This window comes from Sulfurimonas hongkongensis, from assembly GCF_000445475.1.
GTDB classification, from domain to species: domain Bacteria; phylum Campylobacterota; class Campylobacteria; order Campylobacterales; family Sulfurimonadaceae; genus Sulfurimonas; species Sulfurimonas hongkongensis.
Genome location: NZ_AUPZ01000010.1, coordinates 57,672 through 146,905, shown reverse-complemented (window position 1 = coordinate 146,905; position 89,234 = coordinate 57,672). Strand labels below are relative to the sequence as shown.

The following is an 89,234-nucleotide window of genomic DNA, read 5'->3' as shown; positions in this document are numbered from 1 at the left end:
TAAACTAAACTACCATACATATCTCTTAGATGGCGATAATATTCGTCATGGGATAAATTCTGATTTGGGGTTTGATGATAAAAGTAGAGTAGAGAACATAAGACGCATAGGCGAAGTAGCAAAACTATTTGTAGATGCAGGAGTAATCGTTCTTAGTGCTTTTATATCACCATTTAAAGAGGATAGAGATAGAGTAAGAGAGTTAGTAGGAGCAGAAGAGTTTATAGAGGTCTTTGTAGATACACCACTAGAAGTTTGTGAGAGTCGTGATCCAAAAGGTCTGTATAAAAAAGCAAGAGATGGCGAGATACCAAACTTTACAGGAATTAGCTCGCCTTATGAAGCACCACAAAATGCACAAATCCATATAAAAACAGATGAGATGGATATAGAAGAGAGTGTAGATGTGATTGTGAGTTACTTAAATGAAAAAAATACTTTTTAGAGCAGATGCAGCGCCCCATATTGGTATAGGTGATTTGATGTCTCTAATCAATATTTCAAGGTATTTTGATGAATCTTATAAAAAATATTTCATTGTAAAAGATTATAAAGCAGGAGTTGATTTGATAAAAAAATATAATTTATCAAATTGCTTTATAATAGATTCTGCTATAAAACTAAAAGATGAGATAATATATATAAACAAATTTATAAAAAAGTACGATGTTGATATATTGTTTTTAGAGATTACAGAAAGAAAACTATCTGAATATCTAGGCTTAGATAAAGATGTAAAAAAAGTAGCAGTTAATTTTGATGGTCATATTTTAGATGATTTAGATTTAGTAATAGATTGGGATGTAGAAGCCTATAAGTTTTTTGATACTAAAAGATATCCTAAAACAAACTTTTTACTAGGTCCTGAGTATGTGATACTGCCTAAAGAGTTTTACTATGAAAATATTGTAGAAAGAAGAGTTGATTTACCAACTAAAAAAATTTTGATAGCTATGGGTGGTGCTGATGAGTTTGATTTTACTAGAAAAATTGTAGAAAGTATTATTAAATCAAAAATTAATATAGAATTAAATATCATTATAGGTTCTGGCTATGAGTATAGAGATGGATTAGAAAGCAGATTGAAAAATAGTGATATTAAGTATAAAATAAAACAAAATATTACTAATATGCTTGATGAGTATTTAAATTGTGATATAGGAATTGGAGCAGGAGGACTGACTTCTAGTGAAATGGTTGCAACAAAAATCTCACCCATTTTAATTGCAACTTACGAGCATCAAATAGCACGATGTAGGTATTTTGATAAACAAGGTTGGGCTAAATATCTAGGCTACAGAGAGTTTAAAAATAATGAACTAATAAATGCAATCTTAAATCCAATCAAACTTGTTGATAAAAATATTTTTGATACAGATAAAATAGTGGAGTTAGTTGATGAATTACTCTAATGATATGATATTAAAAGATAAAAAGATTTGTTACTATTTTAAATACCTAGATTGGGACAGTGTGTTTTTTGATAGACCGTCATATTTACTAGATTTAAATAAATCTAAATTAATGAGTAGTGAAGTTATTAAAAAAGAAATAAAAGATAAGTTAAAAAATAGTTTTATTACAGTTAAGTTAGATACAAAAAGTGAATACAAAATACTCTCATTTTTGCAAGAGTGTGGATTTTATTATATTGATACGGAAGTTACATTAGAATATGTAACAAATAAAAAAAAGAAGAAACTCTCTTCTGAGGTTCAAATCATCAAAGAAAGCAAAAATAAAAATTTACCTTATACCGACTTTGAAGAAGTATTTACATTAACAAGATTTCATACGGACTTAAATATTGATAATAAAAAAGCTGATGAATTATGGATGAATTATTTAAAAAATTATGAATTATCAGACTCGAAACATATGTTTTGTGCTAAAGTTAATAATGAATTAGCTGGTATTGTTTTAGTTAATATTGATAATAAAGTAGCATCACTTTTTTTTGTAGCTGTAATAGACAAATTCAGAGATTTAGGTATAGGCAGTGCTTTAATTGACAATGCAATAAGATATTTTAAAGGTTATACAATTAGAGTAGGAACTCAAGTTAAAAATATTAATGCATTAAATTTTTATATTAATAATGGATTAAGTAAAATAAACAAAATTTCTACAGTTTTGCATAAATGGTAACTACATCGTACCCAGGTATCGAATATAGAAGCAATTAATACATTATATCTCCTGAAAATATTAAAAATATGAATTATGATATTATACTAGTAATTGTATTGGGTCTCGAAGAAAGCATTTAGAACAATCTTTAAATACAAACACCAATAAAACAATAACTATACAGTTATAAAAAAGCACTTGTGATGAGTTTAAATATTGAAATTTTGGTAACTTGTTTCTTAAAACGAAAGCAGATAACAAACTTGTAAGTAATTTAAATTGAGATTAATATTAGAAATCAAAAGGATTGTTAAGATGAAAAAAATATGCGTAATAGGACTTGGCTATGTTGGGCTACCGTTAGCTCACGCATTTTCTGAAAAATATAAAGTAGTGGGTTTTGATATAAATGCATCTAGAATTGATGAATTAAATAGTGGCTTTGATAGAACTTTGGAACTTTCTAAACTTCAAGTAAAAGAGTCTTTAAAAAATGGTATGATTTTTTCAACGAACCTTGATGATATAAAAGATTGTAATATATATATAGTTACACTTCCAACTCCAATTGATAGTACTAATAGACCTGATTTAACTCCTTTGATAAAATCTTCACAAATGATTGGGAAAATACTCAAAAAAGATGATATCGTAATCTATGAAAGTACCGTTTATCCAGGTGTTACAGAAGAAATATGTGTTCCACAGCTTGAAATAAGCTCAAATATGAAATATAATCAAGATTTTTTTTGTGGATATAGCCCTGAAAGAATTAACCCAGGTGATAAAGAGCACACAATTACAAAAATACCTAAAATAACATCAGGTTCAACGCCACAAATTGCAACAGTTGTAGATGAGTTATATAAAAGTATAATAATAGCAGGCACTCATAAGGCAAGCTCTATAAAAGTAGCAGAAGCTGCAAAAGTTATTGAAAACACTCAAAGAGATGTAAACATCGCTTTGATGAATGAACTGGCTTTAATATTTGATACTATGGGAATAGATACAAGCGATGTTATAGAAGCAGCAGCTACAAAATGGAACTTTATTAAACTGAAGCCTGGACTAGTAGGAGGGCACTGTATAGGAGTGGATCCGTATTATCTTACATTTAAAGCAGAAGAGTTAGGATATAAACCAAATTTAATTTTAGGTGCTAGGGTAATAAATAATGGCATGGGAAAATATATAGCCGAAAAAACAATTAAACTTATTATTCAAAAGAGTATGTCTATAAAAGATGCTAAAATATTAGTTTTGGGTATTTCTTTTAAAGAAAATTGTCCTGATATAAGAAATACAAAAGTTGTTGATATAATTTTCGAATTAAAAGAGTATGGCTTTCATGTAGATGTGTATGATCCATGGGTTAATTCAAAAGAAGTTTACAGTGAATATAAAATCAACATGCAAGAAAAGGTTAATTTTGATTTGTACAAAGTTGTTATTTTTGCAGTTGCACATGATGAATTTAAAAACTTAAGCTTTACATATAATACATTAATTATAGATGTTAAAAATATTTCCAAGAAAGCTGACTGGAGACTTTAATTTACTAAATAATTTATGTAAAAATTTAAAATAAGAGTCGTGATTACGATAGACATTGGATAGAAATAGACAATATAAAAGACCTGAATATAAATATTAACAATACGAAGGATTAAGATGGAATTATATAATAATATTCTAGATGAGATAATTTCTACATTACCACAAGAAGAAAAAATAAAAGTTAGGACAGAAGCTGATTGCTATGGATTTTCACATTATATTGCCTCTAAGTTAGGAATTAAAGACACTCCATTAAGCACCTCAGACTGTAATCATGGCTGGATTCATAGAGATATAAAATCAATTGAAGAAGTAATATCTAAACACACCCTAAGTCATAAAAGAAACTACTATAGTGAAAATATAAAAATGCAGCGAGTACTTTATTCATTAGGGTATTACAATAGTATGTGCATTGGCGTTCCTTACATATATATAGATGATAATGACATAGAAATTAAAAGATATGAAAATACACTCTTAGTAATGCCAATGCATACACTTGAGTGGGATAAGAATTTTCAAAAAATAAATGAAGAAGAGTATGTAAAAAGTATAGATAGTGTTAGAGATGATTTTGACTTGATTGTTTTTTGCATTAGCAAATCTTGTATCACACATAATTTATGGACTAAAACAATCGAAAAATATAATTTTCCTTGGATAGAAGGTGCGGATGTATTTGACAAAAATGCTTTAGCTAGAATGAATAGAATATTTAGAAGTTTTGAGTATGTTTCAAGTCATAGTATTGGCTCTCACATTGCTTACGCATCATATAGTGGTTGTAAAACTACAATATATGGTAAGTATATTGAACCTGACTATGAACAAATGGAAAGAACAAATTATATGAAAGAAAACCCCCATATCATAGATAATTGCTATTATGGACGTTTGAGCTCAACAGTTAGAAAGAAATATCCTATTTTTTTTAAAGAACATCCAAAAGATGGAGTACTAAACATAGATTTTGCAAAAAAAGAACTTGGTTTTGAATGCAAAGTATCATATAGTAAAGTTGCTGAATTATTGGGCTGGAACAATATAAATTGTTATGAAAATAAAATTGTTTTTTCTCAAGAATTCAATAAGTTCTACTTAAAATTAAGTAAATTAAAAAATGATAATAAGCGGTATTTAATTTATGGGTATGGAACAGTAGGTAAAGTGGTATATAGTTTTTTAAGTAGCCAGATTGTTGGCATTGTTGATAAAAACAATATTGGTATTTCTAAAGACACTACACAAGAAAAGATTTACTCTCCTAAAGATATAAAAAAATTTAACTATGATGCAATTATTATTTGTGTCATTGGAAGAGAAGAGGAAATTATAAAATCATTGGATGGCATCGATAATGATAGATTTATTCAAATATTTTAGCAGATTAAAAGGATGTAAATTATGGTAAAAACAGCTTGTCATAAAGAAGGATTATTTATTCAATCAAATGGTGATGTATTTCCTTGTTGTGGGACATGGAATAAGCCAAATATGAAGATAGGAAATATTAGAGATAACGATTTAGAAAGTAAAATAAAAGCTTTTTCTGCAGTGTGCAAATGTGAGAGTTATGAATTGGTGAGTGGTTCTTCAGAGCTTGGAAGATATAAAGAAATCAATATAGAAACTTCTTACGCCTGTCAGGCTACATGTGCAATGTGCTGCGTAAATGCACCTGAAAGTGATGGTTATTACAACAATGAGAACTATCTTGCACTAATGAAGCTTCTTAAGTTAACAAATCCTGATAATATCATGGTACAGGGTGGGGAAATACTTGTGCAAAATGAAACTATGAACTGGATTAGTCAAGTAAAACAAGAAATGAGCAAGTCAAATATAACACTTATTACAAATGGTAACAATATCAAAAAAGTAGAGTATGCGAAAGAAACTTTTGATAATATCCAAGTTTCTTTTGTAGGGTTTCAGAATTTAACATACAAAACTCTAATGGGGTTAGATATTAAACATACTTTTAATTTTTGTGAGCAAATATTTAATTCAGCATCTTCTAATTTATTTATAAAATACTTACTTAGTCCTCTTAATTTGCACGAATTACCTCTATTTATTGAATGGTCTATGGGTATAAATCCTAAAGGTGTAATTATTCACGATTCGAATACTAGTGGATACATAAATTATAAAACAGGCGATGACTATTGGAATAAAATTATCCAAAGAACAAGAGAGCAAATTGTAAAAACAATTCATAATAATAAACACATTCATAAAAAGTACAACTTTAAAAAAATAATTATAGGTGGAAATAATATTGCAAAACTTTTGCAAATAGATGAAAAATATCTAAAAAACAATAAAATAGATGACTTTATTGAAATACAACCAGTAAACTACCGTTTTATAAATTCTTTTGAAAGTGACTCTTATGCAACAAAGACGTTTTAAAAATGATGACTATAATACTTTATTGAAGTATCCAAGATTTAAAGAAATATCAGTTGAATTTTTAAATAAAACAATTAAAGCTCCCGATGCAGCATCATTACTCTTTCTCAATCATGAGCTTTTTGGTCTAGAGATATATAAGTTTACTTCAAAAGATAAAAAGCCAATAATTATAGACTGTGGTGCAAATATAGGTCTTAGTATAATCTACTTTAAAAAATTATACCCTGATGCAAAAGTTATTGCTTTTGAACCTGATAAGAAAATTTTTGATTATTTGCAGTTCAATATTAACTCTTTTGATTTAAAAGATGTTACTCTAATCAATAAAGGATTATGGAATGAAGAAACTACACTGAAGTTTTTTTCTGAAGGAGCTGATGGAGGAAGAATTGCACAAAGTGATGATGCAAATATAGTAGAGATAAAAACTTTGAAGCTAAGTGATTTTATAAAAAAACAAAAAGTAGATTTTCTAAAGATAGATATAGAAGGAGCTGAAACTGAAGTTTTAATAGAGTGTGAAAAATATTTAGATAATGTAGAAAAAATCTTTATAGAGTATCACTCTTTTATAGATAAACCTCAAACATTATCTACGATACTATCTATTTTAGAAAACAGTGGTTTTAGATACTATATAGAACACATAGGGGTTAAATCCAAGCATCCATTTGAATCAATTAAAAACTATGTTGGCTTTGATAATCAACTAAATATTTTTGGATATAGAGTATGAGACTAATTAATCTAGGTTGTGGAAATAAGTATCATAAAGATTGGGAAAATTTTGATTTTAAATCAAATAGTGAATATGTTAAAGTGCATAATCTACTTGAAAAACTTCCTTTTGAAGACTCTTCAGTTGATGTAGTTTATAGTTCACATGTGCTAGAGCATTTTCAAAAATGTGATGCATCTAGATTTTTAAAAGAGTGTTACAGAGTTTTAAAACCTGATGGTATCATTAGGATAGTTGTGCCTGATTTAGAGCAGTTAATGAGAAACTATATAGAGTTTTTAGAAGGTGCAAAAAAAGAAGATAAAAACTCTCAAGAGAAGTATGAATGGACAATGATAGAACTTTTCGATCAGATGGTTCGAAACTATGGTGGTGGAGAGATGCTAAACTACTGGAAACAAAACCCTATGCCACAAGAAGGGTTTGTAGTCCAAAGATTAGGCTCTGAAGTGAAAAACACACTTAAGAGTATTAGAAAAAATCCTAGTACAAAAATAAAAAAAGAGTGTGCTCATAAAAGTATAGAAGAAATAGGAAAATTTAGAACTTCTGGCGAGGTGCATCAATGGATGTATGATGAGTATTCGCTAAAAAAACTACTTCAAGAAGAGGGTTTTAACAGTATAAGTAAAAAAGATGCAGATGAGTCAAATATTGTTAATTTCAATGCTTATTTACTAGACATAGAGGCTGATGGTAGTGTTAGAAAACCTGACTCTCTTTTTATGGAAGCATTTAAATGAAAATACTTATTGTAAATACTTTTGAAATTGAAGGTGGTGCGGCAAGGGCGGCGAATAGACTGCATCATTCACTTATAGAGCTCGGACTAGATTCTACTTTAATTGTCCAAGCTAAGACAACCACCGATTCGACAGTTATCTCTTTATTGACTAAACAAGAGGCACTCAATATCCGAAAAAGTGTTTATAAAGAGCTAATAGACTATCCTAATAAAAGTAAAACACTGTTTTCTGTGTCCAATATAGACTCTACAAAATTAGTTAATAAAATCAACTCTTTAAATCCAGATATTGTCCATTTTCACTGGGTTGCAATGGGAATGATTCGAATTGAAGATATCCCTAAAATTAAAAGCCATATCATTTGGAATTGCCATGATATGATGGCATTGACAGGGGGTTGTCACTATGATGAATGGTGTGATAGATATAAACAAAGTTGTGGCAAGTGCAAAGTATTAAATAGTCACACAGAAAATGATTTAAGTAGAGATATTTTTAATAGAAAAAGCTTTGCTTATAAAAATACACAAAGTATTAATTTTGTGGGAACAAGTAAGTGGATAGTTGAATGCTTAAAACAAAGTGCACTAACTAAAAACAATTCAATATTTCATATTCCAAGTGGTGCAGATGGGCGTATTTTTAAACCCTTAAATAAAATAGAATGTCGAGAAATGTTTAAAATTCCTGTGGATAAGAAAGTCATTTTATTTGGTGCAATGAATCCCTTAGGAGATCCAAGAAAAGGTGCAAAAGAGCTTTTAGAAGCATTAAAGTTATTAAAAATTGAAAACACAATTTTTGTTATAGCAGGATGCCATGAACAAATAAATACGTATGAGTTAGAACTGCCAATTTATTATATTCCTGAAGTAAGTGATGAAGTTTCATTGTCACTGGTGTACAATACAGCTGATATTATGATTGTTCCATCGTTACAAGAAAATTTAGCCAATACTGTTGTTGAAAGTCTTTTATGTGGAATTCCTGTTGTAGCTTTTGATGTTGATGGGAATAAAGATATGATTACGCATAAAAAGAATGGTTATCTTGTTGAACCATTTAAAAAAGGAGATTTGATTTTAGGAATTGAATGGATTTTACACAATAAATTGTATGATGATTTGTCATTGAATGCAAGAACAAGTGCACTTGCAAAGTTTGATTTGAGAGTTTTAGCAAAGCAATATTATAATTTATACAAAGAAGTAGTAAAGAAAAAATATATGCCACAAGCGTTAGAATCATATTCAACGCTTGTCCAACCCTCATGCAATTATTTAGAGTATTATAATTCTCCAAGTTTTTATGAAGTATTATTTAATATTAAAAAAGATAATTTCAAGTGTGTCATCTATGGTGCAGGAACGGTTAGCCAAACTGTTTATGCTGTTATTCCAAATAACATCATTGCGTATGTAGATTTATCAAATAATGAAAAATACAGTTCATCAAGTGAGGAAAAGATTTTTCATCCAAGCAGCTTGAAAGATATTTCTTACGATAAAATCATCATTAGTGTTTTAGGAAGAGAAAAAGCGATAGTTCAATATTTGGTTGAAAAGTTAAATGTGTCTCGTCATAAAATTATTATATTTGATTTGTAATATTAAAAAGGGGGATATCAATGGTTGTCGGTAATGGAATGATTGCAAAAGCTTTTTATGAATACAACTCTGTTGATGATATTCTTATTTTTGCTTCAGGTGTTTCAAGTTCAAACTTAAATTTAGAGAGTGAATTTACACGAGAGTACTCTATGGTTAAAAACTTTCTACAAGAGTATCCAAAAAAATTATTTATTTATTTTAGTAGTTGCAGTATTGAATTTCCTGATTTAAAAGATACAAAATATAATATTCACAAACTTAGTATAGAAAAGCTAATTCAAGCTACTTCTGGTAATTATATTATTTTTCGTCTTCCAAATGTTATAGGCAAAGGTGGAAATCCAAATACGATAATAAATTATTTATTTGATTCAATTAAAGAGTACAAAGAGTTCTTTTTATGGAAATATGCTACTCGGAATATTGTGGATATTGAAGATGTTGTTAAAATTATACAATATGTTATTGAAAATAATTTATATAGAAACGATACGGTTAATATTGCGTATGAAAAAAGTATTCTTGTAGAAGATCTTATTCAAACCATTGAAACACTATTAAATAAAAAATCTTTAAAATCAATTATAAATAAGGGCAGTGACTTTAAAATTGATATTGCAAAAGTATCTTGGATAATGAAAGAAACAAACATGCAACAACCTTCGATAGAATCGTTAATTCTAAAATATAAGATTCATGAACTTAGAGTAAATAATGACTAATATACTCCTATGCGGAGGAAGTGGAACAAGACTATGTCCTATAAGCAGAACTCTTATGCCAAAACAGTTTGTAAAGCTTTTTGATAACAAGTCACTTTTTCAACTAACAGTTGATCGAAATTCAAAAGTTTGTGACGGTCAATTTATAGTATCCAACACAGAGCAGTATTTTTTAGCCCAAGATCAACTAGAAGAAAATGCAACATTTAACATTCAAGATTCAAGTTTCCTCTTAGAGCCAGTTGGAAGAAATACTGCTCCAGCTCTTGCGCTTGCTTGCATGGCTTTAGATAAAGATGAAGTAGTTTTAGTTACTCCAAGCGACCATCTCATCAAAGATGAAGCCGAATACCAAAAAGTTATCCAAAAGGCAAAAAAATTAGCCCAAGAAGATAACCTTGTCACTTTTGGAATCACACCTACATTTGCTGAGACTGGGTTTGGATATATTGAAGCGGAAGCTTCAAATGTTAAGAGGTTTCATGAAAAGCCTGATTTAAGAACAGCAGAGCAATATTTACAACAGAATAATCTTAACGCCCAACACCTAGCATCTAGCACCTTTTTGTGGAATTCTGGCATGTTTATGTTTAAAGCTGGTGTCTTTTTAGATGAGTTAGAGAAGTACTCACCAGAAATCTATATGGCATGTAGGAGTGCGTTTAGTAAAGCAGTAGGCGAGGTTAAAACCTCACTTCCGAGGAGTGGTAATCTCATAAGAATAAAACACGAAGATATGATAGCTATCCCCGAAGACTCTATAGAGTATGCAGTGATGGAGAAATCAACTAAAGTAAAAGTTGTACCAAGCGATATAGGTTGGAGTGATGTAGGAAGCTTTGATGCTCTTTCTGATGAGTGTGTTGGGTTAAGTGCTAAGTGTTATGAAGAAGATAGTGAAAATAACTTTTATCATAACTATAACAGTGATAAAATAATCGCAACTATAGGACTAAAAGATTTTATAGTAATTGATACAGTAGATGTACTTCTTATCGCAAAAAAAGGTGAAACACAAAAAGTAAAAAATATTGTAAATAAGATAAAGCATAGTACAGAACACTTAGTGCTTAACAATCATATGACAGGACATAGACCGTGGGGAACATATACAGTACTAGAAGAGGCAGCAGGGTATAAAATAAAGAGAATAATAGTTAAGTCCAGCAAAAGACTCAGTCTGCAAAAACATTTCCATAGAAATGAGCACTGGGCAGTTGTAAGTGGAACTGCCACGGTTGAGGTTGAAGATAGAACTTTTTTATTGAACGAAAATGAGAGTACCTATATAAAAGCAGGAAATATTCATCGATTGGGCAATGATACTAAAGAGCCTTTAGTTATAATTGAAGTTCAAGTGGGAAGTTACACGGGTGAAGATGATATTGTAAGATTAGAAGATGATTTTAAAAGAGAGAATAATGAATAAACAAAAAGTAGCACTTATAACTGGAATTACAGGACAAGATGGAAGTTATTTAGCAGAGTTTTTACTAAAAAAAGGCTATGAAGTTCACGGCATAAAAAGAAGAAGTTCACTTTTTAACACCGATAGAATAGATCATCTATACCAAGACCCCCATGTAGAATATAGAAACCTAATATTACACTTTGGGGATATGACAGACTCTATGAATTTAACACGAATTATTCAAGAAACTCAACCAGATGAGATATATAATCTAGCTGCTATGAGTCATGTTGCAGTATCTTTTGAAACACCTGAGTATGTGGCTAATGCTGATGGAACAGGAACGCTTAGAATTTTAGAAGCTGTAAAACTACTAGGCTTGACTGCTAAAACAAAAATATATCAAGCATCTACTTCTGAACTATATGGAAAAGTACAAGAAACACCACAGAGTGAAACAACACCTTTTTACCCAAGAAGCCCTTATGCAGTAGCAAAAATATACGCTTATTGGATAACAGTAAGAGACTTTGTAAAACTATCTTTTGAATACTGCGGAATTAAGCTTAGGTTTGAAGGAATTGGAGTAGATGAAGTTGGAATTATAAAGAGCATAGATGAAGTAAAATATAAAGAAGCGTTAGCTAAATCTACACTATTTATAAAACATAATCCACAATTAAAAATTAACCAAGTAGTAGTTTGTGTTGATCCTAGATATTTTCGCCCAACTGAAGTTGACTTACTACTAGGGGATCCATCCAAAGCTGAAAGAAAACTAGGCTGGAGTAGAGAATTTAACTTGCAAGATTTAGTAAACGATATGATGAAGTCAGACTTAAAACTCATGACAAAAGATGTTTACCTAAAAGATGGTGGGTACAATACTATGAGTTATTACGAATAGCATTATGAATAAATCAAGTAAAATATACATAGCAGGGCACAAAGGCTTAGTAGGTTCTGCTATAGTAAAAAACCTACAGTCAAAAGGTTACACAAATTTAGTATCTAGAACTCACCAAGAGTTAGATTTGTTAAATCAAAAAGATGTAGAAGAGTTTTTCAAAAAAGAAAAACCAGAGTATGTAATACTAGCCGCTGCAAAAGTTGGTGGAATTGTAGCAAACAACACATATAGAGCAGACTTTATCTATGAAAACCTTCAAGTCCAAAACAATGTCATCCATCAAAGCTACAGACATAAGGTAAAAAAACTACTCTTTTTAGGAAGCACCTGCATCTACCCTAAAGATGCACCGCAACCTATGAGCGAAGACTCACTTTTAACTAGCCCATTAGAGTACACAAATGAGCCATACGCTGTAGCAAAGATAGCGGGCATCAAGATGTGTGAGAGCTACAACATCCAGTATGGCACAAACTTTATAAGCGTAATGCCTACAAACCTTTATGGACCAAATGATAACTTTGACCTAGAAACATCACATGTCTTGCCAGCACTTTTACGAAAGATGCACGAAGCAAAAGTAGATAATCTAGAAAGAGTAGAAATCTGGGGAAGTGGTAACCCTAGACGTGAATTTATGTACAGTGAGGATATGGCTGATGCTTGTGTATATCTGATGGAGAAAATAGACTTTAAAGAGATCCAACCATCCCGTCATTCTCAGCTTGACTGGGAATCTAAAAGTGAGATCCGCAACACACATATAAACATCGGCACAGGTATAGACATAAGCATAAAAGAGTTAGCAAACCTTATAAAAGAGATAGTAGGTTTCAAAGGTAAACTTCACTTTAACACAAATAAGCCAGATGGCACAATGTTAAAACTAACAGATGTTACAAAGCTACATAATCTTGGCTGGAGGCATAAAGTAGAGCTTGAAGAAGGAATTAAAACTATGTATGAGTGGTATAAGAATGAAACAAAGTAATCATCCAAAAGTAACAGTAGTAACGGTAACTTACAATGCTGAGCAATACCTAGAACAGACAATAAAAAGTGTAGCAGAACAAGACTATCCAAATATTGAATACATCATTATAGATGGTGCAAGTACAGATGGAACTATTGATATCATAAAAAAATATGAAAAGTACATAATATACTGGATAAGTGAGCCTGATGGTGGCATTTATGATGCTATGAACAAAGCCATAGACGCCGCAACTGGAGAGTGGATAAATTTTATGAATGCAGGGGATAGTTTTTGTGAAAAAAACACTCTCTCTGAAGTTATTAAAAATCTAGATTCTAATACTGATTTGATATGTGGAGATATTTACTATCTTGAAAATAATAAAAAAACATATAGAAAAGCTAAAGGCATAGATGGTGGCTTTAATGGTATTTTTTGTTGTCATCAAGCTTTATTTACAAAAACCAATATAATGAAAGAAAAAAAATTTTCTTTAGAGTTTCCCATTGCCGCTGATTATAATTTTGTATTGAGTTGTTTCGTTAAAAAATATAACTTTCAATTTATTAACTTTCCTATTGTTGATTTTTTAGCTGGAGGGTTTTCTGAACAAGAAAATTTTAGAGCAAATATTGAATCAATAAAGATACTATTAGATTATTCAAATGATTCAAAGTTAGCTAGAGAGTCTAATTTTTATAAATCACTCCATTTTGATTCCAATATAGATAACTTTAAATTCTCAAAGCAATTCAACTCTTTTTATAATTCAATAGAATCCTTATCAAAAAAATATTCTAAAATAGCACTATACGGATATGGAACTATTGGTAAAACTATACACTCTTTGTTAAAAGAAAAAGTTAGTGTTATTTTTGATAAAAACAATTTCACTATTACAGATGTAGATGTTTATTCACCTGAAGATATTTTAAATTTTGATTTTGAAATTATCATTATAGCAGTATTAGGAAGAGAGTTAAAGATTAAAGAACAGATTCTCAATCATGGCGTTAATGCAAATAAAATAATTGTATTGCAATTATGAAATATTATTTAGAATATTTTTAGCACTAATAATTACACAATTATTGCTATAGTTTGGGTGATTTTTAATAGTTTGTTCTATTTCATTTGCAAATGCAATGCTTGTAATAACAATAGGAAGATTATTAGCTTCTTGAAAATAATTTTGTAGTGTTAATGAGTTTGGACAAACCAAGTTTTTATCTATCAATCCAATAACTTCAATCTTGTTTTTTTTCAGTAAAGGTTTAAGTTCACTATATATTTTTCCTCCGCCATAAATGATAATTTTGTATATGTTTGATTTTAGTAAAGCTTTCGTTATTAAATACTCAAATGAAATATTTGCATCAACTTCTAATAGTCTTTTACAAGTATTTACTGTTTTTTTTGGAAATAATTTATAGCTTTGAAAATTCACTATATAATGTTCTAAAGTAATAAGTTCTGATGCGAAAGAGAAGTAAATACCAAAATATTTTAGTGATACTTCACTAAAAATTTCTTTATTAAAAAACTTATAATCATAAATTTTTTCTAATAAGTACTCAATCTGTTCTATATTTTTACTAACCACTAAGTACTTAAGAATATATCCACTGAGTAGTTTTAATGTTTTAGCTAAGAGATGAATTTCATACTCTCCAGGATTAAAATATTTTGCATAAAACTCTCGTATTATTGAGATGATTTTGAATATATCATCAATTTTTTTGATGCTGACTTCATTTGTAATAGAAGCAGGAGTACTATAGTATTTGTAGTAAGCTCTTTGCAGTGTAGATGTTTTTTTTGCAAAATATAACAGCTGTATAGCTATTAATTGATCTTCATAAACTAAATCATCAGGAAATTCAATACTGTTATCAATAAAGAGAGATTTTTTATACAATTGACCACAAATACTTGAAGATAAATTTGGATTTAAAGCTTCCTGAGAATTATTGCTTTTTAAAACTCCTCGTGAAGTAATTACATAAGAACCATCATGTAGTTTTTTTAGATATGGAGAATAAATAATATCGCTATCATTTTTTATTGCCATAGAATATAAATCCTCAAGCATTGTCGATTCTACAGCATCATCGCTATCTACAAAACAAATATACTTTGAAGTAGATTGCGATATCCCTAAATTTCTAGACTTACTGACGCCTTGATTTTTTTGATGAATCACATGGATATTATTGCATTTGCTTTTAAATTTATTAATAATGTTGCCACTATTATCTGTTGAGCCATCGTTAATAACAATTAATTCAAAATTTTTAAATGTTTGTTCAATAATTGAGCTTAAACATCTTTTTATATACTTTGAAGAGTTGTATACTGGAACAATTACGCTGATTTCTGGCATATTATTAATCTAATAATTTTATAAATTCATGCAAATCAGTTTTCATTTTAGTCGAAGAGATATTCTGCGTTCTTGGTAAATAAAGCACTTCACAATACTCTTTTAAAAAGTCAAACTCTCCTCTCCAATCATCACCCATAGCAAAAATATCTACATTATGCTTTACGATATCATTTGCTTTTTGTTCCCAATTATGCTCTGCTATAACCATGTCAACACATTTAATATTTTCAACTATCAAAATTCTCTGTTCAAAAGGGATGAGTGTTTTTTTCCTCTTAATGGTGTTGAACTCATCAGTTGAAACCGCTACTATGAGTTTTGTACCAAGTTTTTTTAGTCTTTGAAGAAGTTTTAAATGTCCAATGTGAAACATATCAAAAGTTCCATAAGTTATAATAGTTTTATCTTGCACCAAGAGACTCTTTTAGTTTTTGCACCTCTACAGGAGAGAGTAAGTTTCCATAATCACTCTGATCCCATTTTTTTGGTGGGATTATCCAGTTTTTTCCATACAATAGACAGAGATAGTCTTCTGCTAAAAAAGGTATCTGAAGCTCTAAGTCTTTGTATTTATGGTACCTAAGCCCCTCACATAAATTTTTTGGTATATAGATATAGTTTACTCCGTGTCTAACCATGTACTTCTCATCCAAAAAGTCAGCAATGCTTATGTCAATGATGGAAGGTTCTTCTTGAGCTTTTATAGATTTAGATGAGATTATGATTTTTTTAATATCGCCTTTTTTTACTAGGATCTCATCTTCTAAGTAAAGAACTTTTTCTATATCGTACTCTTTAAATAAAGGGCTAGTTGTTATAAAATCATAAAAGCTAATCGCATCCTTTTGTGATGTTAAAAATAGATCAACATCAGCTACAGATGATAAATCTTTATTTCTAAAGAGTGTAGCAAGTGATGAACCGATTATGTAGTAATCTATCTTGTTATCAGTAAATATTTGAGATATATTTTTCATAATATTATCTGTTTCTTTAGTTCTGCTTTGAGTAGAAAAATTTATAGCGTTATCAGCTATTTCCATTATTTTGCTATCTTTGATATTCAGACTTTGTAGTTGGTTTTTCATACTATTGACCCATATACCAGTAATAGCTATTTTATCAAAGCTCAGAAGTGGCAGTTTATCTAAAGAGTGTATTTTTTTATTATTATATTTAGTGCCATCTAGTCTTTTGTTGTTATCTATAAATCCAATAATATTATGCGTACTGTTTAGTTCTCTATAGAGTGCTCTACCCGCTACTCCTACACCAAAAATTAATATTTTTTCTTTACACATACTCTTCCTTAAAATCAAAAAAAATTATTTACAAACTAAAATATTTTTAAGCTCAAGTAAACTCTTTATATCTTTTTCTGCTTGGAACTTTTCTGATTTTACAACATCTTGAAACATTCCTTGTTTTATACAAATAGTGCGAAATCCAAGCTCTTTGATACCAACAAAATCTTTGTTAATATTATCGGCAACATATACTATATCTTTATAGTCTATGTTTTCATACTTCGCAATTTTTGTAAAACAATAAGCTGATGGTTTTGCATGTATTATACCGTATCGGTGGGTGATGAAAGCTTTGTTTACCAAATTTTCAAGTTCTAAAGCTTTAATTTTATTTGTTTGAACAATTTTATTGCCATCTGTGACAATGTAAAGAGGAATATTTTGTTTTTTATAAAAACTAAGCATCTTTTTTGCATCACTGTTAAGGTTTATTTTTGGTAAATGGGTACGATAAATTGTCAAAGCTTTTTTAATGTTTTGTTTTGTATAAAGTTTAAAATATATGAATGTTTTATCAAAAACTTTACCTCTACCATCTTCTTGTAAAACTTCCATCATTTTATTGAACATCGTGTCTGGATTGTTAGGTATAAAATATTTGCATACTGCATAAAAACCACTTTTTACAAAACTGATTTCATCATACAATGTATCATCTAAATCAAATACGATAACTTTAACTTTCAATATAAATGTCCTTGTCTTGGCGTATTTGCTTGATAATCTTATTTGTAATATTCACTTGTAAATCTTCTTTGTTGGACTCTTGTAAAAACCATAAGAAGCTCTTTAGACCAGCATAATCGCTTAGCGTTGAAGCTCCTCCAAAGCGTGCATTACACTCTATAAGAAAGGAACCTTTTTCGTTTTGTAACACCTGAAGTACGCTATGTCCTTGAATCTTGTGATATGTTACAAAATCAGAAGCCTTTTGTGCTAAATTTTCATCATGTACGATTGTTGTTATCTTTGACTCACCATTTACTACAAGATCACGAGAACGAACTATAACACCTCTGCACACGACATTTTTATCAACATAGCAATCGATGCTGTATTCTTGTCCTTTGATAAATGGTTGAAAAATTGGTTCTTGAAGTTTCTTAGCATGTTCGATAGCTTGAGCTTTACCAATATCAGATCCCATGTTTTTTGCACCAGAACCAAAGCGTTCTTTTACTACAAAAGAATCAACTTGAAGCTCATGAATATTTAGTGTAGTTTCAATTGCCCAAGTACTTTTAGCAATTTCATAAAAGCGAAGTTTGTCATAACAAAATTCTACCACTTCTATATCAGCGACAAAAACAACAATGCCTTTATCTGCTAATGCTTTTTTGTGAAGTGAAAAAAAAGGGAGCTCGGCGTCTCGTGTTGGAATGATATATCTAATTTTATATTTTTGTATATATTTTAAAAGTATTTCAAGTGATAGCTCTTCTAGAGGAGGGATTTGGCAAAAATCATCAACTGTAATTCGACTAAAAACATTAGGATTGCTATCAGCTCCAATTATTTTCATAGTAGAGTCAAAATCATCTTTTGCTCTTGCAATTGCCTTGATAAGTGGGATTTTAGCACCGATACTAGTTATGAGGATAGATTTATTCATAGATTTTATCCTGTATAGTATGACTGACTATCCCAAATTTTTTAACCATTTTTCTAAGCTTATTTTTGTTAAATTTTTGTAATACTAAATTCTTTTTCTTTTTTAGATATTTATACATATCTCTTTGATTTTTTGCCGTTTTTATCGCGATCATAGGTAATCCTAAATAATATACTTCATTTACAGTTACACTTGGTGTTACTATTGCAAAGTCACTTTTTGCTATAAGTTTCGCTATTTTATTTGAGTTTATATGTAGGTTTATCCAAGGTCTGTTTTTTGAGTATTTTTTTAGTCTGTCTAAGTTTTTGTTTGCATCTGTAGTTACAAGGTGCACTTTGATGTTGTTAAAGTTTTTTAGTGTCTTTAGTATATCTATGTTTATATTAGCGGTATCAGCTCCTCCCATAGCTAGAAAAATTTTGACTTTTGAATTTTGAATTTTAAATTGTTTTTTCCTTTTTAATCTGCTCTTTTCTTTTATAAATTCATCTCGTAAAAGAGTATATTTTGCACCGCATCTAATCTCACACTCTTTTGGCACTAAGTTTTTATACTTTTTCTTTTTTGCATAAATATTATGGTTTAAAAGTATGTCACAGTAGTGTTTTTCATAAGTATCATCAAGTGCTAAAATCTTAACACCTGTTTTTTCTTTTAGTTTTTTCTCATACTTATAGTCTATATCATAGCTATCAATGATGGCTAAATCTATATCTAGTTTAGTGACGAGTTTTACAACTTCACTTAGATCATTTGTCTTTAAAAGTTTTACTCTGTATCCAGCTTCAACTATCTTGTGATTTATGTTTTTATCTAAATCTTGAGTAGCAAATACTATATTTGCATCTTTGAACTCTTTTGCTAAGACTAAGCATCTCATAACATGTCCAGTTCCGATGCTTGATGAAGAGTCACATCTTATAAGGATATTCAAACCGATCCCCAAATTTATAATCTTTAGTAGCTTTTGTTCCTAAAACCTTATGCAAATGTTTTGGATGCATTCCATAACTAGGGCGAACAGATTTGAGGTTTTTTTCACTTAAGAGTTCTCCTTTTTTTATATCTTTTGATACATAAATGCTTCTCGCATGTTCACGATTTTTTCTCTTTTTATCGCTCATGCTATAATCAACACAGCCAAGAAGTTTTTCTGCATCTCTAATATTTTGAACCATCTCTTTAAAATCTTTTGCACACATAGAAAACTCAGCATCTGCACCACCGATAGACTTATCTATGATAAAGTGTTTCTCTATCACTTTTGCTCCAAGGGAGACTGCAACTATAGGTGCAACACTACCTAAAGTGTGATCTGAAAATCCACTTACAACATCAAATCTTTTTGCTAAATCTTCAATTGTTAAAAGGTTAGCATCTTCAAGAGGTGCTGGATAAGCGCTCGTACATTTTAACAAGATAATATTTTCATTCCCAACTTCTCTACAAATGTCAACTGCATCTTGCAGTTCACTCTCAAGTGCAATACCCGTTGAAATAATGATAGGTTTCATTTTTAAAGCAGTATATCTAATGAGTTCATAATCAGTAATCTCAAAAGATGCTATCTTGTAAGCAGATGGGTTGAGTATTTCTAAAAAATCAACAGCACTTTTATCAAAAGGAGAGGAGAAGATATCAATATCTATACTTCTAGCATACTCAAACAACTCTCTATGCCACTCCCACGGGGTATACGCTTCTGTATAAAGTTCATATAGATTCTTACCATCCCAAAGAGTTCCGCCATCTATCATAAAGTCATCTTTTTGAGAGTTTAAAGTGATAGTATCAGCAGTATATGTTTGGAGTTTTATAGCATCTGCTCCACACTCTTTTGCCGCTTTTATAGTCTCTAATGCAGTTTGCAGACTTCCATTATGATTTGCTGAGAGTTCAGCAATTATGTAAGTACCATCTTTTTCTAAGTCAAAATTACCTATCTTCATTTTCGCTTCTTTTTACAGCTTCATACATAAATTCAGCTCTCTTAAAATCTTCAAGCGTGTCAATATCTTGGACTAAATGTCTAGGTATTACTATGGGTATGGTATCGCTACCAAATGTGATATCTTTAGCTGCTTTATGGATATCTTTCCAATAAAACTGTCCCGCATCTTGATAAGCTTCCTCTAAATCTTGACTTCTTTTCATAAAGTTCTCTGGCCAAAACATTTGGCATCTATCCTCTGGAGTGATTTTAAATGTTCTTTGAATAGGAAAGGGCATAGTTGTGACGCTAAGAGCTTTTGAAGCGTCTGAGTCTCTTAGTCTCTCAAATCCTTCTTTTAAGTACTTTACCTGCATTAGTGGTGCAGTAGCATATATAAGGCAATAGAAATCATAATCTTGTCCACTCTCTTTAAGAGAGTTTAGTGTATGTTCTACGACGGCTCCAACTCCTGTAAAGTCATCACTTAGCTCAGATGGTCGCAAAAATGGAACCTCTGCTCCATACTCTTTAGCAGTACGAGCAATCTCCTCGTCATCAGTGCTCACAATGACTCTATCAAAGAGTTTGGATTTTAGTGCAGTCTCGATACTATAGGCAATAAGTGGCTTAGAAAAAAAATCTTTTATATTTTTCCTAGGTATGCGTTTACTTCCACCTCGTGCTGGGATTATGGCTACACATCTAGGCATTTAAGACTTCAAGTAGTGAGTTTACAACATATTGTTGCTCATCCTCACTTAGTGTTGGATAGCAAGGGATTGATAAGCACTCTTTAGAGTATCTATCCATCATAGGAGTTTCTTCATCTCCATATCCTAGGCTTTTGTAGTAAGGCTGTTTGTTTATAGGTTTATAGTGTACTTGCACGCCTATCTTTTTTTCTCTCATCTTTTTAATAACTTCATCTTTAGAAATATCTAGTTTGCTAAAGTCGATTCTGACTACATACAAATGATAGAGTGAAGTCTTTGTAAAGCTATAGAGCGGTTTTACTATGGTATTTTGAAATGCTTTATCATATCTTTTTGCGATGGACTGTCTTTTATCTATGAAAGAGTATAGCTTTTTAATCTGTGAGAGTCCAAGAGTAGAGCTGATATCGCTAAGGCGGTAGTTAAATCCTAAGTCTAGCATCTGATGCTTATCATCTTGACCATGATTTCTTAACATTTTTATCTTTTCATATAGTGCTTTGTCATTTGTAACTACCGCACCACCCTCACCTGTAGTTATATGTTTAACTGGATGAAATGAAAAAATGGATATATCACTATATGTTAGTTTTGCACCCATTGTGTGAGCATTGTCTTCAAGGATTTTAATATTATAAGTGTTTTTAAGGTGCTTGAGTCTTTTTTTATCTAAAATTTTGCCGGAGAAAGAAACAGCAAATATTGCTTTTATTGAGGTGTCTTTTTTTAAAATATCCTCACACATATCCAAATCTATGCTTCCATCTTCACAAATATCTACAAAAACAGGAGTAGCTTTCGCATAAAGAATACTGTTTGCTGTTGCGATAAAGCTGTTTGGAGTAGTTAAAACTCTATCACCTTCACAAAGCAGTGCTAGAGCGGACAAGTGCAAAGCTGCGGTTCCATTTGATACAGATACACAATACTTTGCATTTGAGATCTCATAGATCTCTCTCTCAAACTCATTTACTTTTAATCCAGTTGTTAAAAAGTCACTCTTTAGAGTCTCTATAAAGTTAGATAGGTCATCATCTTCGATAACTTGTTTTGAGTAGGGTATAAAATTCATTGGATATCTTTTATAATCTCTACGAGGCTATCTTCTCTAAGCCAAGAGTCATTATTGCCAGAATTATATTCAAAACCTTGAGGCACATTTAGCCCTATCTCGCCAAGTAAATTTTTAGTAAAATCTCTATTTGCACTAAACTGAATAGTAGGAGTAATGACATAGTGATCATCAAACTCTAGGGTTAGATGGCTATCATCCGCAGGGCACATAATCTCATGCAGTTTTTCACCAGGTCTTATACCTACTATATCATTTGGTAGATTTGGTGCCATAGCATTAGCTAGATCTATTATCTTCATAGATGGTATTTTAGGTATAAAAATCTCTCCACCTTGCATCCTTCTAAAACTACTAAGAACAAAATTAACACCATCTTCAAGAGTTATAAAAAATCTTGTCATTTTGATATCTGTAATAGGTAGTTTTGTAGCACCATTGTCTAAAAGTTTTTTAAAGTATGGGATGACTGAACCTCGGCTAGCTATAACATTTCCATATCTAACAACTGAAAAGGATATATCTTGAGTACCTATTAGGTTGTTAGCTGCTACAAAAAGTTTATCAGACGCTAGTTTTGTTGCACCATAGAGGTTAACAGGATTTGCCGCTTTGTCCGTTGAGAGTGCTATAATTTTTTGCACCTTATTTTCAAGAGCAGCATCTATAACATTTTGTGCTCCATTGATGTTAGTTTTTATACACTCCATCGGGTTGTATTCTGCTATGGGAACATGCTTGAGTGCTGCTGCATGAATAACATAGTCAACATCTTTCATGGCTTTTTTTAGTCTGTCTGCATCTCTTACATCACCTATAAAAAACCTCATGCACCTATGTGTAAACTCTTGAGCCATCTCATACTGTTTTAGCTCATCTCTTGAGAAAATTATAATCTTATTTGGTTTATACTTTTTTAAAATTACTTGTGTGAATTTTTTTCCAAAACTACCTGTTCCACCAGTAATTAAGATATTTTTATCGTTTAGCATCTAATTTTATTTCGTTTCAGCATCTATCATCATTTGAAGGGATGAGAATTGGGAGTTAACCCTACTTATCATTGCATCATAAGCGGTAAATCTTTTTGTCATTATTTCATACCTTGCATCAAGTGATGCCTTTGCCGCTGCATGACTTTTAGACAAGTTTGTAGCTTCGCTCTTTAAATTATTTTCAAAATTACTAAGCTGATTTCCATATCCGGTATAACTTTTTAGTTTATCATCTATAGTTGTAAAAATACCATCTACTCTGTTTCCCTCACTGTCGATACTTCCAGTAAAAAATTCCTCTACCCCATCAGGATCTGATTTTATTTTTTCATCTAAAGTTGCTTTGCTAAAGCTCATATGACCATTTCTATCTAAGTCTATGCCGTAATTTACCAAAGAATCACCATCTGAGCTAAGAGAAGTGATGGTTTTAGTTAAGTCCCTAGAGATAGACTTTACAAACGAGTCTCCGTTAAATATCCCCTCAGCACCAGTCTCTTTATCTTTTAAGGTCATATCGTGCAAGTTACTCATAAGTGTATTGTAACTATCTGTAAAGAGTTGTAGCTCATCGGCTACAACAGTAGTATCTTGTGAGATATCGACTAAAGAAAAATCTCCTTCCTCTTTTAGCTCAATATTTACACCAATTATAAGGTCACTTATTTCATTTGTAGATCTTTTAACTGTAATCCCATTGTATAAAAATTCTGAATCCCCAGCTGCTTGAATATTTTGATATCCATCAGGATTTGTGCCCGCATCATAAGCATCAAACATCCCACCTAATGTACCATTACCAATTGAACCATCATCAGTATCTTCTATGGTTATAGCTTGATTAGCACCAGTTTCCTTTGAAGAGAGCACAAGACTATACTTACCATCACCTGTTTGCAAGATAGAAGCTGAGATTCTAGCTCCAGCCTCATCAGTAATAGACTGAGCTAAACTCTCTAGTGTTGTAGTGTCATCATAGGCTATACCATAAGTTGATCCATCTATTGTTAGGTTTAAGACACCACTTTCCCCACTGCCGACCAAGGCCGATGATTTACCATCAAACTCTCCAAAGCTTGTTATGTCTTTTTTAGCAAGGGTTGTAGTCTCTAGTGTAAAAGATTCTACAGTTGCACCTGCATCCACCTCTACCTTTGCCTTACCACTACTTTCTACGGTTTTGTTATCAAAAATAGTATCAAAACTCAAAGCAGATGCATTCGCTTTAAAACTCTTCATAAGCGAATCTAGCAACTTATGAGCATCTTGTTTTTGGTTATTTTCAGTAATTTTGTTTTCTAAAGGCTTAACGATTCGAGCTTCATCAGCCTCTTTTAGCTGGTCGATAACATCTGCTGTTAAGACTCCCGAACCAATACCTAGTGAGCTAATACTTGAACCCATAATAAATCCTTTTTTATATAAAGTATAACACTATAATCGACTATACCCCAATTATGTTTAGAAAAAATTTAAAAGTATTCTTCTACACTTTATCTATCTAAACAAACAAATCGTCATCCAGAACTTGATTCAAGATACATTTTGATAATTCTTCAGAGCATTCTATTAACAAAACAGATGTAGTGCCGATATACTTTGCATGAAAGATATAAACGGTGGCAAGAAAGGACTAAATATGTATGGCAGCAACGCTCATAACACCTATGCACAAAATAATGTAGGCATAGAATCCCCAGCAAAACTTATAGAAATGTTGTACGAGGGTGTACTTCGTTTTAACGCTCAGGCAAAAAAAGCTATAAAAGATAAAGATGTTGAAAAAAAGGTCTATTGGACAAATCGTTCTATTGCTATAATAGTAGAGCTTCTCACTGTTTTAGACAGATCAGAAGGTAGTGTTGGTGCTTACTTAGATGGACTTTATAACTATCAAATTCAGCTTCTAACTACTGCAAGTTCACAGAGTGATTCAGACAAGCTTGATGAGGTTAGTAATGTCTTTAAAGGGCTTCTTGAAGCTTGGAGAGAGACTACTTAACATGTGGATAAATAAACTACAGATTGCCATTATAGAAAAAGATGCAGACAGCATAGATGCTTTAGTGCAAGAGGCTCCAAAGTTTGAAAATACAAAAGAGATAGAGCGTGCGATGTATCTTTTAAGAGAGGCGATGGAGCTCATCTATACTCTAAAGGATGAGACAGCTCTTACTATGAAACAACTCAAAAAAAATATTCGTTTCATAGAATCAACTCAGTCACAAACTCAAAACAGATTGGATGTTAAGTTTTAATTCTTAGTTGGTTTTTTCTTAGATATCCCAAAGTTTAAACTTCTTATAGTGTACTCACTCACAACCGCACCTTTTCTCAGTTGAAGTATGTGGGTGATGGCATCTGCTATATCTGATGCTAAGAGTCTCTCATCTTCTTTGCTACTTACATCAAAACGCAAATCATCATAAAAAGAACTTTTAGTCATATCTGGGTTTATGTTTACAACACTAAGCGAGCTTCTTCTTGTTTCTTCAAAAAGTGAGTCACCAAAAGCTCTTAGACCCGCTTTTGTAGCACTATAAACCCCTGCAAATTTACTAGACTTTATAGCTTCTATGGAGTTTATGTTTATAAGGTATCCACCGTTTGACTTTAGTGAGCGCAAAAGAGTATTTGATAAGAGCATTGCAGATGTTAGGTTTAAAAATGTCATATCTTTTATACTCTTAGCACTAAGCTCTTCATGAGGTTCAAACTTGCCAAATCCAGCACAATTTACCAAGATATAAACAGACTCACTCTTAAGTTGATCACAAACTATTTGAGTTGATATTTCATTTGAGAGATCAGCTCTGATGGCCTGAAAATCATCGCTACTAAACTCATCATCTTTTATACTTCTACTGATGCCAATAACACTAAACCCAAGCTGTAGAAGTCTTGAGCAAATTTCTTTGCCAATACCGCTACTAGCGCCACTGACTACTGCCTTTTTCTTCATCTCTTTGGTTTCTCTTTGTGAAGTAAAAAATGCGCATCATAAGCTAGTCTCATAACTCCGATGGTGTAGTTTGATGAACTATTATATCGCATGATTTTTTTAGCATACTCTCTAAAGTAGTCAAACTCTGATTTATCACAAGTAAAGCACTCCCTGCTTTTGTTGTGTTTGTTTTGTTTATAAACGAGAGAGACATTCTTATGCTCTCTTTCATGCTCAAAATCGTACCACTCTGCCTCTAACTTATCTATCTCTGGCATCTTACTCCAGTCTATAAGCGTGTTAAACTCTGCTTTTTTATTTAAGTAGTTGCTAGCTGAGACTATGGCGTCTTCCATCTTGGAGAGGTCTGCTACTTTAGACTTATAGCTATCCATATATATAAAGCTAAATGGCATAAACTGTGGGATACCAACCGCACCAGCATATGAACTTGCAAGATTACAAGACTCAGGTTCTACACCTTTTTTGTAGCAGTGTTTTATGATAGACTTCATATTGTTCTTGCCCATCTTAAGTAGCCACTCATCTCTTTTGGTTTTTACATCTATGTGGGTCACAATAGTGTTAAAGACTATAAAAGCATCATGAGTTGGCTTTATTTTACCAAGTCTTGTCTCTTTCATAAGTATAGCTGCGACAATTTCACGATTTACACCGTACTTTTTTTCACTGTGATCATAAACTTCGCTGTACTTTTTTAGATGTTCTACTATATCTGGGACATATTTTACTAAAACATTATTTGCTTTTTTCTCATTTTTTGTATGCGTTATGATGTGCTTAGGTTGGAGATATTTCCAACTTACTTCATCATACTTTTTGGTCTTAAAGTATGAGAGTAAAAACTTGTTAGCATACTGATATGAAACACCCTCTTTTATAAGTTGTTCACATACATCTTTGTAGTGTTTGTTTTTAAACTCACAGTTTGTATATTTTGCCCAGATGCTTGTGCTTAGTGTTAAAAGTAGTATTATTTTTATCATTTTATGTTCAGTTTCTCTATTCTCTCTACGGAGTCCATGATTCTCTCTACTGAAATATCCCCGTATTTTACAAGATGAAAGATAGTCTCAACCAACTCCTCTGGTGTGTTAGATGCTAACTGATTTGCAAAAAGAAGTACATCGACCCCTGCGTTTATACTATATAATATGGTGTCTTCTAAAGAGTAGTGTTTAGTGATGGCTGCCATCTGCAAGTCATCACTAATGATAACGCCTTTGTATCCAAGTTTTTCTCTTAGGAGTTTTGTATTTATCTTATATGAAAGAGTCGCAGGGAGTTTTAAGTCTAAAAATCTGTGAAAAATATGGGCAGTCATTATCATATCTACTTTGTTAGCTTCTATGAGCTTTCTGTAAGGCTCTAGCTCTTTTTTATCCCAAGTTCTTGTAACATCTACAAAACCCTGATGGGAGTCATCCAAAGATGAGCCATGACCTGGAAAGTGCTTTATAACAGAGATAACATTATGTTCTCTTAGAGAGTCCATAAAAATACCTGCATACTCACTAACTTTGTTCGTATCTGCCCCATAAGAACGCTCTAAGCCCACTATCACTTTGTTTTGTGGATTTAATGCAAGGTCGACAACAGGCGCAAAGTTACAGTTGATGCCATTGGTGTTTAGCATTTTAGAGAGTCTATCGTAACTCTTTTTTGCATCGTCTTTTGAGAGTTTTGAGACCTCTTTTGCGGATAAAAAAGCCTCAAATCCATCAGCCTCTTTTAATCTTGCAACTCTTCCTCCTTCTTGATCAACAGAGATAAGCAGAGGTTTTTTAGAAAAAGATTGCAGCTGAGTCGTTAGCTTCTTTAGCTGCTCTGGCGAGCTTATATTTTTTGTTTTATCTCTATCGTTGTAAAATTTATCAAACAAGATGACACCCAGCAAATCATAACGCACTATATCTTTTACAATCTGAGACTCTTTTGTAACACTACTCTCATCAAAGCCCACAACAAGCATGCGACCTATGAGTTGTTTTAGTTTTTCATCGCTTATCTCTTTAGCATCTAATGTCATGATACAAAGAAGAAGTATAAGTATATATTTCATTTTTTTGCCTTTTGTTTTAGTAGTCTATTTATATCATCTATCGCATTAAACACAAGAGACTTTGCAAACTCTTTTGTAATGTTTTGAGGTTCAAAGTGGTCTGAAACTATCTTAAATATATAGCTATTTTTTATACCTTTAGTAGCTTGTAAAAAACCATCTGACTCCATATCTACAAGAGTATAAATGCCCCTTTGTGAGATTTCATTATCTAGACAAGTTAGCTTATGCTTGCTTGCATCTACTAACTCGCCTATCTTAAAACTTTCATCTCCAGCGCATATTCCGACATTTAAGATTGTATCATCGTTTTGCATCTCTGAGACAACACGAGAAGCGACATCTTGCATATTTTGTTTTCCAACTCCACTAACCACAATAGTAACAGTTTCATTTTTTTTGCTCTTATCAAGTTTATATTTATCAACAAAAGCCTGCGCTTCACATTTTAAAGCACAGATTATATAAATCATCTTATTTCTCTCATAAAAAAGATTATAACAAAAAACTTTGCTATTGGTAAAAGTTTTGATATAATTTCATCGCTCTTCTTTAGACCTGTGCAATGGTGTTTTGAGACAATGTGTCAGGGTAGGAATACAGCAGCACACCTTAAAGCGTTATGTGCCGCAGTAATCTGGGGAAGGGCACTTTTTCATATACTTTTAAACAACTCCCACTTTATCATTTATCTATTAAACTCTAACAAAATTATAAGCCAAACAGGCGAAGCTCATCGTGGAGAATGCCATTGGTTAGCATTCCTAAAAGCCTCACTTCCGAAAGCCATGTTAAAGTTTTGAGTCGCTGGCTCCCATGCTCCGCGTGGGAGTCTATATATATAACTGTAACTCAAATATATATGAGTTCCTACGCAGAGCGTTGGAACTAGAGAAAAGCCACACAACTTTGTCAATCCTCTCTATATTTACTTATTCCACACGGTTGATTTGGTTTTGGTGGATTGTCCCTTAAGTATGTTAAGTCTTCTAGTGTTTGAGTGAGGACTCTTTTTTGTTGTAGTATTGGAAGCATTAAATTATCTTTTTCATTTAGAGGAATGCTCCAGTCTATTAGTATCTTTTGTACCTCGCCATCAAGCTCATCGAGGGCGTTTTGTATGTGTTTTATCGAATTCATAAAGCTATTGTAGCAAAATTTCAGACTTTTTTGGGTATAATCCCAGTTCCAAATTAAAAGGAGTCATCGATGCCAAAAATGAAATCGGTAAAAGGCGCTGTAAAGCGTTTTAAAGTTAAGAAAAATGGAACTGTTAAACGCGGAACTGCGTTTAGAAGCCATATCTTAACAAAACAAGACGCTAAAACTCGTCGTAAGCAAAACGCACCAAAAATTGTGTCAAAAGCTGATGAGGCAAATGTTAAGGCTATGATTAATTAATCAAAGATTAATTATCGTAAATCTCCAGTTATATAACTGGGCAAGACCACTAAAGAGGTGGCACCTTGATCGCAAGAAGCGGCTAGGTAAAGAAAAAGGAAAAATATGCCAAGAGTAAAAACAGGTGTTGTTCGTAGAAGAAGACACAAAAGAATATTAAAACTAGCAAAAGGTTTTTATAGCGGTCGCCGTAAACACTTTAGAAAAGCTAAAGAGCAAGTTGAGCGTTCATTAGTATATGCTCATCGTGATCGTAAACAAAAGAAAAGAGATTTTCGTAAACTATGGATCATCCGTATCAACGCGGCTGCTCGTTTAAATGGAATGAACTACTCTACATTTATGAACGGTATTCACAAGTCTGGCATCACACTTGACCGTAAAATTTTAGCTGATATGGCGATGAATGATGCAGCAGCATTTAGTGCAGTTGTAGACGCGTCAAAAGCAGCACTTAGTAAGTAGTTTTGCTAAAAACTTCTTGAGTTTTTTAGCTCAAGAAGTTTTAAACTTTGTGTAAAAAAAGTACAGAGTTGCCTTTTTCGTTATAGTAAATCCCAAGTGACGCACTTCTTGATAAAAAAACACCCCTTCCACTAAAAGACTTCACATCTCTAAAAATTTTACTTAGTATTTGAGTATCAAAGCCATCTCCTTCATCTTCTATCTTAGTGATGATAAAACTAAAAGAGTTATGCTCAATCTTGCTGATGGTTACCTCTATTTTTTTAGTGCAACCCTTTTGTAGTTCTATAAGAGTGTCTAAGTATCTATCTTCTTCTATAAGAGTATGTTTTTCTTGTGTATCTAAGGAGAGATTTCCATGCTCGTAAGCGTTCATAAAGAGCTCACTAAAGACGATACCCGCTCTATATATAAGATTGGTATCATCGGTCAAACTCTCCCACACTGCTCTATAGTACTCATTTGCTTCATCAATATCTTCTAAGGTTGTATTGAAATCTCTTTGAGATATTACACTCTCAATGCTATTGTTGATATCTGTAAACTCACACTCCATAAAAAACTTTGTTAGACTCTAAATTTACTAAGTTCATTTTGAAGTCTCTCTGAGTCACTTGAGAGTATTTCGACACTACTTTGAACTTCCGTTCTATGTTTAATATTTTCATTTGAGAGCTGTATAATCTCGTCCATATTCGCTATAAGCTCTTTTGTTTTTGTAGCAATATAAGTACTTTGGTGCATAACATTTGTTGACTTTTGAGATGTTACTAAAAGGTTCTCTTTTGTCTCTTGAGAGTTGCTTATTAGTTCTTGTGCTGAGCCAGAGATATGTTGCATATTCTCTGATGTTTTGTTTGTCTCTTCTGATATCTCTACAACATTTTGAGTTATAAGGTTTACATTTGCACTAATCTCACCAAGTGACTTTTGGGTTCTCTCGGCAAGTTTACGGACTTCATCAGCAACAACAGCAAAACCTCGTCCATGCTCGCCTGCACGTGCTGCTTCTATAGCGGCATTAAGAGCTAAAAGATTCGTTTGATCTGCTATATCTGAGATGATAGCAAGCACATCTTTGATGTTTTTAGCTTGTTCTGTAAGTGAAGATACTTTTTGAACTAAGTCTTCTTGTTGCTCGCTTCCCTCATCGATAGACTCAACCACATGGTCGAGTTTAGATATAAAGTTATCAAGAACGCTAAAAGTTTTGTTCAGATCTTCTGTAACTGTTATAGAAGCCTCTTCAACAGCGTCAAGCCTTTGTCCTACCTCTGAGACAAGAATATTTATGTTTGTAATTTTACCATCAGCTACTTCACCATTTTTAGTCAAATCTATAACAACATTGCCCAGTTTTTGACTTTGATCTATCGTAGCTAAAGATACAGACTTGGCTTCGTTTACACTCTCTTTAAAAGCTATTATCATAACATTTATAGCTCTTGAGATTTGAGATATCTCATCTTTGCCCTCAACTATAATATCGCAAGTCAAATCAAGATTATCAGAGACGCAACGAATCTTCTCTAGCGAACTTTTAACACTTCTGTTTATGCCTCTTGAGATTAAAAAAATGATAAAAAATATCACAATTGCAAAAGCACTATAACTAGCAAGTGTTGTAATCACAACTCTTTTTGAAGCTGCTTCTACTTCCTCAAGGAGCTTTGTATTTAGCTTTGCTAGTTCATCATCTACCTCTTTTAAAAGGTTTATTTTATTAGTAATTGTCTCAAACCATTTAACACTATCAACTCCAAAACCACCCTCAAATGCTCTTGATTTTGCTATTTGACGCATCTTATTTACTTCATCAACCACGCTTGATTTCATTTTAGTCTCATAAAAATCTTTTGAAGAGTCCGTAGCCATTGCTAAAAAAGAGTCTAGATATGCATCTTGTTCTGCAACTAAGGTCATCCACTTAGCAAACATCTCATCGCCAAACTTATCTGCTGCAAAAGTAGCACTAAGAACCGCTCGCTCTACACCAGCTCGCTCTTTTGATTTTAAAAAATTAGTATAAGCATCAAGTGCTTTTACAAGCTCTTGTGTACTAGCGAGTTTTGCACTAAGTGCTATGACGTTTAAAATCTTAGCATTCATATTTGTATAGTAAGCCACTACATCTTTAGTGCTAATCTCTAGAGATTCTACTTTTGAGCGAATTTTCTCAATTTTACTCATATCTTCGTTAAAGTTTGTTATCTCTTCTTGAAGAGATTTTGGAAATGAAGCAAAATCGAGACTAGATGCATAAGCACTAAGTTCTTTATTTCTTTTTGTAGTTAGTGCTCTTTGTTTTGGCAATATATCTGTAAATTTTGTACCTTTAGAGCCTATATATCCAGCACTTGCACCTCTCTCTTTTTGTGTTTCATGTATAAGCAGTGAGAGTTTTTGAGAGAGTATGTTTAGCTCTTTAGCCTGTTCTAATACACTCTTTTCTTGCATAGCTTTAATAGCAGATAAAGCTATGATAATAAGAGCAAAAGATATGACTATAGTAGCAATGAGGTTTAGTTTAAACTTTATGCTCATACTAAGCCTTTCTTGCCTTAAAAACTGAGGTTAGGTTAAGGTCATCTATGAGGTTTAGTAGCTGCTCATTTCCTACGCGCATATCTATATTTATCTTATCTTTTAGAACTAGCTTGTTAAAGTATCCAATAACAGAAGATGTAATAGAGAGAGAATCAACTATGTTTATAGTTATACTTTTATGATCAGCAACAACGCCATCAACTAAGCTCTTGATTTGAGAAAAATCACTTATGCTTTTTATATTTCCAGTAATATCGATAGTGTTTGCAGATGATGTTATCTCCATCTTAAATCTCCTTGTTTTTAAGTCTATAGTTTATAATGATAAGCTTTAATTTATCATGAATCCTTGATCCTAAGCATCCACTCCTTCATCTTCTTCTCATATCCAACATCTTTTAAATCTACAAACTTCAGAGGTTTTGATAAGTAGTCTTGTTTTACATAACCACCAAAGTCATGCGGATACAGATAGCCGATATTTTTTTGAGTAATGTTTTTTGGGATTTCAAGCATCAGACCATCATTTATAGCTTGCTCGGCTTTGTTTATGGCTAAGTATGCAGAGTTTGATTTTGGAGATGCACAGAGGTAGATGACAGCTTGAGCTAAGATGATTTTAGCTTCAGGATAGCCGATTTGTGAGACACTTGTGAGAGTTGAAGTTGTGAGTGTTAGTGCTTGAGGATTTGCATTTCCTACATCTTCACTAGCAAGGATTACAAGTCTTCTCGCTATAAAAGCAGCACTCTCCCCACCATCTATAAGTCTAGCTAAGTAGTAGATGGCAGCATCTGCATCAGAACCTCTGATGGACTTAATAAGAGCGCTCGTTAAGTCATAATGAACACCAGCCTCACTGCTTCCAACACTCAATGCATTTGGTCTAAGCGACTTTAGAAGCTCTAGAGTAATATGAGTTTTGATGCTTGATGCAAACTCTAAAAGCTTTAGCATCGAGCGAGCATCACCTCCGCTACTAGCAACTAGATACTCGCTTGCATCTTCATCAATCGCTAGTCCTGCGTGCTTTATGGCTTTTTCTAAGAGTTTGAGTAGTGAAGAGTTTTCTATGTATTTTAACTCAAAGAGCATAGAACGAGAGCGAATGGCAGAGGTTAGAGAGAAAAAAGGATTCTCTGTTGAAGCGCCCATGATAAGAACTGTGTTGTTTTCCATCACCGGAAGTAATACTTCTTGTTGATTTTTTGACAAACGATGCACTTCATCTATAAAAATCAGTGGCTTTTGTAGAGTATTTTTATACTGCTCAAAAATCTTTCTTAATTGTTCTACTTTTAGCGAAGTAGCATTAAACTCATAAAAAGGTAACTCCATTTTTTTAGAAATTATCCTAGCAATAGAAGTCTTTCCACACCCAGCAGGACCATAAAAAAAACTATGACCAAGAGAGAGCTTTTCACACAAAATTCTAAGTGGGGCATCTTTGTCGCTTAAATGCTCTTGACCCATTAACTCATCAAAAGAACTAGGCCTTAGAAGATGCGTAAAGTCCACTTTATTTTGCTCGCTCTTTTTCTTTTTTCTTTACTTCTTTCATAAAGGTGTAGAGTGCAGAGTACTCGCTTCTTGAGAGAAATCTAACTTTTCCTGTTGGGAGATTGTTAAGTTCTATCTCTGCAAAGCTTACTCTTTTTAAGTCTGCAACCTCTGCTCCAAAGTGAGCAAAAAATCTTCTTATCTCTCTGTTTTGACCCTCAGCTATGGCAATTTTTAAGACAGAATAGTTTTGCTCACTCTTATGAATCTTATAACCTATAAAAGGTGAAAAAGTCATGCTTGTTATCTTAGAGTGAGAGTGTCCACCCGCGGTTGCATCGCTTAACTCTAAACCGTTCATCATCGCATCTTCCATCTCTTTTGTGATAGGACCTTTGATTTTCACCTTATAAACTCTCTCAAGGTTTGAGTTCATAAGCGCTGATGCAACCTTTGAAGCATCTGTAAGGAGCAAAAGCCCCTCAGTTGCAAAGTCAAGTCTTCCGATGGGAACAAAGTGCTTGTACTTTTTCTCTAGTGAGTCATAGATAGTTTTTCGCCCTCGTGGGTCACTCTTAGTTACAAGCTCACCTTTTGGTTTGTTGTAGACTATAACCGTGTATTTGTCTCGTGTAGTAATCTGTTTTCCACTTACATAGACGATATCTTCGCCCTCAACAACTTGAGTAGCTGGGTTGTCAACTATCTCGCCGTTTATTCTTACATAACCATCTTGAATGGCCTTGTCTGCCTCACGGCGAGAGTAGCTTGAGTGGTGTGCAATGTATTTATTTAGTCTCATCTTTACGAGATTCCTTTTTCTATAAGCGTGTGAATGTGTAGTACGCCTTTTATCTTTTTATTTTTGTTTGTTACTACTAAGAGTTGTATCTTCATCTCTTCGATAAGCACAAGAGCTTCACTTGCTAATATATCTTCATCATCAAGAGTTTTTGGACTCATTGTTGCGTACTTTAAGATGTTGTCTTCTAGTGAGAAATCATCCTCTAAAAGAGCGCGACGAATGTCGCCATCACTTACAAGTGCTATGAGTTTGTTCTTATCATCTACTATAAGAACGGTACCTAGTCTTCCTTGTGAGATCTCGACTATAGCGTCTTTTACTTTTGTATCTTTTTTGATGATAGGGAGGTTATCTTGTCTCATAAGGTCTTTGACTTTTATAAAAAGCTTTTTACCTAATGCACCACCTGGATGAAAAGACGCAAAGTCACTCTTTTGAAAGCCTCTTGCTCTCATTAAGCAAACTGCTAGAGCATCCCCTAAAGCTAAAGTCAGAGTTGTGGAACTTGTAGGCGCACTATCAAGTGGGCAAGCCTCTTTTTTTACAACTACATCTATCACAGCATCGCTATATTTTGCTAAGGTTGAATTTCTATCTCTTGTCATCCCGATAAGTGGAGTTTCAAACCTTCTAACATGCGGAAGTATCGAGCTTAATTCTTCACTCTCTCCACTATAACTAATGGCTAGAACAACATCATCTCTGCTAATCACACCCAAATCACCATGAAGTGCTTCTGTAGGGTGTAAGAAAAAACTAGGAGTTCCAGTAGATGCAAATGTTGCAGCTATTTTTGCTCCTATGAGTCCGCTCTTTCCAACGCCCGTTACTATAAGTTTTCCTTTACAGGCAAGTATAGTCTCAACAGCTCTGACAAAGTCATCAGTGATGTTTTTTGAAGCATCTAGTAGTGTAAGGGCCTCTATGTTTAAAGTCTCTTGTGCAATCTCTTTATAATTCATAGTGCGATTATATCGTTTTTAGCTTCATATGTGTATAATTCTTGTATGAAAAAAATAGTGATTTTGTTTAGTGGTGATGGTTTTAACGCCCAAAATATTGTAAGAAAAATGCACAACAAAAAATGTGAAGTGGTTTGTGGAATCTCAAATAAACGAGATGCAAAAGGACTTTTAAAACTCCAAGATTTAGGCATAAAAACAGAGGTCTTAGAGCATGCTGGATATGATTCAAGAGAGAGTTTTGATAAAGAGCTTATTAAACTCATAAACAAACACGAGCCCGACTTAGTAGTCCTTAGTGGCTTTATGAGGATCCTAAGCTCTGTCTTTACCTCAAACATAAAAGCGATAAATCTTCATCCATCTCTTCTTCCAAAATACAAAGGTGCAAAAGCGATAGAGCAGAGCTATTTGAGCCAAGACAAAGAGTGTGGAGTAAGTGTACATCATGTAAATGGCGAACTTGACGGTGGGGAGATTATTTTGCAGAAGAGTTTTCTAAGATGCAAAGATGAAACTATGGAGAGTTTTACCCAAAAGATAAAAGAACTTGAATACTCCATCATGCCAGAGGCGATAGAGAGGGTTTTGGATGCAAAGAGTTTTTGACGAAGTGGCATCTCTTGATGAGAGATGCTACAAGAAATTCGGACTCAGTGAAGATTTGCTGATGGAACATGCGGCAGAGGGGATGGCTTCTTACATAAGAGAGAATTTTAAAAGAGATGCAAAGGTCATTATAGTTTGTGGAAGTGGTAACAATGGAGCAGATGGCATCACACTTGCAAGACTTTTGCACGGAGATTATGAGGCTTGCATCTACTATGCAAAGAGGCCAAAATCAGAGATGGCACAACTGCAAAAAAAACGATGTGATGCTATTGGCGTTAAAGTTATAGACTCACTAGAGAGATGCGAGGTTTTAGTAGAGTCCATAGTTGGAACTGGTTTTAGCGGAGAGTTTAGTGATGAGTTAAAGAGTCTAATCTCCCAGATGAATGAAAATAGTGCTTTTAAAATAGCTTGTGATGTTCCATCTATCGGTTTTTACGCTGATGTAACTCTTACTATGGGAGCCTTAAAAAAGTCTATGTTTTTAGATTCGCAAAAAGAGTTTGTAGGAGAGATAAGAGTTTTAGATTTGGGAGTCTCAAGAAATATCTATGAGACGGACCCATCGTGGCATCTACTTGACTTTGAAGATATGCTTTTACCAAATAGAGAGAAGAAAAACACTCACAAAGGAAGTTTTGGACATCTAGTACTTGCTTGTGGGCAAAAGAGTGGAGCTAGCATCTTAAGTGCAAAAGCAGCTCTTAGGTTTGGAGCTGGTTTAGTAACTCTTATGGGTTATGAAAACACACAAATCCCACACACTATAATGTACTCACACGCTATGCCATACAATGCAACTGCACTAGCTTTGGGAATGGGTTTGGGAGATGAGTTTAGTGACATAGAACTTAGTGAATTTTTAGACAATTTCTTGCCTCTTATAGCAGACGCGGATGTTTTTCATATGGAGATTATAAAAGAGATACTAAAAAGAGATAAGATAGTTTTAACTCCACATGCCAAAGAGTTTGTAGCACTGCTAAAGAGAGTCGGCTTAGCAGATATAAGTGTAGATGAGCTTCAAAGTGAGCGATTTTTTTATGTTGAGCTTTTTACTAAAGAGTATCCTCATGCAACACTTATCTTAAAAGGCGCAAATGTTATCATCGCCAAGGGTGATGAGTTTTTTATAAATCCACACGGCACATCAGCACTTGCAAAGGGTGGAAGCGGAGATGTTTTAAGTGGACTCGTAGGAGCACTTCTAGCTCAAGGCTACACACCACTTGAAGCTGCAAAGAGTGCATCTTTGGCACATACCGCCTTAGCACAAAGTTACAAAGGTGCTGATTTTTCTCTTACAGCGGATGATTTGATAGATGCAATAGGTAAGCTGTAAGAAAGTCTATGTTATAAATTTTCTCTAGTTCTAACGCTCTGCGTCGGAACTCATATATATCTGAGTTACAGTTATATATATAGACTTCCACGCGGAGCATGGGAGTCAGTTATAAGTACTAAGACAAAATAAAATTAAGGAAATAAACAAGATGGATAATATTTTAAAGATTGGAAAGTATGAGTTAGGTTCTCGTTTGATAGTGGGAAGCGGAAAATATAAAGATTTTGAGACTACAAAACAAGCAACTTTGGCATCTGGGAGTGAACTAATCACAGTAGCTGTTCGCCGCTTAAATATTACAAACCCAGACAAAGAGAACCTGCGTGACACATTTGCTGGCACAAACGTAAATTTCCTACCAAACTCCGCTGGATGTGTCACCGCCGAAGAAGCCATTACAACTTTTAGACTAACTCGCGAGGCTACAGGGATAGACCTGATAAAACTTGAAGTTATAGGCGATACAGAGAAGACTCTATACCCTGATGTTTTAGAGACTATCAAAGCTTGTGAGGTTCTCTCAAAAGAGGGTTTTACCATCATGGCATACACTTCTGATGACCCTATCATGGCTAAAAGACTTGAAGATGCGGGTGCTCACGCTATCATGCCGCTAGCTGCTCCTATTGGTTCTGGACTTGGGATTCAAAACCCTTATAATATCGTCTTTATCCGTGAAGCGGTAAGTGTACCAGTTATAGTAGATGCGGGGATAGGTTGTGCCTCAGATGCGGTCTATGCAATGGAACTTGGAGCTCATGGAGTTTTAACAAACTCAGCGATTGCCTGTGCACAAAACCCTATGATGATGGCAGAAGCTATGAAACATGCTATAGTTGCTGGTAGGATGAGTTATCTATCTGGTAGAATTGCAAAAAGACCTTATGCAACAGCATCAAGCCCAGTAGATGGAATGATTCAGTTTTAGTTAATTGAGTGCTCTGAACAATTATTAAGGTAGATCCTGAATCAAGTTCAGGATGACGGTTTGTTTGTTCAGGATGACGGTTTGTTTGTTCAGGATGACGCGTGTCCCGTCATTCCGTGCTTGACACGGAATCTAGTTTATAAATTAATCAGAAGGTTCAATTTACTAAAGGAGCAAACTCCTTTAGTAAGATAGCTTACTTAACAATGACTTTATTTCTACCTGCTTCTTTGGCCTCATAGAGTGCTTCATCAACTCTTTTTACAAATGACTCTTCACTCTCACCGTCTCTATACTCTGTAACACCAAGAGATATAGTGATCTTTCCAACAGTCTTAAAAACATGCTCTTGCACTCTAGTTCTTAGTTTTTCTCCAAGTACAGAAGCATGAGTAACAGATGTTGCTTGTAGTGTAATCATAAACTCTTCTCCACCCCATCTAGCAGCTATATCCCCTGTGCGAATAGTAGAAGTTATGATATTTGCTATATCTATAAGTACCTTATCTCCTGTGTCATGTCCATATGTATCATTTACCCTTTTAAAACGATCTATATCTAAAAATATTATAGAGAGTGGTGCTGAGATGGTGCTTGATAGTTCTATTGATTTTTTCAAAACTTCATTTAGTTTATTTCTATTAAAAAGATTTGTTAAAGCATCTGTAGAAGCCATATGTTCTAACTCTTTTATTTTGACATACTCATTTGTAATCTCATCAAATGTAATTAGATAGAGTGCTTTATCCTCTGTTTTTATCTCTTTTGCAGAAGGTCTAAAATATCTATATATACCTTTTTTTTCTATGCAAACTTTTAGATTTTTGCTATCTTGTTCTTTTACAAGATACTCTATCCAATGGATGCCATCATTATATGTTTGAATGAAGTTTTTATTATCTTCTACATACTCAAACAGATCAGACATGTATTCATAGTCTTTTTTAAATTCTTCTATAGAGGGATAGCCAGTAAAATCAAGCACCGTCTTGTTAGCATATATAACATCTTTACCATCTGCTAGCACTATAAAACTAGCGTCTATATCAATAATCTCTTGTAAGAGTTGCTTGGTGGACTCTATCTCTTTTGTTCTATGCTCTACTTCATCTTGGAGCTTTTGACTATATCTTAGTTGTTTAAAGATGAGTAAAAATACACTAAACAAGAAAATGACTACAAACACTTTCAACAGAACTACCCTAGTTTTTATAGATGAAGTAACTTTAGCATACTCTTTAGAGTCTAAACTAACACTTATCCCACCTCTAACATCACCGAGTTTATAGCCCTGATGTTTATGACAAGGAAGACAGTAGTTAGTTGTAACTAGTGCTCCCATATAGTTAAAATTAGAATCCTCCCCTATCTCATAGTACTCTTTTTCATCTGTTTTTTCAAAATATTTGAGCGCTCTCTCTTCAAAAGGTGTAGCTTTGTTGTCTGGGTTTATGAGCTTAAGACTCGTGATACGAAAACGAAAACCATCTATGTTGGAGATTTCAGACAGCTGTCTAGACATCCATGCAGGATTTATCTTTATAAGTGTAAGATTTTCATCAACTTTTAAAATATTGTCTCTTAAAAAAGGATTTGGTTTTTGACCCTCTTTGGGTATAGCATAAACCCCGCCATAACTTGCGTTCCATACTCTAGTGTTTACTTGGTCTTTAAAATGCGTTTGAGCTTGTTTTATAAGAATCTGCTTTTGAAGCTCTATATTTTTTTTACTAAAAACATCTATAAAATAAAAAGAAGTCAAAAGCGATACTATAAAAACAGCACCAAGCACTATGTATTTGTTAAATTTTGTCATTTGTGAATTATAACAAATAGTTAAGCTACTTCTTCTTAAACCTCAATCTTTTTAGATAGATGAGTCATAAGCAGAAGTTGTCCCATCCCCTCAAAAAATCTATCGACTCCCATATCTTTAGCATCTACTGACTTTTTAAGAGCACTATAAAAGACAAGCCTAGACTCCTCAGATGCACTCATGAATGTCTCTATAATGTAAGTAAAACTAAGTGTATGGATTTTTTCATTTACCTCAAAATCTATGGTAGAAGTCTCATCTATCCCTTCATCTATAAGAATCTGTTTGCATTTTTGCTCTAAGGTGTTTTTCATTAAATAATCTCCAGTAAAGAGAGTAAAAGTAGTATCATCGCCACAGGCGTTATATAGCGAAGTGAAAAGTACCAAACTTTAAATGCTACAACTCCAAACTGATGTTTTACAATAGACTCCACTCTTTGCTTCTCAACTGCAAAGCCAATAAAAAGGGCCATAACAAGTCCAGCAAGAGGTAACATGATGGAAGTGGCAATATGGTCCATCCAGTCGAAAAAGTTCCTACTTCCAAAGCTAAGCAACTCTTTGTAAGCATCTGTATTTGACAAAAGAGCAACTATACCAAAGAGATAAAAGAACAAGCCCATAGAGACAGATGCTCTTAATCTACTCCACTTAAACCTATCTATGAAGTACTCTATCATGGGCTCTACCAAAGAGACGGCAGATGTCAAGCCTGCAAAGGCAAGGGCTATAAAAAACAAAATTGCAAAAAAATTACCAATAATACCCATCTCAAAAAAAACAGTAGGCAAAGAGATAAAGACTAAACCTGGACCTTTAGCAGGGCTTGAGCCATACTCATACAAAAATGTAAAGAGCATCAGACCTGCAATGATGGCTATAACTGTGTCTAGTAGTGTTATCCAAATAGCATTTTGAACAAGATTTGAGTTTTTTGGCATAGACGCTGAATAAGTAAGAATAGCTCCCATACCAAGCGAGAGTGTAAAAAAGGCATGTCCAATAGCCGTGATAAATACTCCAGAGTCTATCTTATCCCATTTAGGAGCAAACATAAACTCTAAAGACTGTGAGAAAGCGTCGAGAGTAGTAGCGTAAGCAAACATCCCTAATATTATGATCATAAGTGTTGGCATTAGTAGTAGATTTAACCTCTGAATGCCTCCTTTGATGCCCTTTGTTAGTATATATGTAATGATCAAAAATACTAAAGTATGATAAAAGAGTTGAGTTGAAATATCTGAGTAAAGCATTGTTGTAAATGTGCTCTCAGCCTCCTGTATGGATGATGGAAGTGAGGTTGTAGAAGTTACAATGTAGTGCAATATCCAGCCGATGACCACTGAGTAAAAAGTCATGATAAAAAGCCCGGTCACACTTTGAAAACCAGCAAATTTCCAGATATTTTTATGTTTTGGTGCAAGAGATTCAAAAGAGCTTACACCATCTTTTCTTCCCATGTAACCTATAAGCATCTCGGATATAAGTATAGAAAAACCAATGAGCAAAACGGTTACTAAGTATATAAGAACAAATGCTCCACCGCCACTCTCACCTGCAATATATGGAAACTTCCAAATATTTCCAAGCCCAACAGCACTTCCCGCAGCTGCTAATATAAACCCTATTCTACTAAATCTTGCTATCTTCATATGTAAAAAACCCTTTAAAAGCAGACAATTATACTGCAAAAACCAATTATATAAAAGAAATGAGATAAAAGCATTGACATTTTAAAAGTAATTGACTATAATTTCGCCTCATTAATCAGCTACAAGATTGGTTAATGTACAAGTGTCGGGGTGTAGCTCAGTATGGTTAGAGTACCTGGTTTGGGACCAGGGGGCCGAAGGTTCGAGTCCTTTCACCCCGACCACTTTTATGTCTATGAAATTATGGTGAGATTAGCTCAGTTGGTTAGAGCACTGGTTTGTGGTGCCGGGGGTCGCGGGTTCGAATCCCGTATCTCACCCCACTATAATAAATATAAAAACTTTTAAATAAATAAAATGATAGTAGCGTCCGTGGCTCAACTGGATAGAGTTTCGGATTTCGGCTCCGAGGGTTATAGGTTCGAATCCTATCGGGCGTACCATTTATTTGAACGATAAATGAACAAAGTCCATTTATCTACGCTAGCCGCTTGGGCACTGAAGCTTTGGTTTTTAAGAAAAACCAAGAGTTATTTAAAAGCAAGAACAAATCCGTTTTGTTACGCTAGCCGCTTGGGCACTGAAGCTTTGGTTTTTAAGAAAAACCAAGAGTTATTTAAAAGCAAGAACAAATCCGTTTTGTTACGCTAGCCGCTTGGGCACTGAAGCTTTGGTTTTTAAGAAAAACCAAGAGTTATTTAAAAGCAAGAACAAATCCGTTTTACTAAGCTAGCCACTGAGGCACTAAAGCTTTTACTTTTAAAGTATAAAAATTAAAATTTCAGAAAACATGCCTCCTTAGCTCAGCTGGATAGAGCAACGCCCTTCTAAGGCGTAGGCCACACGTTCGAATCGTGTAGGGGGTACCATTTATTATGCTAGCCGCTAAGGCACTAAAGCTATGGTTTTTTAGAAAAAATCAAAATTAAAGTAAGATAAAGAAATATAAACTATAATTCTACTCTTATTAAAATAATCACATGCGGATGTGGTGAAATTGGTATACACGCCAGACTTAGGATCTGGTGCCGCAAGGCGTGGAGGTTCAAGTCCTCTCATCCGCACCATCCCTTAAATACGGGACTTCAAGAGATTTAACTCTCACTTTAAGAAAACTTAAAAATCAACTTTTTACTACTTTTTTACTACAACCCTGAGTCTTTAGCCAGTATAAATTTGTACTACTAATTTTTTTTCTTCAAAATAACTCTTCAATTTTCAAAGCCGATGATACAATATGAACCCCAATGAAATAATTTACTAAAAAATGACACCTTCTGAAAGACAAAAACCCTTTATTAACATCTGCCTAGATTTCTAATATTATTAGCCCGTTACAATTTGACTGTTTGAGCTTTCAAACCTTTTGCATAAATGAAAAACTCATACCAAAGATTATCAAGCTTTAACCTAGCAACTCTACTGCCTTTGATGATAGGTTCTTGATCGTGTTGAAGCTTATATTTTACTTCGATCAGTTTGCATATGCATCTTTAACACTAAAATCTGATGTTGCTGTTTTTTTGCCAACTTGAACTTTTACAGGCTTGCCAAATTCATCACGATAATTGATGTAATAAGAGATATCGCCATTTTTTAGTTCATTTATCCAAACACCTTCGTATTTGCCGCCTGCTGGTTTTAATGCCATATATAAAACCTTTTATTTAAACTTGATTATCTGGATGATAGCAAAGAAGAAATCTTTACTCCAAATCTCCAGCTCTTTTTCATCATATATAAAACGATGCACATCTTGTTTTGCTAATTCAATATCAAGTGTATCCACTCTTTTTTGTAGGAGGTTTACAAGAAGTTCTGGAGTATATAATTCTATCTCTTTGGGTAACTCTACTTCGGTATCTTGTAGAGCTTTACAGCTCTGAATTAAGCGAGTTGCTAGATGCGTTAAGTCTACTTGATATTTGTTTTGAATATACCAAACCATATCATACCAGTCACGCCCTTTTGGTCTATTTTGCCATCCACGACATAAAACGGCATGAAGCTTGCCCGCGAATAATGAAGAAGGCTTCATGCTTCTTACCATAAAAGGGGTAGGTGTTAAATGCAGTTTTTGCTCCTCTTGGAAGTTAAGAGGTGGCTCGGTATCTACTTCAAATTTAATTTTTAATAGTTTACCTGCATTAAAACTTTTGACAATATCCTCAGGAGCATTAATAGCAAGAAGGTGTTTAATTGTATTGCCTTTGATAAATGCAGATTGCACTGCACTTTGCTCTTTTACCTTTGTCTCAATTTGAGCTTCAAAACCATAAGTTTTTAGTGTTTGAAGTACAGCTTTTTCATATTTACTCAGATCAAATGATGGATCAGGTTTAAGTAGTGAAAAATCAAGATCTTCTGAAAACCTTGGCAGACCATATAGTATTCTAAGTGCAGTGTCACCATAAAATACTGCATGATTGAAAAAACTTGCATCACTTAGTGCGTATAAAACGATCTCTTGTAATATCTCTCGAAGAGCTTCATATGGATCGTCTTTTGAAAGATCATAATTTTGTAGCATTGCTGTAATGTGTGGATGTGTATTAGCCATCTTTTTGCCTTTTTTTAATTCTTGCTGTCATATCGCGTAATTTAGGCGAAGAATAGGCAAAAGAAATTTTCCATAAAAGTGTTGTATCTAGGTTTTCTAACTCTTTAAGTTCTATACGAAGATCATCTTCAAGATATTCTAATATCTCATCTTTTTTTATATCAGCAATTCTTTTATCAGCATAGACTTGATCACATAATGCTTTCTCAGCTGTTGCAATCATATAACCACCATCATGCTCATCATATTTCCAATCAATTCCTATAGAGTACGCATTTGATGGAATTTTTTTATAGCTAAATGTCCCTATATCTGTAGCGTATGTTTCAGGGCGATAGGTTGTAGCAGAAGTAACTGTATAGACTCTTTCTGGTATCAAACCGTGATAAGACAATGCATATTCATAGGAGACATAAGACGGTTTATGGATTATGTTCGCTATAGCGATAAGGTTCAAAGGGTAACTTCTATAATCTGCACCAAGAGCATAAACTCCTCTTTTGAGACGAATAAGTTCCCCTTTTTTAATCATACTGTTAATTTTTTTCGTAGGTTGGGCATATTCTTGTTCTAAGATAGGTTTTAGCATCTCAGCTGTAAAAACATTCAATCCGATAAGTTTTTTGAGTTGAACAATATTCATGTTGTTATTATACATTCTTAATTTAAATTAAGCAATAAATATATAAAAAAAGCATATTTAGTAACTTTATTGTTATTGTTAAGCTTAAATTTTTTTAATATGCACTGAATAGCTTTCATATCATATGACATAAAAGTTGTAGCAAATTTGAGGAGTAACAGTTACTTTCAAGTTTTTGCACATTAAAAAAAGATATAATTTTGTTAATGAGCCTTAGGTTCACCCGAAGATATAAGTAGGGATTGCCTCTCTCACTCTGTGATGATGATGCCTGAGGTATTGACACTTCAAACTCTTGAAATATTATTGTACAATCTTACTCATGAATTTACAAATCACACAAAAATTATCAGATAAGCTAAAACGAACACTTATTGATGTTGACTCATTGTCACATAATGATATAGATGTTTTTCATTGTAATCTTCTAAAATTTGGAAGATATAATTGTGTATTGATCACTAATAATAAAACTTTGTACTCATTTTTCTTGTTTGGATTAAAAGCTGACGATTTTAAACATTTTGAAGAGGTTGTGAGAGAAAGAGTATTTAAACTTTTAATAGAGAGTGGATTAGCTCAAAGTCAGTTTGAAAAAATCTTAGAAAGTATGGAAATAATCAACTACTCCAAAACTTCAAATAGAAGTGTTGTTGCTTCAATGAATGATATGAAAAGACAGATTGAAAGTTATTTAGAGATAGGCAATGATATATACGAAGTCAATAGAAAGTTAAATAAAACGCCCTATAAAGCTATTGGCTATAAGTATCCTGTAAAATTATTTAGTGAAATGTTAAAAAGCTAAATAATCCCGTAATATACCTAGTAATTTAACTCGTAAAGATAATGATTTAATAAATTAATTGATGCATTTAAAAACCAATATTTAAGGACTCTAGCTGAATTTATTTCTCATAATTTATCTCGTAAAAGTTGCAATAAAATAGAGAAAATAAATATAATGACATCAAGGATGGATAAAATGTTAATATCTCCAATTATGCCTTATAATTTAAAAGGACAGATAAAGCCAGAATTATTAGAGCTTGCAGAAAAAGTTTGTATAGAAAGTGCAAAGATTGCAAGTGGATATAACCAATATGTTGTAAATGCTTTTAGGGATGTTTTGCGGATTACAAACAGCTACTATTCAAACAGAATCGAAGCTCAAAGTACACACCCTATAGATATTGAAAAAGCTATGCTGAAACAATTCTCAGATGATTCAAAAGAAAAGGCACTGCAAGAACTTTCAGTTGCACATATCAAAACACAAGAGTTTGTTGAAGGCTACTCTATAGAGCATAGTGTAATTGATAGAAACTTTATAAAAGAGATTCATCGACTGTTTTACTCTAGTGAAGGCATGGAAAAATTTACAAAACTAGAAAAAGAAAATGAACTCATAGAGATGATACCCGGTGAGTTCAGAAACAGAGATGTTAAAGTAGCAAATCATATCGCACCTGCTTATGATGTAATAGATACAGTTTTTAACTATTATGAAAAAGAGTATAGCTCAGCATATACTAGCTCCACAAAAGCAATAAAACTACTTGCTGCACTTAGTTCTCATCATCGCTTAGTGTATCTTCACCCTTTCTTAGACGGAAACGGAAGGGTTTCAAGACTGCATCTTGATGCAATGTTCTGGAATATGAAGCTTGAAGGTTACGGGCTGTGGAATATATCAAGAGGACTAGCAAGGGATGTTAAAGAATACCAAACACACCTGTCTTATGCAGATATGAAGCAACAAGGTGCAACTGATGGTAGAGGTGAATTATCACTTAGAGGGCTTGAGGGCTATTTGAAATATATGCTTGAGATATCATTGGACCAAATTGAATTTATGGGATATAGTTTGCGACTTGATCAGCTCAATGAAAAAATCAGAAAATTTGTAAGATTTTCGCAAGAGGGGATGTTTCATAAAAGAGAACCTCTCCCTAAATATTCTGAACTACTGTTTTCTCATCTATTGTTAAATGGTGAACTAGAAAGAAAGTATGTGCCTTTGGCCATAGGCAAAAGTATAAGTACCGCAACAAAACTCGTAAGCACTCTAACGAAAATGGGCTATCTAGAAAGTGAACATAGTAAAGCACCACTTCGATTGAAAGTAAATTCGTTCTTTGCTTCGCAGATAATTCCGGAGCTTATTCCCCAAAAAGTAGATTGATGGTTTTTCTAAAATCATATTTTTACTACAGTTTTTACTACAAAATTTGAAAAACAATGAAAATTTAAAACCTTTTATAAATCCCTAAATATAGGGATTTTGAAAGGAAATGAAACAGTTTAAGAAAAGATGAAAAACACTAAAAAATAGACTTAGGATCTGATGCCGCAAGGCGTGGAGGCTCAAGTCCTCTCATCCGCACCATCCCTTAAATACGAAACTTTAAGAGCTTTAGCTCTCCTTTTATTTATCTATTGCTTGTATATAGCACGCTATTGCGTAGCCGTGATTTAATCCTAGGGCTATACTTCCACCTCTCTCCTGAGTTATGTCTCCAGCTACAAAAAGTCCTTTAATATTTGTCTCATAATTCTCATCATGAACAGGTTTTCCATCTATCTCTTCTATACCAGACGCACTTAAAAAACCACTCGGAGTAGTCCCACCTATTGCAAACACTACTCTATCAAAGATCTCAGGCTCTATCTCTCTATATATAACTTTTACTCTGCCATCTACATCCTCAAGCCCATCTATGTTTATACCAAGTATTGGTCTTACCTCTTTGTGGATGATGGCATTTGCTATATTTGTCTGATTTGTAGGATTTGCTCGTCTGAATGTCTCTCTTCTATAGCAGATAGCTACATCATTTTTTTCACTCAAATCAACCGCATACTCAACCGCACTGTCTCCACCTCCGACTATAAGAATCTTCTCACCCTCACTGCAACTCTCAAGAGTATAAACTATCTTGTTTTTTATCCCCGGAGCAATTGGATACTTGGGTTTATTAACCTTTCCCATTCTACCAATAGTCACAACAACATTTTTAGCTCTAATCATTTTGCCAGCCATATTAACCTCAAAATAGTGCTCTTTTTTAATAATGGACTCAACCTCGACATGAGTTTGAAGCTCAACTGAGTGGCGATCTAGGAGCTGGTCAAAGAAGTCTAATGTGGTCTCTTTTGTGCCATCTACAAAGAACAGTCTGCCATCTAGCTCAACCTTTTGACCCTTCCAGTCTTTATCTACTCTTTTATTATCTTTGTAATATTTTCTGATCGTAGAGTTATGGTTTTGGTCTTTTTCTAGTAAGACTATATCTCTTATACCTTGCATATAGCTCTCAATAGCAGTCGCTATTCCCGCAGGACCCGCTCCTATTATCGCTAGATTATATAGATGACTCATTAAAACTCCTTATATTTGTAAAATATTTTAACATATTTTAGTTTGTTTGTTATATACTTAGAGAATGTATTATGTAATCAAAAAACAACACGCAACACCCTTATCTACTTTTATTGGTTTTCCTGTAAGAAAATTTATTGCCTCAAAAAATAGCGACAATGTTATCTTTGAGTTTCAAAAAGATGGCAAACCTCTTAGAAAGTGGGTTAAAAAAGAGGACATCATTCTTCTTACTGACAATAAAGAATATTATCAAAAAACCCTTAAACATTTTAGTGAGATTGAATCTACTCAAAAAAAGTTAGTTGAAGAAGCACAAGCACATCTAAAAAACTCTATGGAAACATTTACAGATACTATGCACACAGAGATGGACGAGTATGAAGAGTTAAGAGATAGCTCTGATGTTCCTTGTATGCTAAGACATCTATAAAAATATGCCTCGTATCGACAATGAAAGGTTTTACACCTCTGCTATAGAACTTCATGGAGTAAGCGCAAAGGGCGTAAACTGGAACTCAAGCGACTCTCAAAACCTAAGATTTAAAATCATCCTAGAACTACTTCCTTCAAATCTTGATGGGTTTTCTTTAGCTGATGCGGGCTGTGGCTTTGGAGATTTTTATCTATATGCAAAAAAAGAGGGTAGACTTCCAAAAAAGTACATTGCCATAGACTCCATCAAAGAGATGGTTAAAATTACAAAAGAGCGAACACAAACGAAAGCGATTTTAGCTGATATCTGTAAAGATTCACTACCAAGTGCCTCATACTATATTTGTAGTGGAGCTATGAACACATTAGAGCTTTTTGAAACGCATCTTTTTATCCAAAATTGCTACGCTTCAAGTGAGATAGGCTTTATCTTTAACATACTATATGGATCAAAAAAGAGCCAAACTTACAACTACCTAACGCTTGGTGATATAAAAATTATGGCATCAGAAATTGGGGTTAGAGAGGTTAAATTTAAAAAAAATTATATGAAAAATGATATAACTGTGGGGTTTTTTAAGTAGTGTCTGATTTTTTAGCGATTTCAAAAGGACTAGATGTAAAGAGGTTAAAAGTTATCTTTGATGGGGAACTTTACAAGCAAAAAGAGCTAAGAGAGATGCTAGGCTTTGTAGATTCTCTAAGTGATGAAGAGCTTATAATGGCTTCATATAAAAAGTGGGGAGTTAACTTTGTAAAGTATCTAGATGGTAGCTTTAGGATTGCCATCTATGATAAAAAAAAGCTATTTCTTTTTCGTGATAGATTTGGTCTCAAATCTCTCTTTTTTATGCAAAAAGATAAAACTCTTATCTTTGCATCTACTCTAAAACAACTCACTCCATATCTTGGGAGAGTTAGTATGAACAAAGATGCCCTGCTCTCTTATCTTTCATTTTTAGCACCAACATCTCCTTATACTTTTTTTGATGGCATCTATAAACTTGGCTCATCTGAGTATCTAATCTTTGATGGAGACAAGTATGAGACAAAGGAGTACTTCAATCTCTTAGATGCAGAGTCTAGCATCATCACAGATAGAGACGAAGCGATATATAAGCTAGAGAAAACTCTAAGAAAATCTATAGATGCAAGGCTAAATAGTGCAACGGCTTCTCTTCTCTCTGGAGGCATAGATAGTGCGACAATTTGTGCTTTTACAAAACAAAGAGGCGTTAATTTAGAGACCTATACAGTAGGCTACAAAGAGTTTGCTAAGTATGATGAGAGAGAAGCAGCAAGAGAGAGCGCTAAGCTTTTAGGCTTAAACAACATCGCTTTAGAGATATCTCAAAGTGAGTTTATAGATGCGAGTGAGATAGTTTTAGATGCCCTAGATGAGCCTTTAAATGACCCTGCGTCTATTCCTCTTTACTTACTTTTTGAGAAAATCAAGCGAGATGGACATAGTGTAGTTTTGAGCGGAGAGGGAAGTGATGAGCTTTTTTTGGGGTATAGACAATATTTTGAGTTTTTAGACATAGAGCAACTAAACAATCTTAAAAACAAAAACTGGCTAAAGAGATATTTTCGCTCAAACTACTCTAAAAATAGAGAGTGGGAGCACTATAAAAGAGTCTTTGATGACACCCTACTCTTTCGCACTTCAGGCGAATCTTTTACAGATTTGCAAAAAAATGCACTTTTAAAACAAAACATAAAAGATAACTACGCCCTAAAATATCTCTGCAAACATAGAGATAGGTTCATCGCATCCACTCACAAGGATGAGAGCCTTTGGTATAGTTTCATCGACCTAAAACACTTCCAAGCCGAGCATTTTTTAGCAAAACTAGGCCGTGTAAGTTCGGCACACTCTATAAAAACAAGAACTCCATTTTTAGACAACAACTTAGCCTCTTTAGCCTTTAACATCAGCCCTAAACTTCGATATGAAGATGGAGTTACAAAAGGGCTTTTAAAAGAGATTATGAAGCCATACTTAAATGAGAAAATTTTAAAAAGAAAGAAAAAAGGCTTCTCAAATCCTTTCCTAGAATATCTCATAAACTCTAAAAAAATCTCTCTTATAAAAGAGATCAACGCTCAAACAGGGATGTTTAAAACTAAAGAGTTAGATGAGTATATAGAGAGTGCCACAAAGAGCGGCTTTAAACAGCATATTTGGGGACTCTATGTTCTTAGTGTTTGGATTAAAAAGTGGTTACTCTAAATCTTCCTCGCACTTAAAAAGAGATAGTCTTTGCCAGTGATGACAACTCTATACTTTTTTTGTTGGAGATACTTTTTACAAAAGTGTATATCTTTTAAAACTAGACTCATCTCACTAAAGCTGTAGTTTGGTGCTTTTGCACCATAAATCATCTCGCCATCACACCATCTAGAATTTGGAAAACCAAGCACTATCGCACCGCCATCTTCAATAAAGTTTTGATAGATGTGCATAAACGAAGCGTTAAATCTTATGTTAGAACTTTGCAAGGTTCCTATAGAGATAAGCAAGTCAAACTTAGCTAAGTTTAGCCCATCAAGAGCGTTTATATCGTGGCAAATAAACTCAACATTTGGAGCACCTAACTCTTTTTTTGCGTACTCTATGACAGATGCACAGTAGTCAACTCCAACAAAACTCTTCTCATTAAACTGCTCTTCTCTTAGGAGTTGCTCTATAACTCTAAACTCATCGCCACGGTTTATGCCAAGATTTAAAACCCGTTTTTTACTCTCTATGCCAACAAACTCTAAAGCTTTTTTATAGTGATATAAAAAACTAAACTGCTTTGTTTTGTCAATACTAAAAAACTCACTACCAACGCCATACTTTTCACTGCTACTTTGTGACTTATGAAAAGAACTACTCTCATCGAGTTTAGAAAATCTCAAAACGATACTTTTCTCATCTTTTTGCAAAGCAAGGAGCATCTTTAAAAGAAATATCTGAGCCAAATCCACAAAAGATTTAAAGCCAAAAGAGTCCAAGTCACTCTCTAAAATCTCTACTTCAAGAATCTCTCTAGGCCTGAGAGAAAGAGACTCAAAAACCTCAAGAATCTCAAATGAACTCTTTGATTTTAAATCAATACTTAACATATTTACTACTTTTTAAATTGAACCCTCTGATTAATTTATAAACTAGATTCCGTGTCAAGCACGGAATGACGGGACGCGCGTCATCCTGAACAAACAAACCGTCATCTTGAACAAACAAACCGTCATCTTGAACAAACAAACCGTCATCCTGAACTTGATTCAGGATCTACCTTAATAATTGCTCAGAGCACTCAATTATTTTAATATCTCGCAATTATACTTTAACTCATCTGTTTTTACTAATGTTTTAAAACTTAGTGTAAACTACGCAAAAAGGAAAAAATTTATGAGAGAAGTTACTATTTGGTATAACCCAAGTTGTTCAAAATGTCGTGAGGCGTTGGCTATTTTAATGAATAGCACATACGAGGTTCAAGCTGTTAATTACCTAGAGACAATTCCTACAAAAGATGAAATCACAACCGCACTTACCATGCTTGGGATGAATCCTAGAGAGCTTATGAGAACAAAAGAAGATATCTATAGTGAGTTAAATCTAAAAGATGAAGATGATTATGACAAACTTGTGGATGCCATGATAAAGCACCCTATTCTTATAGAGAGACCTGTGATTTTTAAAGAATCTAAAGCCATTATAGGGCGACCAACTTCCATTATTGATAAGTTTTTACAGGCTTAACTATTTATATATTTTTGAGATGCCAAGGTTTTTTAAAGTGAGGTTTTTAAGAACGCTAAATAATAGCATTCTCCACGATGAGCTTTGCCTTTTACAACTTAAAAGTTTGTCAAGGTTTTAAATCTCTAGCTGTCGCTCTTTTTAGCCTTTTTCACAAAAGCACAATCTCCGCTTGAGTAAGGACAAGTTTTTACTATGCTCATCTCAAAATGCTCTTCTTCTATACCCTCTTGTTTTCTATCATAATGACGCATCGCTGCACGAAATGCTGTTAGGATGATGTTTGCACTATCTTGATGCTGGGTTGAGATATGCTCAACTTGTTCACCCTCTGGTTTACTTGTATCTACTTTTGGCTTTTCTAAATTTGCATATGACTCTTTTAGATCCTCCTCAAGTCCAAAAACCGTAACTAAAACATTTGCTATTGAGTCTCCCTTTATCATCTCACTAAGAAGCGAACCTAGTGTAGCCGTATCATGGCTTGTGGAGTTGGTTCCAAACTTTACATCTTGTATGTGAGAACTATCTCTTTTTAAGTACATGATGGCGTATGTTTGTGTAGCATTATCTATACCGATACCGACACAATCAGGATCTTGCATCTCCCCATAGTTTTGGGGTTGAAGCATATGTCTTCCTATCTCAGTCTCTAGTTCTTGTTGTTCTTTGTCTTTCATCTTTTACCTCTACAATAGTTGATGGGAGTTTTTCTATACTCACACCGTTGTCTTTTAAAAACTTTGAAATAACTTCTGAATGAGTATGCTCATACTCTTTTGCATAAACTATTCTTTTTATCCCACTCGCTATAAGATTTTTACTACACTCACTACAAGGCTCTAGTGTCACATAGATAGTAGCACCTTCTATAGATATACCCTTTCTAGCCGCCCAGATGATAGCATTCATCTCTGCATGAATCTCATAAGTCTTTGACCACTCATGATGCTCTTTTGTGTACTCATCTTCCCAATGATCACAACAGTTTGTAAATCCAGCTGGAGTTCCATTGTAGCCAGTACTCAGTATCCTGCCATCTTTTACAATAACTGCACCAACTCGCTTTGAAACACATTTTGAGGCAGTTGAAATCTCGGTTGCTATGTTTATAAAGTTCTCATCACTCAACATTTCTAATCATCTTTATATCAGCATTATGGCGAAGTCTTGCAAAGTAGTTACCCAAAACCTGCTCTCTTTGCTCTGCCATCATCATATTTATAACTTTGTTTTTCACACTCTCTATATTTGCTTCTTTTGGTGGTTCAATCTCTTTAATGTAAAAACTAGCATACGCACCCTTTCCATTTGGAACTATAGGTGTAAAGCTGTTTAATGGTGTTTTTTCTAAAAGCTGTGCTAACTCTGGAGCAATTCTGTCGTATGGAAGATTTTGCTCAGTACTTGTAATATCAGGAGAGTGAAACATTGGATTGTCTATTTTTTCTTGGAGTCTTTGTTTGCTCTTTGCATTATATATTACAACATTAAAACCGCTTGGATGTATAAATGACTCTTTGTGAAGCTTGTAGTAACTCTCTATCTCATCATCACTTGGCTCATCTACAACACTATATGCGATGGATGAGTATAGTTTTTGAGACAAAAGTTTCTCTTTTACTTTTTCTTTTAGCTCGAGAGATGTTAAGCCATTGGACTCTCTGATGGCTTCATAAAATTCACTCACATTTAGACCATTTCTTGCTGCTGATTTTTTGATATCATCATAAACCTCACTACTGCTAACTGTGATCTTTCTCTCATCGACCTCTTGAAGCTCTAGTGTTTTTCTTATAAGAGCATCAGTAGCTGCCGTTTCATCAACCTTTGAGAGCTTCATCTCTTTTTTTATGTCTAAAAGAGTTATTGCCTTGCCTTTTACTACGACTGCTACACCATCTATCATTTTAGCCTCTAATGATAAAGCTAATAAAATTGTTAAAACTATTTTTTGCATCTATTGTCCTGTTTATTAAAGAAGTAATTTTATCTATTTTTAGCCAATACTTCTATAAAGAAGCTTCAATTTCTAGACTTTTACCATCTTTTAACAAAAAACTCTCTAAAATTTCATTACTAAACTACTTATAATAAAAGGCTCTTTAATGGTTGTTACTCGTTTTGCTCCATCTCCTACAGGTTATCTTCATATTGGTGGTTTAAGAACCGCCCTCTTTTCCTATCTTTGGGCTAAAAAAAATGGTGGAAAGTTTCTTCTTCGCATAGAAGATACAGATAAGGCAAGAAATTCACAAGAGGCAACAGATGCTATTCTTAAGGCTTTTGACTGGCTAGGTCTAACCCACGATGGAGAAATAGTCTATCAATCACAAAGAGATGAAATATATGCTAAGTACATACAACAACTTTTAGATGAGAAAAAAGCATATAGATGTTACATGTCAAAAGATGAGTTAACAGAGCTTCGCCAAACTCAGATGGCAAACAAGCAAAGAGCAATGTATGATGGAAGATATCGAGACTTTGATGGAGAGCCACCAAAGGGAGTTGAACCAGTTATCCGTATAAAAGCACCTCAAAACACAGAGATCTTAGTTCGTGATGGAGTTAAGGGTGATGTTAGTTTTCAAGCAAATGATATACTAGATGATTTTGTAATAGCAAGGGCTGATGGCTCACCTACTTACAACTTTGTTGTAGCAGTAGATGACCACCTTATGGGAGTAAATGAAGTTATCCGTGGGGATGACCACCTCTCAAACACTCCAAAGCAGATAGTTATCTATGAAGCTTTAGGCTTTGAGATCCCAAAGTTTTATCATGTACCTATGATACACAACTCAGAGGGTAAAAAACTCTCAAAAAGGGATGGAGCTACTGATGTTATGGAGTACAAAAAGATGGGCTACACTCCTGAGGCACTTCTAAACTTTTTAGTTCGCCTAGGTTGGAGTCATGGAGATCAAGAAATATTTAGTATGGATGAGATGATATCCCATTTTAACCCAAAAGATATAAACAAGTCAGCATCCATCTACAACACTCAAAAGCTTGATTGGCTAAGCTCACATTACCTTAAAAATAGTTCTAACAAAGAGCTAGCAGAGCTACTGAGTGAGTTTGACTTGGTTTTGACTTCACATGATAAAAAAGAGATTTTACTAGATGCTATAAAAGAGCGGGCAAAGACATTAAAAGAGATGGCGGAGTTAACTAAAGAGATTTTAGCAACCCCTAGAGTTTATGATGAAAAAGCTGTAAAAAAAGCCTTTAAAGATGGTTCAACAGATATTTTAAACGCATTTGCTCTAAAGCTTCAAAACTCAGATGAACTGCATCTGCCTAGTGATTATCATGATGCAATGCAAGAAGTAGTGAGTGAAATGGAGATTGGTTTTGGCAAGATTGGTCAGCCTCTTCGCGTCGCACTCTTAGGAAAGATGAGCGGTCCAGGACTAGATGAAGTGATGGCAATAATTGGCAAGGATGAGACAATATTGAGGATTGCAAACGCTATCACTGCAAACTCATAAAAAACTTTATTTATTAAAATAGATCTCATTGATATACTATTATAAGTAATAAAGAAGTATTATTGCTTTATGGAACTAATAATAGAATTTTTCTCAGCCTTGTATAACCTTAGCAATGCAATGGCTCTTTATATCATATTTGGTCTTGCTATTGCAGGGATTATGCACGAACTTGTGCCTGAAACACTTGTTACTAAGCATCTTGGGAGTGAGAGTATCGGTTCAGTTATAAAGTCCACTATCTTTGGCATTCCGCTTCCTGTGTGCTCATGCGGTGTTATACCTTTGGCATCTAGCATCAAAAAAAGTGGGGCTAGCAAAGGTGCGACTCTCTCATTTTTAATCTCTACACCCATAACAGGCGTTGATTCCATTCTTGCTACTTATGGTATGTTTGGCTGGATTTTTACACTCTACAGAGTTATAACTTCTATGATTATAGCTATGCTAGCGGGAATACTTACAAATATTTTTGACAAAGAGATCATTAACGAAAAAGTTGTAGAAGAAAAAAAAGATAGCTGCTGTTCCTCTAGTAATTGTTCAAATGAAAGTGAAGTTAAACAAAAATTTTCATTTAAAAAAGCAATAGAATATGCGTTCGTAAATCTTCTTAGTGACATTGCGAAACCGCTTTTATGGGGTCTTATTATTGGAGCTATTATTACTATCTCTATTCCTGAAAATCTTAGTGCCATTCTCATAGAGTATTCATGGCTTTCATATATCATTACTATTGCTATTGCTGTACCAATGTATGTTTGTGCAACTGCATCCCTGCCTATAGCTGCTGCGCTTATGCTAAGTGGAGTCAGTGCGGGAGCTGCTTTTGTATTTTTAAGTGCAGGACCTGCTACAAATACAGTGACTATCGGTGTAGTTAAAAAGATGCTAGGAACTAAATCTCTTTATATCTATCTTGGGACTATCATCTTTGGAAGTGTTATTTTTGGCTTAGGACTTGATTTTGTATTTGATATCAACTCTATAGATACAAAATCTTTAGTTCATGTACACGAAGAAGTCTCTTTATTGGAAATACTAAGCAGTATAGTTTTGTGGACTTTAATGTTGTATTTTATCTTTAAACCATATTTTAAAAAAGCATAAGATGAACAATAAACCAATCACTCTTAAGAGCATATATAGACTTATATTAGATAAGAAACCCTCTCTTATCTATGGTCAAATCATAACACTTCTAGCCATCTTAGTTAGCATCCCAATTCCTCTGATGCTCCCTCTCATGGTAGATGAGGTTTTACTAGATAAACCTGCTTTTTTTGTAAATAGCATAGACTTTTTTCTTGGGTCTACCACAGCATTTTACTATATAGCTATAGTTACTTTAGTGGTAATTTTGCTAAGATTTATCTACTACTTTTTTGGCGTTATCATCACTAAAATCTTTACAAAAATATCAAAGTATGTAACTTATATGATAAGGGTTAGGCTTATAGAACATCTTAAGATTACCTCTATGAATGAGTATGTAACTCTAGGCTCAGGCGCCATCACTTCAAATCTTGTCACAGACGTAAACACACTTGATAACTTTATCATCACAAGTGTGAGTAAGTTCATCTCCTCAGTTTTAACGCTCGTGGCAGTTGGGATTGTGATGATAATCATCGACCCGATTTTAGGCATCTTAATCCTTATAGCCCAGCCTCTTATTATGATACTTAGCAAAAAGATGGCTGCCATCACAGGAAAGCTAAAAAGAGATGAAAATAGTGCAATAGAGGAGTTTCAAAACAATTTAGGCGAAACACTAGATCTCTACGCACAGATAAAAGCATCAAATAAAGAGGACTATTTTTTCACACAAGCTACTTCACATGCAAAAAAAGTTCAGACGACTTCAAATGAGTATGGTTACAAAAGTGTGGCATATGAAAAACTCTCTTACACTATCTTTTTAGTTATGTTTGAACTTATCCGTGCATCTGGACTTTTGCTCGTGGCCTATAGCGACCTTAGCATCGGAATGATGTTTGCGATGTTTGGCTATATCTGGTTTATTATGACTCCAGTTCAAGATATCTTAACTATGCAGTACAGCTATGCATCGGCTAAGAGTGCTTTGGGGAGAATAAACAAGATACTAAACCTAAAAACTCAAGTCAGTGGAACAAAAAAGATAGAAAAAAAAGATGTAGATATCTCTATAAGAGATTTAAGCTTTGCATATGCAGATGAAAAACTTATACTAAAAAATATCTCTCTTGATATAAAAGCAAAAAGTAAGATAGCCTTTATCGGAGCTAGTGGAAGCGGTAAAACGACTCTAGCTCAAGTCTTATCTGGTTTTTATGAGAAGAGCAGCGGAGAGCTAAAGTACAACTCTTTAAATGTTGAGGAGATTGATAAGCGTTCACTAAGAGAGCGAGTCTTTTTAGTTTTACAGATGCCCATTCTATTTAACTCAACGCTTAGATTCAACATAACTATGGGCGATGAACATATTAGCGATGAAGAGATTTATAAAGCTTTAGAGATAGCACAACTCAAAGAGATGATAGAGCAGATGGAGGACGGACTTGATACTATTGTAGGTCGTCATGGCGTTAGACTCTCAGGTGGGCAGAGACAAAGGCTTAGCATCGCTAGAATGATTATCGCAAATCCAAGCATAGTAATCTTTGATGAGTCAACCTCAGCACTTGATGTTCACACAGAGGCAAAACTTCAAACCATAATAGAACCACTTCTAAAAGATAAAACTGTCATTACCATTGCACATAGGCTTAGCACCGTTAAAAATGCAGAATCCATCTATGTCTTAGATGCAGGAGAGATAGTTCAATGTGGAACTCATGAAGAGTTAGAGGCAGAAGAGGGTTATTATATGGAGTTTGTTAAAAAACAGGTACTCTAATTTAAGATATATGCTTTGCTTTTTTTTGGCTGATATAGACTCTAAACTTTAAAAAAGATAGCATATTATTAGTATTAAATTGCTACACTTCATGAGTAGTTGTATATAAGCAACTATATAAAAATATCAAAGGCTTTATCATGAAGTATCTAGCAACATTACTACTAGTTCCACTCTTTGCTTTAGCATCACCACCAGATAGTACACCTATGACTCCACTTGAGCATAGCTCTATTCACGGATACAACAAAGCTCCACTTGTAAACATCAAAAGTGATCAAAAGAAAAGAGAGCTTAGAAACATTGACGAAAAAGAAGCAAAAGAGATAATCAAAAAAGAGACTAATGAAGACGCAAGTGAGATAGAACTCACACATGTTGGCATCTACCTAGTTTACAAGGCTAAAACAAAAAATTATAAACTCCAAATCAATGCTATAGATGGAGTTGTTATGAAAAAAGAGCCAAGAGATTAATTTTACACTTAATTTACACTTTATAAACCTATAATCATAGATGAAAAAGAGAAATATAGAACCTATAGTGTTCATATGAAGTATAAATCTCTTTTAGCCACTCCTTAGATTCGAAGAAGTAACGCCGTAGCACCTTCCCCCTTTTGGCTATGGCGTTTTTTATACTCTTCAGCTCTCTGTATTAATCTTTTCTTTTCGTCTTTGTTTCATTCTCATTTTAGCTAGTTGCCTCATATCATCTGTAGAATCGCTCTCATCAACTATCTCAACACCCAAAACAGTCTCAACACAATCTTCAAGAGTTAAAATTCCCTCTGTCTGGTCGTAGTTATCTACAACTAAAAACATGTGTTCTTTTTTTGATATAAAAAGATCTAGTGCTTTTGAGACAGGAATATTTTCATTTATAGTAAATATACTTTTTTTGATAGAACCCACGGTAACACTATCATCTACTAGAGCTTGTTTAAAGATTTTTTTAGTTAACACTATACCTGTAACATCTTCTATAGATCCACGATAAAGCGGAATACGAGAAACCTTGAAGATGGCAGGTTGCGTATCTATAATCTCTTTAATTGTCATATTTTCATCAATAGCAAAAACAACACTTCTAGGCGTCAATACTTCACTCACCTTTATCTTGTTTAGTTTTAAAATATTTTCTATAAAGTCTGATTCTTTTTCATCAATGAGTCCATCATCTTCACTTAAGTACATACTCTCTAAAAGTTCATCTCTTGTTAGTGTATGAGCATCTCCTTTGCCCTCAGAAATTTTGTTTGTAACAAAAAGTGTGCTGATGATAACAGGGTATGTAATCCAGATAAATATTCTAATCATGTAAGCGGATATTGGAGCTAACTCTTTCCAGTAGATAGCTCCTATAGTCTTAGGGATAATTTCAGATAGAAATAAAATAGCAAAAGTCATAACTATAGAGATAATCACAACAGCATCGTTTCCAAACAGGTTAGCAGCTTGAGCTCCAACGGCAGCTGCGCCAATAGTATGTGCGATTGTGTTTAATATAAGAATAGATGCAATAGATTTGTGTATATTTATTTTATGAAGCCTTAGAAGACTTCCAGCTTTTGGGTTCTCTTTTTCAAGCACTGAGACATATGACATATTTACAGATAGCAGTACTGCTTCAAGTACAGAACATACAAAAGATATTATAATTGCTAAAGCAAAGTATAGTATTAACAGGTCCATTTAAGTTTAATTATCCTTTTATAATAAAATATATGTAGCAAGCCCTAAGAAACTAAAAAAGCCTACAACATCTGTTAGAGTTGTTAAAACAACTGAACTCCCAATGGCTGGGTCTATGTTCATTTTTCTAAAAAATAGCGGTATAACCGCACCAAAAAATCCAGCAACGAAAAAGTTTATAATCATGCTTAGGGCGATAACCACTCCTAGCAAGGGCATATTAAACCATACACCAGCGATAATTCCCATGATGATGGCAAAGAGGGAGCCATTTATAATAGATATAGCAACCTCTTTTTTTACAACTCTTTTAGCTTCTCTCTTAGATACCTCTCCAAGAGCCAGCTGTCTTACAACAACTGTAAGACTCTGAATGCCGACATTTCCACCCAGAGATGCAACTATGGGCATAAGAATTGCCAAAGCTATTATGCTCTCTATCGTTGCGGCAAATGAGCCAATAACAAAAGATGCACCTATAGCTGTAAAAAGATTCAGAGATAACCAAGTAGCACGTTTCTTTCCAGCTTTTAGTATCTCATAATCTTCTTCCGCTTCATCATCAACACCCGCAAGATTATACATCTGTTCGGTTGCTTGTTCGTTAATGATGTCATAAATATCGTCCGAGGTTATACGACCTACCAAGATACCATAACTATTTACTATTGGCATAACTGAGAGGTCATACTGCTTAAAGTCATGAACTATGGTTTTTATATTATCACTGTCTACACCACTCTTAGGTTCAAAACTATCCTCACTAAGCTCAATATTTTGCTCTAAGGTCTTTGAAAAATCAAAAATAAGTATATCATCTAGTCCAATAGTGTACTGTAACTTTGCATTGTTATCGGTTATAAATAAGTTTTGGATATTCTCTAACTCATTTGCGCGCCTTAGCTTTGCAAATCTTTCTATCACATCTTGAACTATCTCATTTTTTTTAGCTGTGAAGACTTCAAGCTGCATATAAGCACCAGCTTCTTCTTCACCATATGTTTGAAGCTTTGTTATCTCTTGCTTATCTTCTTCATCTAGGATTTCAAAAACTTGTGATGCTACGTTTTCATTAACCTCTTCGAGTTCTTGCATAAACTCTAGTTGGTCATCTGATTCTAGTTCTGTAACCGCATAAGAAAGCTCGTCTACACTTAAAGATTCAACAACAAAGTCAAAGTATCTATCAGGAAGTGCAAGAGCAACATCACCAACTAAGTCTTTTGGAATTAGTTTAATAGCTTCATTTAGATCGCTATCTTCTAACTCTTTTAAAATCTTAGCAATGTCCGATGGGTGCATCTCACTTGTTTCGTGAGAGCTTAAGTATTCTTCTAGCCTATTCATTATGTGAAATTATACCCAATAATACTATGTTCTTTAACACATTTTACATAAGATTCACTAAAAGCTAAATAGGCAAAAGATATCAAATTAGAGATATTTTTTAGCTATTTAATGTTTGATAAAGTATAGTTTGTTTAGAATTGTTCTATCTTATACAATAAAGGTGTCAAATGAAAAAAATTCTATTAAGTGCAGTAGCAGTAATTGCGTTAACTTCATCAGCTATGGCAAATGTTAATTCTCAAACAGGTTGTGGACTTGGTTCTATGATTATCAAGGATGATTCAACAGCAGTTATGTTAGCTCTGCAAGCTACTACAAATGGTACCTCTGGTAACCAAACTTTTGGTATCACTTCTGGAACTTCTGGTTGTACTAAAACTAAGTTTGTTATGAATGAAAGAGCTGAGGAGTTTGTTGCGTCAAACATGGATATTCTTGCAAAAGAGATTGCGGTTGGTCATGGAGAGTCAATCGACACTCTAGCAGAGCTTTTAAACGTTGAAGATTCTGCAACATTTGCATCTTCGCTTCAAGCAAACTACAACAGCATCTATACTTCAAAAAGTGTAGAAATGTCTGATGTTCTAGATAACATCTCTACTACTTCTTTATAAAAAACGTTAACAGTTAAGCGAGCCTGGCTCGTTTGACTCCCTATCCACTAAACCAAGCTAGGAAAAAATATTTTAACTAAAAATTTTTTTATACTAATTTTTTGTGCAGTTTTATTACAAGCTTCTACTAAAGATTATCTTGACAAAGCAAAAGATTTAGACTTAGCTAACAGTACATATTGGCACCTGCTACTTCACATGAACGATGGCTTTAGTGAGATTGATGATGCAAACTTTTTTTTATCAAAAGATGGAAAAAAAAGTGCAAAAAAAGAGTTAAATGCTACAATAACAGCACTTTTGAATGAGACAAAATTTGATGACAACTCTACTGCTTGTAGATTTCCTGCAAGAAAAGCTTGGTTAAAAGAACAACTTGATATAAAAGAATTTCCAGAAGTCAGATGCGATGAATATGACTCTATTTTAAAAAGATTAAATCCAAAATCTGCCACTATTGTATTTCCATCAGCACATATAAATTCTCCAGCTTCAATGTTTGGCCATACTTTTTTGAGGATAAACTCAGGATATAAATCTAAACTACTCTCTTATGCTATAAATTATGCAGCAAATGCAAATCCAGATACTGAAAATGGTGTTATTTTTGCTATAAAAGGTCTCTTTGGTGGCTACTATGGAAAATACTCTTTGCTTCCTTATTATGACAAACTCAAAGAGTATAGAGATACAGAACAAAGGGATATCTGGGAGTATGATTTAAACCTCAATGAAGAAGAAGTTTTACAGATGGTAAGGCATATTTGGGAACTAAACGGAACTCACTCAAACTACTACTTTTTTACAGAGAACTGCTCTTATAATATGCTTTGGTTTATAGAGATAGCAAGACCGTCTATTAATCTAAGAGACCACTTTACCTATCAGGTTATACCACTTGAGACTGTTCATGCTGCTTTGAAAGAAGACCTGATAGAAGAGTCTAGCTATAGAGCATCAAAGAGGACCATACTACTAAAATATGAGTCAATTATAGAGGTCAAATATATAAAACTTCCAAGAAAATTAGTTGAAAAAAAGATAAGCTTAGAAGATATCATAAACAGTAGCGAAATAGAAGCTCAACAAAAGATGTATATACTTGAGGCTGCAACGGAGTTTTTAGAATACTCTTTTAGTAAAAATGATATGACTAAAGAACAATACCTAGAACTTTTTCATAATATTACAAAAGCAAGAGCAACTTTTGGTAAGGGCAAAAAGTTAGATATAAAAACTCCTCCAAATCCAATAGAGAGTCATAGAGCTATTAGAGCCACAACTGGCTTTGGTATAAGAGATGGAGATGGTATTGGCTTTCTTGGCATTAGAGGAGCATACCACAGTTTAGAAGATAGTAGTTATGGTTTTTTAAGAGGTACAGAGATAGAGTTTTTAGATGTTTTGCTTTCACAAACAAGTGACAAAACTAAGCTTGAAAACGCCACAATAATCTCCATAGCCTCCATAGCACAAAGAAGCGAATTTTTTGATAGTTTTTCGTGGCGAACAAAGTTTGGATGGGATAATAACTATATTAATGATAAAAGTAACTTTTTTGCAACTCTTGGTGCTGGATTTAGCTGGGGAAATGATTTAGCTTACACATACATAATGCTTGATCCCTTATACTATTATGAACAAAAGTCTGTCTTTGGGGTTGGCTCAAGCATAGGAGTTGTGATAGACAAATACAAGAACACAAATACAAACTTTGAGATCACTCAGAGATTTTATGACACTTCAGATAAGCAAATACTTATAAAAGCCTCTCAAAGCTTTAGAGTCTCACAAAACCTACAACTACAGCTTAGCTATGACTATAAAGAGAGATATTTTAATGATAAAAAAGAGAATGAGCAGACATATAAAGCTTCAATAAACTGCTATTTTTAGCTAATCCTCTTTAGTTTGTAGGCTCAAAAAGTTTTGAGATATCATTTCCTATATCTTTAGCACCATCACTAAACTCTTTTGATGAGCATCCACCAAGTACCAACAAAAGCAAAATACTCCAAAGTATAAAAAATTTCATTTTTTTCCTATCTTAAATTTAATATATACCCATCATATACTTTTTTCATTTTGTATCTGTAGAGTCCGTCTAGTTCTACAACTGCACGGTAATATCCTGCATGATTTCCCACTCTTATTTTAGAAAACCTACTATTTTTGTTCTCTTTAGAGTAACTTTTTATGCTTGCATCTCTTTTAAAATCTAACACTATTCTATGAGGTTTTACAAGTAAAAAATCTCTTATAATTTTATCCTCTGTAACTATTTTTAGGCTCTTAAAATTTTCAAAAAATTTTGCGTATTTTGTAGATGCTATCTCTTTAAACTCTTGTGCCTCTTTTTTTTGAACTACTTGTTTTTCATCTTTTTTTTGAACTTCTATATAGCTCTGAGAGATAAATATAGGCAGATGCCAATCAACCGTATTTTTAAGTTCTATACTTTTTGTCTCTACAGTCGCATCAAGATTTTCATACTCTATGGTAACCTTTTTTATGATTCTAGCTGATGATGGGAGGGTTATAGATGAGCGTTTTAGTGGCTCTATGTTTTGTGTTAGATTTGTTGTATAAGGTATGTCTTTTTCACCTTTTGCAGGGAAGAAAGGATTTTCTCTTGCATCTAGACTTGCAAGTAAAAGAAGCACTGCACATAAAACTTTAATCAAAAACCGCCCCTATGTTGAATCTTTTTTCGAAAAATTATAAGGCTTATTATATCAAGTTATTGAGCAGAAATCTCTTTTAACTCAAAATACTCCCTTTGAAGCTCTGCATTTTCGTGTTTAAGTCGGCTAGTTTCACTTTGAAGATAGTTTTCATACTCTTGAAGTTCAAAAAGAACTTCAAGAGAATTTGTACCATAGAGAAGAACACCTATATAAACTCCAAGAGCCAAAACTATAAATATAAGACTCAAGAACTTTGTTAAAGATAGTCCTAAATATCTTTGGGTGATACTTTGAGAGCTGTCTATTTCCTCATAAAGTTCTTCATTTTGCATTTTTATCTCTAGTTAAAAAGAGATAAGCCCAAGTATTCGCCATATACTACTTCATTTTCTATCTCTAAGAGACGGTTATATTTAGCAGTTCTTTCTCCACGGGCTGTTGAGCCTGTTTTTATCTGTCCACAATTTAGTGCAACTGCAAAGTCAGCGATAAAAGCATCTTCACTCTCACCAGAGCGATGACTCATAACACAAGTGTAACCATTTCTTTGAGCTAGGCGAACCGTGAGCATAGTCTCACTAACTGTGCCTATTTGGTTTGGTTTGATAAGAATAGAGTTTGCAATTCCTTCACTGATACCTCTTGCTAAAATATTAGCATTTGTAACAAAAAGATCATCTCCAACAATCTGAATTTTGCTCCCAAGTTTTTCAGTCATTAGCTTAAAACCATCCCAGTCATCTTCATTGAGACCATCTTCAATAGAGACTATAGGATATTTAGCGCATAAATCTACATAATAATCTACTAACTCAGCAGAAGAAACTGTACGATTTTCAGATTCTAGTCTATATCCACCATCAGTAACTATTTCTGAAGCTGCAATATCAAGGGCGATTCCTATTTGTTCGCCAGCTATGTATCCAGCTTTTTCAATAGCTTGCATAATGATTTGTATAGGTTCCTCATTTGAAGATAAATCTGGCGCAAAACCACCCTCATCTCCAAGTGCAGTATTGTGTTTTTTAGATTTTAGTATAGCTTTTAGATTATGGTATACCTCAGCTGATGCACGAAGCCCCTCTGCAAAGTCTTCAAAACCCACTGGCATAATCATATACTCTTGAAAATCAACTGAGTTATCAGCGTGAGAGCCACCATTTATAATGTTTAGCATAGGAGTTGGTACTACCATAGCATTTGCACCGCCTAAGTAGCGATAGAGTGGCATACCTAAGCTTTTTGCAGCAGCGCGTGCTACTGCCATAGATACGCCTAAAACAGCATTTGCTCCAAGATTACCATAATTATCAGTTCCATCAAGCTCTTTCATAGTTGCATCTATAACAGCTTGATTAAAAGGAGATAGTCCAATAAGTGCATCTGAGATTTGTGAGTTTACATTTTCAACCGCCTGTAAGACTCCCTTGCCCATGTAACGCTCGCCACCATCACGAAGCTCTAATGCTTCTCTTTTTCCTGTACTAGCACCTGATGGAACTATAGCACTCTCAATAGTTCCATCACTAAGTTCTACTGTAGCTTTTACTGTTGGGTTTCCGCGAGAATCCATTACTTCTATTGCACTTACGCTATCTATAAACATCTAGTTCACCTTTATACTTAGTATATTAATGTCGAAATTTTACCTAAAACAAATTAAGATAAACATTAGTTTAATCTTCTGCGCTATCTTCTATCTCTACAGTATCCATAATCATAACATTGCTAACACCCATAGCCACTTTGATTTTCTCTTCTATCTCTTTTGCTAGTTCTGGCTCGTCTTTAAATTTTTGTTTAACATTTTCACGACCTTGACCTAGCTTTATATCTTCATAAGAGAACCACGCTCCTGCTTTGTCTACAATATCAAGTTTTACACCATAATCAACTAACTCACCCTCTTTAGAGATACCCTCACCAAACATAATATCAAACTCTGCTTGACGAAATGGTGGTGCCACTTTGTTTTTTATAACTTTAGCTTTTACACGATTTCCTATCTGACTCTCACCCTGCTTTAGTGAAGCTATACGTCTTACGTCTATACGAACAGATGCATAAAACTTCAAAGCATTTCCACCCGTTGTAGTCTCAGGAGAGCCATAACCCATCATCCCAATCTTCATACGAATTTGATTTATAAAGATAACTGTACAATTCATCTTGCTTATAACACCTGTAAGTTTACGAAGTGCTTTTGACATCAAACGAGCTTGCACACCAACATTTTGGTCAGACATCTCACCCTCTATCTCAGACTTTGGCGTAAGCGCTGCTACAGAGTCGATGACTATAAGGTCAATCGCACCACTTCTAGCAACTGTTTCCACAATATCTAGTGCTTGTTCGCCATAATCTGGTTGAGATACAAGTAGGTTTTCAACATCAACACCTAAGTTTTTAGCATATCCAACATCAAGAGCATGCTCTGCGTCTATAAAAGCACAAACACCACCTTTTTTTTGACACTCTGCTGTTATCTGAAGTGCTAGGGTTGTCTTACCCGAGCTCTCAGGTCCATAGATCTCAACTACGCGACCCTCAGGTACACCACCTATGCCAAGGGCTAAATCAAGTCCAATTGAGCCTGTGCTTATTGACTTTATAGGAATTATGTCTTTGTCTCCGAGTCTCATTAAAGCACCCTTACCAAATGCTTTGTCAATCTGCTTCATTGCTAAGTCTAGTGATTTTTGTTTATTTGCGTCCATGTTAGGCTCACTTTTTGTAAATTTTCAAAGATTTTATAATAAAACAGCGTTTTTACTAAAATATATTTCAAATTGTCATATTTTTTTACAATCTTTTTTTCTTTTTTATCTATTAGTCGGATTTTATCCTTATTTGGTTAAAATCCATATTATGAAAAAAACATTAATTGCACACTCACCAGACGCTGATGATATATTTATGTATTATGCTATCAAATTTGGTTGGGTAGATATGAAAAACACTAACTTTGATAATATCGCAAAAGATATTCAAACACTAAATGAGGATGCCCTAAATGGGGTTTATGACATTGTAGCTATTAGTTTTGCACTATATCCGCATATAAAAGAGGAGTATGCCCCGCTTAGAACTGCTGTTAGTTTTGGCGAGGGTTATGGTCCAAAGCTTATAAAGAAAAAAGGAGTTACTCTAAAGAGAAACTTCAAAGTAGCTCTTAGTGGTAAACACACTACAAATGCGATGCTCTTTCGTATAGCCTATCCAGATGCGAGAATCACTTACATGAACTTTTTAGAGATTGAAAAGGCTGTACTCGATGGCGAGGTTGATGCTGGAGTTTTGATCCATGAGAGCATTTTAGACTTTGATGATGCCCTTGAAGTTGAGAGAGAGATGTGGGATATTTGGCAAGAGTTAGCAGAAGATGAGCTTCCACTTCCTCTTGGTGGAATGGCGATAAGACGTTCACTCCCACTAAACAAAGCCATAGAGTATGAAGCAACTCTTACAAAGGCAGTAGCAGTTGCAACAGAGCATAAAGATAGACTCTCAAAGATGCTCCTAGAGAGAGACTTAGTACGCATAGATGCAAAAACGCTAGATAGATATCTAGAACTCTATGCAAATGATGATTCTGTTACCCTAAGTGAGACTCAGTACCGTGCTATTGATAAGCTTTTTGAACTTGGGTATAAACACGGGTTTTATAACTCACTTGTAAAAACCAAAGATTATCTTATCCCAACTGAGTATAAAGAGCTAAGGAATTCATAAAAATGGAAGCCAAACTAACAGCATTAGGAATTGAGACCTTTAAGATAGCGCTAATGCTTGCTCTTCCAGGACTTCTAACCGGTATGTTTTTAGGCTTGGCTGTTAGTATCTTTCAAGCAACAACACAGATAAATGAGATGACTCTCTCATTTATCCCAAAAATTATAGGCGTGGTCATTGTTATCATCCTCACAATGCCGTGGATGCTAAACTCCATGATAGACTTTGCAACAAATGTCTTTAATATGATGCCAAGCTTTATAGAGTAGAGATGACTAAACAAATCGACTTTGCAAAGTTCTCTTCTATAAAAATAGGAGGAGTTCATGAAGTTTTTATCTTAGAGGATGCAAGTGATTTTAGTGATGATTTTTTTCTAATAGGCTCTTGTAATAATGTAATAGTTGGCACACAACCACCAAAACTTATGAAACTCTCCAAAAAGTACGACTATATAAAAATAGAAAATGATACTTTAAAAGTCGGAGCCGCCACACCATCAGGCAAACTAGCCTCATATTGCAAGAAAAACAATATAGCTAACTTTGAATTTGTCTCGCATCTCCCTGGAACTTTAGGCGGTTTAGTATATATGAATGCTGGGCTTAAAGAGCATGAAATATTTAATACTCTCCTTAGCGTCACAACAACAAAGGGTGAGCTTAAAAAGAAAAGTATCGACTATGGATATCGTTGCACTAATATAAAAGAGCCCATTTTAGAAGCATCATTTACCCTTGTTTATGGTTATAGTGTTGAAAAAGCAGAACTTTTTAAACAGATGCGAGCAAACCAACCACATGAACATAGTGCAGGGAGTTGTTTTAAAAATCCTAACGGCGATTTTGCTGGTAGACTTATAGAGGCGGTAGGACTAAAGGGCAAAAGAGTTGGTGCTATGGAGTTTAGCACTAAACATGCAAACTTTTTATTAAATCATGGAGGCGGTGTTTTTGAAGATGCCATTACACTCATCAAAGAGGCTCAAAAAAGAGTCTTTGATGAGTTTGGTATTTCACTTGAGTGTGAGGTAGTTATACTGGATGAGAGATACTTAAAAACGAAGCATTAAACCTCCATAAAATCCTGAAAATTCCAAGTCAACATTAAAATCACTTTCATCTTCTATATCGATTTTTTGAACTCTATATCCAAGCTCTATAGCTGGTTGAATAGCTGAGAATATATCAAAAGTATAGTCCACTTTAGCACGGACATCATAAACTCTGTTTGAGCTATAAGAGATATACTTTATATCACTCTCAAGTCCTATATTTGTTGCTGGAATCTCAACTCGTGCTCTTAAATATAGAAGTGGGATAGCCAAAATCTCACTATCTTGATAACCATTGAAACCTAGAGTATTTGGAGCTGCGTCTATAGAAGCCTCTACAATTTTTATATCTAAACCAAGATCAAGTGTAACCCAAGCAGTGTTGTCTAAAATACTATAGTATGGAATAATATCATACTGTTTCATATCGTAAACCATTTTAGTAGTAGTGGCACCAATATCAAAATTTTTAAACTTACCACTACCTACACCCGAATCCTCAACTGATGCATATTCTAGTCTTAAGTTTGGTACAACAGGCATTGGATGTTTAAGCAGTGCCCAAAAATAGATTGATGAGTTACTAGGTTCATTTGAGCTGTAACGACCATCTGCACCATTATCCGTATAACTTAACTTTCCGCTTGATTTTTGATCCCATAGACCAATGCCCGCTTCTACTTTCATCATATCTGCATTTGCAGTACTAAAAAAAGCTCCTATAAACAAGAGAGTTGCCGTTATTTTTTTCATTTAATCCCTTAATAATAAATTTTATCAAATGCTCTAAAGAATTATCAAACTAGATCCTGAATCAAGTTTATAGATTGATCAGAGAATTCTATTATTATATCAGAGGGTTGTAGTTGTAGACTTAAAAAAAAAAGATTTTAGGGCATAAAGCCCTAAAAATGGAGGAAGAGTAAAATGAGTTATCAATTCATTTTATTTTGGCACCAAAGGCGCCAAGAACTACAAAGAGGGGGAAGTAATGTAGTTCTTAAAAATTATCTTAACTATGCTATTAGCAAGCATAGTTTTTTATCGAAGTCGCTTATAAAGCTTGCTTTGCAGCTGCTATTGCTTCTTCATAGTTAGGCTCATTTGTAATCTCTGGAACAACTTGTTTATAAGTTACCTTTCCATCTTTACCAATTACAAAAATAACCCTTGCAGTAATACCAGCTAAAGGACCATCAGCCAAAAGCACACCGTAGTTATTAGCAAAATCCTTGTTTCTAAAGTCTGAGCAAACTTTTAAGTTTTCAATCCCAGCGGCACCGCACCATCTAGCTGCTGCAAATGGTAAATCCATAGAAACGGTAATAACTTCAACACCATCTAGCGCTGCTGCTTCGGTGTTAAATCTTCTAGTCTCAGCATCACATACACCAGTGTCAAGTGATGGTACTGCTACAACTAGTTGAACTTTACCAGTGCCACCAATTTGCTCATCTTGAAGCATTGGATCACAATTTACTACTGTAGTAACTGGTGCTGTGTCACCTACGTTTATCTCTTTACCCGCTAAATTACATACGGTGTCGTTTTTGAATGTTACTGTTGCCATTTTGGCTCCTTACGTTTTGCTTTTTTAATGATCTTTAAGTTGGACGAGAGAAGTATAAGTAAAATCGGATAAAAAAACTCTTATTTGCAAGAACTGTGTTTTTATATAAGTTTTACTTAAGTTTGCTTCTTTTGTCAGCCTTTTGCTAAATAGATTCATTCCATCTAGTCTTAGCTATATTATATACTACTTTTAGCAGAAGTACTTAACTTTTCTAAGGGAGTAAACATTTTTTTCTCGTACATCTCAAGAGCTACTCGTCCTATCATCGCAGCATTGTCTGAGCAATATTTAAACTCACTTAAAAGTAATTTTGCATTGTGAGGTTTTAGTAGTTTTTTTATCTCATCCCTTAAGTATAAGTTTGCACTGGCTCCGCCCACTATTGCAAAGGTTTTTGGACTAGTTGTTTTGAAATATTTTTTTAGTTTTTGTACTATATGCATAGTTGCGATATGTTCAAATGAAGCAGCTATATCTTTGTAGTCATCCTCACCAGCACTCTCTAATGCAACTCTAACAGCATTTTTCAGTCCTGAGTATGAAAATGCGATAAGCGGTGATTGCGAGAGCGGAATAGTAAAGTTATACCTTGTTCTATCTCCATCTTTTGCCATCTGCTCTATTATTGGACCCCCTGGATAGCCGAGATTCATCATCTTAGCAACTTTATCAAAACTCTCTCCAAAGCTATCATCCATACTCTTTGCAACAGTTTCTATGTTATGCAGGGACTTAACTTGCATTACCTGCGTATGTCCTCCTGAGACTAACAAAACAGTTAGAGGAAACTCTGCCTCTTTTTCTATAAACAAAGAGTAGATATGACCCACTAGATGATTAACTGCAATGAGTGGAATATTTAGTGCGATTGAGATAGCTTTTGCCATTGTCACACCCTCAACGAGTGTTACTGCTAAACCGGGAGTTGAAGTGACTGCTACTGCTTTAAGTTGCTCAAAATAGGGTTCTACTTGTTCTAATATCTTTGGAAGTGCCTCAGCGTGAAGTCTAGCTGCTAGCTCTGGAACAACTCCACCGTAGATGCTATGCTCTAACTCTTGAGATATTTTTTTATGAAAAAGAAGTTTTTTTGTCTCTATCTCTGTGATGGCTATCGCACTATCATCACACGAGCTCTCAATGCTTAGTATCATAAATCTTCCATATTTTAATCTTGCTTACTTGTCATTTTATCAAAACAACTCTTATATCTCTTTGTTTGTCCTACTTAAAAAGACTCTCTCTGCAAAAAAAATCAAAACTATTGCTATAACTGCGGCATAGACTATAACTATATCGCTAGATATCTTTAGTGCTATAAATGAAGCTAGAATTATTACATCAAAGATTATCGCACTTATAAGAATCAAAGCATTTGCTTTTATCTCATGTCGAAGGTGACGAAAAACTCCCCAATGAACTACAATATCCATAACTAAATAAAAAATTGCACCAAGTGATGCAATCCTACTCAAATCAAAAGATATTGTTAAAAATATAGCTATAACTACTGTGTAGGTTAGTGTATTGGTTTGAACACTTCCTAAAGAGTCAAAATGCTTATATGGTACAAGCCTCATCTCGCTTAACATCCCAAGCATACGAGAAACTGCAAAAACACTAGCGATGATTCCAGAGACTGTAGCTATGATGGCTATGATAACTGTAAAATATAGACCATAAGAGCCAAAAGCAGGCTTAGCAGCTTGAGCCAAAGCGTAATCTTTTGCAACTATAATCTCAGATAGACTAAGATTGCTAGCTACTGCCACAGCAACAAGGAAGTAAATAACCACACAAATAACTATGGAGATAATAATAGCCCTGCCAACATTTTTATGAGGATTTGTAATCTCTGAACCACTGTTTGTTATGGTTGTAAAACCTTTATAAGAGAGGATCGCTAAAGCCATTGCCCCTGTAAAGCCCAAAAGCGTAGAGTCTTGGGTCTGCGAGGCTACACTAACAAAAGAAGAATCTGCCACCCATAAACCAGCTAAGGCAAAAATAACTATACCACCTATCTTTATAGATGCCATAAAAAGAGAAAATAGCCCTATCATGAGATTTCCAGATAGGTTTAGTAAAAACGCAAAGATTAAAACCGCACTACCCAAAGCAGCTACAATCCAGCTAGAAGGAGAAATATCAAAGAGTTGTGTAGTATAAGTACCAAAGATTCTTGCAACTAGGCTCTCATTTATAACCATTGAAAAGTACATAAGAAGCCCAGATGCTGCCGTTATTGTTGTTTTTCCATATGCTTTTTGTAAAAACATTGCAATCCCACCAGCTGATGGATAAGCGTTTGCCATCTTTACATATGAGTACGCACTAAATGCAGTCACAATAGCCGCTGCTAAAAACACTAAAGGAAATAGTTCTCCTGAGAGCTCTGCTATCTGTCCAGTTAGAGCTAAGATACCAGCCCCTATCATAACATTTGTACCCATAGCAACAGCTCCAAAGAGGCTTACGCTATTTTTTTTATAATCTGAACCCTTGTGGTCATGTGCTTCTTCACTCATGATTTCAACCTTATTAATAGTAGAACCCTCTGATTCATTTATAAGCTAGATTCCGTGTTTTGACTCGGGATCCAATTTAATCATTTTTCAAAACATTCAATAAATAGTTATTATAAGGCTATTACATTAAATTTAAAAAAAACTTATACTTTTTCTGACTTCTCTATCTATCGCAAAAACATCTTCTACACTTTTTGGCATCTCATTAAATTTTTCAAAAGCTGCTATGATGGTTTTGCTGATATCCATAAAACCTATCTCTTTGTTTATAAACTTCTCTATGGCCACTTCATTTGCAGCGTTTACTACCACTCCACGAGCTGGGTTTTTAAGTAACTCTTCTTTTATCTCCCAGACTGGGTATCTGCTTTTTTCTATCTTGCGAAACTCTAGTGAGCCAACTTCTAACAAATCAACATGTTCTAATATATTTTCATTCATCTTTTTATCTAACGCATAAGCAATGGGAAGTTGCATAGATGCACGAGCAAAATGTGCAGTAGTTGAGCCATCTTTAAAATCTACAAGGGCGTGAATAAGTGACTTTGTTTCTATAATGGCATCAAACTCCATCACCCCATTTTTGCCCTCGCCAAAGAGCCATCTAGCTTCAAGTAGCTCAAATATCTTGTTTGTCATTGTTGCACTGTCTATGGTTATCTTTTGTCCCATTGACCAGTTTGGATGTTTTTGAGTGTCTGCTAAAGTCGCATTTTGAAGTTTTTTTATATCCCAATCACGAAAAGCTCCGCCAGATGCTGTTATAGTCATCCTCTTAATTTCTCTATCTTGCATAAGATACCAAAGACCAAAATGCTCACTATCTATAGGCTGAATTTTGCTCGTATCTATAAAAGCTCCACAAGCTACAAGTGACTCTTTGTTTGCCAGAGCCACTCTCTTGCCGCACTCTAGTGCCTTTAGTGTTGGGCGGAGACCTAAAAAACCAACAAGAGCATTTACAACTAAGCTCGATTTGGAGTCTTGTATAACTTTTAAAATAGCATCTGCACCTGAAAACACATTTGAGTGATTTACCTTGTCTATATCAGTGGCATCTGCGATGACAACCACTTTAGGAGAGTGCTCTAATATCTGCTTATTTAAAAGCCCAATATTGTTTCCACAAACTAAAATCTCAACACTTATATCAAACTTTTTAGCGACACAGAGCGTATTTACACCAATAGAGCCAGTTGAACCTAAAAGTATCACCTCTATACAAGTCCACGAAGAAGAACTAGCATAACAATAGCTCCAAAGAGATAGCCATCTATTCTATCTAAAATTCCGCCATGCCCTGGGAGTATGCTCCCGCTATCTTTTACGCCAGCGTTTCTCTTTAGTGAGCTCTCAAACAAGTCTCCAAAGATAGCACTAATAGCAACAACACAAGAGATTACAAAAGAGTCTGCTAGGTCAACTATACTAAGTCCTATAAACATACCAGAGGCTGTGGCAACTAAAACACCTCCAACTACACCTTCCATAGTTTTGTTTGGACTTGTCTCGCTAAAAGGAGTTTTGCCAATGCTTTTACCTACGGCATATGCTCCAATATCTGTCATAGCCACAATGCTCAGGAGCCAGAACATTGAGAGCATTCCATACTCTTGATACATGGTAAAGATAAAGAGCATTCCCGCTGTTGGGTATATAAAAGGAAAGAAATTATTCCACTTTAGCTCTTTGTCAAAAGCTACTGCACTTGCATATGCAACACCAGCTAAAACAAAAAGATCATCCCCATAAGGATAAAATGCTGCGACTATCCAGATACCAAGAGCGTAAAGAGTAAGTGAGTTGTTTTTAAGCTCAAAAAGTTTAAGAGCCTCTTTAAAAGCTAAAAGATAGACAACTCCAAGAAATGCCCACATTAGAAAAAAATTATCAATAAAACCTACAACTAGGACTACTGCAATAAGAAACAAACCCGTTATGGTTCTCTCTCTGTTTGAGCCAAGAGCCTTTAAAAATTCCATGAATCTCCTTTTGCAAGGATTATACCAAATCAGACTTTAATATCTAGTTTATGAAGAGGTGGGGATTTTTCCTCTTCATCGTCATCCTCTTTATCATCATGTTCACTTCTAGCAGTCTCTTGATCAGCCGAATTTTTTTCATGTTCACGATCAGGATCAATTTTATGGGTCTCCTCAGCTGGACGAACTTCAAGAACTTTCTCATCCTTTTCTTGCATAGCCGCTTGAGCTACCATATTTTGAAAATCTATGCGATTATTGTGAGCATTTTGTATAGAAGACGCATTCGCTGTCATCTGATTTACAAAAATAGCATTTCCGATTGCACCTACTGCCATAACCTTCTCCTTTAATTTATTTTATAAATTCAAGGGACTATTATTTAATTAGTCCCACAAAGGAACAAGTCCCTTTGTTCCGCTAGCCGCTGAGGCTACTAAAGCTTCGCCTCTCGGCGAGAGAGATTTATTTTATAAATTCAAGGGACTATTATTTAATTAGTCCCACAAAGGAACAAGTCCCTTTGTTCCGCTAGCCGCTGAGGCTACTAAAGCTTCGCCTCTCGGCGAGAGAGATTTATTTTATAAATTCAAGGGACTATTATTTAATTAGTCCCACAAAGGAACAAGTCCCTTTGTTCCGCTAGCCGCTGAGGCTACTAAAGCTTCGCCTCTCGGCGAGAGAGATTTATTTTATAAATTCAAGGGACTATTATTTAATTAGTCCCACAAAGGAACAAGTCCCTTTGTTCCGCTAGCCGCTGAGGCTACTAAAGCTTCGCCTCTCGGCGAGAGAGATTTATTTCATAAATTCAAGGGACTATTATTTAATTAGTCCCACAAAGGAACAAGTCCCTTTGTTGCAAGAGTGTGAAATAACTATAGTTTTTTCGGAAGTGGGATTTCAGTCCCGCAAAATAGGCAAGGCTCATCGTGGAGAATGCCATTAGTTAGCATTCCTAGAAGCCTCACTTCCAAGTTACCTCACATCCACCTCTATGGTTTTGTACTTATTGTAAAGAACATTTGCACCATTTTGTATTGTAACTTCTCGTCTTGGAGTATAATCGACCAAAAACTTATCTTTTTGAGCTGTGCTAAACTCTACACATAGTTTTGCAGCTTCATGTATAATATTTTGTGGCACGTTTTGCTTGTCTGTTGTTATGATGAGATGTGCTGATGGTCTATCTTTCATATGAATCCAGATATCTTTTGCCTTTGCAAGTCTTAATAGCTCTATATTGCCTTTTTCATTTTTACCTAGCTGGACTTTATAGCCCTCTATCCAAAACGACTCTATGGAGTCACTCATTTTAAATTTTTTTGTCTGAACCTGTTTTGGAAACAAAAGCTCTAGTTTTGCCATATCCTTAGCATCTTCAACTATGGCAATAAAGAGTTTTGTATGCTCTATTTTAGAAAGGATTGATGTCCGTTCAATGTGTGAGTGCAGAGCTTTTTGTTTTGCTTTTTTACTTTTTTTAAAGAGTGCTTGTGCCATAAATGCTGGATTTGAGAACTCTTTTGCAAACTCAATCTCCACAAGACTTCCATCATAGTCTTGTAGCTCTACCTTTCTTTGATATGCTTTAATATTATGTAAATTTGATAAGATTAAGTTTCCTTGATGCTCAGCTATTTGTGCCTCTTGAGCTAGCTTTGTCTCATCTTCAAGTGTGGCTTGAAGTTTTTGAAGCTTTTGAAGCTTTTTATTTAGAACTAAAAGTTTTTGTTTTTTAAGACTATTTAACTTTGCATCTAGCTCTTTTTTGTACTCATCATACAAAAACTTCTCAACATCATCTAAGGGGTACTCTTTTGGAGTATATGGAGCTGATGGAGGGCTTAGGAGTTTTTGCCCTACTTTTACCTCACGAAAGGAGGAGAAGATATCAACGTGTCGCAGGGCTTCTAGAACTATTTGCTCTTCATCATAAATAATGACATTTGTGTACTTTCCAGTAAATTCAAACTGTAGATAAGTTATCTCCTCTTTGTAAGCCGAGGCTACGGAGGTTTTAAACCTTAAGATCTTATCATCATCCACAAGTTCTACATCTAAAATATTTGCACGATTAAATCGCTTTGCTAAGACAACATCAAAGGGTGCATTATAGACTTTGGAGCGAGTATAAGAGTCGCATTTAAATATCTTGGAGTTTGAGCGTTGCATCTCAAAGTAAACCTCATCATCTCTATCAAATGCTATTTTTATGATAGTATTGTTTACTCTATATATCGCCGAGATTTTTTGAAAGCTTGCAAGGTAGTCTTTTATCTGTTTTAGGTGTGAGTATTTCATAAGAGCTATTCTAGCAAATATAAAACAACTTTAAGTGCATCACTTATATAATGTTTGGTAATGGCAGGAACAAACTATGAAACATAAAATCATTCACAGACTAAAAAACATCCGCTCTAGCATCTTAACGCCCATAGCTTTTCTACTGATGGCTATTTTTGTAGTTCTGTTTTTTTATGTACCTTATATTGCAGAGAAAAATATTGTAGACATAGCTAAAGAAGGCTCCATCATAGTTTTAGCTCTTGTCGCATATACAAGTTATATTCTTATAAAAAGAGAAAAGAGACTACAAGAGGCAAACGATAAACTAGAAAAAAAACTAAAAAACATCCTCTTAGATTTTGATAAAAATGTTATAGCCTCTACTACTGATATAGATGGAAATATCGTCTATGCGAGTGAACTTTTTTGCAAGCTCTCAGGCTATAAAAAAGAAGAACTCATAGGTAAGAGCCATAAGCTTATAAAACACAATGATATGCCAAAGGCTATGTACAAAGAGATGCTAAAGACCACAAACGCAGGAAAAACTTGGAGAGGAGAGATAAAAAACTCCACTAAAGATGGCGGTTTTTACTGGGTAGATGCTATAGTCTCACCTGTATTAAATGAATATGGTGAAATTATAGAGTACAACTCCATAAGGCAAGATATTACTAGTAAAAAGGAGCTAGAGAGTCTAAACGAATCGCTAAAAGAGAAGATTGAACAAGCCATAAAAGAGACTCAAGAAAAAGAGCAATATATGCTCAAACAGAGTAAAATGGCTCAAATGGGAGAGATGCTAAGCATGATAGCCCATCAGTGGCGACAACCATTAGCAGCCATCTCTTCGACTGCATCTTCGCTTGAAGTAAGGATGATTTTAAAAGATATTGATTTAGAGACCCTTAAAAGCGGTATAAAAGATATTCAAGCTTACTCTCAGCATCTAAGTTCAACCATAAATGACTTTAGAAATTTTTTTATAGACTCTAAGGTTCTGACAAAAACAAGTTTTAAAGCTATCTTGGACAAAACAATTTTGATAGCAAAAACTTCTCTTGATAAACGAGACATCATCATAAGAGTTCAAAACAAGTTTGAAGATGAATTTTGTATCTATAGAAATGAGTTTGAACAAGTTGTGCTAAATCTTATAAAAAATGCAGAAGATGCCATAGTAGAAGATGGTATCGACAATGGTCTTATAGAGATAAAAACTTATAAACTAAATGACAAGGCTATCTTTGAAATTTATGATAATGCTAGGGGTATAGATAATGAGCTAATGGATAAAATCTTTGATCCATACTTCTCAACAAAAACTAAAAAAAATGGAACAGGGCTTGGTCTATATATGAGTAAAATCATAATAGAAAACCACTGCTATGGAACCCTTGAGGCCTTTAACACTTTCGAAGGTGCTATGTTTAGAATAACTTTAGATCCTAATAAGTTTACTGCTTGTGAGTGATCCTATCTAAAGTAGGCTCCGGCTTTGCAATGAAGTAACCTTGTGCAAAATCGACTTCACACTCTTTGATAATCTGGTATGTCTCTTCATCTTCTACGAACTCAGCAATAATCTTAATATCCAAAGTTTTTGCAAAGTTTACTATGGCTTTTAAGATATTTTTACTCTTTTTATCTAGTTTTAACTCTTTTATAAAAACACCATCTACTTTTATAAAATCAAAATTCATGCCCATAAGTTTACTAAAGTTTGAGTCATTGACTCCAAAGTCATCTATGGCTATCTTAAAGCCCATCTCTCTTAGAGCGTCTATCTCTTTAGTGATTTTTGCATAGTCTTTTGCAAGAGTGATGCTCTCTTTTATCTCAAAAATAATCCTCTTAGCATCTATCTTATAAAACTCAAGTTTTTCTTTTAAAAACTTACAAAGGTAGCCATCAAGCAAATCCCTCTCTGTAATATTTATAGAAAATTCATACTCTTTATCTCTAAAAAAATCAAAGCTTTTATTTATCATGACTTTAGTTATAGAGGTCATAAGCCCTAATTTTTCTGCTGGTTTTATAAAATGAAAAGGAAGGATGATGCTATCTTCCAACACTCCGCGAGCTAGGACTTCATACTTTTTTATCTTTTTAGTTTTTATATCTACGATGGGCTGAAAATAAGGCTCTATCATATCTTGCAAAATAAGCTCTCTGGTGATTTTGAGGTACTTTATAGCCTCTTTTTCATCCTTAAAAGAGCTGTTGTTTTCATCAAAAATCTCATAATGCCTACTTCCTAAGTCTTTAGATGTATCTAGTGCGTATTCACTATTTATGAGTGTGTCTGCTACATTTTCTTGTACAGTTGAGATGCCAATGTTAAAAGTGATATGAAGTTCTACCTCATCTATTTTTACATTTTTATTATCAAAAAAAGCAACTATTTGCTTGCAATACTCATGTAACTCTTCAAGTGAAGTCTCACGAAGAAGTATGACAAACCTGTCTGACTCTACCTTATATAGTTTAGCTCTTTTATGTATGTGATGTTCTAATATTCGTGCTGTTTTTGATAAAACTTGGTTGGAGAAAACCTTTCCATACTCTTTGTTGATGGTTGAAAAGTTAGACATATCCAAAAGAAGAAGATAGTCATAATCCCCTTCATGCATGTCAATCTGGAGCTTTTGAGCGTTTGGCAATTCTGTATAGTACTCTTGGTAACACATACGCCTTAACTCTAGTGTTTTTTCTTCTACTTTTTGCTCTAGGTTATTTTTATACTCTGCTAAAGATTTCTCTAACATAATCTTCTTTACTACTTTAGAGATGATAGTATAAAACTGCTCAAGCTCAACAGGTTTTAGTATATATCCATCAACTCCATACTTGATGCTTTGCACAAAGTAGTCTTTATCATCATGTGCTGAGAGTATCAAGATGGGAATATAAGTATCTACGACTCTGATTTTTCGGATAAGTTCTATACCGTTTAGTTTTGGCATGTTTATATCTGTAATGATTAAGTCATACTCTTTTAGTTCTGTTTTTGCGAAAGCTTGCTCACCATCTACTGCTGTATCGATTTTTAAAAAAAATGTCTCTAAAAAATTTAGAGTAGACTCTCTGGCTTTCTTGTCATCTTCAACATATAGTAGGTTTAACTTTTTAGTGCTCTTTATCAACTCATCAAACTGTTCTTTATCCATCTGTTTTTCCAACTGTGATATTTAATGTCCATGTATTCTAACTTATAAAAACAAAATTGCGATTTAAAGCGAAAGCTTAAAGCTATTTGACTACAATTAGACAAAAATTCAGATAAAAGATATTAGCACGACATGCAACCTAAAGGTTTTGGAAGTTATTACTTCTCACTAGCAGCCATACAAGCACATGCCTCAGAGCAAAAACTCATAGCGATGTTTTCATCTGCATCTACTCTAGATGGCAAACCGCTAACCATAAAAATAACCTCTCCTCCGGCACTTTAATTTTAAAACAACTATAAAAACATTAAAATTAAGGATACCCATTCACATGAAAAAAGATATAAAACTCTCATTAATCCTAGTTGCTCTTATGAGCTTGCTTCAAGCAGACACTACAAACAGTGTAGTCTTAGAACCACTTAGTGTTACTTCAACTGCCATAAAAACAGATGAGTTAAGATCTACTGATGCAGTAGAGATTTATACACAAGAAGATATAGAGAAAGCTCATGCTCAAAATATCTATGAGTTTTTAAACTCTCACACCTCTGTCATAGCTACTCCGAGTTATGGAAATCCATTTACCCAAAAACTAGATATGAGAGGCTTTGGTAACAATGGATATCAAAATATAGTTGTAACCATAAATGGTCGTAAGTTAAACAACATAGATGGTGTGCCTCAGCTACTCTCTTCTATATCTCCATCATCTGTTAGTCGTATAGAGATTATAAAATCTAGCGGAATTGTTCTAGGCGGAGATGGTGCAAATGCTGGTGTTATCAACATCGTTACAAAGCAAAACAATGACAAAGAAGTCTCTTTTTATCTAGGGGCTTACGGTGTGGCTGATGCCTCTTTTTTCGTAGGTCACACAGATGAAAAACTATCTATCTCAGCAAGTGGTGAAGCACAAAAAAACAGTGGAACAAGAGAGATAGACAGCGATGGAAATAGAGATAAAAATAAGTTCTCAACAGCTAGTCTAAACCTCTCTTACAGAGTTACTGATGATTTAGAGCTAAGTCTTGGAGCTGCATTTACAAGAACAGATGTTTTTTACGCTGGAGCTATGACAAAAGATCAATATGATAACAACCCAATGCAAAAGGGTTTTGGAAGTATCTCTCATCAACAATACGATAGCGATGCTCTAGATGCTGGGGTTGAGTACTTTATAAATGATAAACTATCACTAAAGGCAAATGCCTCACAAGAGAAAAAGAAGTCCATCTACCTACCTCCTTCTTGGCCATATGAAGCAAATTATGAGTACAGGTCACTCTTGGCATCTATCAATTATGCTAGCGATGATTTATCTCTTAAAGTTGGTGTTGATGGCTTTGATGGCGATAGAAAAAGCTCAAATAACACAACTAGTAAAAATAACAAAGCTGCTTACACTATGACTAACTACAGAGTAGGCAACTCAAGCTTTAAAGCAGGCTACAGGTTTGAAAATGTAGAGTATGTTTACGATAGTGGCATAACTAACTTAAAGCAAGATGACAATCTTCATGGCGCGGAGTTAGGATATAACTACCTAATCGATAAAGAGAGTTCTATCTTTGTAAACTACACTCACTCATTTCAAGCTCCTGATATTGATAGATTTTTCAGCTTTAATGGAACTTTTAATGATTTTATAGAACCTGCAAAAGTCGATACATACTCTCTTGGCTATAACAACATAAGTAAGAGCAATAAGTTTAAAATCTCCCTCTATTATGCTGATTTAAAAGATGAGATTTATATGCAACCCATTACATTTAAAAATACAAATATAGACAAGTCATACAAATATGGAGTTGATTTGTATGATAAATATATCATTAACCCAGAGTTTAGCGTAGCACTAAACTATAACTATGTTCAAGCTATCATTGATGAAGAAAAAGAGGGAGAGAGTGACTACTCAGGCAACAAACTCCCAGGTGTCTCTAACCACAACATAAAAGCTACACTAAGCTACACTCCAAATAAACCTACAACTATCTATCTAACTCAAAGTTACCGCTCTAAAGCTTACGCTGCAGATGACTTTAACAACAACTTCTCTCAAAAGCAAGATGCTTACATGAGTACAGATATCTCTATCACTTATACAAAAGAGTCTTGGGAAGTTTTTGCTAAAATAAACAATCTTTTTAACCAAAAAAATGGTTTATGGATATATGATGATGCCATCTACCCTGTAAACTTCACAACAACAGCTTTGGCTGGATTTAAACTAATATACTAAAAAGGAGAGGCTCATCAAAGCTCTTATATTAACTCTGTCTTTCTTTGGGAAGTGGGACTTTAGTCCCGCAAAAAGGGCGAGGCTGAAGCCTCACTTCCGAGATATTAAAACATGAGAATATTAATACTCATACTACTATCACTCTTAACATTAAGCGCGACAGAGAGGGTCATCTCTCTTAGCCCATCCATCACAGAGATAGTCTATGCACTTCAAAAAGGCGATAAGCTTGTAGGAACCTCTAGCTACTCTTTGTACCCAAAAGAGGCACAAAAACTCCCCATTGTGGGAAACTACTCAAGTCCACACCTAGAGAAGATTTTAGAGTTAAATCCTAGCATAGTCATCGGAGAAGATTTTAACCAAAACACACTCAAAAAACTAAAACACTTTGGTATAACAACACTAACACTAAGGCTAAAAACTATAACAGATATAAAAAACTCTATAGAAAAACTAGCCAAAACTATAGACTCAAATGAGGCAAAAAAACTTATAAAAGATATAGATGATGCTGTAAAAAAAGCGCATAGAAGTCAAAACCCTCATAGCGTTATGATAGTTTATGGTCTTAGAGAAGAGTTGAGTTCATCGACCTATATTGCTGGAAAAGATATCTTTTTTGAAGATATCATCAAGCTTAGCGGAAATACAAACGCTTACACTGCAACATCTACAAGCCAACCAGTCTTAAACTATGAAAACATCATAGCACTAAACCCTGAGCAGATTATCATACTTCACTCACATGCAACCGAGCCAAATGTAGATGTAAAAAAGGCGCTCAAAGCTTGGCATGCTATCCCTACAAAAGCTTCAAAAAACGGTAATATCTCTGTTGTTGATGAAGACTATCTACACATTCCATCTCATCGTATAGCACTCACCATAAAAGTTCTCTCAAACGAGATGCACAAAAATTATAATGCAGGAGATTGAAATATGCAGACATTAAATATATTTACAAATGAACCAGACTCACTTCCAAAGGGAAAAGCTGACTTCTTGCTAGCTGCATCTGTTACAAGAACTTGCGAGATAGAGGGCATCACTCAAGCTGGAATACCTGGTAAAATCCCTCTGACTCCAACTCTAGATGCCGAGTTTATAACAAATGAAAAAGTATTTTCCATGCCAGAACTGGCGGAGACTCCAAAGGGTGTTCCAACTCCAGCCCTTATCACAAGAGCGGTTCATAACCTAACTCCATACTCAAGCATTGAAGTTTTAAACCTTGGTTTAGATGTCATCCCTCAAAATACTCCCCTTTTAAACTTTAACATCTCTCCATCAGACTCGATTGCATCTGGAGCAGGAATAGATGCAAGAGCTGTGTTTGAGAAAGGAATGATTGCAGGAAAAAACTACGAGCTAAAGGGAAACTACCTCATCTTAGCAGAGAGCACTCCAAGTGGGACAACAACAGCCGCAACTACTGCTCTTGCCTTAGGATATGATTGTAGAGATGATTTTTCTTCAAGCTTTTTAGATTCTCCTGATTCTATTAAAGAAAAAACTATAGATGCGGCTCTTTTGCTTATAAATGATGAGATGAACAACTTTGAAAAACTCTCTTTAGTTAGCGATAATATGCTTATCTTTTGTGCTGGTTTTTTACTCGAAGCTTCAAGAAGATTTCATGTTATTTTAGCAGGAGGAACGCAGATGGCGGCTTGTCTGCTCGTAGCAGATGCACTCAAAGAGGATGTTTTGATGCGCGTTAAAAGTGAAAATATCACACTTGCAACTACCTCGTGGGTGGTAAATGACAAAGACTCAGACATCAAGCATATACTCTCGCATCTTAGCTACGCTCCTCACGCCATTTATACAAGTTTTTCTTTCGCAGATGCAGAGATAGAAGTACTAAAGCTGTACGATAAGGGGGAGGCAAAAGAGGGTGCAGGAGCAGGCGGAGCACTTGCTTACGCCAATGCAAACGGTATAACAAACAGGGAACTTTTAGAGAAAATCGAGCTTCTAATATATGGGATGTAAAAAATGAAAACTCTATTTATCGGTGGTATAAAAAGTGGCAAATCTATAAACGCCCAAAACTATATACTAAATATCAAAAGTGAGACTTCAGCCAACGCTAACCAATGGCATTCTCCACTATGTGTACCGCAAATAAGCGAGGCTAAAGCCTCACCTCCAAATGCCAACAAACCTATATATCTTGCTACAACAGAGTTTATAGATGCAGGCATGAAAGAACGCATAGATGCTCATAAACTTAGTAGAGGCGATGACTTTGTAACTATAGAAGAGCCTCTTAAGATTTTTGAAGCCATTAAAACTAACAAAAACCCTGTGTTAGTTGAGTGTGTTAGCATGTGGATAAACAATATGTTTTATCATGGCTTTAACTTTGAAGATATGCAAAAGGAGATTGAGCAAATTTTACAACTTGAGCAAAGAGTAGTCTTTGTTATAAATGATGTTGGATGCTCAGTTATACCTGATAACAAACTAGCACGCGATTTTATAGATGCAAGCGGGAAATTGTCCCAACTCATAGCAAGCAGATGCGACGAGGTTTACCATACCATTGCTGGCATCTCTACGAGGATAAAATGAAAAACTTTTTTAAAGGTTTCTCCCTTGCTGTCTCAATGCTTACAAGTGTTCCCTTTTTCAAAGTTCACGATTTTAACAGAGGCATCAACGGTTATGCAGTTTTGTTTTACCCTCTTGTTGGTTTTTTACTAGGTCTCATTTTATGGGGCGCTCACGCACTTTTAGATGGACATTTACCAGACTTGCATCTAGGCATCATCATCTTTACTCTTTGGGTTATCCTCACAGGAGCCTTGCATCTAGATGGATTAAGTGACACCATAGATGGGCTTTTTGTCTCAAAAGAAAAAGCCATAGAAGTTATGAAAGATCCAAATACTGGTGGAATGGGTATGATTTTTACTGCTACTTTTTTAATCCTAAAAGCTTCATCTTTATCTGTCTTTGATGCTTTTTATCTTCTGCCTGTAGTTCTTCTTCTTTCTCGTTTTAACGCTGTTTTAGCCATCTATCTTTTTCCCTATATCTCTCAAAATGGCATGGGAACTTTAGCAAAAGAGGAACTAAAAAGCTCTCAAGCCTTCATGGCTTTTATCTATGTAGCACTTCTTAGCATCCAAACGCTTGGTTTGTTTGTTTTAAGTTTGTTTGTTTTGTTTGTTATCAAATCTTTTTTTGTAAAGAGATATGGTGGTTTTAGTGGAGATATCTACGGTTTTACTATAGAAGTAACTGAACTTATCCTACTAAATGCCATCTTACTTGGCATCGCTTCATGACTATCACTTTAGTTCGCCATGCAGAAGTTGAGGAAAAATATATAGGATGCTATAACGGTCACATAGATATTGGCCTATCTTCCAAAGGTTATGCAGATGCCAAAGAGCTAGAAAAGCACTTTAAGGCGTCTGAGTTTGATGCTATATATTGCTCAGATTTAAAAAGAGCAAAAGAGACTTTAAAAGAGTTTATAAAGGGCGATAATGCCATCTACACTAAAGAGCTAAGAGAGAAGTCATGGGGCGAATATGAAGGCATGAGTTTTGATGAGATTTCTACAAACTTAAAGTATATAAACTTCAAACAGTGGACAGATGCACTTGGTGGCGAACCTATAGAGGAGTTTATCTCAAGAGTTGAAAAGTTTTTTTTCGAGTATCTCCCAGCACTAAAAAAAGAGAATGTTTTAGTAGTTACTCACAGCGGAGTCATAAAAACATTTTTGCATCTACTAAAAGGCATAAGCCTAGAAGAGGCCTTTTGTCTCTGTGTGCCTTACGCATCCTTTGTTTCATATGATAAGATAGTAGATAAAAAAGATAAAAATCATGCTTGAAGAGACTTTTAAAAATATAGACCATACTGATGCGGAGTGTGAAAGTAAACTTAAAGAGATGATAAAACTAGACTCACTAAGCATTAAATATCATGATAAAGTTATACTAGATAATATTTCACTTAAAATAGATGGGCATCTAAATATCTTAGGGGCAAATGGTAGTGGAAAAAGTACACTTGCAAGAGCTATTTGTGGGCTTACCCAATATGATGGAGAGATTTATATAGATGGGCGAAACATTAAAGAGTTGTCTCTAAAGCAAAGAGCGAAACTGCTTACTTATATACCTACTAAACTAGAAGTTTATGATGAGTTTATAAGCGTAGAAGAGTTTGTGCTTTTGAGTAGATTTACCTACAAAGACAGTTTTTTTGACTACTCTAGCAATGATAAGAAGATAGCTAAAAACACCCTAGAGTTTTTAAATATCTCACACCTTGCCTCTCACCCTCTTAGCTCTCTTAGTTCTGGTGAAGCACAGCTTGTCTCCTTGGCATCTTCACTTGTAGCACAGAGCAGAATCATTATCCTTGATGAGCCAACTGCAAACCTTGATCCAAAGAATGCAAAAACAATAGCCAAACATATAAAAGGCTTAAAAGAGTATCACCAAATCATCCTAATCACACATGATTTAGAGCTTGCATCTTACATCAACTCGCCAACGCTTTTTTTAAAAGATTTTAGTGCCTCTTACTATGAAAAATATGATGAGTTTTATAATGAGGCTAGACTAGAAGAGCTTTATGGAACCAGCTTTGATGGTTTGGCGGTGCGATATGATTAGATTTTTTATCTGGACTTTTTTACTGTTTGTGCTTTTAGTCTCTGGTTTTGTTGGTGCTATCTATCTTGACTTTAGTGAAGTTTTTAAAAATGACACTCTCGCACACTCTATCTTTTTTGAGCTAAGACTCCCTCGTGTTATCTTTGCATTTGCAGCTGGAGCCATACTGTCCCTTTGTGGGCTTTTATACCAATCTCTCTTTAGAAATGCACT

Annotated in this window: 95 protein-coding genes, 5 tRNA genes and 1 other RNA gene (1 of these 101 only partly in view); 52 read left to right on the top strand and 49 right to left on the bottom strand. The window is 34.3% G+C overall.

Annotation, left to right across the window (positions count from 1 at the left end):
• The 14 genes from cysC to M947_RS23275 all read left to right on the top strand — a co-directional run.
• A partial coding sequence (gene cysC / locus M947_RS20280) for an adenylyl-sulfate kinase (protein ID WP_021287968.1) occupies positions 1-445 on the top strand: 445 nt, incomplete at its 5' end.
• Positions 426-1,412, top strand: coding sequence for a glycosyltransferase (locus M947_RS20275; RefSeq protein ID WP_021287967.1), 987 nt, complete (start codon positions 426-428; stop codon positions 1,410-1,412). The genes cysC and M947_RS20275, both read left to right, overlap by 20 nt.
• Positions 1,399-2,148: a GNAT family N-acetyltransferase gene (locus M947_RS20270; RefSeq protein ID WP_021287966.1), complete on the top strand. Its 750-nt coding sequence runs from the start codon at positions 1,399-1,401 to the stop codon at positions 2,146-2,148. The genes M947_RS20275 and M947_RS20270 overlap by 14 nt, the downstream gene beginning before the upstream one ends.
• Before the next feature lie 297 nt (positions 2,149-2,445).
• Entirely contained in the window at positions 2,446-3,687 is a 1,242-nt protein-coding gene (locus M947_RS20265; RefSeq protein ID WP_021287965.1) for a nucleotide sugar dehydrogenase, read from the top strand.
• Positions 3,688-3,804: 117 nt separating this feature from the next.
• Positions 3,805-5,076 (top strand): hypothetical protein, encoded by a 1,272-nt coding sequence (locus M947_RS20260; RefSeq protein ID WP_021287964.1) that lies wholly within the window; start codon positions 3,805-3,807, stop codon positions 5,074-5,076.
• Between the two features lie 21 nt (positions 5,077-5,097).
• Entirely contained in the window at positions 5,098-6,108 is a 1,011-nt protein-coding gene (locus M947_RS20255; RefSeq protein ID WP_021287963.1) for an SPASM domain-containing protein, read from the top strand.
• Complete coding sequence (locus M947_RS20250) at positions 6,089-6,847, top strand: FkbM family methyltransferase (RefSeq protein WP_021287962.1); 759 nt, start codon at positions 6,089-6,091, stop codon at positions 6,845-6,847. Before M947_RS20255 ends, M947_RS20250 begins: the two co-directional genes overlap by 20 nt.
• The gene (locus tag M947_RS20245; RefSeq protein ID WP_021287961.1) at positions 6,844-7,593 is read left to right on the top strand and encodes a class I SAM-dependent methyltransferase; all 750 of its coding nucleotides are present in this window, start codon (positions 6,844-6,846) and stop codon (positions 7,591-7,593) included. Before M947_RS20250 ends, M947_RS20245 begins: the two co-directional genes overlap by 4 nt.
• The gene (locus tag M947_RS0112035; protein ID WP_021287960.1) at positions 7,590-9,203 is read left to right on the top strand and encodes a glycosyltransferase; all 1,614 of its coding nucleotides are present in this window, start codon (positions 7,590-7,592) and stop codon (positions 9,201-9,203) included. The genes M947_RS20245 and M947_RS0112035 overlap by 4 nt, the downstream gene beginning before the upstream one ends.
• A 20-nt stretch (positions 9,204-9,223) precedes the next feature.
• On the top strand, positions 9,224-9,928 hold the full coding sequence (locus tag M947_RS20240) for an NAD-dependent epimerase/dehydratase family protein (protein ID WP_021287959.1): 705 nt from the start codon (positions 9,224-9,226) through the stop codon (positions 9,926-9,928).
• On the top strand, positions 9,921-11,357 hold the full coding sequence (locus M947_RS20235) for a mannose-1-phosphate guanylyltransferase/mannose-6-phosphate isomerase (RefSeq protein ID WP_021287958.1): 1,437 nt from the start codon (positions 9,921-9,923) through the stop codon (positions 11,355-11,357). The genes M947_RS20240 and M947_RS20235 overlap by 8 nt, the downstream gene beginning before the upstream one ends.
• On the top strand, positions 11,350-12,246 hold the full coding sequence (locus M947_RS20230; RefSeq protein WP_031348065.1) for a GDP-mannose 4,6-dehydratase: 897 nt from the start codon (positions 11,350-11,352) through the stop codon (positions 12,244-12,246). The genes M947_RS20235 and M947_RS20230 overlap by 8 nt, the downstream gene beginning before the upstream one ends.
• A 4-nt stretch (positions 12,247-12,250) precedes the next feature.
• Positions 12,251-13,240, top strand: a complete 990-nt coding sequence (locus M947_RS20225) for a GDP-L-fucose synthase family protein (protein ID WP_021287956.1) — start codon at positions 12,251-12,253, stop codon at positions 13,238-13,240.
• A complete protein-coding gene (locus M947_RS23275; protein WP_081666484.1) occupies positions 13,212-14,273 on the top strand; it encodes a glycosyltransferase family 2 protein in 1,062 nt (353 codons plus the stop codon). Before M947_RS20225 ends, M947_RS23275 begins: the two co-directional genes overlap by 29 nt.
• Here M947_RS23275 and M947_RS20215 read toward each other — a convergent pair.
• Genes M947_RS20215 through fliD form a run of 11 tightly spaced genes read right to left on the bottom strand, consistent with a single transcriptional unit; the run spans position 14,268 to position 24,650 of the window.
• Positions 14,268-15,608 carry a glycosyltransferase family 2 protein gene (locus M947_RS20215; RefSeq protein WP_021287954.1) on the bottom strand — a complete coding sequence of 447 codons (1,341 nt, stop codon included), beginning with the start codon at positions 15,606-15,608 and terminating at the stop codon, positions 14,268-14,270. The two genes, M947_RS23275 and M947_RS20215, sit on opposite strands and share 6 nt — an antisense overlap.
• Positions 15,609-15,612: 4 nt before the next feature.
• Entirely contained in the window at positions 15,613-16,023 is a 411-nt protein-coding gene (gene tagD, locus M947_RS20210; protein ID WP_021287953.1) for a glycerol-3-phosphate cytidylyltransferase, read from the bottom strand.
• Entirely contained in the window at positions 16,013-16,912 is a 900-nt protein-coding gene (locus M947_RS20205; RefSeq protein WP_021287952.1) for a nucleoside-diphosphate sugar epimerase/dehydratase, read from the bottom strand. The genes tagD and M947_RS20205 overlap by 11 nt, the downstream gene beginning before the upstream one ends.
• Before the next feature lie 24 nt (positions 16,913-16,936).
• Positions 16,937-17,605, bottom strand: coding sequence for an HAD family hydrolase (locus tag M947_RS20200; protein ID WP_021287951.1), 669 nt, complete (start codon positions 17,603-17,605; stop codon positions 16,937-16,939).
• On the bottom strand, positions 17,595-18,530 hold the full coding sequence (locus M947_RS20195; RefSeq protein ID WP_021287950.1) for an ATP-grasp domain-containing protein: 936 nt from the start codon (positions 18,528-18,530) through the stop codon (positions 17,595-17,597). Before M947_RS20195 ends, M947_RS20200 begins: the two co-directional genes overlap by 11 nt.
• Entirely contained in the window at positions 18,523-19,467 is a 945-nt protein-coding gene (pseG, locus tag M947_RS20190) for a UDP-2,4-diacetamido-2,4,6-trideoxy-beta-L-altropyranose hydrolase (RefSeq protein ID WP_021287949.1), read from the bottom strand. The genes M947_RS20195 and pseG overlap by 8 nt, the downstream gene beginning before the upstream one ends.
• Positions 19,445-20,482, bottom strand: a complete 1,038-nt coding sequence (gene pseI, locus M947_RS20185) for a pseudaminic acid synthase (RefSeq protein ID WP_021287948.1) — start codon at positions 20,480-20,482, stop codon at positions 19,445-19,447. The genes pseG and pseI overlap by 23 nt, the downstream gene beginning before the upstream one ends.
• The gene (pseF, locus tag M947_RS20180; RefSeq protein ID WP_021287947.1) at positions 20,469-21,176 is read right to left on the bottom strand and encodes a pseudaminic acid cytidylyltransferase; all 708 of its coding nucleotides are present in this window, start codon (positions 21,174-21,176) and stop codon (positions 20,469-20,471) included. Before pseF ends, pseI begins: the two co-directional genes overlap by 14 nt.
• A complete protein-coding gene (locus M947_RS20175; protein ID WP_021287946.1) occupies positions 21,169-22,251 on the bottom strand; it encodes an aminotransferase class V-fold PLP-dependent enzyme in 1,083 nt (360 codons plus the stop codon). The genes pseF and M947_RS20175 overlap by 8 nt, the downstream gene beginning before the upstream one ends.
• Positions 22,248-23,243 (bottom strand): UDP-N-acetylglucosamine 4,6-dehydratase (inverting), encoded by a 996-nt coding sequence (gene pseB, locus M947_RS20170; protein ID WP_021287945.1) that lies wholly within the window; start codon positions 23,241-23,243, stop codon positions 22,248-22,250. The genes M947_RS20175 and pseB overlap by 4 nt, the downstream gene beginning before the upstream one ends.
• A gap of 6 nt (positions 23,244-23,249) precedes the next feature.
• Positions 23,250-24,650 (bottom strand): flagellar filament capping protein FliD, encoded by a 1,401-nt coding sequence (gene fliD / locus M947_RS20165; protein WP_021287944.1) that lies wholly within the window; start codon positions 24,648-24,650, stop codon positions 23,250-23,252.
• 235 nt (positions 24,651-24,885) lie between these two features.
• On the opposite strand from fliD, the gene fliS reads away from it, so the two are divergent.
• Both fliS and M947_RS20155 read left to right on the top strand, forming a co-directional pair.
• Positions 24,886-25,248, top strand: a complete 363-nt coding sequence (fliS, locus tag M947_RS20160; protein ID WP_021287943.1) for a flagellar export chaperone FliS — start codon at positions 24,886-24,888, stop codon at positions 25,246-25,248.
• Position 25,249: 1 nt separating this feature from the next.
• On the top strand, positions 25,250-25,504 hold the full coding sequence (locus tag M947_RS20155; protein ID WP_031348061.1) for a hypothetical protein: 255 nt from the start codon (positions 25,250-25,252) through the stop codon (positions 25,502-25,504).
• Here the strand turns inward: M947_RS20155 and M947_RS20150 are convergent.
• From M947_RS20150 to M947_RS20135, 4 genes are read right to left on the bottom strand one after another with little or no spacing between them, the layout of a single operon-like run.
• Positions 25,501-26,208: an SDR family NAD(P)-dependent oxidoreductase gene (locus tag M947_RS20150; protein WP_021287941.1), complete on the bottom strand. Its 708-nt coding sequence runs from the start codon at positions 26,206-26,208 to the stop codon at positions 25,501-25,503. The genes M947_RS20155 and M947_RS20150 overlap by 4 nt on opposite strands.
• A complete protein-coding gene (locus M947_RS20145; protein WP_021287940.1) occupies positions 26,205-27,197 on the bottom strand; it encodes a lytic murein transglycosylase in 993 nt (330 codons plus the stop codon). The genes M947_RS20150 and M947_RS20145 overlap by 4 nt, the downstream gene beginning before the upstream one ends.
• Entirely contained in the window at positions 27,194-28,273 is a 1,080-nt protein-coding gene (locus M947_RS20140; protein ID WP_021287939.1) for a glycoside hydrolase family 3 protein, read from the bottom strand. The genes M947_RS20145 and M947_RS20140 overlap by 4 nt, the downstream gene beginning before the upstream one ends.
• Positions 28,270-28,746: a nucleoside phosphorylase-I family protein gene (locus M947_RS20135; RefSeq protein ID WP_021287938.1), complete on the bottom strand. Its 477-nt coding sequence runs from the start codon at positions 28,744-28,746 to the stop codon at positions 28,270-28,272. The genes M947_RS20140 and M947_RS20135 overlap by 4 nt, the downstream gene beginning before the upstream one ends.
• Before the next feature lie 76 nt (positions 28,747-28,822).
• On the opposite strand from M947_RS20135, the gene ffs reads away from it, so the two are divergent.
• Positions 28,823-28,920: signal recognition particle sRNA small type (gene ffs, locus M947_RS23390), an RNA gene on the top strand.
• Between the two features lie 265 nt (positions 28,921-29,185).
• On the opposite strand, the gene M947_RS20125 is transcribed toward ffs, so the two are convergent.
• A complete protein-coding gene (locus tag M947_RS20125; RefSeq protein ID WP_021287936.1) occupies positions 29,186-29,413 on the bottom strand; it encodes a hypothetical protein in 228 nt (75 codons plus the stop codon).
• Between the two features lie 69 nt (positions 29,414-29,482).
• On the opposite strand from M947_RS20125, the gene rpmI reads away from it, so the two are divergent.
• Positions 29,483-29,674 (top strand): 50S ribosomal protein L35, encoded by a 192-nt coding sequence (rpmI, locus tag M947_RS20120; protein ID WP_021287935.1) that lies wholly within the window; start codon positions 29,483-29,485, stop codon positions 29,672-29,674.
• 105 nt (positions 29,675-29,779) lie between these two features.
• A complete protein-coding gene (gene rplT, locus M947_RS20115; protein WP_021287934.1) occupies positions 29,780-30,139 on the top strand; it encodes a 50S ribosomal protein L20 in 360 nt (119 codons plus the stop codon).
• A 40-nt stretch (positions 30,140-30,179) separates the two neighbouring features.
• Here rplT and M947_RS20110 read toward each other — a convergent pair whose 3' ends face one another.
• The 6 genes from M947_RS20110 to M947_RS20085 are packed head-to-tail and all read right to left on the bottom strand — an operon-like array spanning position 30,180 to position 35,953.
• Positions 30,180-30,695: an ATP-binding protein gene (locus M947_RS20110; protein ID WP_021287933.1), complete on the bottom strand. Its 516-nt coding sequence runs from the start codon at positions 30,693-30,695 to the stop codon at positions 30,180-30,182.
• An 11-nt stretch (positions 30,696-30,706) separates the two neighbouring features.
• Positions 30,707-32,683 carry a methyl-accepting chemotaxis protein gene (locus M947_RS20105; RefSeq protein WP_021287932.1) on the bottom strand — a complete coding sequence of 659 codons (1,977 nt, stop codon included), beginning with the start codon at positions 32,681-32,683 and terminating at the stop codon, positions 30,707-30,709.
• 1 nt (position 32,684) lies between these two features.
• Positions 32,685-32,972, bottom strand: coding sequence for a hypothetical protein (locus M947_RS20100; protein ID WP_021287931.1), 288 nt, complete (start codon positions 32,970-32,972; stop codon positions 32,685-32,687).
• Between the two features lie 53 nt (positions 32,973-33,025).
• Positions 33,026-34,204, bottom strand: a complete 1,179-nt coding sequence (locus M947_RS20095; RefSeq protein WP_021287930.1) for a replication-associated recombination protein A — start codon at positions 34,202-34,204, stop codon at positions 33,026-33,028.
• A 1-nt stretch (position 34,205) separates the two neighbouring features.
• On the bottom strand, positions 34,206-34,988 hold the full coding sequence (locus M947_RS20090; protein ID WP_021287929.1) for a pseudouridine synthase: 783 nt from the start codon (positions 34,986-34,988) through the stop codon (positions 34,206-34,208).
• 2 nt (positions 34,989-34,990) lie between these two features.
• On the bottom strand, positions 34,991-35,953 hold the full coding sequence (locus M947_RS20085) for a KpsF/GutQ family sugar-phosphate isomerase (RefSeq protein WP_021287928.1): 963 nt from the start codon (positions 35,951-35,953) through the stop codon (positions 34,991-34,993).
• Between the two features lie 45 nt (positions 35,954-35,998).
• On the opposite strand from M947_RS20085, the gene purN reads away from it, so the two are divergent.
• The 3 genes from purN (at position 35,999) to M947_RS20070 (ending at position 38,838) form a co-directional block, all read left to right on the top strand.
• Positions 35,999-36,562 carry a phosphoribosylglycinamide formyltransferase gene (purN, locus tag M947_RS20080; RefSeq protein WP_021287927.1) on the top strand — a complete coding sequence of 188 codons (564 nt, stop codon included), beginning with the start codon at positions 35,999-36,001 and terminating at the stop codon, positions 36,560-36,562.
• Complete coding sequence (locus tag M947_RS20075) at positions 36,546-37,907, top strand: NAD(P)H-hydrate dehydratase (protein ID WP_021287926.1); 1,362 nt, start codon at positions 36,546-36,548, stop codon at positions 37,905-37,907. The genes purN and M947_RS20075 overlap by 17 nt, the downstream gene beginning before the upstream one ends.
• A 151-nt stretch (positions 37,908-38,058) precedes the next feature.
• The gene (locus tag M947_RS20070) at positions 38,059-38,838 is read left to right on the top strand and encodes a thiazole synthase (RefSeq protein WP_021287925.1); all 780 of its coding nucleotides are present in this window, start codon (positions 38,059-38,061) and stop codon (positions 38,836-38,838) included.
• 196 nt (positions 38,839-39,034) lie between these two features.
• Here M947_RS20070 and M947_RS20065 read toward each other — a convergent pair whose 3' ends face one another.
• Genes M947_RS20065 through M947_RS20055 form a run of 3 tightly spaced genes read right to left on the bottom strand, consistent with a single transcriptional unit; the run spans position 39,035 to position 42,308 of the window.
• Entirely contained in the window at positions 39,035-40,654 is a 1,620-nt protein-coding gene (locus M947_RS20065; protein ID WP_021287924.1) for a diguanylate cyclase, read from the bottom strand.
• Positions 40,655-40,689: 35 nt separating this feature from the next.
• Positions 40,690-40,968, bottom strand: coding sequence for a hypothetical protein (locus tag M947_RS20060; RefSeq protein WP_021287923.1), 279 nt, complete (start codon positions 40,966-40,968; stop codon positions 40,690-40,692).
• Positions 40,968-42,308, bottom strand: coding sequence for a sodium-dependent transporter (locus tag M947_RS20055; protein WP_021287922.1), 1,341 nt, complete (start codon positions 42,306-42,308; stop codon positions 40,968-40,970). The genes M947_RS20060 and M947_RS20055 overlap by 1 nt, the downstream gene beginning before the upstream one ends.
• A gap of 146 nt (positions 42,309-42,454) precedes the next feature.
• On the opposite strand from M947_RS20055, the gene M947_RS20050 reads away from it, so the two are divergent.
• From M947_RS20050 to M947_RS20030, 5 genes are all read left to right on the top strand, one after another.
• Positions 42,455-42,532 (top strand) — tRNA-Pro (locus M947_RS20050).
• 22 nt (positions 42,533-42,554) lie between these two features.
• Positions 42,555-42,631: transfer RNA gene (locus M947_RS20045), tRNA-His, on the top strand.
• 43 nt (positions 42,632-42,674) lie between these two features.
• Positions 42,675-42,751, top strand: a tRNA-Arg gene (locus M947_RS20040).
• 349 nt (positions 42,752-43,100) lie between these two features.
• Positions 43,101-43,177: transfer RNA gene (locus M947_RS20035), tRNA-Arg, on the top strand.
• A 113-nt stretch (positions 43,178-43,290) separates the two neighbouring features.
• Positions 43,291-43,375, top strand: a tRNA-Leu gene (locus M947_RS20030).
• Positions 43,376-43,782: 407 nt separating this feature from the next.
• Here the strand turns inward: M947_RS20030 and M947_RS23455 are convergent.
• Genes M947_RS23455 through M947_RS20020 form a run of 3 tightly spaced genes read right to left on the bottom strand, consistent with a single transcriptional unit; the run spans position 43,783 to position 45,526 of the window.
• Positions 43,783-43,959 (bottom strand): hypothetical protein, encoded by a 177-nt coding sequence (locus M947_RS23455; protein WP_021287921.1) that lies wholly within the window; start codon positions 43,957-43,959, stop codon positions 43,783-43,785.
• 12 nt (positions 43,960-43,971) lie between these two features.
• Positions 43,972-44,868, bottom strand: a complete 897-nt coding sequence (locus M947_RS20025) for a nucleotidyl transferase AbiEii/AbiGii toxin family protein (RefSeq protein ID WP_021287920.1) — start codon at positions 44,866-44,868, stop codon at positions 43,972-43,974.
• Positions 44,861-45,526: a type IV toxin-antitoxin system AbiEi family antitoxin domain-containing protein gene (locus M947_RS20020; RefSeq protein ID WP_156022382.1), complete on the bottom strand. Its 666-nt coding sequence runs from the start codon at positions 45,524-45,526 to the stop codon at positions 44,861-44,863. Before M947_RS20020 ends, M947_RS20025 begins: the two co-directional genes overlap by 8 nt.
• Positions 45,527-45,833: 307 nt before the next feature.
• Between M947_RS20020 and M947_RS20015 the strand changes: the two genes are divergently transcribed.
• Both M947_RS20015 and M947_RS20010 read left to right on the top strand, forming a co-directional pair.
• A complete protein-coding gene (locus M947_RS20015; RefSeq protein WP_156022381.1) occupies positions 45,834-46,319 on the top strand; it encodes a DUF6933 domain-containing protein in 486 nt (161 codons plus the stop codon).
• Between the two features lie 177 nt (positions 46,320-46,496).
• Positions 46,497-47,696, top strand: coding sequence for a Fic family protein (locus tag M947_RS20010; RefSeq protein WP_021287917.1), 1,200 nt, complete (start codon positions 46,497-46,499; stop codon positions 47,694-47,696).
• Positions 47,697-47,939: 243 nt separating this feature from the next.
• On the opposite strand, the gene M947_RS20005 is transcribed toward M947_RS20010, so the two are convergent.
• Positions 47,940-48,893 (bottom strand): NAD(P)-binding domain-containing protein, encoded by a 954-nt coding sequence (locus M947_RS20005; RefSeq protein WP_021287916.1) that lies wholly within the window; start codon positions 48,891-48,893, stop codon positions 47,940-47,942.
• Between the two features lie 64 nt (positions 48,894-48,957).
• Here M947_RS20005 and M947_RS20000 point away from each other — a divergent pair, with 64 nt between their 5' ends.
• The 3 genes from M947_RS20000 to asnB are packed head-to-tail and all read left to right on the top strand — an operon-like array spanning position 48,958 to position 51,561.
• Entirely contained in the window at positions 48,958-49,326 is a 369-nt protein-coding gene (locus M947_RS20000) for a hypothetical protein (protein WP_021287915.1), read from the top strand.
• 4 nt (positions 49,327-49,330) lie between these two features.
• Complete coding sequence (locus M947_RS19995; RefSeq protein ID WP_021287914.1) at positions 49,331-49,912, top strand: class I SAM-dependent methyltransferase; 582 nt, start codon at positions 49,331-49,333, stop codon at positions 49,910-49,912.
• Positions 49,912-51,561 (top strand): asparagine synthase (glutamine-hydrolyzing), encoded by a 1,650-nt coding sequence (gene asnB, locus M947_RS19990; RefSeq protein ID WP_021287913.1) that lies wholly within the window; start codon positions 49,912-49,914, stop codon positions 51,559-51,561. The genes M947_RS19995 and asnB overlap by 1 nt, the downstream gene beginning before the upstream one ends.
• On the opposite strand, the gene M947_RS19985 is transcribed toward asnB, so the two are convergent.
• Complete coding sequence (locus tag M947_RS19985; protein ID WP_021287912.1) at positions 51,558-52,439, bottom strand: class I SAM-dependent methyltransferase; 882 nt, start codon at positions 52,437-52,439, stop codon at positions 51,558-51,560. The genes asnB and M947_RS19985 overlap by 4 nt on opposite strands.
• Positions 52,440-52,725: 286 nt before the next feature.
• On the opposite strand from M947_RS19985, the gene arsC reads away from it, so the two are divergent.
• Positions 52,726-53,079 (top strand): arsenate reductase (glutaredoxin), encoded by a 354-nt coding sequence (arsC, locus tag M947_RS19980; protein ID WP_021287910.1) that lies wholly within the window; start codon positions 52,726-52,728, stop codon positions 53,077-53,079.
• Between the two features lie 125 nt (positions 53,080-53,204).
• Here arsC and M947_RS19975 read toward each other — a convergent pair whose 3' ends face one another.
• The 3 genes from M947_RS19975 to M947_RS19965 are packed head-to-tail and all read right to left on the bottom strand — an operon-like array spanning position 53,205 to position 55,039.
• On the bottom strand, positions 53,205-53,759 hold the full coding sequence (locus tag M947_RS19975) for an iron-sulfur cluster assembly scaffold protein (RefSeq protein ID WP_021287909.1): 555 nt from the start codon (positions 53,757-53,759) through the stop codon (positions 53,205-53,207).
• On the bottom strand, positions 53,725-54,213 hold the full coding sequence (locus M947_RS19970) for a deoxycytidylate deaminase (protein WP_021287908.1): 489 nt from the start codon (positions 54,211-54,213) through the stop codon (positions 53,725-53,727). The genes M947_RS19975 and M947_RS19970 overlap by 35 nt, the downstream gene beginning before the upstream one ends.
• On the bottom strand, positions 54,203-55,039 hold the full coding sequence (locus tag M947_RS19965; RefSeq protein WP_021287907.1) for a peptidylprolyl isomerase: 837 nt from the start codon (positions 55,037-55,039) through the stop codon (positions 54,203-54,205). Before M947_RS19965 ends, M947_RS19970 begins: the two co-directional genes overlap by 11 nt.
• Before the next feature lie 148 nt (positions 55,040-55,187).
• Between M947_RS19965 and gltX the strand changes: the two genes are divergently transcribed.
• The 4 genes from gltX to M947_RS19945 all read left to right on the top strand — a co-directional run bounded on the left by gltX (position 55,188) and on the right by M947_RS19945 (position 59,933).
• A complete protein-coding gene (gltX, locus tag M947_RS19960) occupies positions 55,188-56,576 on the top strand; it encodes a glutamate--tRNA ligase (protein WP_021287906.1) in 1,389 nt (462 codons plus the stop codon).
• Between the two features lie 69 nt (positions 56,577-56,645).
• The gene (locus M947_RS19955; protein WP_021287905.1) at positions 56,646-57,686 is read left to right on the top strand and encodes an SO_0444 family Cu/Zn efflux transporter; all 1,041 of its coding nucleotides are present in this window, start codon (positions 56,646-56,648) and stop codon (positions 57,684-57,686) included.
• A 1-nt stretch (position 57,687) separates the two neighbouring features.
• On the top strand, positions 57,688-59,457 hold the full coding sequence (locus tag M947_RS19950; protein WP_021287904.1) for an ABC transporter ATP-binding protein: 1,770 nt from the start codon (positions 57,688-57,690) through the stop codon (positions 59,455-59,457).
• 140 nt (positions 59,458-59,597) lie between these two features.
• Positions 59,598-59,933 carry a hypothetical protein gene (locus M947_RS19945; protein ID WP_021287903.1) on the top strand — a complete coding sequence of 112 codons (336 nt, stop codon included), beginning with the start codon at positions 59,598-59,600 and terminating at the stop codon, positions 59,931-59,933.
• 168 nt (positions 59,934-60,101) lie between these two features.
• Here the strand turns inward: M947_RS19945 and M947_RS19940 are convergent, their stop codons facing one another.
• A complete protein-coding gene (locus M947_RS19940; protein WP_021287902.1) occupies positions 60,102-61,151 on the bottom strand; it encodes a CNNM domain-containing protein in 1,050 nt (349 codons plus the stop codon).
• Between the two features lie 18 nt (positions 61,152-61,169).
• A complete protein-coding gene (gene mgtE, locus M947_RS19935; RefSeq protein WP_021287901.1) occupies positions 61,170-62,498 on the bottom strand; it encodes a magnesium transporter in 1,329 nt (442 codons plus the stop codon).
• Positions 62,499-62,668: 170 nt separating this feature from the next.
• Here mgtE and M947_RS19930 point away from each other — a divergent pair, with 170 nt between their 5' ends.
• A complete protein-coding gene (locus tag M947_RS19930; RefSeq protein WP_021287900.1) occupies positions 62,669-63,115 on the top strand; it encodes a DUF3015 family protein in 447 nt (148 codons plus the stop codon).
• A 69-nt stretch (positions 63,116-63,184) separates the two neighbouring features.
• On the top strand, positions 63,185-65,011 hold the full coding sequence (locus M947_RS19925) for an Lnb N-terminal periplasmic domain-containing protein (protein WP_483855289.1): 1,827 nt from the start codon (positions 63,185-63,187) through the stop codon (positions 65,009-65,011).
• Between the two features lie 10 nt (positions 65,012-65,021).
• Here M947_RS19925 and M947_RS23785 read toward each other — a convergent pair whose 3' ends face one another.
• The 5 genes from M947_RS23785 to recA all read right to left on the bottom strand — a co-directional run bounded on the left by M947_RS23785 (position 65,022) and on the right by recA (position 68,519).
• Complete coding sequence (locus M947_RS23785) at positions 65,022-65,150, bottom strand: hypothetical protein (RefSeq protein WP_021287898.1); 129 nt, start codon at positions 65,148-65,150, stop codon at positions 65,022-65,024.
• A 7-nt stretch (positions 65,151-65,157) separates the two neighbouring features.
• Positions 65,158-65,799, bottom strand: a complete 642-nt coding sequence (locus tag M947_RS19920) for an AMIN domain-containing protein (RefSeq protein ID WP_021287897.1) — start codon at positions 65,797-65,799, stop codon at positions 65,158-65,160.
• A 56-nt stretch (positions 65,800-65,855) separates the two neighbouring features.
• Positions 65,856-66,134, bottom strand: a complete 279-nt coding sequence (locus tag M947_RS19915; protein ID WP_021287896.1) for a hypothetical protein — start codon at positions 66,132-66,134, stop codon at positions 65,856-65,858.
• Between the two features lie 8 nt (positions 66,135-66,142).
• Entirely contained in the window at positions 66,143-67,408 is a 1,266-nt protein-coding gene (gene eno, locus M947_RS19910; RefSeq protein ID WP_021287895.1) for a phosphopyruvate hydratase, read from the bottom strand.
• Between the two features lie 70 nt (positions 67,409-67,478).
• Positions 67,479-68,519: a recombinase RecA gene (recA, locus tag M947_RS19905; RefSeq protein WP_021287894.1), complete on the bottom strand. Its 1,041-nt coding sequence runs from the start codon at positions 68,517-68,519 to the stop codon at positions 67,479-67,481.
• Between the two features lie 151 nt (positions 68,520-68,670).
• On the opposite strand from recA, the gene M947_RS19900 reads away from it, so the two are divergent.
• The 3 genes from M947_RS19900 to M947_RS19890 are packed head-to-tail and all read left to right on the top strand — an operon-like array spanning position 68,671 to position 70,606.
• A complete protein-coding gene (locus M947_RS19900) occupies positions 68,671-69,534 on the top strand; it encodes a menaquinone biosynthesis family protein (RefSeq protein WP_031348052.1) in 864 nt (287 codons plus the stop codon).
• Between the two features lie 2 nt (positions 69,535-69,536).
• Complete coding sequence (gene fliQ / locus M947_RS19895; RefSeq protein ID WP_021287892.1) at positions 69,537-69,803, top strand: flagellar biosynthesis protein FliQ; 267 nt, start codon at positions 69,537-69,539, stop codon at positions 69,801-69,803.
• A gap of 2 nt (positions 69,804-69,805) precedes the next feature.
• Positions 69,806-70,606 carry a UDP-N-acetylmuramate dehydrogenase gene (locus M947_RS19890; RefSeq protein ID WP_021287891.1) on the top strand — a complete coding sequence of 267 codons (801 nt, stop codon included), beginning with the start codon at positions 69,806-69,808 and terminating at the stop codon, positions 70,604-70,606.
• Here M947_RS19890 and M947_RS19885 read toward each other — a convergent pair.
• From M947_RS19885 to M947_RS19850, 8 genes are all read right to left on the bottom strand, one after another.
• Entirely contained in the window at positions 70,589-71,341 is a 753-nt protein-coding gene (locus M947_RS19885) for a TIGR04219 family outer membrane beta-barrel protein (RefSeq protein WP_021287890.1), read from the bottom strand. The two genes, M947_RS19890 and M947_RS19885, sit on opposite strands and share 18 nt — an antisense overlap.
• A 301-nt stretch (positions 71,342-71,642) precedes the next feature.
• On the bottom strand, positions 71,643-72,158 hold the full coding sequence (gene tpx, locus M947_RS19880) for a thiol peroxidase (protein ID WP_021287889.1): 516 nt from the start codon (positions 72,156-72,158) through the stop codon (positions 71,643-71,645).
• 179 nt (positions 72,159-72,337) lie between these two features.
• The gene (tsaD, locus tag M947_RS19875; protein WP_021287888.1) at positions 72,338-73,315 is read right to left on the bottom strand and encodes a tRNA (adenosine(37)-N6)-threonylcarbamoyltransferase complex transferase subunit TsaD; all 978 of its coding nucleotides are present in this window, start codon (positions 73,313-73,315) and stop codon (positions 72,338-72,340) included.
• 51 nt (positions 73,316-73,366) lie between these two features.
• The gene (locus M947_RS19870) at positions 73,367-74,689 is read right to left on the bottom strand and encodes an APC family permease (RefSeq protein ID WP_021287887.1); all 1,323 of its coding nucleotides are present in this window, start codon (positions 74,687-74,689) and stop codon (positions 73,367-73,369) included.
• Between the two features lie 132 nt (positions 74,690-74,821).
• Positions 74,822-75,904, bottom strand: a complete 1,083-nt coding sequence (dxr, locus tag M947_RS19865) for a 1-deoxy-D-xylulose-5-phosphate reductoisomerase (protein ID WP_021287886.1) — start codon at positions 75,902-75,904, stop codon at positions 74,822-74,824.
• 2 nt (positions 75,905-75,906) lie between these two features.
• A complete protein-coding gene (locus M947_RS19860; RefSeq protein ID WP_021287885.1) occupies positions 75,907-76,671 on the bottom strand; it encodes a phosphatidate cytidylyltransferase in 765 nt (254 codons plus the stop codon).
• Between the two features lie 29 nt (positions 76,672-76,700).
• On the bottom strand, positions 76,701-77,009 hold the full coding sequence (locus M947_RS19855) for a hypothetical protein (RefSeq protein ID WP_021287884.1): 309 nt from the start codon (positions 77,007-77,009) through the stop codon (positions 76,701-76,703).
• Between the two features lie 640 nt (positions 77,010-77,649).
• The gene (locus M947_RS19850) at positions 77,650-78,975 is read right to left on the bottom strand and encodes an NFACT RNA binding domain-containing protein (protein ID WP_021287883.1); all 1,326 of its coding nucleotides are present in this window, start codon (positions 78,973-78,975) and stop codon (positions 77,650-77,652) included.
• 76 nt (positions 78,976-79,051) lie between these two features.
• Between M947_RS19850 and M947_RS23270 the strand changes: the two genes are divergently transcribed.
• Positions 79,052-80,434 (top strand): PAS domain-containing sensor histidine kinase, encoded by a 1,383-nt coding sequence (locus M947_RS23270; protein ID WP_021287882.1) that lies wholly within the window; start codon positions 79,052-79,054, stop codon positions 80,432-80,434.
• On the opposite strand, the gene M947_RS19845 is transcribed toward M947_RS23270, so the two are convergent.
• On the bottom strand, positions 80,418-82,130 hold the full coding sequence (locus M947_RS19845) for an EAL domain-containing response regulator (protein WP_021287881.1): 1,713 nt from the start codon (positions 82,128-82,130) through the stop codon (positions 80,418-80,420). The genes M947_RS23270 and M947_RS19845 overlap by 17 nt on opposite strands.
• Before the next feature lie 132 nt (positions 82,131-82,262).
• On the opposite strand from M947_RS19845, the gene M947_RS23630 reads away from it, so the two are divergent.
• The 9 genes from M947_RS23630 to M947_RS19805 all read left to right on the top strand — a co-directional run.
• Positions 82,263-82,415 carry a hypothetical protein gene (locus tag M947_RS23630; protein WP_021287880.1) on the top strand — a complete coding sequence of 51 codons (153 nt, stop codon included), beginning with the start codon at positions 82,263-82,265 and terminating at the stop codon, positions 82,413-82,415.
• Between the two features lie 46 nt (positions 82,416-82,461).
• Entirely contained in the window at positions 82,462-84,375 is a 1,914-nt protein-coding gene (locus M947_RS19840; protein WP_021287879.1) for a TonB-dependent receptor, read from the top strand.
• 111 nt (positions 84,376-84,486) lie between these two features.
• Complete coding sequence (locus M947_RS19835; protein ID WP_021287878.1) at positions 84,487-85,314, top strand: ABC transporter substrate-binding protein; 828 nt, start codon at positions 84,487-84,489, stop codon at positions 85,312-85,314.
• Positions 85,315-85,317: 3 nt separating this feature from the next.
• Positions 85,318-86,373 carry a nicotinate-nucleotide--dimethylbenzimidazole phosphoribosyltransferase family protein gene (locus tag M947_RS19830; RefSeq protein ID WP_021287877.1) on the top strand — a complete coding sequence of 352 codons (1,056 nt, stop codon included), beginning with the start codon at positions 85,318-85,320 and terminating at the stop codon, positions 86,371-86,373.
• 3 nt (positions 86,374-86,376) lie between these two features.
• Entirely contained in the window at positions 86,377-86,955 is a 579-nt protein-coding gene (locus tag M947_RS19825; protein WP_021287876.1) for a bifunctional adenosylcobinamide kinase/adenosylcobinamide-phosphate guanylyltransferase, read from the top strand.
• On the top strand, positions 86,952-87,674 hold the full coding sequence (locus M947_RS19820) for an adenosylcobinamide-GDP ribazoletransferase (RefSeq protein ID WP_021287875.1): 723 nt from the start codon (positions 86,952-86,954) through the stop codon (positions 87,672-87,674). The genes M947_RS19825 and M947_RS19820 overlap by 4 nt, the downstream gene beginning before the upstream one ends.
• Positions 87,671-88,231, top strand: coding sequence for a histidine phosphatase family protein (locus M947_RS19815; RefSeq protein ID WP_021287874.1), 561 nt, complete (start codon positions 87,671-87,673; stop codon positions 88,229-88,231). Before M947_RS19820 ends, M947_RS19815 begins: the two co-directional genes overlap by 4 nt.
• A complete protein-coding gene (locus M947_RS19810; RefSeq protein WP_021287873.1) occupies positions 88,224-89,021 on the top strand; it encodes an ABC transporter ATP-binding protein in 798 nt (265 codons plus the stop codon). Before M947_RS19815 ends, M947_RS19810 begins: the two co-directional genes overlap by 8 nt.
• Positions 89,014-89,234: the 5' portion of a FecCD family ABC transporter permease gene (locus M947_RS19805; protein ID WP_021287872.1), read on the top strand. 745 nt of this gene lie beyond the right edge of the window; the window shows 221 of its 966 coding nt (coding positions 1-221); its start codon is at positions 89,014-89,016; its stop codon lies off the right edge, out of view. Before M947_RS19810 ends, M947_RS19805 begins: the two co-directional genes overlap by 8 nt.

Bases quoted from the DNA above. Each gene is read 5' to 3' on its own strand.
- M947_RS20275 (WP_021287967.1), top strand. From the start codon at position 426: ATGAAAAAAATACTTTTTAGAGCAGATGCAGCGCCCCATATTGGTATA.
- M947_RS20270 (WP_021287966.1), top strand. From the start codon at position 1,399: ATGAATTACTCTAATGATATGATATTAAAAGATAAAAAGATTTGTTAC.
- M947_RS20265 (WP_021287965.1), top strand. From the start codon at position 2,446: ATGAAAAAAATATGCGTAATAGGACTTGGCTATGTTGGGCTACCGTTA.
- M947_RS20260 (WP_021287964.1), top strand. From the start codon at position 3,805: ATGGAATTATATAATAATATTCTAGATGAGATAATTTCTACATTACCA.
- M947_RS20255 (WP_021287963.1), top strand. From the start codon at position 5,098: ATGGTAAAAACAGCTTGTCATAAAGAAGGATTATTTATTCAATCAAAT.
- M947_RS20250 (WP_021287962.1), top strand. From the start codon at position 6,089: ATGCAACAAAGACGTTTTAAAAATGATGACTATAATACTTTATTGAAG.
- M947_RS20245 (WP_021287961.1), top strand. From the start codon at position 6,844: ATGAGACTAATTAATCTAGGTTGTGGAAATAAGTATCATAAAGATTGG.
- M947_RS0112035 (WP_021287960.1), top strand. From the start codon at position 7,590: ATGAAAATACTTATTGTAAATACTTTTGAAATTGAAGGTGGTGCGGCA.
- M947_RS20240 (WP_021287959.1), top strand. From the start codon at position 9,224: ATGGTTGTCGGTAATGGAATGATTGCAAAAGCTTTTTATGAATACAAC.
- M947_RS20235 (WP_021287958.1), top strand. From the start codon at position 9,921: ATGACTAATATACTCCTATGCGGAGGAAGTGGAACAAGACTATGTCCT.
- M947_RS20230 (WP_031348065.1), top strand. From the start codon at position 11,350: ATGAATAAACAAAAAGTAGCACTTATAACTGGAATTACAGGACAAGAT.
- M947_RS20225 (WP_021287956.1), top strand. From the start codon at position 12,251: ATGAATAAATCAAGTAAAATATACATAGCAGGGCACAAAGGCTTAGTA.
- M947_RS23275 (WP_081666484.1), top strand. From the start codon at position 13,212: ATGAGTGGTATAAGAATGAAACAAAGTAATCATCCAAAAGTAACAGTA.
- M947_RS20215 (WP_021287954.1), bottom strand. From the start codon at position 15,608: ATGCCAGAAATCAGCGTAATTGTTCCAGTATACAACTCTTCAAAGTAT.
- M947_RS20205 (WP_021287952.1), bottom strand. From the start codon at position 16,912: ATGTGTAAAGAAAAAATATTAATTTTTGGTGTAGGAGTAGCGGGTAGA.
- M947_RS20195 (WP_021287950.1), bottom strand. From the start codon at position 18,530: ATGAATAAATCTATCCTCATAACTAGTATCGGTGCTAAAATCCCACTT.
- pseI (WP_021287948.1), bottom strand. From the start codon at position 20,482: ATGAAGATAGGTAATTTTGACTTAGAAAAAGATGGTACTTACATAATT.
- pseF (WP_021287947.1), bottom strand. From the start codon at position 21,176: ATGCCTAGATGTGTAGCCATAATCCCAGCACGAGGTGGAAGTAAACGC.
- M947_RS20175 (WP_021287946.1), bottom strand. From the start codon at position 22,251: ATGAATTTTATACCCTACTCAAAACAAGTTATCGAAGATGATGACCTA.
- pseB (WP_021287945.1), bottom strand. From the start codon at position 23,243: ATGCTAAACGATAAAAATATCTTAATTACTGGTGGAACAGGTAGTTTT.
- fliD (WP_021287944.1), bottom strand. From the start codon at position 24,650: ATGGGTTCAAGTATTAGCTCACTAGGTATTGGTTCGGGAGTCTTAACA.
- fliS (WP_021287943.1), top strand. From the start codon at position 24,886: ATGTATGGCAGCAACGCTCATAACACCTATGCACAAAATAATGTAGGC.
- M947_RS20155 (WP_031348061.1), top strand. From the start codon at position 25,250: ATGTGGATAAATAAACTACAGATTGCCATTATAGAAAAAGATGCAGAC.
- M947_RS20150 (WP_021287941.1), bottom strand. From the start codon at position 26,208: ATGAAGAAAAAGGCAGTAGTCAGTGGCGCTAGTAGCGGTATTGGCAAA.
- M947_RS20145 (WP_021287940.1), bottom strand. From the start codon at position 27,197: ATGATAAAAATAATACTACTTTTAACACTAAGCACAAGCATCTGGGCA.
- M947_RS20140 (WP_021287939.1), bottom strand. From the start codon at position 28,273: ATGAAATATATACTTATACTTCTTCTTTGTATCATGACATTAGATGCT.
- M947_RS20135 (WP_021287938.1), bottom strand. From the start codon at position 28,746: ATGATTTATATAATCTGTGCTTTAAAATGTGAAGCGCAGGCTTTTGTT.
- M947_RS20125 (WP_021287936.1), bottom strand. From the start codon at position 29,413: ATGAATTCGATAAAACACATACAAAACGCCCTCGATGAGCTTGATGGC.
- rpmI (WP_021287935.1), top strand. From the start codon at position 29,483: ATGCCAAAAATGAAATCGGTAAAAGGCGCTGTAAAGCGTTTTAAAGTT.
- rplT (WP_021287934.1), top strand. From the start codon at position 29,780: ATGCCAAGAGTAAAAACAGGTGTTGTTCGTAGAAGAAGACACAAAAGA.
- M947_RS20110 (WP_021287933.1), bottom strand. From the start codon at position 30,695: ATGGAGTGTGAGTTTACAGATATCAACAATAGCATTGAGAGTGTAATA.
- M947_RS20105 (WP_021287932.1), bottom strand. From the start codon at position 32,683: ATGAGCATAAAGTTTAAACTAAACCTCATTGCTACTATAGTCATATCT.
- M947_RS20100 (WP_021287931.1), bottom strand. From the start codon at position 32,972: ATGGAGATAACATCATCTGCAAACACTATCGATATTACTGGAAATATA.
- M947_RS20090 (WP_021287929.1), bottom strand. From the start codon at position 34,988: ATGAGACTAAATAAATACATTGCACACCACTCAAGCTACTCTCGCCGT.
- M947_RS20085 (WP_021287928.1), bottom strand. From the start codon at position 35,953: ATGAATTATAAAGAGATTGCACAAGAGACTTTAAACATAGAGGCCCTT.
- purN (WP_021287927.1), top strand. From the start codon at position 35,999: ATGAAAAAAATAGTGATTTTGTTTAGTGGTGATGGTTTTAACGCCCAA.
- M947_RS20075 (WP_021287926.1), top strand. From the start codon at position 36,546: ATGCAAAGAGTTTTTGACGAAGTGGCATCTCTTGATGAGAGATGCTAC.
- M947_RS20070 (WP_021287925.1), top strand. From the start codon at position 38,059: ATGGATAATATTTTAAAGATTGGAAAGTATGAGTTAGGTTCTCGTTTG.
- M947_RS20065 (WP_021287924.1), bottom strand. From the start codon at position 40,654: ATGACAAAATTTAACAAATACATAGTGCTTGGTGCTGTTTTTATAGTA.
- M947_RS20060 (WP_021287923.1), bottom strand. From the start codon at position 40,968: ATGAAAAACACCTTAGAGCAAAAATGCAAACAGATTCTTATAGATGAA.
- M947_RS20055 (WP_021287922.1), bottom strand. From the start codon at position 42,308: ATGAAGATAGCAAGATTTAGTAGAATAGGGTTTATATTAGCAGCTGCG.
- M947_RS23455 (WP_021287921.1), bottom strand. From the start codon at position 43,959: ATGGCATTAAAACCAGCAGGCGGCAAATACGAAGGTGTTTGGATAAAT.
- M947_RS20025 (WP_021287920.1), bottom strand. From the start codon at position 44,868: ATGGCTAATACACATCCACACATTACAGCAATGCTACAAAATTATGAT.
- M947_RS20020 (WP_156022382.1), bottom strand. From the start codon at position 45,526: ATGTATAATAACAACATGAATATTGTTCAACTCAAAAAACTTATCGGA.
- M947_RS20015 (WP_156022381.1), top strand. From the start codon at position 45,834: ATGAATTTACAAATCACACAAAAATTATCAGATAAGCTAAAACGAACA.
- M947_RS20010 (WP_021287917.1), top strand. From the start codon at position 46,497: ATGTTAATATCTCCAATTATGCCTTATAATTTAAAAGGACAGATAAAG.
- M947_RS20005 (WP_021287916.1), bottom strand. From the start codon at position 48,893: ATGAGTCATCTATATAATCTAGCGATAATAGGAGCGGGTCCTGCGGGA.
- M947_RS20000 (WP_021287915.1), top strand. From the start codon at position 48,958: ATGTATTATGTAATCAAAAAACAACACGCAACACCCTTATCTACTTTT.
- M947_RS19995 (WP_021287914.1), top strand. From the start codon at position 49,331: ATGCCTCGTATCGACAATGAAAGGTTTTACACCTCTGCTATAGAACTT.
- M947_RS19985 (WP_021287912.1), bottom strand. From the start codon at position 52,439: ATGTTAAGTATTGATTTAAAATCAAAGAGTTCATTTGAGATTCTTGAG.
- arsC (WP_021287910.1), top strand. From the start codon at position 52,726: ATGAGAGAAGTTACTATTTGGTATAACCCAAGTTGTTCAAAATGTCGT.
- M947_RS19975 (WP_021287909.1), bottom strand. From the start codon at position 53,759: ATGAAAGACAAAGAACAACAAGAACTAGAGACTGAGATAGGAAGACAT.
- M947_RS19970 (WP_021287908.1), bottom strand. From the start codon at position 54,213: ATGTTGAGTGATGAGAACTTTATAAACATAGCAACCGAGATTTCAACT.
- M947_RS19965 (WP_021287907.1), bottom strand. From the start codon at position 55,039: ATGCAAAAAATAGTTTTAACAATTTTATTAGCTTTATCATTAGAGGCT.
- gltX (WP_021287906.1), top strand. From the start codon at position 55,188: ATGGTTGTTACTCGTTTTGCTCCATCTCCTACAGGTTATCTTCATATT.
- M947_RS19955 (WP_021287905.1), top strand. From the start codon at position 56,646: ATGGAACTAATAATAGAATTTTTCTCAGCCTTGTATAACCTTAGCAAT.
- M947_RS19950 (WP_021287904.1), top strand. From the start codon at position 57,688: ATGAACAATAAACCAATCACTCTTAAGAGCATATATAGACTTATATTA.
- M947_RS19945 (WP_021287903.1), top strand. From the start codon at position 59,598: ATGAAGTATCTAGCAACATTACTACTAGTTCCACTCTTTGCTTTAGCA.
- M947_RS19940 (WP_021287902.1), bottom strand. From the start codon at position 61,151: ATGGACCTGTTAATACTATACTTTGCTTTAGCAATTATAATATCTTTT.
- mgtE (WP_021287901.1), bottom strand. From the start codon at position 62,498: ATGAATAGGCTAGAAGAATACTTAAGCTCTCACGAAACAAGTGAGATG.
- M947_RS19930 (WP_021287900.1), top strand. From the start codon at position 62,669: ATGAAAAAAATTCTATTAAGTGCAGTAGCAGTAATTGCGTTAACTTCA.
- M947_RS23785 (WP_021287898.1), bottom strand. From the start codon at position 65,150: ATGAAATTTTTTATACTTTGGAGTATTTTGCTTTTGTTGGTACTTGGT.
- M947_RS19915 (WP_021287896.1), bottom strand. From the start codon at position 66,134: ATGCAAAATGAAGAACTTTATGAGGAAATAGACAGCTCTCAAAGTATC.
- eno (WP_021287895.1), bottom strand. From the start codon at position 67,408: ATGTTTATAGATAGCGTAAGTGCAATAGAAGTAATGGATTCTCGCGGA.
- recA (WP_021287894.1), bottom strand. From the start codon at position 68,519: ATGGACGCAAATAAACAAAAATCACTAGACTTAGCAATGAAGCAGATT.
- M947_RS19900 (WP_031348052.1), top strand. From the start codon at position 68,671: ATGAAAAAAACATTAATTGCACACTCACCAGACGCTGATGATATATTT.
- fliQ (WP_021287892.1), top strand. From the start codon at position 69,537: ATGGAAGCCAAACTAACAGCATTAGGAATTGAGACCTTTAAGATAGCG.
- M947_RS19890 (WP_021287891.1), top strand. From the start codon at position 69,806: ATGACTAAACAAATCGACTTTGCAAAGTTCTCTTCTATAAAAATAGGA.
- M947_RS19885 (WP_021287890.1), bottom strand. From the start codon at position 71,341: ATGAAAAAAATAACGGCAACTCTCTTGTTTATAGGAGCTTTTTTTAGT.
- tpx (WP_021287889.1), bottom strand. From the start codon at position 72,158: ATGGCAACAGTAACATTCAAAAACGACACCGTATGTAATTTAGCGGGT.
- tsaD (WP_021287888.1), bottom strand. From the start codon at position 73,315: ATGATACTAAGCATTGAGAGCTCGTGTGATGATAGTGCGATAGCCATC.
- M947_RS19870 (WP_021287887.1), bottom strand. From the start codon at position 74,689: ATGAGTGAAGAAGCACATGACCACAAGGGTTCAGATTATAAAAAAAAT.
- M947_RS19860 (WP_021287885.1), bottom strand. From the start codon at position 76,671: ATGGAATTTTTAAAGGCTCTTGGCTCAAACAGAGAGAGAACCATAACG.
- M947_RS19855 (WP_021287884.1), bottom strand. From the start codon at position 77,009: ATGGCAGTAGGTGCAATCGGAAATGCTATTTTTGTAAATCAGATGACA.
- M947_RS19850 (WP_021287883.1), bottom strand. From the start codon at position 78,975: ATGAAATACTCACACCTAAAACAGATAAAAGACTACCTTGCAAGCTTT.
- M947_RS23270 (WP_021287882.1), top strand. From the start codon at position 79,052: ATGAAACATAAAATCATTCACAGACTAAAAAACATCCGCTCTAGCATC.
- M947_RS19845 (WP_021287881.1), bottom strand. From the start codon at position 82,130: ATGGATAAAGAACAGTTTGATGAGTTGATAAAGAGCACTAAAAAGTTA.
- M947_RS23630 (WP_021287880.1), top strand. From the start codon at position 82,263: ATGCAACCTAAAGGTTTTGGAAGTTATTACTTCTCACTAGCAGCCATA.
- M947_RS19840 (WP_021287879.1), top strand. From the start codon at position 82,462: ATGAAAAAAGATATAAAACTCTCATTAATCCTAGTTGCTCTTATGAGC.
- M947_RS19835 (WP_021287878.1), top strand. From the start codon at position 84,487: ATGAGAATATTAATACTCATACTACTATCACTCTTAACATTAAGCGCG.
- M947_RS19830 (WP_021287877.1), top strand. From the start codon at position 85,318: ATGCAGACATTAAATATATTTACAAATGAACCAGACTCACTTCCAAAG.
- M947_RS19825 (WP_021287876.1), top strand. From the start codon at position 86,377: ATGAAAACTCTATTTATCGGTGGTATAAAAAGTGGCAAATCTATAAAC.
- M947_RS19820 (WP_021287875.1), top strand. From the start codon at position 86,952: ATGAAAAACTTTTTTAAAGGTTTCTCCCTTGCTGTCTCAATGCTTACA.
- M947_RS19815 (WP_021287874.1), top strand. From the start codon at position 87,671: ATGACTATCACTTTAGTTCGCCATGCAGAAGTTGAGGAAAAATATATA.
- M947_RS19810 (WP_021287873.1), top strand. From the start codon at position 88,224: ATGCTTGAAGAGACTTTTAAAAATATAGACCATACTGATGCGGAGTGT.